Source organism: Sorangium sp. So ce281 (assembly GCF_051527395.1).
Classification (GTDB): domain Bacteria; phylum Myxococcota_A; class Polyangia; order Polyangiales; family Polyangiaceae; genus Sorangium; species Sorangium cellulosum_B.
This window is the reverse complement of sequence record NZ_CP150322.1, coordinates 5,824,696-5,940,038: the sequence shown is the minus strand read 5'-3', so window position 1 is coordinate 5,940,038 and position 115,343 is coordinate 5,824,696. Positions and strand designations below refer to the sequence as shown.

Annotated in this window: 88 protein-coding genes and 2 tRNA genes (1 of these 90 running past the window's edge); 37 read left to right on the top strand and 53 right to left on the bottom strand. The window is 71.2% G+C overall.

Annotated features, from left to right (window positions below; all coding sequences use genetic code 11):
* Window positions 1-73 precede the first annotated feature (73 nt).
* The 3 genes from infC to WMF27_RS22505 form a co-directional block, all read right to left on the bottom strand.
* Window positions 74-793 carry a translation initiation factor IF-3 gene (gene infC / locus WMF27_RS22515; RefSeq protein WP_437766843.1) on the bottom strand — a complete coding sequence of 240 codons (720 nt, stop codon included), beginning with the start codon at window positions 791-793 and terminating at the stop codon, window positions 74-76.
* A 244-nt stretch (window positions 794-1,037) separates the two neighbouring features.
* Window positions 1,038-1,373, bottom strand: a complete 336-nt coding sequence (locus tag WMF27_RS22510; protein WP_437766844.1) for a hypothetical protein — start codon at window positions 1,371-1,373, stop codon at window positions 1,038-1,040.
* A gap of 33 nt (window positions 1,374-1,406) precedes the next feature.
* A tRNA-Val gene (locus WMF27_RS22505) sits at window positions 1,407-1,478 on the bottom strand.
* 475 nt (window positions 1,479-1,953) lie between these two features.
* Here WMF27_RS22505 and WMF27_RS22500 point away from each other — a divergent pair.
* The 9 genes from WMF27_RS22500 (at window position 1,954) to WMF27_RS22460 (ending at window position 12,786) form a co-directional block, all read left to right on the top strand.
* Complete coding sequence (locus WMF27_RS22500; RefSeq protein WP_437766845.1) at window positions 1,954-3,096, top strand: transketolase; 1,143 nt, start codon at window positions 1,954-1,956, stop codon at window positions 3,094-3,096.
* 202 nt (window positions 3,097-3,298) lie between these two features.
* Window positions 3,299-3,733, top strand: coding sequence for a preprotein translocase subunit YajC (gene yajC / locus WMF27_RS22495; RefSeq protein ID WP_437766846.1), 435 nt, complete (start codon window positions 3,299-3,301; stop codon window positions 3,731-3,733).
* Between the two features lie 55 nt (window positions 3,734-3,788).
* Window positions 3,789-5,942: a protein translocase subunit SecD gene (gene secD / locus WMF27_RS22490; RefSeq protein ID WP_437766847.1), complete on the top strand. Its 2,154-nt coding sequence runs from the start codon at window positions 3,789-3,791 to the stop codon at window positions 5,940-5,942.
* 75 nt (window positions 5,943-6,017) lie between these two features.
* Entirely contained in the window at window positions 6,018-7,259 is a 1,242-nt protein-coding gene (secF, locus tag WMF27_RS22485) for a protein translocase subunit SecF (RefSeq protein WP_437766848.1), read from the top strand.
* Between the two features lie 88 nt (window positions 7,260-7,347).
* Window positions 7,348-9,102 carry a single-stranded-DNA-specific exonuclease RecJ gene (gene recJ, locus WMF27_RS22480; protein WP_437766849.1) on the top strand — a complete coding sequence of 585 codons (1,755 nt, stop codon included), beginning with the start codon at window positions 7,348-7,350 and terminating at the stop codon, window positions 9,100-9,102.
* 40 nt (window positions 9,103-9,142) lie between these two features.
* Window positions 9,143-9,922, top strand: a complete 780-nt coding sequence (locus WMF27_RS22475; RefSeq protein ID WP_437766850.1) for an ABC transporter ATP-binding protein — start codon at window positions 9,143-9,145, stop codon at window positions 9,920-9,922.
* A gap of 71 nt (window positions 9,923-9,993) precedes the next feature.
* Entirely contained in the window at window positions 9,994-11,067 is a 1,074-nt protein-coding gene (locus tag WMF27_RS22470) for an MlaD family protein (RefSeq protein WP_437766851.1), read from the top strand.
* Between the two features lie 141 nt (window positions 11,068-11,208).
* The gene (locus WMF27_RS22465; protein WP_437766852.1) at window positions 11,209-12,351 is read left to right on the top strand and encodes a pyridoxal phosphate-dependent aminotransferase; all 1,143 of its coding nucleotides are present in this window, start codon (window positions 11,209-11,211) and stop codon (window positions 12,349-12,351) included.
* A gap of 363 nt (window positions 12,352-12,714) precedes the next feature.
* A tRNA-Val gene (locus WMF27_RS22460) sits at window positions 12,715-12,786 on the top strand.
* Between the two features lie 244 nt (window positions 12,787-13,030).
* Here WMF27_RS22460 and WMF27_RS22455 read toward each other — a convergent pair.
* Both WMF27_RS22455 and WMF27_RS22450 read right to left on the bottom strand, forming a co-directional pair.
* Window positions 13,031-13,993: a hypothetical protein gene (locus WMF27_RS22455; RefSeq protein WP_437766853.1), complete on the bottom strand. Its 963-nt coding sequence runs from the start codon at window positions 13,991-13,993 to the stop codon at window positions 13,031-13,033.
* Window positions 13,994-14,032: 39 nt separating this feature from the next.
* A complete protein-coding gene (locus tag WMF27_RS22450; protein ID WP_437944496.1) occupies window positions 14,033-15,646 on the bottom strand; it encodes a TIGR02266 family protein in 1,614 nt (537 codons plus the stop codon).
* Window positions 15,647-15,901: 255 nt separating this feature from the next.
* Here WMF27_RS22450 and WMF27_RS22445 point away from each other — a divergent pair, with 255 nt between their 5' ends.
* On the top strand, window positions 15,902-16,267 hold the full coding sequence (locus WMF27_RS22445) for a PilZ domain-containing protein (protein WP_437766855.1): 366 nt from the start codon (window positions 15,902-15,904) through the stop codon (window positions 16,265-16,267).
* 170 nt (window positions 16,268-16,437) lie between these two features.
* Here WMF27_RS22445 and WMF27_RS22440 read toward each other — a convergent pair whose 3' ends face one another.
* The 6 genes from WMF27_RS22440 to pilB form a co-directional block, all read right to left on the bottom strand.
* Window positions 16,438-18,192 carry a hypothetical protein gene (locus tag WMF27_RS22440; RefSeq protein ID WP_437766856.1) on the bottom strand — a complete coding sequence of 585 codons (1,755 nt, stop codon included), beginning with the start codon at window positions 18,190-18,192 and terminating at the stop codon, window positions 16,438-16,440.
* A gap of 135 nt (window positions 18,193-18,327) precedes the next feature.
* The gene (locus WMF27_RS22435; protein WP_437766857.1) at window positions 18,328-19,476 is read right to left on the bottom strand and encodes an OmpA family protein; all 1,149 of its coding nucleotides are present in this window, start codon (window positions 19,474-19,476) and stop codon (window positions 18,328-18,330) included.
* A gap of 8 nt (window positions 19,477-19,484) precedes the next feature.
* A complete protein-coding gene (locus WMF27_RS22430) occupies window positions 19,485-19,763 on the bottom strand; it encodes a DUF4398 domain-containing protein (RefSeq protein WP_437766858.1) in 279 nt (92 codons plus the stop codon).
* A gap of 154 nt (window positions 19,764-19,917) precedes the next feature.
* Window positions 19,918-20,610, bottom strand: coding sequence for a transcriptional repressor LexA (gene lexA, locus WMF27_RS22425; protein ID WP_012237101.1), 693 nt, complete (start codon window positions 20,608-20,610; stop codon window positions 19,918-19,920).
* Between the two features lie 186 nt (window positions 20,611-20,796).
* Entirely contained in the window at window positions 20,797-21,936 is a 1,140-nt protein-coding gene (locus WMF27_RS22420; protein ID WP_437766859.1) for a type IV pilus twitching motility protein PilT, read from the bottom strand.
* A 4-nt stretch (window positions 21,937-21,940) separates the two neighbouring features.
* Window positions 21,941-23,641, bottom strand: coding sequence for a type IV-A pilus assembly ATPase PilB (pilB, locus tag WMF27_RS22415; RefSeq protein ID WP_437747881.1), 1,701 nt, complete (start codon window positions 23,639-23,641; stop codon window positions 21,941-21,943).
* A 105-nt stretch (window positions 23,642-23,746) separates the two neighbouring features.
* Between pilB and WMF27_RS22410 the strand changes: the two genes are divergently transcribed.
* Both WMF27_RS22410 and WMF27_RS22405 read left to right on the top strand, forming a co-directional pair.
* Entirely contained in the window at window positions 23,747-24,970 is a 1,224-nt protein-coding gene (locus tag WMF27_RS22410; protein WP_437766860.1) for an FHA domain-containing protein, read from the top strand.
* On the top strand, window positions 24,967-26,310 hold the full coding sequence (locus WMF27_RS22405; RefSeq protein WP_437766861.1) for a protein kinase domain-containing protein: 1,344 nt from the start codon (window positions 24,967-24,969) through the stop codon (window positions 26,308-26,310). Before WMF27_RS22410 ends, WMF27_RS22405 begins: the two co-directional genes overlap by 4 nt.
* A gap of 14 nt (window positions 26,311-26,324) precedes the next feature.
* On the opposite strand, the gene WMF27_RS22400 is transcribed toward WMF27_RS22405, so the two are convergent.
* The gene (locus tag WMF27_RS22400) at window positions 26,325-26,639 is read right to left on the bottom strand and encodes a hypothetical protein (RefSeq protein WP_437944495.1); all 315 of its coding nucleotides are present in this window, start codon (window positions 26,637-26,639) and stop codon (window positions 26,325-26,327) included.
* 148 nt (window positions 26,640-26,787) lie between these two features.
* On the opposite strand from WMF27_RS22400, the gene WMF27_RS22395 reads away from it, so the two are divergent.
* A complete protein-coding gene (locus WMF27_RS22395) occupies window positions 26,788-29,589 on the top strand; it encodes a tetratricopeptide repeat protein (protein ID WP_437766862.1) in 2,802 nt (933 codons plus the stop codon).
* A gap of 116 nt (window positions 29,590-29,705) precedes the next feature.
* Here the strand turns inward: WMF27_RS22395 and WMF27_RS22390 are convergent, their stop codons facing one another.
* Together WMF27_RS22390 and WMF27_RS22385 are read right to left on the bottom strand one after the other, a co-directional pair.
* A complete protein-coding gene (locus tag WMF27_RS22390) occupies window positions 29,706-31,853 on the bottom strand; it encodes a M3 family metallopeptidase (RefSeq protein ID WP_437766863.1) in 2,148 nt (715 codons plus the stop codon).
* Window positions 31,854-32,041: 188 nt separating this feature from the next.
* On the bottom strand, window positions 32,042-33,565 hold the full coding sequence (locus WMF27_RS22385; protein ID WP_437766864.1) for a hypothetical protein: 1,524 nt from the start codon (window positions 33,563-33,565) through the stop codon (window positions 32,042-32,044).
* 447 nt (window positions 33,566-34,012) lie between these two features.
* Between WMF27_RS22385 and WMF27_RS22380 the strand changes: the two genes are divergently transcribed.
* On the top strand, window positions 34,013-34,288 hold the full coding sequence (locus WMF27_RS22380) for a hypothetical protein (protein ID WP_437766865.1): 276 nt from the start codon (window positions 34,013-34,015) through the stop codon (window positions 34,286-34,288).
* A 41-nt stretch (window positions 34,289-34,329) separates the two neighbouring features.
* Here WMF27_RS22380 and pruA read toward each other — a convergent pair whose 3' ends face one another.
* From pruA to WMF27_RS22365, 3 genes are all read right to left on the bottom strand, one after another.
* Entirely contained in the window at window positions 34,330-35,970 is a 1,641-nt protein-coding gene (gene pruA, locus WMF27_RS22375; RefSeq protein ID WP_437766866.1) for an L-glutamate gamma-semialdehyde dehydrogenase, read from the bottom strand.
* Window positions 35,971-36,208: 238 nt separating this feature from the next.
* The gene (ligA, locus tag WMF27_RS22370; RefSeq protein WP_437766867.1) at window positions 36,209-38,239 is read right to left on the bottom strand and encodes an NAD-dependent DNA ligase LigA; all 2,031 of its coding nucleotides are present in this window, start codon (window positions 38,237-38,239) and stop codon (window positions 36,209-36,211) included.
* Window positions 38,240-38,252: 13 nt separating this feature from the next.
* Window positions 38,253-38,738, bottom strand: coding sequence for an NUDIX hydrolase (locus WMF27_RS22365; protein ID WP_231865014.1), 486 nt, complete (start codon window positions 38,736-38,738; stop codon window positions 38,253-38,255).
* A gap of 696 nt (window positions 38,739-39,434) precedes the next feature.
* Between WMF27_RS22365 and WMF27_RS22360 the strand changes: the two genes are divergently transcribed.
* Together WMF27_RS22360 and WMF27_RS22355 are read left to right on the top strand one after the other, a co-directional pair.
* The gene (locus WMF27_RS22360; protein ID WP_437766868.1) at window positions 39,435-39,668 is read left to right on the top strand and encodes a hypothetical protein; all 234 of its coding nucleotides are present in this window, start codon (window positions 39,435-39,437) and stop codon (window positions 39,666-39,668) included.
* Window positions 39,669-39,677: 9 nt separating this feature from the next.
* Window positions 39,678-40,496, top strand: coding sequence for a carbon-nitrogen hydrolase family protein (locus tag WMF27_RS22355; protein WP_437766869.1), 819 nt, complete (start codon window positions 39,678-39,680; stop codon window positions 40,494-40,496).
* 85 nt (window positions 40,497-40,581) lie between these two features.
* Here the strand turns inward: WMF27_RS22355 and WMF27_RS22350 are convergent, their stop codons facing one another.
* The 3 genes from WMF27_RS22350 to WMF27_RS22340 form a co-directional block, all read right to left on the bottom strand.
* Window positions 40,582-41,412 carry a helix-turn-helix domain-containing protein gene (locus tag WMF27_RS22350; RefSeq protein ID WP_437766870.1) on the bottom strand — a complete coding sequence of 277 codons (831 nt, stop codon included), beginning with the start codon at window positions 41,410-41,412 and terminating at the stop codon, window positions 40,582-40,584.
* A gap of 138 nt (window positions 41,413-41,550) precedes the next feature.
* A complete protein-coding gene (locus tag WMF27_RS22345) occupies window positions 41,551-43,488 on the bottom strand; it encodes a DNA gyrase/topoisomerase IV subunit B (RefSeq protein WP_437766871.1) in 1,938 nt (645 codons plus the stop codon).
* A 2-nt stretch (window positions 43,489-43,490) separates the two neighbouring features.
* The gene (locus WMF27_RS22340; RefSeq protein ID WP_437766872.1) at window positions 43,491-45,893 is read right to left on the bottom strand and encodes a DNA gyrase/topoisomerase IV subunit A; all 2,403 of its coding nucleotides are present in this window, start codon (window positions 45,891-45,893) and stop codon (window positions 43,491-43,493) included.
* A 310-nt stretch (window positions 45,894-46,203) separates the two neighbouring features.
* On the opposite strand from WMF27_RS22340, the gene bamA reads away from it, so the two are divergent.
* Together bamA and WMF27_RS22330 are read left to right on the top strand one after the other, a co-directional pair.
* A complete protein-coding gene (gene bamA / locus WMF27_RS22335) occupies window positions 46,204-48,849 on the top strand; it encodes an outer membrane protein assembly factor BamA (protein WP_437766873.1) in 2,646 nt (881 codons plus the stop codon).
* Between the two features lie 212 nt (window positions 48,850-49,061).
* On the top strand, window positions 49,062-49,844 hold the full coding sequence (locus WMF27_RS22330; RefSeq protein WP_437766874.1) for a rhomboid family intramembrane serine protease: 783 nt from the start codon (window positions 49,062-49,064) through the stop codon (window positions 49,842-49,844).
* A 42-nt stretch (window positions 49,845-49,886) separates the two neighbouring features.
* On the opposite strand, the gene WMF27_RS22325 is transcribed toward WMF27_RS22330, so the two are convergent.
* The 9 genes from WMF27_RS22325 to WMF27_RS22285 all read right to left on the bottom strand — a co-directional run bounded on the left by WMF27_RS22325 (window position 49,887) and on the right by WMF27_RS22285 (window position 61,668).
* The gene (locus WMF27_RS22325; protein ID WP_437766875.1) at window positions 49,887-50,198 is read right to left on the bottom strand and encodes a hypothetical protein; all 312 of its coding nucleotides are present in this window, start codon (window positions 50,196-50,198) and stop codon (window positions 49,887-49,889) included.
* A gap of 123 nt (window positions 50,199-50,321) precedes the next feature.
* The gene (gene rpoD / locus WMF27_RS22320) at window positions 50,322-52,241 is read right to left on the bottom strand and encodes an RNA polymerase sigma factor RpoD (protein WP_437766876.1); all 1,920 of its coding nucleotides are present in this window, start codon (window positions 52,239-52,241) and stop codon (window positions 50,322-50,324) included.
* A gap of 118 nt (window positions 52,242-52,359) precedes the next feature.
* Entirely contained in the window at window positions 52,360-54,309 is a 1,950-nt protein-coding gene (dnaG, locus tag WMF27_RS22315) for a DNA primase (RefSeq protein ID WP_437766877.1), read from the bottom strand.
* Between the two features lie 199 nt (window positions 54,310-54,508).
* Window positions 54,509-55,066: an ATP synthase F1 subunit epsilon gene (atpC, locus tag WMF27_RS22310; protein WP_012237077.1), complete on the bottom strand. Its 558-nt coding sequence runs from the start codon at window positions 55,064-55,066 to the stop codon at window positions 54,509-54,511.
* A 7-nt stretch (window positions 55,067-55,073) separates the two neighbouring features.
* The gene (gene atpD / locus WMF27_RS22305) at window positions 55,074-56,498 is read right to left on the bottom strand and encodes a F0F1 ATP synthase subunit beta (RefSeq protein WP_437766878.1); all 1,425 of its coding nucleotides are present in this window, start codon (window positions 56,496-56,498) and stop codon (window positions 55,074-55,076) included.
* Between the two features lie 242 nt (window positions 56,499-56,740).
* Window positions 56,741-57,571 carry a 16S rRNA (adenine(1518)-N(6)/adenine(1519)-N(6))-dimethyltransferase RsmA gene (gene rsmA / locus WMF27_RS22300; RefSeq protein WP_437766879.1) on the bottom strand — a complete coding sequence of 277 codons (831 nt, stop codon included), beginning with the start codon at window positions 57,569-57,571 and terminating at the stop codon, window positions 56,741-56,743.
* 9 nt (window positions 57,572-57,580) lie between these two features.
* Window positions 57,581-59,251 (bottom strand): DUF58 domain-containing protein, encoded by a 1,671-nt coding sequence (locus tag WMF27_RS22295; protein WP_437766880.1) that lies wholly within the window; start codon window positions 59,249-59,251, stop codon window positions 57,581-57,583.
* 6 nt (window positions 59,252-59,257) lie between these two features.
* Window positions 59,258-60,235: an AAA family ATPase gene (locus WMF27_RS22290; protein ID WP_012237073.1), complete on the bottom strand. Its 978-nt coding sequence runs from the start codon at window positions 60,233-60,235 to the stop codon at window positions 59,258-59,260.
* Window positions 60,232-61,668 (bottom strand): DUF4350 domain-containing protein, encoded by a 1,437-nt coding sequence (locus WMF27_RS22285; protein ID WP_437766881.1) that lies wholly within the window; start codon window positions 61,666-61,668, stop codon window positions 60,232-60,234. The genes WMF27_RS22290 and WMF27_RS22285 overlap by 4 nt, the downstream gene beginning before the upstream one ends.
* 264 nt (window positions 61,669-61,932) lie before the next feature.
* Here WMF27_RS22285 and WMF27_RS22280 point away from each other — a divergent pair, with 264 nt between their 5' ends.
* The 10 genes from WMF27_RS22280 (at window position 61,933) to WMF27_RS22235 (ending at window position 69,104) form a co-directional block, all read left to right on the top strand.
* Window positions 61,933-62,115 carry a hypothetical protein gene (locus tag WMF27_RS22280; RefSeq protein WP_157906850.1) on the top strand — a complete coding sequence of 61 codons (183 nt, stop codon included), beginning with the start codon at window positions 61,933-61,935 and terminating at the stop codon, window positions 62,113-62,115.
* Window positions 62,116-62,518: 403 nt separating this feature from the next.
* The gene (gene rpsP, locus WMF27_RS22275) at window positions 62,519-62,785 is read left to right on the top strand and encodes a 30S ribosomal protein S16 (protein WP_012237071.1); all 267 of its coding nucleotides are present in this window, start codon (window positions 62,519-62,521) and stop codon (window positions 62,783-62,785) included.
* A 1-nt stretch (window position 62,786) separates the two neighbouring features.
* A complete protein-coding gene (locus WMF27_RS22270) occupies window positions 62,787-63,038 on the top strand; it encodes a KH domain-containing protein (RefSeq protein WP_012237070.1) in 252 nt (83 codons plus the stop codon).
* Between the two features lie 12 nt (window positions 63,039-63,050).
* Window positions 63,051-63,563 (top strand): ribosome maturation factor RimM, encoded by a 513-nt coding sequence (gene rimM, locus WMF27_RS22265; RefSeq protein WP_437766882.1) that lies wholly within the window; start codon window positions 63,051-63,053, stop codon window positions 63,561-63,563.
* Window positions 63,564-63,603: 40 nt separating this feature from the next.
* Window positions 63,604-64,398, top strand: coding sequence for a tRNA (guanosine(37)-N1)-methyltransferase TrmD (gene trmD, locus WMF27_RS22260; protein ID WP_437766883.1), 795 nt, complete (start codon window positions 63,604-63,606; stop codon window positions 64,396-64,398).
* Entirely contained in the window at window positions 64,395-64,970 is a 576-nt protein-coding gene (locus WMF27_RS22255) for an RNA methyltransferase (protein WP_437766884.1), read from the top strand. Before trmD ends, WMF27_RS22255 begins: the two co-directional genes overlap by 4 nt.
* Window positions 64,971-65,041: 71 nt before the next feature.
* On the top strand, window positions 65,042-66,223 hold the full coding sequence (gene queG / locus WMF27_RS22250; RefSeq protein ID WP_437766885.1) for a tRNA epoxyqueuosine(34) reductase QueG: 1,182 nt from the start codon (window positions 65,042-65,044) through the stop codon (window positions 66,221-66,223).
* A 72-nt stretch (window positions 66,224-66,295) separates the two neighbouring features.
* Window positions 66,296-67,243, top strand: a complete 948-nt coding sequence (locus WMF27_RS22245; protein ID WP_437766886.1) for a lysophospholipid acyltransferase family protein — start codon at window positions 66,296-66,298, stop codon at window positions 67,241-67,243.
* Between the two features lie 89 nt (window positions 67,244-67,332).
* Window positions 67,333-68,058, top strand: a complete 726-nt coding sequence (locus WMF27_RS22240) for a DUF72 domain-containing protein (protein ID WP_437766887.1) — start codon at window positions 67,333-67,335, stop codon at window positions 68,056-68,058.
* The gene (locus WMF27_RS22235) at window positions 68,055-69,104 is read left to right on the top strand and encodes a hypothetical protein (RefSeq protein ID WP_437766888.1); all 1,050 of its coding nucleotides are present in this window, start codon (window positions 68,055-68,057) and stop codon (window positions 69,102-69,104) included. The genes WMF27_RS22240 and WMF27_RS22235 overlap by 4 nt, the downstream gene beginning before the upstream one ends.
* A 327-nt stretch (window positions 69,105-69,431) precedes the next feature.
* On the opposite strand, the gene rpmB is transcribed toward WMF27_RS22235, so the two are convergent.
* From rpmB to WMF27_RS22220, 3 genes are all read right to left on the bottom strand, one after another.
* Entirely contained in the window at window positions 69,432-69,656 is a 225-nt protein-coding gene (rpmB, locus tag WMF27_RS22230) for a 50S ribosomal protein L28 (RefSeq protein WP_061608570.1), read from the bottom strand.
* Window positions 69,657-69,971: 315 nt separating this feature from the next.
* Window positions 69,972-71,054 (bottom strand): hypothetical protein, encoded by a 1,083-nt coding sequence (locus WMF27_RS22225; protein WP_437766889.1) that lies wholly within the window; start codon window positions 71,052-71,054, stop codon window positions 69,972-69,974.
* A 13-nt stretch (window positions 71,055-71,067) separates the two neighbouring features.
* On the bottom strand, window positions 71,068-71,931 hold the full coding sequence (locus tag WMF27_RS22220; protein WP_437766890.1) for an N-formylglutamate amidohydrolase: 864 nt from the start codon (window positions 71,929-71,931) through the stop codon (window positions 71,068-71,070).
* Window positions 71,932-72,089: 158 nt separating this feature from the next.
* On the opposite strand from WMF27_RS22220, the gene xerD reads away from it, so the two are divergent.
* Window positions 72,090-72,980: a site-specific tyrosine recombinase XerD gene (gene xerD, locus WMF27_RS22215; protein ID WP_437766891.1), complete on the top strand. Its 891-nt coding sequence runs from the start codon at window positions 72,090-72,092 to the stop codon at window positions 72,978-72,980.
* Between the two features lie 15 nt (window positions 72,981-72,995).
* Here the strand turns inward: xerD and WMF27_RS22210 are convergent, their stop codons facing one another.
* The 8 genes from WMF27_RS22210 to WMF27_RS22175 all read right to left on the bottom strand — a co-directional run bounded on the left by WMF27_RS22210 (window position 72,996) and on the right by WMF27_RS22175 (window position 82,005).
* Window positions 72,996-74,714 (bottom strand): serine/threonine protein kinase, encoded by a 1,719-nt coding sequence (locus WMF27_RS22210; RefSeq protein ID WP_437766892.1) that lies wholly within the window; start codon window positions 74,712-74,714, stop codon window positions 72,996-72,998.
* A gap of 4 nt (window positions 74,715-74,718) precedes the next feature.
* Window positions 74,719-75,348, bottom strand: coding sequence for a hypothetical protein (locus WMF27_RS22205; protein WP_437766893.1), 630 nt, complete (start codon window positions 75,346-75,348; stop codon window positions 74,719-74,721).
* A 163-nt stretch (window positions 75,349-75,511) separates the two neighbouring features.
* Window positions 75,512-76,555 (bottom strand): DUF4340 domain-containing protein, encoded by a 1,044-nt coding sequence (locus WMF27_RS22200; RefSeq protein WP_437766894.1) that lies wholly within the window; start codon window positions 76,553-76,555, stop codon window positions 75,512-75,514.
* Window positions 76,552-78,516 (bottom strand): Gldg family protein, encoded by a 1,965-nt coding sequence (locus tag WMF27_RS22195; protein WP_437766895.1) that lies wholly within the window; start codon window positions 78,514-78,516, stop codon window positions 76,552-76,554. The genes WMF27_RS22200 and WMF27_RS22195 overlap by 4 nt, the downstream gene beginning before the upstream one ends.
* Window positions 78,513-79,238 carry an ABC transporter permease gene (locus tag WMF27_RS22190; RefSeq protein ID WP_437766896.1) on the bottom strand — a complete coding sequence of 242 codons (726 nt, stop codon included), beginning with the start codon at window positions 79,236-79,238 and terminating at the stop codon, window positions 78,513-78,515. The genes WMF27_RS22195 and WMF27_RS22190 overlap by 4 nt, the downstream gene beginning before the upstream one ends.
* The gene (locus WMF27_RS22185; RefSeq protein ID WP_437766897.1) at window positions 79,235-80,305 is read right to left on the bottom strand and encodes an ABC transporter ATP-binding protein; all 1,071 of its coding nucleotides are present in this window, start codon (window positions 80,303-80,305) and stop codon (window positions 79,235-79,237) included. The genes WMF27_RS22190 and WMF27_RS22185 overlap by 4 nt, the downstream gene beginning before the upstream one ends.
* A gap of 260 nt (window positions 80,306-80,565) precedes the next feature.
* A complete protein-coding gene (locus tag WMF27_RS22180; protein WP_437766898.1) occupies window positions 80,566-81,456 on the bottom strand; it encodes a hypothetical protein in 891 nt (296 codons plus the stop codon).
* A 237-nt stretch (window positions 81,457-81,693) separates the two neighbouring features.
* Complete coding sequence (locus WMF27_RS22175) at window positions 81,694-82,005, bottom strand: cupin domain-containing protein (protein WP_437766899.1); 312 nt, start codon at window positions 82,003-82,005, stop codon at window positions 81,694-81,696.
* 310 nt (window positions 82,006-82,315) lie between these two features.
* Here WMF27_RS22175 and WMF27_RS22170 point away from each other — a divergent pair, with 310 nt between their 5' ends.
* Window positions 82,316-83,374 (top strand): BMP family ABC transporter substrate-binding protein, encoded by a 1,059-nt coding sequence (locus WMF27_RS22170; RefSeq protein ID WP_437769815.1) that lies wholly within the window; start codon window positions 82,316-82,318, stop codon window positions 83,372-83,374.
* Between the two features lie 189 nt (window positions 83,375-83,563).
* Here WMF27_RS22170 and WMF27_RS22165 read toward each other — a convergent pair whose 3' ends face one another.
* From WMF27_RS22165 to WMF27_RS22145, 5 genes are all read right to left on the bottom strand, one after another.
* A complete protein-coding gene (locus WMF27_RS22165; RefSeq protein WP_437766900.1) occupies window positions 83,564-84,238 on the bottom strand; it encodes a cysteine hydrolase family protein in 675 nt (224 codons plus the stop codon).
* Window positions 84,235-85,824, bottom strand: a complete 1,590-nt coding sequence (locus WMF27_RS22160; RefSeq protein ID WP_437769816.1) for an ABC transporter ATP-binding protein — start codon at window positions 85,822-85,824, stop codon at window positions 84,235-84,237. The genes WMF27_RS22165 and WMF27_RS22160 overlap by 4 nt, the downstream gene beginning before the upstream one ends.
* Window positions 85,825-85,826: 2 nt before the next feature.
* Window positions 85,827-86,522, bottom strand: a complete 696-nt coding sequence (gene biuH, locus WMF27_RS22155) for a biuret amidohydrolase (RefSeq protein WP_437766901.1) — start codon at window positions 86,520-86,522, stop codon at window positions 85,827-85,829.
* A gap of 117 nt (window positions 86,523-86,639) precedes the next feature.
* The gene (locus WMF27_RS22150) at window positions 86,640-87,569 is read right to left on the bottom strand and encodes an ABC transporter permease (protein ID WP_437769817.1); all 930 of its coding nucleotides are present in this window, start codon (window positions 87,567-87,569) and stop codon (window positions 86,640-86,642) included.
* Complete coding sequence (locus WMF27_RS22145; protein ID WP_437766902.1) at window positions 87,569-88,669, bottom strand: ABC transporter permease; 1,101 nt, start codon at window positions 88,667-88,669, stop codon at window positions 87,569-87,571. The genes WMF27_RS22150 and WMF27_RS22145 overlap by 1 nt, the downstream gene beginning before the upstream one ends.
* Before the next feature lie 310 nt (window positions 88,670-88,979).
* Here WMF27_RS22145 and WMF27_RS22140 point away from each other — a divergent pair, with 310 nt between their 5' ends.
* The 4 genes from WMF27_RS22140 to pbpC all read left to right on the top strand — a co-directional run bounded on the left by WMF27_RS22140 (window position 88,980) and on the right by pbpC (window position 101,190).
* Window positions 88,980-89,963 (top strand): hypothetical protein, encoded by a 984-nt coding sequence (locus tag WMF27_RS22140; RefSeq protein ID WP_437766903.1) that lies wholly within the window; start codon window positions 88,980-88,982, stop codon window positions 89,961-89,963.
* A 269-nt stretch (window positions 89,964-90,232) separates the two neighbouring features.
* Entirely contained in the window at window positions 90,233-92,644 is a 2,412-nt protein-coding gene (locus WMF27_RS22135; protein ID WP_437766904.1) for a GH116 family glycosyl hydrolase, read from the top strand.
* Between the two features lie 191 nt (window positions 92,645-92,835).
* Window positions 92,836-98,610 carry an MG2 domain-containing protein gene (locus WMF27_RS22130; RefSeq protein ID WP_437766905.1) on the top strand — a complete coding sequence of 1,925 codons (5,775 nt, stop codon included), beginning with the start codon at window positions 92,836-92,838 and terminating at the stop codon, window positions 98,608-98,610.
* A 3-nt stretch (window positions 98,611-98,613) separates the two neighbouring features.
* Window positions 98,614-101,190 carry a penicillin-binding protein 1C gene (pbpC, locus tag WMF27_RS22125; RefSeq protein ID WP_437766906.1) on the top strand — a complete coding sequence of 859 codons (2,577 nt, stop codon included), beginning with the start codon at window positions 98,614-98,616 and terminating at the stop codon, window positions 101,188-101,190.
* 109 nt (window positions 101,191-101,299) lie between these two features.
* On the opposite strand, the gene WMF27_RS22120 is transcribed toward pbpC, so the two are convergent.
* Entirely contained in the window at window positions 101,300-102,574 is a 1,275-nt protein-coding gene (locus tag WMF27_RS22120; RefSeq protein ID WP_437766907.1) for a DUF1501 domain-containing protein, read from the bottom strand.
* An 8-nt stretch (window positions 102,575-102,582) separates the two neighbouring features.
* Complete coding sequence (locus WMF27_RS22115; RefSeq protein WP_437766908.1) at window positions 102,583-104,925, bottom strand: DUF1588 domain-containing protein; 2,343 nt, start codon at window positions 104,923-104,925, stop codon at window positions 102,583-102,585.
* A gap of 437 nt (window positions 104,926-105,362) precedes the next feature.
* Between WMF27_RS22115 and WMF27_RS22110 the strand changes: the two genes are divergently transcribed.
* Window positions 105,363-106,664: a sigma 54-interacting transcriptional regulator gene (locus WMF27_RS22110; protein ID WP_437766909.1), complete on the top strand. Its 1,302-nt coding sequence runs from the start codon at window positions 105,363-105,365 to the stop codon at window positions 106,662-106,664.
* A gap of 48 nt (window positions 106,665-106,712) precedes the next feature.
* Here WMF27_RS22110 and WMF27_RS22105 read toward each other — a convergent pair whose 3' ends face one another.
* The 3 genes from WMF27_RS22105 to WMF27_RS22095 form a co-directional block, all read right to left on the bottom strand.
* A complete protein-coding gene (locus WMF27_RS22105; protein ID WP_437766910.1) occupies window positions 106,713-107,408 on the bottom strand; it encodes a hypothetical protein in 696 nt (231 codons plus the stop codon).
* A gap of 68 nt (window positions 107,409-107,476) precedes the next feature.
* A complete protein-coding gene (locus WMF27_RS22100) occupies window positions 107,477-108,625 on the bottom strand; it encodes a GNAT family N-acetyltransferase (protein WP_437766911.1) in 1,149 nt (382 codons plus the stop codon).
* Complete coding sequence (locus tag WMF27_RS22095; RefSeq protein WP_437766912.1) at window positions 108,615-109,751, bottom strand: quinone-dependent dihydroorotate dehydrogenase; 1,137 nt, start codon at window positions 109,749-109,751, stop codon at window positions 108,615-108,617. The genes WMF27_RS22100 and WMF27_RS22095 overlap by 11 nt, the downstream gene beginning before the upstream one ends.
* 287 nt (window positions 109,752-110,038) lie before the next feature.
* On the opposite strand from WMF27_RS22095, the gene WMF27_RS22090 reads away from it, so the two are divergent.
* On the top strand, window positions 110,039-111,331 hold the full coding sequence (locus tag WMF27_RS22090; protein WP_437769818.1) for a M18 family aminopeptidase: 1,293 nt from the start codon (window positions 110,039-110,041) through the stop codon (window positions 111,329-111,331).
* A gap of 9 nt (window positions 111,332-111,340) precedes the next feature.
* Here WMF27_RS22090 and WMF27_RS22085 read toward each other — a convergent pair whose 3' ends face one another.
* Window positions 111,341-112,393 carry an agmatinase family protein gene (locus WMF27_RS22085; RefSeq protein WP_437766913.1) on the bottom strand — a complete coding sequence of 351 codons (1,053 nt, stop codon included), beginning with the start codon at window positions 112,391-112,393 and terminating at the stop codon, window positions 111,341-111,343.
* Window positions 112,394-112,812: 419 nt separating this feature from the next.
* On the opposite strand from WMF27_RS22085, the gene WMF27_RS22080 reads away from it, so the two are divergent.
* Complete coding sequence (locus tag WMF27_RS22080; RefSeq protein ID WP_437766914.1) at window positions 112,813-113,757, top strand: fatty acid desaturase family protein; 945 nt, start codon at window positions 112,813-112,815, stop codon at window positions 113,755-113,757.
* Window positions 113,758-114,011: 254 nt separating this feature from the next.
* Here WMF27_RS22080 and WMF27_RS22075 read toward each other — a convergent pair whose 3' ends face one another.
* On the bottom strand, window positions 114,012-114,332 hold the full coding sequence (locus WMF27_RS22075; protein ID WP_044965509.1) for a KGG domain-containing protein: 321 nt from the start codon (window positions 114,330-114,332) through the stop codon (window positions 114,012-114,014).
* A 583-nt stretch (window positions 114,333-114,915) separates the two neighbouring features.
* Window positions 114,916-115,343: the final stretch of a 3-phosphoserine/phosphohydroxythreonine transaminase gene (gene serC / locus WMF27_RS22070; RefSeq protein WP_437766915.1), read on the bottom strand. Its footprint extends 658 nt past the window's final position; the window shows 428 of its 1,086 coding nt (coding positions 659-1,086); its start codon lies beyond the right edge, outside the window; it ends in the stop codon at window positions 114,916-114,918.

The following is a 115,343-nucleotide window of genomic DNA, read 5'->3' as shown; positions in this document are numbered from 1 at the left end:
GCGTCAACACGCCGCCCTCGCGAGGCGCGCCGCACCGTGATCGGTGTCGTGGCGCGCTCTCTCGCCGGATGCGCTACTCGGTCCCCTCCTCCTCGTCGTCCTCCTCGTCGTCCTGCTCCTCGAGCTCCCTCTCGAGCTTCTCGATCTCCTCGTCCTCCGAGTCGTCCTGGGCAGGAGCGGCGCGCCCTTCCTGGAGCGCCTTCTGACGCGCCTTCTCCGCGGCGGCGCGGGCCTGGGCCACCTTCTGCAGGATCGCCGGCTTGGGCGCCATCATCAGCGTCATCGTGCGCTGCTCCATCATGGGGCGCACCTCGACGTTCGCGATCTCCTCGCAGTGCTGGACGATCCAGTCGAGCTGCTCCTGCGCCTTCTCCGGGTGGGTGATCTCGCGGCCGCGGAAGCGCACCGTGAACTTCACCTTGTGGCCTGCGCCGAGGAACCGGTGAGCAGCCCTGGTCTTGAACTCGAGATCGTGGTCGTCCGTCTTGGGACGGAGCTTGATCTCCTTGATCTCCACCACACTCTGCTTGCGCTTCGCCTCGCGGGCCTTCTTCTTCTCGTCGTACTTGTACTTGCCGAAGTCGAGGATCTTGCAGACCGGGGGATCCGCCTTCGGGTTGACCTCGACGAGGTCGAGCCCCTTCTCCTGTGCTCGGCGCAGCGCCTCGTGGGTCTGCATGATGCCGAGCATCTCGCCATCATCACCGATGACGCGGATCTCCGGGACGCGGATGCGCTGGTTGATGCGGATCTGCGGCCCCCGCTGGGCCTGCCGAGGGTCGAAGCGTCTCATCGCCATGTGATATTTCGCTGCCTCCTTGTGTTCTGTGCTCTTGAAAGCGACGGGCCGCCGCTTCGCGACCGAGCCCGGTCGTGGCGTCCATCACGACGACAATGTCGCCTGACTCTGCGCCGCAGGCAACGGCAGCAAGCAGGACGAGCGCTGCGGCGCATCGGCGCTCCGGGCCATGGCGCGCCGGGCTCGACGGAAGTGGGGAAGGGGCTGCCGGGCGAGAGAGGCCGGCCGGAGCGGCAGGTCACGAACCCGAGGCGCTCACGGCGAGCCAGGAGAGCTTCCGCGCTGCGGCTCGCCGGTCGGCGAGCGCCGCGAGCCGCAGCGCCCCGAGGGCCTCGTCGAGGTCGCGCGACCGGAGGGCGGCCGCGGCGTTCGCCGAAGGGCCATCCGGAGCGCTCGCCCGGACCAGCCCGATCCGGGCCGAGTCGTCGCAGTGGAAGGGGGGGTGAAGATCGACGAGGCGCCCGTTGACGTGGGCGCCGAGGATGGGGCGGTTCTTGGCGATGTCGTCGGCGAGAGCCTTGCGCACCGAGGTGCGGGCCGCCGGGGCGGCCAGGGCTGTCTGATCGAGGGCCATGAAACCTCGCAGGCTAGGTCTCCTGCTGATTTGTAGGCGCGGCCGGTTTCGAACCGGCGACCCCTACCGTGTCAAGGTAGTGCTCTACCACTGAGCTACGCGCCTATGTCCCGCCCGCTCGGCCAGAGGCCGACGAAACGGAGAGCGCCTCCTATCAAGGGGGGGGATGTCCGTCAAGCGATATGTTTTGTGGAGGCGCTTTTCTCGTGGCGGCCTGGTGCATGGCGACTGGTTCCTGGTGAAGGCTCCGGCGGCGGCCGTCCTCGCCCCGCCGCCTCGGTCGAGCGGCCGGTTCGCCGGACCGTCGATGCCGTCGATGAGTCGACGGGGCCCGGCGGCAGCCACAGGCCGGGGCGCGGCAGGCTTCCACGACGCGCTCGACGCGCCGGGCGAGCGACCGTCGGCAGCCGCGCGCGGCGGAAGCTCATTGCGCGGTGGGAGCGTGAATTCTCTGAGTTACGTCCGGACACTGAAGAACACCGACGATCGCGATCGCCGCGCTACTCCAGGCCGGCCGCTGCGCGGAGGCCGGTCGCGCTCGCGCTTGACCTCGCGTGCGGCTCGGGCGACGAACGATGGGATGGCAGGGCCTGACGGTCTAGGCTCGCCGCCGGATCCGGCGGCGGTGATCGCACATATCGAGGTGGCCGCGGGGAGCGCGCTGTTCGCCGCGCACGCGGCCGTGCCCGGCAATCTGCCGATCGAGCGCGCCGGGTGCGCCTCCGAGGCGATCCGCGGCGCCGCCGCGCGCACGCGCGCCGGGCAGCGCGCGAGCGTCGTGCTGGGCGCCCACGAGCTCGTCGGGGCGCTCGCCGCGCTCGGCGAGGCGGCGGCGGTGCGGACGCCGGTCACCGTGCACGTCATCGAGCGGCGCGGCGGGCTCGCCGTCGGGCGCGACGAGCTCGCCCCTGCGCTCGACGTCGGCGCGGGGGTGCTCGTGACCTGGAGCAGCCAGGAGGCGGCCGACATGACGCTCGTCGCGCGGCGCGCCGCCGAGGACAGCGAGACGCCGTTCCTGCACCTCGTCGACGCGCTGCCGTCGGACGTGTCGGCCCTCGGCGGGGCGCGCGAGCTCGCGGCGCGCTTCCTCGGCTCCGAGCGGAGCGCGCCGACCTTCACCGACGCGGCGCCGGGCGAGAGCGACGGCGACGGGGGGCCTCGCCCGCAGGGCCGCGGCGTCGTCCGGAAGCGGGCCGAGCGGGGCTTCTGCGCGCGCGTTCCGTTCGCGCTCGCCAGCGCGATGCGGGAGCTCTGCGAGCTGACCGGCAGGCCGCTCGGGGCGATCGAGCGCGTCGACACCGCGGACGCGGAGGAGATCCTGGTCGTCGTGGGCTGCGCGTTCCCGGCGGCCCGCGAGGTCGTGCGCAGCCTGCGGGCGCAGGGCCGCCGCGTCGGCCTCGTGGGCCTACGCGCGCTCCGCCCGTTCTTCGGCGCCGACGTGGTGAAGACGCTCGGGCGGGCCAAGGCCATCGTGGTCCTGGAGCCGCTCGACGTGCCGCTCGCGCCGTACGGGCCCGTCGCCGCCGGGGTGAAGGCGGCGTTCGCGGACGCGCTCACCTGGGCCCCGGGCTTCCCCAGCGTCGGGCGCATCCCGCCGATCCTCTCCGCGACGTTCGCGACGATCGACGGCACCATCACCGAGCGCGACGTGCGCCTCTCGCTCGCGGAGATCGCGAGCGGGGAGCGCGCTCGCCGGCACATCGTGTTCGGCAGCGACGGCTGACGCCGCGCGGCAGCGGACGAGCGGCAGGGGACGCAAGCGCGGAAAGGGCCGCCAGGCTGCATTCCCCGGACGCCCGGGTGAGCCTGCCCGCCTAGCTCCTTGCGCGACCCCTGGATCCTGGGTATGGAGGCGGGCCCCGGGGGGTTGGGAGAGGCCCGCAATTTGCGGGCGAGCCCGTCGGGGCCCGGAGACACGCGTCACCTTGGCAAGCTCAAACTGGTTCCAGCCGAACGCCGCCCCCGGGCGAGCGGGCAACGCGCCCGCGACGCCGGTCGAAGGTCAATCGCCGCCGTCCGGAGGGCAGGAGGCGCCGCCTTCTTCGCCGTTCGGCGGAGGGGCCTTCCAGTTCCTCATCCTGGCGCTGCCGCTGCTGCTCATCTTCGTGATGACGCGGAGCCAGAGCAAGAAGCAGAAGCAGATCGAGTCGAACCTGAAGGCGGGCGACCGGGTCGTCACGCAGTCCGGGCTCCTCGGCAGGATCATCGACATCAGCCCGAACTCCCCAAGGGTCAAGCTGGAGATCGCCCCCGGCGTGAACGTGCAGGTCCTGAAGAGCGCGATCCAGGGCCCCGATCCGGGCGAGGTCGCGGCGGCTGACGCCAAGGTCGCCGACGCGGCGAAGGAAAAGAAGTCGTAGGCCGGCGCTCGGCCCAACAGGAAGCTTTTTTACCGCCCCCGCGGCGCGACACTCCATGCTCCTAAACATCTTCCAGTACGGGTTCGCCGGCGTCGCCGGCCTGTGCCTCCTCGGCGCGTGGCTCAGCCGAGCGAAGCGCAGCGTCTTCGCCTGGGCGGCGCTCTCCGCCGGCGCCGCCGCGATCGCGGCCCACTACCACGTGTTCTGGGCCCTCGCGACGTTCGGCCTGATGGTGCCGTGGGCGCTGCTCTGCGCCGGGCCGTGGATCGATTTCGCGTGGCGGGCAAAGACGGGCTTCGTGCTGTTCCTGGCGCTCGGCTCGGCGCTCGCCATCTACCCGACCTACCACGACGAGCGGTACGGCCGCCCCGTCCACACCGGCCTCTCGTCGGAGGAGGTCGCGGAGCAGGAGACCCAGGCGAGGGCCGGCGAGCTCGGGTTCAGCCGCTTCCTGACGTCGAACATCCCGTTCCGCCTGGTGCGCGGGCTCGATCTGAAGGGCGGCCTCCGCCTCGTCTACACGGTCGACGTTGACGAGGCGATCAGCGACAAGCGCGATCGGTACTACGACGACCTGCGCGCGGCGCTCGCGAAGTCGTTCGGGTTCCACGAGGGCGACAAGCCGCCGACGATCGAGGAGATGCAGAAGCTCCAGACGAAGCTCCGCATCGAGAAGTCGCGCGAGCAGGCGGACACGATCGCGATTACGTTCAACGACCCGGCGGACTCCGAGAAGATCAACGACGAGTTCCTGGCGAAGTTCCTGCACGAGCTGCAGCTCCAGCGCTCGGCGGATCGCCGCGTCGCGAAGTTCCGGATCCGCGACGAGGTCTCGAGCCACATCCGTGAGCGGGCGGTGACGCAGGCCAAGGAGACGGTGCTCCGCCGCGTCGACGGGCTCGGCCTCAAGGAGGCGAGCGTCTCCACGCGCGACGAGGACGTCATCATCGAGGTCCCCGGCGACGACGAGAGCGCGTTCACCACGATCCGCGAGATCATCAGCCAGACCGCGCGGCTCGAGTTCAAGATGGTCGACGACGACCAGGACTTCTTCGAGCCGATCGCGAGGAGCGCCAAGGAGGAGGACCTCCCGAAGGGGCTGACGTTCTCGATCGAGAACGCGCCGGTCGGCCCAGGGAAGACGAAGCCGGTCCACTTCGCCCGGATGGTGCGTGCCGAGCACGAGGAGATGCGCGACACGCTGAAGCGGCTGCGCGAGTGGGTCGGGACGCTCCAGGTCCCGGCGGACAACGAGGTCGGCTTCGGCAAGCTGTACGAGTTCAACGAGGAGAAGGACGCCATCGAGGAGATCGGCTGGCGGACGTACTTCCTCTTCAGCAAGGCCGAGATCACCGGTGACATGGTGCGCGACGCGCAGGCGCTCCCGGATCAGAGCGACGGCGGCCTCGGCGGCTGGTACGTGTCGATGGATTTCACCCCGACCGGCGCCGACCGGTTCGAGGACATCACCGGCAGGAACGTCAAGCGGCGGTTCGCCATCATCCTCGACGAGAAGGTCGAGAGCGCGCCGGTCATCCAGACCAAGATCGGCGGCGGCCGCGCGCAGATCACGATGGGCTCGCAGAACCCCGATCAGCAGCTCCAGGACGCGCGCAAGCTCGAGCTGGTGCTCCGGTCGGGCGCGCTGCCGGCCCCGATCTCCCCCTCGAACGAGCAGCGCATCGGCCCGTCGCTGGGCAAGGACGCGATCCAGCAGAGCATGAAGGGGGCCATCGCGAGCGGCGTGCTCGTCGTCGTGTTCATGGTGGTGATCTACAGCCGCGCCGGGCTCATCGCGGACGTCGCCGTCATCTTCAACCTCATCCTGCAGGTCGCCGTCCTCGCGATGTTCGGGGCGTCGATGACGCTGCCCGGCATCGCCGGCCTGGTGCTCACCATGGGCATCGCGGTCGACGCCAACGTGTTGATCAACGAGCGCATCCGGGAGGAGCTGAGGAACGGCAAGAGCCCGCGCGCCGCGGTCGACATCGGTTACGACAAGGCGTTCAGCGCCATCCTCGACGGCCACGTGACCACGCTGATCTCGGGGCTCATCCTGGCGCAGTACGGCACCGGCCCCATCAAGGGCTTCGCGATCACGCTGATCGTCGGCATCGCGATCAGCCTGTTCACCGGGGTCGTCTGCACCCGCCTGATGTTCGACTGGGCGGTCCGCGGCCGAAAGATCAAGACGCTCTCGCTCGGCTGAGAACGAGGGCGCGCGAGCCGATCTCCGACCTTATGAGGGAGAACGCGCGAGCGGCTCTCCGATTGAGACACGACGATGGAACTCATCAAACCTGGCCGTCAGTTCGACTTCATGGGCAAGCGCTGGCTCTTCATCGGGCTCAGCGCGGTGCTGCTCATCCTGTCGATCATCTCGTTCATCGTGCCGGGGCCGAAGCTCGGGACCGATTTCAAGGGAGGCACCGAGGTCGAGGTCGCCTTCCGGGCTCCGGTCTCGAGCGCCGAGGTCCGCGAGGCCGTCACCAAGGCGGGCTTCGACGCCCCGGACGTCGTGTCCGTCGCGGATCAGACCAACCCGAACCGCTACCTCATCCGGGTCCACGAGGTCTCCACCCTGTCGGAGCAGCAGAAGGCCGCGGTGCGCGACCGGATGTGCCTGCCGCCGGAGAACGGCTCCGTCCCCGAGGACCGCTGCCCGCCCGCCGTGCGCGCCACCGAGGTCAAGTTCAGCCCCGGCGGCGACAAGATCTCGACGCGCTACGACACCGCGCCCGACCTGGAGGGGATCAGGAAGCAGCTCGAGGGCATCGAGGGGGTCGAGCTCAGGGCCGGCGCGAACAACCCGCTCATCGTGAGCGAGCGCGACCACAAGGTCGAGCTCCACCTGAAGTCGAAGGGCGACCAGCTGATGGATGGCCTCCGGCAGCACCTCGGCGCGGACAAGGTGCCCGAGCAGGCGCTCCGGGTCGAGTGGATCGGCCCGAAGGCCGGCGCGCAGCTGCGCGACGCGGCCATCAAGAGCGTCGCCATCACGATCTTCTTCATCATGGCGTACATCGCGTTCCGGTTCGACATCCGGTTCGCGCCCGGCGGCATCGTCGCGCTCGTGCACGACGTCGGCATCGCGCTCGGCGCGATGGTGATCACGCAGCGGGAGATCACCCTCTCCACGGTCGCCGCGCTGCTCACGATCGTCGGCTACTCGATCACGGACACGGTCGTCGTCTACGACCGGATCCGCGAGAACCTGGGGAAGCACCGCGACATGAGCTTCGCCGCCGTCATCAACTTCTCGCTCTCCGAGATGCTCGGGCGCACGATCCTCGTGTCGATGACGACGCTGCTGTCGCTCGTCATGTTCCTCTTCTATGGCACGGGCGTCATCAAGGACTTCGCGTTCACGCTCGTCGTCGGGATCGCCGTCGGCACGTACTCGTCGATCTACGTCGCGGCGCCGCTCACCGAGTGGATCGACCGCCGGTTCTTCGGCGCGAACCCGGGCAAGCGCAGGAAGGTCAGCCGCGTCCGCACGCAGAAGCGCGCCGACGCGGTCGTCTGAGCGCCTCGCCGTGGCCGCGCGTGGCCGCGCGGCCTGAACCGCCCCAGGCCATGGACGCACCCACCCCGTCGGTGTACCCGCTTCTCTGATGAGCACCGCCACGGAGGCCTGGAGGGAGCTCCCCGAGCGCGAGGCGCCGGCCTCGCCCGCGGCCGGGGGCGCCGCGCCCGTCGCGGATCCGGGCGAGGCGCCCGCCGAGGCGCTCGTGATGGCGCGCCAGCTGGGGCTGTCGATCACGGTAGCGGACATCCTGCACCGGGCCGGCTGGGCGCCTGACGACGCGACCCGGCGCTTCCTCGACCCGCGGCTCTCGCACCTCACGTCGCCCGACGCGATGGCCGATCGCGAGGCGAGCGCGGAGCGGATCGCGCGCGCCGTGCGCGCCGGCGAGCGGATCGCCGTCTTCGGCGACTACGACTGCGACGGGATCACCGCGACCGCCATCATGACCGGCGGGCTGCGCGCCCTCTCGGGACAGGTGGTGCCGCTCCTCGCGACGCGCACCGAAGGCAGCTACGGCCTCTCGGCGCCCGCGCTGGAGCGCGTGATGCGCGCCGGTCCCACGCTGCTCGTCACGTGCGACTGCGGATCCAGCGATCACGAGCGGCTGGCCGCGGCCCGCGCGGCCGGCATCGACTGCGTCGTCATCGATCACCACCTCGTGCCGGCCGAGCCGCTCCCCGCGATCGCCTTCCTGAACCCGCACCGCGCCGATTGCGGCTTCCCGTACAAGGGGCTCGCCTCCTGCGGGCTCGCGCTCTCGCTCCTGGCCGCCGTGCGCAAGAAGCTCGGCTCGTCGCTCGATCTCCGCCCCTACCTCGACCTCGTGGCGATCGGCACGGTCGCCGACGTCGCTCCGCTGACCGGCGACAACCGCGCGCTCGTGCGGGCCGGCCTTGGCGTGCTCCAGACCGGGCCCCGTCCAGGGCTCCGCGCGCTCGCGGCGCTCGCCAACCTCGATCTCGGGCGCGGCGCGTCCGCTGAGGACGTCGCCTTCCGGATCGCGCCCCGCCTCAACGCGCCCGGTCGGCTCGGCGATCCCGACATCTCCCTGGAGCTCCTGCTCGCGCACGACGGCGTGACCGCCTCCGCGCTCGCCGCCACGGTGGAGCAGGCGCAGATGAAGCGGCGCGCGATCCAGGACGAGATGCTGACCTCCGCGCTCGCCGAGATCGAGCGCGCCGGGTTCGATCGGGATCCTGCGATCGTCATCGCGCGGCAGGGCTTCCACCCCGGCGTGGTCGGCATCGTCGCCGGCAGGATCACGGGCCGCTACGGCAAGCCGACGATCGTGATCGCGCTCGAGGGCGCGAAGGGGCGCGGCTCGGTGCGCGGTCCAGCGGGCGCGCGACTCCACGACGCGCTCACCCGGTGCCGCGCCGAGCTCGTCGGCTTCGGCGGCCATCAGGCCGCGGCCGGCGTCGAGGTGCGCGCCGATCGCGTCGAGGCGCTCCGGGCGGCGTGGTGCGACGCCTTCCGCGAGCAGGACCTCCCGGCCGCCGCGGCGGTCGCGGCCGCCCACGTCCGGCTCGACGATCGCGACGATCCGGCGGCCGTGGCGCGCGATCTCGAGCGGCTCGAGCCGTGCGGCGAGGGCAACCGCCCGTCGTACGTCCTCGTGGCGGGCGCGGCCGTGCGCTCCGCGAGGAACCTGAAGGGCCACCTCAAGCTGGAGCTCACGTTCGCCCGCCGCGAGATCTCGTGCTTCGGGTTCGAGCTGGGCGAGCTCGCGCCGCGGTTCACCGGCAAGCGCGTCGACGTGGTGGGCCGCCTCCGGCGCGACGCCTGGCGCGGCGGGGACGCCGTCGAGATCAGGATCGAGCACGTCGCCGCGTCCGCCTGAGCGTTCGCGGCGGGCCTCCGCGGCGTGCTAGCGTGAACGCGTGGCTGAGCCGCTGATCCGGTTCTCGCGTGTGCGCAAGGCCTTCGGTCCGAAGGTCATCTACCGCGACCTGAACCTCGAAGTGTACCCGGGCGAGACGCTCACCATCATGGGCGGCTCGGGCGTCGGCAAGAGCGTCATGCTCAAGCTGCTCATCCGTCTGCTCGACGCTGACGGTGGATCTATCCAGTTTCACGGTGAGGAGATCACGCGCGTGAGCGAGTCGCGCATCGCCGGGGTGCGCCAGCGCATCGCGATGCTCTTCCAGGGCGGCGCCCTGTTCGACTCGATCTCGGTCGGTGAGAACGTCGCTTACGGCCTGCACGAGCACTACCGCAAGGAGATGACCGAGGCGCAGATCGCGGATCGGGTCAACTGGGCGCTGTCGCTCGTCGGCCTGCCGGGCATCGAGCAGATGCGCCCGGGGGACCTGTCCGGCGGCATGAAGAAGCGCGTCGGCCTCGCGCGCGCCATCGCGGTGCAGCCCGAGGTGCTGCTCTACGACGAGCCGACGACCGGCCTCGATCCGATCAACACCGAGCGCATCAACCACCTCATCAAGGGGCTGAAACAGGCGCTCAACGTGACGAGCATCGTGGTGACACACGACATGAAGAGCGCGTTCTCGATCTCGGATCGGATGGCGATGATCTTCCGCGGCGAGGTCATCGCGACCGGCACCCCGGACGAGTTCCGGGCGTCCACCGATCCGCATGTCGCCGATTTCATTACCGGGACCGCTCCGGTGAATGAGGACGTCCAGACGCTTCTCGGTGCGTGACGATCCCCCCGAGATCGCGCAAGATGCCCTTCTGCATGGGCAGAGCGCGCGATCTGAAGGTCGGACTCTTTGTGCTGGCGGGCCTTGTGCTCTCCGCCGTCGTCATTTTCCTGATAGGCGACGAGCGGCGGCTCTTCGACTCCTCCGTCGGCTTCACGACGAACTTCGCCGACGTCCAGGGGCTGAAGCCGGGCGCGCCCATCCGCATGGGGGGCATCGACATCGGTCACGTCGCCGAGGTCGGTTACGGCCCTGATCCGAAGGACACCAAGATCTATGTGAAGCTCGAGATCGTCGAGAGCGAGGCGAGCCGGATCAAGACGGACAGCGTCGCCCAGATCGCGAACAAGGGCCTGCTCGGCGACAAGATGCTGGAGCTCACGAAGGGGCAGAGCCCGGACTCGGTGCCGCCCGGCGGCCACATCCCCGGCGAGGTGCCGACCGACGTGATGGGGAAGGTGACCGGAATGGCCGAGAAGGCCGAGGCGACGCTCGACAACATCCAGAAGGTCTCGGAGAACATCGCCGACGAGAAGCTGCAAAGGGACCTCCGCGAGACGGTCGCCTCGGCGAACACGCTGATGAAGCAGGTGACCGAGGGGGAAGGCTACCCGCACCGCTTCCTGACCGATCCCGAGGAGGCCGAGCGCATCTCGCGCACCGTGCAGAGCCTCGATCGTCTCAGCACGGAGCTCGCGAGCGCGGTGCGCGAGGTGCGGGGGGTCGTCTCGCGGGTCAAGGAGGGGCCGGGGTTCGCGCACGACGTCATCTACGGCGACGGCCCGCAGAAGCAGATTCAGCAGTTCGGGAGCGCGGCGGACGAGGTCGCCATGACGCTGCGGGGCATCCGCGAGAGCGACAGCCTCGCGCACGACGCGCTCTATGGCGGCAAGGGCGACGGCGCCGAGGCGCTCGCCAACGTGACGGCGATGACCGGCGATCTGCGGGCGATCGTGCACGACATGAGGGCGGGCAAGGGGACCCTCGGCGCCCTGCTGATCGATCCGTCGATCTACGAGGACATGAAGAGCCTCCTCGGAAACGTGCAGCGCAACGACGTGCTCCGCGCGCTCGTGCGCTACTCGATCAAGCAGGACGAGCAGAAGCCCGCGGTCCAGGTCGGCGGCGCCACGCCGTCGCCCTAGCGGCACATCCGAGCCGCCCGCGCAAGCGCCGGAGCGGTAGCGCCTTGCGTTATCTCGGGCCGCCCTTTCTTCCTCAGTGTCTCGATGCCCAGGAAGCTCGCTGACCGTCTGTCGGCCGTCGCGCCCAGTGCAACGCTCGCCATGGCGGCGAGGGCCGCGCGCCTCCGCGCCGACGGGCACAATGTCTTCTCCTTCGGCGTGGGCGAGCCTGACTTCGACACGCCGGAGCACATCCGTATCGCGGCGAAGGCGGCGCTGGACGCCGGCGCCACCCACTACACGGCCGTGTCCGGCACCTCCGAGCTGAAGTCGGCGATCTGCGCCGCGACCGAGCAGCACCGCGGCTGGCGGCCGCTGCCGAGCCAGGTCACCGTGAGCTGCGGCGCGAAGCACGCGTTGTTCAACCTCGCGACCGCGCTCTTCGAGCCGGGAGACGAGGTCGTCATCCCCGCGCCCTACTGGGTGAGCTACCCGGAGCAGGTGCGCCTCGTCGGCGCCACGCCGGTCATCGTCGACACGACCGAGGAGATGGGGTTCCGCCTTACGGCGGACGCGCTTCAGGGCGCGCTCTCTCCGCGGGTGAAGGCGATCATCCTGTGCACGCCCTCCAACCCGACCGGCTCGGCGTATGCGGAAGAGCACCTGCTCCCGCTCTTGGGCGTGCTGCGGCGCCATGACTGCTGGATCGTCGTCGACGAGATCTATGCCGATCTCACCTACGACGGGTTCCGGCACGCGTCGCTCCCGGCGCTCGCGGAGGACCTCGCGCCGCGGGTGATCGTCGTCGACGGGGTCAGCAAGACCTTCGCCATGACGGGCTGGCGGATCGGCTGGAGCATCGCGCCGGCCGAGGTCGCGAGGGCGCTCGACGTGGTCCAGGGTCAGAGCACCACGAACGCGGCGGCCGTCTCCCAGGCGGCCGCTGTCGCCGCCCTGAACGGGCCCCGCGACGCGGTGTTCGCGATGCGCGCGGCGTTCGCCCGGCGGCGCGCGCTGATGGTCGAGGGGCTCAACGCCGTGCCGGGGGTGCGCTGCAGGATGCCGGAAGGCGCGTTCTACGCGTTCGCCGACGTGCGCGGGCTCTGCGGGCGCGCTTTCCAGGGGACGACGCTCGCGAGCGACGAGGACGTGGCGACGTGGATGCTCGAGCAGGCGCACGTCGCCGTGGTCGCCGGCACCCCCTTCGGCGCGCCTGGGTACCTTCGCTTCTCGTATGCCTGCGATGAGGACCACATCGAGGCAGGCCTCGCCGCGCTCCGGCGCGCCGTCGCGACGCTCGATTGACCGCGTCGCTGCGCCGGTGCCCACGCGCGCGCTCGAAGAGCAGCGGCGCCCGTCCCCGCTCGCCCGACCGCGACGCCGCGCGGACGCGGCGGCCCGCCTGGCTCCGTGCCCCGGTCGCTCACGGGCGCCGCGCAGCCGGCGCGCGCGGGCCCCGTGGCCGGCTCGCTGGCCGGAGCCGCCAAGACGCGCCTTCATCGGCGACCCGTCGGTTTCGGGCCTGCCCCACGGGCCGCCGGCTCCGAGTTTGACTGAGCGCCGCGAAGAAGTTCGACATCGCCAGCGAGTTCTTCTTGTCGAACGCCGATGTTTGGGTTAAAAGCGCCACGTCTTTCCGAAACGGCCGGGTGACAACCGGCTGGCATCGGGCGCATAACTCAGCGGTAGAGTGCGTCCTTCACACGGACGAAGTCGCAGGTTCAAGTCCTGCTGCGCCCACCCCGATTCGCTCCCCTGGTGAGCTGGTTCCACGCGTCGAGCTATCTGCGTGGCCGTGCCGCTCCCAGCGGATCGCGAGCGGCTGCTTCGGAGCATCGAGCCGCCCACGAGGCCGTGCTGGGATCCCGATGCGTGCCGGCAGCGCTGCGGGCAGGGCGGAAGGCCGGTCGCCGCCGTCACGTCGAGGCGCGACAGCGGCGATGCAAGGGAACAGGCCGCTCCGGGGCCGGCGAGACGAAGGCGGTCAGCGAGCAGCGCTCGCGGCGGGCGGCGCTGCCGCCGCCTTGTCGTTCTTGCGCTTCGCGATGACGCTGGCCGTCGCGCGAAGCTCCTTCTGGAGGGGGCCGCACCTGAGGCACTTGCGCGTCCGATGGCCCCGGCATGGCTGGGGGGTGCTCAGCGCCTTGATGTAATGGAGCGCGCGGACATCGCCCTCCTCGCGCGCCCTGGCGAGCATCGCCTTGGTGGGGCATTCCGTGAGGCGGCGCAGATCGTCGGCGACGAGCAGCGCCGGCGACGCGAGCTGCCGCACGCTGCTCTCCATCAGCCGTGTGCTCGCGTGGTCCCTGGGCCAATCGCCGAACTTCGGCGCGGTCACCACCTCGTAGAGCAGGTCGGGACCGCGGCTCCCCATGTGCTTGGCCATCAGATCGAACGCCGTGAGGGCGAGGTCCGGGATGCCGTTCGCTGCCCTCAGGATGATCTGCTTGAGCTCGTCGTTCCCGGCCTCCTCGGGAGCGACCTCGAACAGCCGCTGCGCCGTGAGCAGCGCGGCCGCCATCGCCTTCTCGCGGCCCTGCGCGACCGCGAGCGCCCGGAGGACCGCAGGGTCTTCCGGATACCGCTGCGCGAGCGAGCCGAGCGCTGCGCTCCCCGCGGCCTGGGCGCTCTCGAGCTCCGCGGGCTGAGCGCGGGCAGGCGGCGCCTTCGCCGGGGCCTCGGGCTCCGCGGGCGCGAGCGCCGGCGCCGGCTCGGGGGCCGGCGCGCTGCTGCTCTCGCGGCCGCTGCTGCTGGGCGCGACGGCCGGCGAAGGGCTCGGCGAGGCGCTGGCGCCCTCCTCGAGCGCCGCCACGGCCGTCGGATCGCGCAGCGCGACCGCGCCGCAGACGAGCCCGGTCGCTGCCAGCAGGCCCAGCGCGGCCAGCGTGGCGGCCGCCTTCGAGCGGCCCAGCCCTGATTCACCGACGTGACTCACCGAGCCGCTCATCGCAGCTGCCTCTCCCGCGGAGGACCCGCGGCCTGGTCATCAACCGTAGGGATCGTCGTTCTTCGGCGGCTTCGGCGCGGCCGGTCTGGGCCTGGGCGCCGCCGGCTTGGGCGCCGCGGGCGCCGCCGTCGCCTTGGGCGCCGCGGGCTCTGGCGCCGGGGGGGTCGCAGCAGGCTCCGCCGTCGCCTTGGGCGCCGCGGGCTCCGCCGTCGCCGGGGCCGCAGGCTCGGCCGTCGCCGGGGCCGCAGGCTCCGCCGTCGCCCCGAGGGGCGCGGTGGCGCTCGCCGCCGGCGCCGCCGGCGCTTCGGCGGTCGTCGTGGGCGCCGCCGTCGCGGCGGGCGCAGCCTTGTCCGTCGCTGCGGGGACGACCTCCGTCGGCTGAGGCTTCTCCGCGGGAGCCGCAGGCTTCTCCGCCGGAGCTGCAGGCTTCGCCGCGGGCTGCTCCGGCGCGGCCGGCGGGGTCGCGGCGGGCTTGTCACTCTGCCCGAAGACGAGCCAGAGCGCGCCGCAGAGCGCCGCCGCGACCAGCAGGATCGTGAGCAGCCGCCCGGTGCCGCTGCTCTCCTCTTCCTGTGCGAGCGCAGCCTGGGCCGCGGGGGCGCCCTTGGCCGTGGCCGCCTTCTCTTCCTTGGGCTTGGCGGCCGCTGGCTTCGCCTTCGCCTGATCGTCGGCCGCCTTTACGTCCTGGCGCGCAGGCTTGCCGTGCAGATCGTCCGCCGGCGCCCGGTCCGCGACCTCGGCCGGCCTCCTGGCTGCGGCCGCCTTCGCTGGTCTCGCCTCGGCCGCGGGCGCATCGTCCCGCGCCTCCCGCTCGTTCGCCAGCTGAGCGACCGCCGGGACCGGTATCGCCGCCGGCTCGGCCAGCGGCCTGACGTGCTCCTCTTTCGGCGCCGGAGCGGGCTCGGCCTTCTTCGGCGGGGCGGCCATGAGCGGCTCCTTGGACGGGCCGATCTCGTCCAGCGAGCCGCCGGCGTCGGCGAGCGCTTGCTTCAGCAGCTCGGCCGCCTGCTTCATCATCGTCCGCTCGTCGGGCGGCGGCATCTCCTTCTCGGGGTTCGTCTGCGGGAAGAAGCCGCCGCCCTCCGCGACGTCGGCCTTCTTCGCCTCGCCCTTGCCCGCGTCGCCCTTCGCCCCGATCGAGCCGAGCCCCAGCATCGTCGATGCCCGCTTCACCTGCGCCTGCGCTGCCTTGGCGGCCGCGGGCTCGGCCTGCGGCGCGCTCGCGGTCGCCGACGGGGCCGTGATCTCCTGCACGTCGTCGCCCAGATCCCCGCGGTCGGTGATGCCGGCCTCGAACGCCGACCCGGCGCCCGCTTGCGCGTCGACGAGCCGGGTGATCACGGCCTTGGATTTCTCGTCGATCTTGATGAACTTCACGCCCATGCCCGCCGGGTGCGCGTCGCTCCCCTGCGCGGGCTCGCGCTTCCACACGACGCGGCCGACGCCGGCGATCACGGCTTGCTCGTCCTGCAGACGGATCTCGAACTTGAGCAGCGTGCCAGCGGGGAAGGGCGACGGCGTCTTGATGAAGATGCCGCCACGGCTCACGTCATGCGAGTGGTGCTCGATGAACTCGTCGACCGTGGCGCTCTTGTAGCGGACGGTCATCTGCAGCACTCTTGCTCGCGGATCTTTGCGTGTGTCCTGGGCCATCAGGGTAGAACTCCCGTCTACTTCGCGACTCGCTCCAGCGGATGTGGTCCGCATGTTACCCAAGGTTCGCCGCGAAGCCCAAAGGCTAACACGTGACGGCCGCTTTACCGAACGCAGCCATGGGCGACCGGGCGAGCATGCTGTTCGCCCGGCGCGCGTCACCGCGCCCGCGCCCCTGCGCCGCAGGGCATGGCGAACCGAGCGTGTGCGCGCGTCTCTCGTGATATGTTCGCGTCGACTGGAGAATGCGCCAGGATGGCTGTCCGGGACCACTTTCGCGTTCACGCGAGGCGACGCGTCGATCTTGGGGCGACGCTGCGCGATCGCCAGTCGATCGAGGAGCACGGCGTTCGCATCCGCGATCTGGGGCTGGGCGGCGCCGGCATCGAGCTGTCCGAGGCCCAGCTCGCGTCGGAGCTCCTGGATCCCGAGGCGTCGGTGACGCTCGAGGTCACCGCCCCGAACCTGTGGGATCCGCTGAGCCTCCGCGGTCGTATCGCCTGGATCCGCCGTGGTGCGGCGGGCCGGCCGGCGCGAGCGGGCGTTCGCTTCGAGCACCACGACGCCGGGTCCCTCTACGGCCTCTACCAGCTGCTCGGCACCGAACACTTCGAGCTTTAGCACGGGGGGCGCCCGCTTCGGATACGGGCCCATCTCGGCGCTTTCGGTGCTCGGCGTGCGTGAGTACGCCTGCGCGCCGAAAACGCCGATCTGGGCCCGTCTCCTGTGCGGGCGCCCCCCGCGCTGCGGCGGGAACGGGGAGGAGGGGCTCGGCTGTGCGGGAGAGGGCGCTAGAAGGCGAACACGGGGCTGACGGTGGGGGCCAGGACGAGGCCGAGCGTTGGCCACATCAGCATCACCTTCATCTCGGCAGACACTCCGAAGTTCTGGGTGATGCCATAGACCACACCGGCGCCCAGCGCCGAGAAGTTCCGCCCGGTGATCTGGTAGGCATCGAGATTCTCGACGTAGCGGGTGTTCGCCGGACACCGGTTGCTGCTGCTGGTGCGCAGAAGATCCCCATCCTCGGTGCGGCGATCGCACACATCCACGGGCACCGAGGCGTTCACCTGGGCCAGCCCGATCGGCGAGGCGAAGGCATAGGGGCGGAACCCGCCCTTCTCGACAATCCGATCCCCCAGGAGGAAATACGTGGCGCGGAGCTCCGCATGCAGAGGCAGGAAGCTGAGCGCCTGGAGATGCGGGTTCTGCAGGTCATTGCCCGCCTCGTCCGTCCACAGGTTCGGCTGGTTCTTGGAAGACGGTGAGCCGCCGAACGCGAATCCGACCCGCACGCCGAGGAGCAGCGACAGGTCCGAGAACAGCTGCCGATCGTACGACAGCATCACCCGCCACCCAGCGAGGCTCAGGCCGCCCTTGACCCCGTTCGTTCCCTCCAGATCCACGGGCTCGCCGTAGAACTGCCGGCCGTCGCCGCCCGGATAGAAGCAGGCGTAGGCGGCGTCGCTGCCCGAGCAGACGAAATCCGTACTGCGCACCAGGAGCAGGTCGAGCTGGCCGGAGACGCCGACCACGTTGCGGTTGCCCTTGCCCTTGCCCTTCGACGCTCCGCCGCCCTCGTCGCTCCCCTGCTCGCAGGTCCCGTTCACGCAGGCGAGCCCCGACTGGCACTCCTCGGTCGCCTCGCAGGCCGAACCCCAGGTCTTGTCCCCGCGGGTGCCGCCGGCCTCGGGGCAGCCAGGCAGGCCTGGCGGGCAATCCTCCTTCGCGGCGCACCGCTTCGGCGGCTCCTGGCCAGGCAGCGACGGCTCCTGCTCGATCTCGTTCTTGATCGGCACCCGGTGAGGCGCCTGCATCGAACCGGCGGTGCCCACCGGATCGCCCGCCTCGTCCCTCAGGATGACGAAATACCGGAGTTCGCCGGTCGTCGTGACATCCTCGCAGGGGATCTCCACCCCGAAGCCGCGCTCGATACGCCTCATCTCGAGCGACTTCCACTTGGGCGAGCCGAACGGCTTGTAGCGGACCGTCGCCTTGGACGCGTCGATCTCCTCCGGGATCTCGACATAGACGGGCACCGGCGTGTTCACCGCCTGCTCCGCCACCGGCGTGTGGGGAATGTCGCCCGCCGCGGCCTTCGTGGCCTTGCCGCCGCCGTCGCGAGGCGCCTTCCCGGCGGCCTGCGCCTCCTTCTGGGCCTCCTTGAACGCCTGGGCCAGCTCGGTCGTCGTCAGCGCGTCGATGAGCGCCGCCTTCGGATCGGCCTGGAGCGCCAGCACGAACTCGGCCTTGGCCTGCTGGAGCTTGTTGCCGCCGCCGTACACCGTGCCGAGCGCGATGTGCAGCTTGCCGACCACCGGCTTCGAGCAGGCGTTCTTGTCGCACTTCTTCAGGGCGTCTTTGAGCTTCTTCTCCGCCTTGTCGAACTCGACAGAGAGGTAGTCATCGTCCATCGCCTGGTTGTGCAGCTTCATCGCCTCCGCGTCCTTTGCGCCGGCGGCGCCGGCGACCGCCGGCGCGCCGAGGACCCACAGCGAAGTCAGTGCAGACGCGAGACGAGCGCGGCGTGAACGACGGAAAAACACGGGTTCAGACCTCCAGGGTGTGCTGGGGAGGAGCTCTTGCTTTCAGGGGGAGGGGGCCGGGCCCGGCCCCCTGGACTGCGCGGCCGAGAGCGACCGTACCCCGACACGCCAGGCGGTGCTCCCGCGACGGCTGGACTACGGCGCGCCCTCCGTGCGGACGAACTGCACGCGCCGGTTCAGGGCACGGTTCTGGTCGGACGTGTTCGGCACGATCGGCTGCTCCATGCCGTACCCCTTCGATGTCAGCCGGGCCTCGTCGATGCCCTTGGCCACCAGGTACTTCTTCACCGAGGCCGCACGCCGATCCGACAGCTTCTTGTTGTAAGCCGCGGCGCCCTTGTTGTCCGTGTGCCCCTGGATCTCGATCTTGATCTTCGGGTTCTGCTGGAGGACCTCCACCACGGCGTCGAGGATCGGGAAGCTCTCGGGCCGGATCTTGTCCTTGTCGAACTCGAAGTGGATCTGCTGCGTGATCTTGATCTCCTTCTCGGTGACGATGACAAGGCTCGGCTTCTTCGGGCAGCCCGGCTTGTCGCCGCCGACCACGCCCGGCTCGTTCGGGCACTGGTCCTCGAGATCGACCACGGTGTCCTGATCGTTGTCCGGCTCGGGGCAGCCGTCGGCGTCCTCGTAGCCGTCCGGATCCTCCGGGTCGTTCGCACAGCTCTTGCCCGTGCTGTCCTTGTCGTTCGCGTCGAGGATCGTGTCGAGGTCGTTGTCGAGCTCGGGGCAGCCGTCCTCGTCGAGGTAGCCGTCCTTGTCCTCGGGCAGGAGCACGCAGCTGTCCTTGCTGTCCGTCAGGCCGTCGCCGTCCGTGTCCGGATCGTCCGGGCAGCCGTCATCGTCCTGGAAGCCGTTCCAGGTCTCGGCGTCGCACGGGCACTTCTTGTCCTCCGGATCGAGCAGCCCGTCGCCGTCGCAGTCTCCGGGCTTGGGCGGCGGCGCCTCCTCGACGAACCCGCGCTCGGCGCACTTCTGCGGCGGCGAGAGGTCGTACGCGGCGTGCGTGTTCGCCTTCGCGATGTCGAGGTGCTCCTTGGCCCGGACGAAGAAGCCCTGATCGAGCTCGACCGAGGCGAACGACAGGTGCGACTTCGCCATCGCCAGCTCGCGCGGCGCGCAGCGGAGCGCGCCGTTGCGCTCCGCCTGCTTCGCGATGGTGGTCAGCGCCTCGATGTCGCCGCGCATGACCGGCACCTGCGTGCACGAGAAGGCGGCCCCGGCGATCGCCACGACAGCGACGGCGCCTGCGCGACGGGCGCGGCGGGAACTGCGGCGCGTCATTCCAATGCTCATCGACCCGCGCCCTCGTGCGCCTGTTTCGCTAGGGTGATCGCCTTGTCCGCGTACTCCTCTGCGACGTCGGCGAAGTCGATCGCGTCGCCGTAGTCGGCGGCCGCGGCCTCTTCCCGAGCCTTCCAGAGGTGCTCGCGCGCGGTGTAGTACTCGTACGGCGCGTACTTCTCTGCGCCGAGCGCCTCGGCCGTCTCGAGCTTGCTCGAGGCCGAGTTCGCGGTGAACGCGTAGAGGGTACCGCCGCAGCCGCCCGTGAGAGCCGCCGCGACCACCATGCCCGCGCCTGAAATCCAAGTCCTGAATCGCCGCCCGTGCGTCGTCACGATCGCGTTCTTTCTGGAGCGGGCACCTAAGACCGTCTGCCCGGCCGTCGCGACGCTATCAAGGCCGCTCGGCGCGCGTCAACCGTCGGGCAAGGGAAAGGTCAGGTCAGAGCTTCCGGTAGACGCCGACGACCACGCCGAGGAGCATCGCGGGCTTGAAGTCGCTCGCCCGGACCAGGATCGGCGCCATCGCCGCGTTCGCCGGCTGGAAGCGCACGTAGTCCTTCTCGGGGAAGAAGTACTTCACGGTCGCCTCGTCGCCGATCAGCGCCACCACGATGTCGCCGCGCTGCGCGGTGAGCTGCCGGCGCACGAAGATGTAGTCGCCGCTGAAGATGCCCGCCTCGATCATCGAGTCGCCGGTGACGCGCAGGCCGAACACCTCGCGCCCGCCGCGCACGAGCGTGCGCTCGATCCGGACCGTATCGAGGACGTGCTCCTCGGCGAGGATCGGCAGGCCCGCGGCGATCCGGCCGACGACCGCGATCTCGACGAGGTCGTCCTCCTGGTCGTTCGCAGGGGCGTCGTTCCCACCGTTCACGAGCGCGCCGCGAAGATCGGCGCCGCCGCCGGCGCCCGCGCCGTCGAGATCGCGCGGGCGGAGCGCGCGCGACTTCATGTCCTCGCGCGTGAGGTAGCCCTTGCGTTCGAGCGCCCGGAGGTGATCGTTCACCCCGTTCGTCGAGCGAATCCCCATATGCGCGCCGATCTCGCGCAGCGTCGGCGGGTAGCCGCGCTCGCTGATCGACTGCCGGATATAGTGAAGCACCTGCTGTTGTCGCTCGGTGAGCCCCTGCATCGGGCGGAACCTACTGAACGGTTGGGTAGATGTCAAAAAAGTGTGGAGGCCCCTCTACAAGGCCTCGATTTTACTGCGATTTTCTGGATGCCAGCGGCGCTCGCACGTCCGCCCGCTTCCCGCCGCGCCGCGCCGTGAGCCGCGTCGAGCGTACAGGGTGAACCGAAGGGCAGGGCGCCGTTGTGGTCAGGGCTGCTTCGGGCCGCTGTTCCGTGAGCTCACCGCCTGGCGGGGCTCGAGCATCGTCCGGATCTCTTCGCCGTCGGCGGCCGCCGCGAACGCCTCCTCCAGCGTGATCATCCGGCGCTGGTAGAGGGACACGAGCGACTGGGCCATCGTCTGCATGCCGCTGCCGGCCTGGCCCACCTGCATCTGCGAGTAGATCTGGTGGAGCTTGTCCTCGCGGATGAGGTTCCGGATCGCCGCGTTCGGGATCATGACCTCCATCGCCATGACGCGCCCCGGGCCGTTCGCGCGCGGCAGGAGGAGCTGCGTCATCACGGCGACGAGCGTGAACGAGAGCTGCTGGCGCACCTGCGACTGCTGGTGCGGCGGGAAGACGTCGATGATGCGGTTGATCGTCGAGATCGCCGAGTTCGTGTGGAGCGTGGCGAAGACGAGGTGGCCGGTCTCGGCGATCGTCAGCGCCGACTCGACGGTCTCGAGATCGCGCATCTCACCGACGAGCACGACGTCCGGATCCTGACGCAGGGCGTACCGCAGGGCGTCCTTGAACGACGCGGTGTCGGAGCCGATCTCGCGCTGGTTCACGAGCGACAGCTTGTGCGGGTGCAGGTACTCGATCGGATCCTCGATCGTGAGGATGTGCAGCCGCTGCTCCGAGTTGATCTTGTCGATGATGCTCGCGAGCGTGGTCGTCTTGCCCGAGCCCGTCGGGCCCGTCACGAGCACGAGGCCGCGGGGCTTGGCGGTGATGTCGAGCACCACCGGCGGCAGGCCCAGCTCGTCGAAGTTCATGATCCGGAAGGGGATCTGCCGGAACGCGGCGGCGACGGCGCCGCGCTGCATGTAGATGTTGGCGCGGAAGCGGGCGAGCCCCTTCATGCCGAACGAGAGATCGAGCTCGTTGCGCTGCTCGAACGTCGCCACCTGCTCCTCGCTCAGCACCGAGTAGCAGAGCTGCTTCGTGTCGCTCGGCATGAGCGGCGGGAGCTTCAGCGGCACCACCGTGCCGTCGATGCGCAGGAGCGGCGGCGTGCCGCTCGTGATGTGCATGTCGCTCGCGCCCTTCTCCACCATCGCGCGGAGGAGCTGCTGGAGCGTGTACCGGAGGCCTTCCTGCTGTCCGACGAGCTCGGTGCTCATGCGCTCAGTCCCCCATCGTCACGCGGCCGACCTCCTCGGTCGTGGTGACGCCCGCGAGCACCTTCTCGATCCCGCTCATCCGGAGGGTCAGCATCCCGCCCTTGATCGCGGCGGCCTTGAGCTCGGCCGTGGACGCGCCCTGGAGGACCATCTCCTTCAGCGCGTCGGTGAAGCGCATGACCTCGTAGAGCGCGACGCGGCCCTTGTAGCCCGAGCCGTTGCAGGTCTTGCAGCCCGCGCCGCGGACGAGCTCCGCGCGCGCCACCTGCTGCTCGGTGAAGCCGAAGTCGAGGAGCACCCTCGCGTCGACCTTCAGCGGGACGCGGCAGTCGGGGCAGATCTTGCGCGCGAGGCGCTGGGCCAGCACGAGGTTCACGCTGGCGGTGATGAGGAACGGCTCCACGCCCATGTTGAGGAGGCGCGAGATCGTCGACGGCGCGTCGTTCGTGTGCAGCGTCGAGAGCACGAGGTGGCCGGTGAGCGCGGCCTTGACGGCGATCTCGGCCGTCTCGAAGTCGCGGATCTCGCCGACCATGATGATGTCCGGGTCCTGCCGGAGGAACGAACGCAGCGACATCGCGAAGTTCAGCCCGATGTCGTCGTGCATCTGCACCTGGTTGATGCCGTGCAGGTTGTACTCGACGGGGTCCTCGGCGGTGCTGATGTTCGAGCCGATCTGGTTGAGCTCCGAGAGCGCCGAGTAGAGCGTCGTCGTCTTGCCGGAGCCGGTCGGGCCGGTGACGAGGACCATGCCCCACGGCTGGCCGATCGCCCACTTGAAGTCGGCGAGCGGCTTCGGATCGAAGCCGAGCTTCGCCATGTCGAGCTGCAGGTTCGACTTGTCGAGGAGGCGGAGGACGATCTTCTCGCCCCAGAGCGTCGGCAGCACCGAGACGCGGAAGTCCATCTCCCGGCCCCTGCCCATCTTCAGCTTGATGCGGCCGTCCTGCGGGAGCCTCCGCTCGGCGATGTCGAGCGAGCTCATGATCTTGAGGCGGCTCGAGATCGCGTTCTTCAGCTTGATCGGCGGCTGCATCTCCTCCATCAGCACGCCGTCGATGCGGTAGCGCACGCGCAGCTTCTTCTCGTAGGGCTCGACGTGGATGTCGCTCGCGCCCTTCTTGATGGCGTTCAGGAGGATCGCGTTGACGAGCCGGACCACGGGCGCGCCCTCGGCGGCCTTCTCCAGCTCGAGGACGTTCACGTCGTCGGCCTCGACCTGGAAGCCGACCTCCTCCTCCCCGAACTCGCTCAGCACCTCGTCGTAGGAGGGCCCGACGTTGTAGGCGCGCTCGATCGCCTCCGTGATGCCGGTCTCGGATGCGACGACGGGCTCCACGTTGAAGCCCGTGAGGAACTTGATGTCGTCGATCGCGTGGAGGTTCGTCGGATCGGCCATCGCCACGACGAGCGCCGTCCCCGACCTGGAGATGGGGATGATCTTGTGCTTCTCGCAGACGTCCCGCGAGACGAGGCGCGAGACCTCCGCGTCGATCTCGTACTCGTCGAGGGCGACGGCCGGGACGCGGTACTGCGTCGAGAGGAAGCTCGTGATCTCTCCGTCGGAGATGTACCCGAGCTTGGCGAGCGCGTACCCGAGGTTCTGACCTGTCTTGCGCTGCTCCTCTTGGGCTTGCCTGAGCTGCTGGAGGCTGATGAGCTTTTCGCGGACGAGCAGTTCGCCGAGGCGGTTCGTTGTCGACATCGAGGCCGCAAATCCTGCGGGTGACGAGGGAGGGAGTCAACGCTGGCGGTTGGGGCCGGCGCGCATCAAGGGTAGGATGTCGGATGGTGGCGAGGATGGCGCTGCGTGAGTCTCTTTGAGTGGTTCGGGCTCAGGCGGGGGGACAGCCGACGCAGGGCGGCCGAGGCCAAGGAGCTCGCCGGCGATCTCGCGGGGGCGGTCGAGCTGTACCTCGACGCCGGGATGCCGGACGACGCGGCCCGGGTCCTCCTCCTCCGGGCGGACGCCGAGCGGAGCGTCGAGAAGCGGATCGCCTTCTGCGCGTCGGCGTCCCGCATGGCGGAGAGCCCGGAGCTCAAGCGCGTTGCGCTCGGGCGCAAGGCGCTGCTCGCGTTCGACCTGGTGCGCGCGCGGGGCACGAGCGTGATGCGGAGCGAGGCGCTGGCCGTCGCGCGCGAGCTCGAGGAGGCGGGCGAGCTCGAGCGCGCGGCGGACGCGTACGCCCTGGTGGGCGACACCGAGTCGGAGACGCGGGTGCTGGCCGCCGCGGGCGCGATCGAGCGGCTCGAGGAGCGGCTCCGCTCCGCGATGACCGTCGAGAGAGACCAGCGAGAGCTCGCCGCGGTCCTTCGGTCGATCGCGGATCTCGACCGGATGGCGGAGCGCCGCGAGGCGATCGCGGTGGCCGAGGCCTGGATCGCGGGGAACCGCGGCGGCGAGCCGGTGGCCGACGCCCTGCGCGCGATCCGCGCGCGGCTCCTCTCGGGGCCGATCCTGTCGCTCGAGCTCGGCGGCGCCCTCCTGCGGTGCGCGCTCGGCGACGAGGTCACGATCGGTCGCGGCGAGGCGACCATCGTCGTCGCGTCCCGCGCCGTCAGCAGGACGCACGTGCGGATCCGGCGCGGCCCGTCCGGCGTCGAGGTCGAGGACCTCGGGACGCGCAACGGCACGACGCTGGCGGGCGCGCGGCTCACGGGGCCGCTGCCCGTCGGCCGCGGCGTGCAGCTCCTGCTCGGCGGGGAGGTGCCGTGCGCGATCACGCCGGCGGCCGGGGAGGGGTGCGTGGTGGAGATCGCGGGCGATCGCTTCACGGCGCCGCTCGGCGATCTGCCGGTCGGTCCCTGGCGGATCCGCGTCGATCGGGCGGGGGCCTCGGCGTTCGTCGCGCTGAAGACGCCGCCGGGGGCGCCGCCGCCGTTCCTCGGCGACTACCAGCTCGCGCCGTCGGTCGAGCTCTGCGTGGGCGACGCGATCGCCTCGGCGCGCGGGGGGACGGCGGTCTTCCGGCTACCCTCCGCGGGCGAGGCTCCGTCGATCCGGCGCGGCGGCGGCGAGGGCGGCCCGGCGTGAGCCTGTGGCGGCGGCTCAAGGAGCGCCTCGGCGGCGCCGCGGCGGACGGCGGTGCGCCGGCGGACGCGCGCGGCGCCGCCGGACCGGGCGGGGCGGACGTCGGGGGCAGCGCGCGTCCTGCGCGGGCGGAGCGGCCCCAGGCGCATGCGCGCGCGTCGCGTGAAGGCGGAGGCGACGACATCGCGCGCCTGCGGAGCTCCGGCACGCGGGAGGGGCCCTCGACGGACGAGGTCATCGCCGTGCTCCGGCGGGCGCGCGGGACGCTCCGGGAGGCCGAGGCGGTGGCGCACCTCGTCGCGGCGATGGAGGAGCGGGTGCTGCCCGATCCGATCCGCGTGGCCTGCGCGGATCTGCTCGCGGCCCGGGGCGACGAGCGCGGCGCGCTCGCCGTGCTGGAGGGCGCCGCGTCGCGCGAGCGCGGGGGCGCGTCGCGCGCCCAGCCGGTGTCCTCGACCGATGGCCTCGTCCTCGCGGCCGATCTCTACGCCTCGCTGGGGCAGCTCCCGCGCGCGGTCGGCGCGATCGAGCGCGTGCTCGTCCGGGAGATCGGCGCGCCAGGCGCGCGCGAGCGCCACCAGCGCTGGCGGGCGGCGCTCGGCGCGGATCGGCCCGCCGCGGCCGCCCGTCTGGAGGACGCGACCGTGGTCGCGTCCTCGGCGGGCAAGAGCCCGTTCCGCCTGCTCCGGGAGGTGGCGCGCGGCGGCGCCGGCACGGTTTACGAGGCCGAGGACGAGGTGCTCGGCCGGCGCATCGGGTTCAAGGTCTACCACGGGCGGGGCGGCGACCGGGCGCACCTCACCCGCGAGGTGCGGCTCGCCGTGGCGCTCGCGGGCCCCGGCGTCGTGCGGGTCTTCGACGCGGACCCCGAGGAGGGGTGGATCGCGCTCGAGTGGATCGCCCGGGGGTCGGTGAGAGACGTGCTCCGCGCCGGCGACGCGGCGGCGCTCGCGCCGATCGCGCGGTGGGCGCGTCCGCTCGCGCGCGCGCTCGCCCGAATCCATGACCGCGGCTACGTCCACGCGGACGTGAAGCCGGCCAACGTGCTCCTGCGCAACCTCGGCGAGCCCGTGCTCACCGACTTCGGGCTGGCCAGGCCGCGGGGCGCGCCCTCCGCCGGCGGCAGCCCAGGGTACGTCTCACCGGAGCGGCTCGCAGGGCGGGCGAGCGATCCGCGCGATGACGTTTACGGCTTTGGCCGCGTGCTCGAGGACGTCCTCGTCCACCTCGAGCCGCTCGGTGGCGAGGGGCTCGCGCCCTGGAAGGAGCTGTCGCTGCTGTGCCTCGGCCCGGACGACGACCGGCCGCCGGACGGCGCCGCGCTCGTCCGGGCCGCCCGCTGAGCGCCGCGGCGGGCTCAGCAAGCGTCGAGGCAGCGCTGGTATCGATCGAGCGCGGCCGCGTCGGTGCCATCGAACGCGCCGCAGGGGGCCTCCGCCGCGCACGCCGACGCGCACCGGACGCGGCCGTCGCACGACGCCTCGGCGGAGATGCCGCTGCCGTGGAACCCGCACTCCTCGGTGTGCTCCGTCGCCTCGTCGCATACGCTCCCGCAGCCGGACGAGAGGGCGGCCGCGAGCGCAATTGACGCGGCTGACGCGGCTGACGCGGCGCGAGCTGCTCGTGCGCTGCGGGGTGCTTCCGTCCACCAACGACGCCTACCTTCGCTCATGCCTGTTCTCTGGCGGCCGATCCCTCGTGCGGGGGACCTCACGTTGCGGCGTGGTGCGGCGCAGCGTGGCAACCCGCTTCGCTTCGGGCGCGGCCCTGGGTAGATTGCTCGCCTGCATGCGCGTACGCAACGAGAAGAGGGCGCCCTGATGCGCTTGGCCATCGTCGCCACGCCCAGCTTGCACCGCGATCAGCGGCCGGCGCCCGGCTCGCTCGACGGAGATCTCATCCGGGCCCGCCTCTCGCTGGACGACGCGGGCTTCCGGGTGATCGACGTCGATCCCGCCCGGGATCTCGCGGAGCAGCTCGACGCGCTGTTCGACGAGGTCGTCGCGACGCGGAGGACCCTGGTCGACGCGGAGGACGCCGCGCGCGACGATGCGTCCACCCTGTTCCTCTTCTACGCCTCCAGCGCGGTCGCGCTGTCGCCGGACGGGGAGCTCTTCCTCTGCCTCGACCCCGAGAACCCCGGCCTGGGCGACGCGCTGGGCGACATCGCCGCGGTGTTCCGCGATCGCGCGCGCGGCGAGGTGCTCTTCGTCCTCGAGTGCCATCACGGCCCCGGGGCGACCTCGCGCGCCGTCGTCGCCGCCGCGGAGCAGGCGGTGGCGTCCTCCGTGACGGGGGTCGAGCTCCTCGTCGCGGCCCACCCGATCGGCTCGCTCGACGCGGATCTGCCGTCGGTGCTCACCCGCGCCTTCGTCGAGCACCTCGACGAGGCCGAGCCGGAGCGCGGCCTCACCGCGGAGGCGATCTTCCGCCGCGTGGAGGAGAACGCCGAGCTCGCCGGCGCCATCCCGTGCTTCGCGCGGACGGGCGGGCAGGGCTCCTTCTCGGTGCTCGTGCCGCGCGGCGGCGCCCCGGGCGCGCCCCCGGCGGAGAGGCCCGAGGCAGCGCAGCTGGTCGTCGCGGACGAGCGGGACGCCGCCACCACGCCGGCGCCGGCGCCGGACGACCCGGTCGGGCAGTACCTCGCGGCTGGCGACATGCTCGCCGCCGCCGCGGACCTGGAGGGCGCGCTCACCGCGTACAAGAAGGCGCTCGCGCTCGTCGGCGTCGCGCACCGGGACGCCCGCGCGGAGGTGCATCTGCGCATCGCCCAGACCAGGTGGCGCCAGGAGCGGCACCGCGAGGCGATCGAGAGCTTCGACAAGGCGCTCGCGCTCGCGCCGGAGCACCGGCCCGCGCTCGAGGCCCTCGTCGAGCTCCACCTCGCCGGGCGCGATTTCGTCCGGCTGCGCATCGCGGAGGAGCGGCTGCTCACGCGCGTCGAGGGGGAGGGCGAGCGCTTCGGGCTCCTCGTCCAGTTCGCAGAGCGCTGGGAGAGCATCGCCGGGGAGCCGGCGCGCGCGCTGGAGCTCCTCGAGCGCGCGCGGGAGCTCCGCCCCGACGACCCCGCGGTCTTGCGCGGCCTGGGCCGGCTCTACCAGGCCGCGGGCGACGTCGAGGCGTCGATCGAGGCGCGCCGCTGCCTCATCGAGCGGATGGAGGAGCCCAGGGAGCGGGCGGTCGCGCTCCTGGAGCTCGCGCGCACCGCGATGCAGGGCGAGGCCCGCGCGACCTTGACCGAGGTCACGCGGGAGCGGGACGGGATCGAGCTGCTCGATCGCGCGCTGGACGCAGATCCCACGTTCCTCGATCCGCTCTCCCTCATCGCGATCCTCCTCTCGGCGCGGCAGGAATGGGGCGAGCTCGAGCTCGCGTACCGGCGGATGCTCGAGCGGGCGCAGCGCATCGCCGACCTGCGCGTCCGGAGCGACGTCACCTGGGAGCTCTGCCGCCGCCTCGGCATGCTCTTCCGCGATCACCTCGAGGATCCCAGCTCCGCGCTGGAGGCGTTCGAGGGCGCGGTGGACGAGCGACCGGACGACGTCCCGGGGCGGCTCAGCGCGGCGGCGCTCGCGCGGACCGCCGGCCGGCTCGAGCGCGCCGCCGCGCACCTCCAGGCCGCGGCGGTGCTCGATCCCGGCAACGTCCAGGTGTTTCACGACCTGTTCGACACGTTCCAGAAGCTGAGGCGGGTCGACCAGGCGTGGTCCGCGGCGAGCGTGGCTGTCTACCTCGGCGCGGCCGAGGCGCGGGAGCGCTTCATCTTCGAGGAGCACCGCCCGGCGGGCCTCGTCCAGCCTGCGCGCGGGCTGAGCGTCGCGACGTGGGACCTCTTGCGCGCGGGCGATCGCGATCGCGCGCTCGAGGAGGTCCTCGCGTCGGTCGCCGGCGCGGCGATCCGCGCGCGGTTCGCCCAGCGCGTGCGGGAGAAGCGGGCTCCCCAGCTCGATCCGGCCGCGCGCGCCGACGCGGAGCGGAACGCGGCGGGCGTGGTTCGCCTGTTCTCGTGGGCGAGCCGGTGTCTCGGGATCGCCGCGCCGGCGGTCTACCTCCGCAAGGACGCGCCGATCGCGGTCGCCGCGGTGGCGGTCCAGGAGTCGAGCGTCCTCGTCGGCGGCGAGGCGCTCCGCGGGAGGACGGCGGCCGAGCTCGCGTTTCTGGTGGGCAGCCACGTCGCGTACCACGTCGGCCCGCACCGGCTGCTGATCCATTTCCCGTCGCTCGAGGAGCTCGGCGTGTGTCTGGCCGCAGCAGTGAAGGTGGCGCGGCCGTCGGAGCTCGTCCCCGCCGACCTCGAGGGCGCGGTGCTCGCGCTGGTGCCCCTCCTCGACGAGCACCTGACGGAGAGCGAGCGTGACGCCCTGGAGGCCGCGGTGTTCGAGCTCTACGAGATCCGCGCGCCGCTCGATCTCGCGCACTGGGTGGGATCGGTCGAGCGGTGCGCGGCCCGGGTCGGCTATCTGCTGACCGGCGAGCTCTCGGTGGCGGCGTCGTCGCTCTCGCGGGGGGACGCGCCGGGTGTGCTGACGGCCGAGGAGAAGATCGGCGATCTCCTCTCGTTCACGGTCTCGGACGCCTACCACGCCCTGCGCGAGGAGCTCGGCGTCGCGATCGAGCCCTGAGCTCTCCCGTCAGGGGTCCGGCCAGGGATGGCCGGACCCTGCGCCGCTGCGCGGCCGAGCGCCCGGCGCAGGCCTTGCCGCCGCCGAGCGCTGCGTCCGCGTCGCGGCCGGCTCGTTCACTCCTTGCCCTGGAGGTAAGCGAGGTACGCGTCGTGGCTCGGCGGGCGGCCGAGGAAGCGGGTGACGAGCGCTCCCGCGTCGACGCCGCCGCCCTTCGCGAGCACCTCGTCGCGGAACGCGCGCGCGACGGCGGGGTTCAGCAGGCCTTCCTGCTTGAAGCGGGTGAGCACGTCGCGCGAGAGCGACAGCGCCCACTGGTAGCCGTAGTAGCCCGCGTCGTAGGTGATGAGGTGCCCGAAGCTCGACTGCATGTGCGTCCCCTTCACGAAGGCGAAGGACTCGTTCGCGCGCTGCGCCTGCTCCACGACCACGGTCGCGTCGAAGCCCGGATCGCGGGTGTGGAGCTCCAAATCGATCGACGCGAGGGTGAGCTGCCGCTGCGTCGCGAGCGCTCGACCGAAGCCTCGCGCGCGGGTCATCGCCTGGAAGAGGGCGTCCGGGATCTTCTCGCCGGTCGCGTGGTGCTTCGCGAACAGATCGAGCACCTCGCGCGACCACGCCCACTCCTCGAACATCTGGCTCGGCGCCTCGACGAAGTCGCGCACCGTCGCGGTCCCTGAATAGGAGGCCAGCTCCGAGCGCGTCAGCAGGTGGTGCAGCACGTGCCCGAACTCGTGGAAGAACGTCACCACGTCCTCGTGGGACATCAGCGCCGGCTGTGCCCCCGGCTTCGGGAAGTTGCACTCGAGCGCCGCGACGGGGGTCTGCCACGATCCGTCGTCGAGCAGCTTCGCCGTCCGCACGGTGAACATCGCCGCGTGTTTGTACTTGTCGGGCCTGCTGTAGAGGTCGAGGTAGAACTTGCCGATCAGCTTGCCCTCGGAGCGCACCTCGTACGCGGTCACGTCGGGGTGCCACGCCTTCGCGGGGACCTCCTTGTACTCGAGGGCGTACATCTTCGCGGTGATGTCCATGAGCCCCTGCTTCACCGCGCCGAGCTCGAGGTAATCCGAGAGCGCCTGCGAGTCGAACTGGTACGTGGACGCGCGGACCCGATCCTCGAGGAAGTAGCGATCGGCGGGGGGGAGCTTGTCGGTCGGCTTGCCTCCGAGCCGCACGTGCTCCTTCATCAGCGCGGCGAACTCGGCCTTGGCGGGCTCTCTCAGCGCGGTCTTGACCTGGTCGAGGAAGCCGCGCACGGCGCCGCTCGTCTTGGCCATCCGCGGCTCGATGGCGTAGTCCGCCCAGCTCTTGTAGCCGAGCATCTTCGCCTTCTCGGAGCGGAGCGCGAGGAGGCGATCGAGCAGCTTCACGTTCTTCTCGCCGCCGCGGTTGGTGAACAGGACGTAGAGAGCGAGCGCGGCCTTGCGGTCCTTGGCGTAGGTGACGAACGGGAAGAAGTCGGGGTAGTCGGTCGTGATCTCGACCTTGCCGTTCGCCTTGGGCGCGTGCTTCGCCACGTACTCCTTGGGCAGCCCCTGGAGGGAGGCGGGCGCGATCTCGATCGATGCGGTCGACGCGGACAGGTTCGACATGAACTCCTGCCCGATGCGGGTGATCTGCTCGTTCACGTCGCGGAGGCGCTGCTGTCGGTCTACCGGCAGCGACAGCCCGTTGCGGCGGAAGTCGCGCAGGACGTCGGAGAGAAGCCGGGCGCGCTCACCGTTCAACGTCGCGCGCGCGACGCCTTTCTCGGCGTACGCCCCGATGACGGCGGCGAGATCGGCGTCCAGCCACATCGCGGTCGTGAACCTGTCGACCTTCGGCTCGCAGAGCCTCGCGGCCTCCCGCACCGCCGCGTCGGGGTGCGCGACCCCCATCAAGTACGGGAACTCGCCCGCGCTGTTCACCTCGAGCGCGGCGTCGTCGAACCGCCCGAGCGTCGCGGCGTAGGTGAGCTGCTCCGGCGGCGCGCCTCGGAGCGCCCTGATCGCGTCGAGGTGCCCCTCCGCGGCGCGCAGGTGCTCGTCGCAGAGCTGCTTCACGCCCTCCACGGTGAGCCCCTGCGCCACGGGATCGAACTCGGCGCGCGGCGGCGTCTCGGACGGCGCTGTCGTCGCCGGCGTCGACGTCGCCCCCTGCGGCGCGGCGCTGCCGGCCGTGGCCGGCGAGGAGACCCCACCGGTCTGGGTGCCAGCGTTGCAGGCGACGAGCAGGAGAAGTGAGAGGAGCCCTGAGCGCGCGGGTGTGGTGCCGACCTTCATGTCGGTCGGGCTATACCACGGGGAGCGGGGAGGCCCGGGGAGAGCCGCCGGCGATCTGCGCGCCCGGTGTGCCGACGACGGCGCGCGCGGTGCCGGCCTTCGAGCGCGGTCCGGCGCCGCGTGCCCTGGAGCACCCGGCGGCGCGCGCCCGGGGGACGGGCGCTCACGCCATGACGTGCTTCAGACCCTCACTCGGTCTCCGGCGGCAGGTAGGCGAAGAGGCAGTTGTACCCTCGGCTCGTCACGTCGGCGGCGGGCGTCCCGGCCGATACCCTGACGAGCAGCCGGTTGTCCGCTGGGGCCTCCGGGATCGCGACCCGCTCGACGTACAGGTTTTCGTCCTCGGTCTCCGTGGCCGAGTAGGTGGCGGCGTCGATCGACGTGCCGTCTCCGTTCAGCACCTCGGCGCTGAGCTCGCGGACCCCGGACCCGTTGCGCTGCGCTTCGCAGATGACCGAGAACGTCCAGCCCTCTTCCACGTCGTCGAGGGGGACCGCATAGATGTCGACGTCGGCGGTCTCTCCGTCGGCGAGCTGGCCCTCGATCGCGTAGCTGACGCCGCCTCCCCCGTTGGGGAAGGAGGCTAGGCCGCCTTCCGGCGTCTCCACGACGCCGTTGGTCTCCTCCTCGGCCTCGAGGGGATCGGAGCCCATGCGGTTGTGCAGCAGGATGTAGAAGTCGTTCTTTCCTGCCTCTCCCGCAGGGCGCTTGACGAAGACGAAGTACTCTTGCCCGGCTTCCACCGGGAGGGCGATATCGCCGCCCTTCGTCGGGTCCACCTTCGCGTACGCGTTGGTCAGATCGGTCGAAGCGAACACGGCGATCTCGCTGACGTTCACCGTCGAGCCGTTGCCCTCGATCCCTGTCGGCTGGTCGACGATCAGCTGGGCGAGGATGACGTTGTCGACCGCGGGGGTCTCCGGCGGGGTGAACGAATACACATCGACGTCGGTCGCGCTCTCGAAATTGCCGAACGCGAAGGTGGTGAAGTAGCCCGACTCGTCGTTGTTCAGCTCATAATGCAGCTGCACGGCCTGCTCGGCGTCATTGTTGGGCTCGGCCTCACCGATGAGGCTGTCGGTATCGCTCTTCGCCGGATCGAGCGAGAGGAGCGCCACCCCGTAGTCGAAGCTCACGACGTCGGCGGGGTTGAAGCAGCCGTTCGGGAAGGCGAACTGCGGGAAGGCGGCGTTGCAATCCTGGATGACGATGACGTACTCGCCGTCTGCTGGCAGGACGGTGAGCAGCTCGCTGTCATTGGTGAAGCCCAGGGCCGGGTCGTCGTTCTGCGCGAGCTGGTTCCCGTCGGCGTCGAGCAGCGTGATGACGGTATCTGGGTATGTCGGATCCCTCTCGTCATCCGAAGGCTTCGCGTCGCTCAGGATGTACACCGGCTGCCCCTTGGCTCCGGTGAAGCTGTAGTAGTCAGCGTCCTCTTCCAGCGGCTCGAGCGTCCCCTCGAGCCAACCGTCCTCGGGTTGGATCGGCTCCGCTTCTTCGGGGCTGTCGTTCCCGTCGTCCACCTCGCCCGAGCCCGTGGAGGAGGTGCTGCCGGCGACGGGGCCGGTGGTCGTGGAGGACGTCGTGGTGCTCCCGGCTCCTCCCTCGCCGCCGCCGCCGCCGTCGCCGCCGTCGTTGTCTCCGCCGCAGCCTGCGGCGGTCGCCGCGATCGTGCCGAGCACGAAGAAACCCAGAAAATGCATCGACTTCATGGCACCTCCAACGTTTGCTATCCCACAGCGACTCCTGATGTAGCGGCGTGGGAAATATACACCTACTCTTCTGCTCGTCCTGCGCGCCATGGGAGCGCACGCTTTTGTCGGGCGGAGATCTGGAGCATACGTAATGGCCGGGTGCTGCTCCACAACCGAATGGTCGAGGTCGGATCGGTCTGTAGAGCTCGGTGGTTGGCGCGTCGGATGGCAATGGTTCCGGGCATGACTCCCTGAGAAGAGAGTCCAGCCTCGTTGGTGCGCTCGACGACTCGGGCGGAACACCGAGTTCGCCGGTGGGCTCACCGGCTCGATTCGCCTCCGGTGGCGCGCACTTCCAGCAGCAGGGATCCGGGGCAGGGGCGAGCTTGCGCCGCGCGGCCGCCCGCAGCTCGCCTCTCGCCGCCGGCTCGGCCGCGTGCTCCGATGGCCGCTGGAGCTTTCGCCATGCCCCGTCCCGCGCTCGTCCTGGCCCTGCTGCTCTTCGTTCCCACCCCTGGCTGCTCGTCGGACATCGACGCGTGCGACATCGTCTGCACCAAGAACGCCGAGTGCCAGACCGACAGCCCTGGAAAGGACACGTGCGTCGCGCTGTGCCTCGAGCTGTCCGACCGCGCGTCGTATGCCACGGCCATCGAGCGCACGGCCGAGTGTTACGAGGAGGAGGACCGGTCCTGCGCCGACCTCGCGGGTGGCGTCTGCGACTACTCGCCGGAGGATTGAGCGGACGAGGCCCGCCGCCTCTCCGGCGCGGGGCGCGCTTCCTACTCGGCCGCCATGAACGGATAGGCGACCGCGTGCGGCGGGGCGAACGTCTCCTTCACGACCCGGGGGGAGACCCAGCGGAGCAGGTTGAACAGGCTGCCCGCCTTGTCGTTCGTGCCGGACGCGCGCGCGCCGCCGAACGGCTGCTGCCCGACGACGGCGCCGGTCGGCTTGTCGTTGATGTAGAAATTGCCCGCGGCGAAGCGGAGCGCGTCGCTCGCCGCCTCGATGAACGCCCGATCCCGCGCGAACACGGCGCCGGTCAGGCCATACGGCGACGTCTCGTCGCAGAGCGCGAGCGCCCTGTGCTCCTCGCCGTCGGGGTAGACCCAGACCGTGAGCACCGGCCCGAACAGCTCCTCCGCCATCAGCGGGTGGCGCGGATCCGTGGTCTCGATCAGCGTCGGCTCGACGAACCAGCCGTCGCTCCCGTCGTGCGCGCGCGCGCCGCCGCCGCACACGATCGAGCACGCCGCGTCCGCCTTCGCCGCGGCGATCCGCCCCGTGAGCCGGGCGTGCGCTCGCTCGTCGATCACCGCGCCCATGAAGTTGCGGAAGTCGGCGACGTCCCCCACGCGGATCGCCCGGATGTGGCCCACGAGCCGGTCCTTGAGGGCCGGCCAGAGCGAGCGGGGGATGTACGCGCGCGACGCGGCCGAGCACTTCTGCCCCTGGAACTCGTAGGCGCCCCGGACGAGCGCCACGGCGAGCGCGTCGACGTCGGCGCTCGCGTGCGCGAAGACGAAGTCCTTCCCGCCGGTCTCGCCCACGATCCGCGGGTAGCTGCGGTAGCGCCCGATGTTCTCCCCGATGCGGCGCCAGAGCGACTGGAAGACCGCGGTCGAGCCGGTGAAGTGGATGCCGGCGAAGTCCGGATGATCGACGCACGCGTTCGAGACGAGCTCGGGCGGGCCCATGACGAGGTTGATGACGCCGCGCGGGAGGCCCGCCTCGACCAGCAGCTCCATCACGAAGTGCGCGGAGTACAGCGCGTTCGCGGACGGCTTCCAGACCACGGTGTTGCCCATCAGCGCCGGGGCCGCGCACAGGTTGCCCGCGATCGCGGTGAAGTTGAACGGCGTCGCCGCGAAGACGAAGCCCTCCAGCGGGCGAGGCTCCGCGAGGTTCCAGATGCCGGGCGCGCTCGCCGGCTGCTCCGCCGCGATCCGGTGGGCGAAGTGGACGTTGAAGCGGAAGAAGTCGATGAGCTCGCACGCCGAGTCGATCTCGGCCTGGTACGCCGTCTTGCTCTGCCCGAGCATCGTCGCCGCGTTGAGCGTGGGGCGGCGGCGGGTCGCGAGCAGCTCGGCCGCCTTGAGGAACACGGCGGCGCGCTCGGTCCACGGCGTCCTCGACCAGGCCGGGTGCGCCCGCCGGGCGGCCTCGATCGCGCGCGCGACGTGCTCGGCGCCGCCCTGGTGGGCGCGGGCGAGGAGGAGGTCGCGCCGGTGCGGCGCGCGGACCTCGTCGAGCGCTCCGGTCCGGATCGCCTCGCCGTCGATGACCATCGGGATCTCGATCGTCTCCCGCGCCCGGCGGTCGAGCTCCGCCTTGAGGGCCGCGCGCTCGGCGCTCCCTGGGGCGTAGGAAAGGACCGGCTCGTTCTGCGGGCTGGGCGGCGTGGCGATGGTGTCGAGCATGGCGCGAGTCTAGCGGCGAGCTCTCGCGCGTGCAGCGCTCCGGCGCCGGTCTGCGTTGCGCGCCGTCCAGCCGCGCCGCCTTCTCCCGTTCACGGCCGTGAGCGAGGAGGCGATGCGGACAGGGGTGTCGTGGTTTCAGGCGCCGCCCTCCTTGGGCAGCGACCGCGCCGTCCGTCCTCTTGCGGACTGCGCGAGCGCCACACAGGGGCGCGTCCGGATGCGCGCGGGTCGCGTCCGACTAGGCGCCGCGGCGCTCGGCGATGAGCTTGTCGAGATCGTCCTCGGTGATGAGCTTCGTCCCGTACTTGCGCGCCTTCACCGCCTTGCTCGACGTGGACGCCACGTCGGCGATGACGAGGTAGTTGAGCTCCTTCGTGACGCTGTTCAGCACCCGGCCGCCGCTCGACTCGACGAGGTGGGTGAGCTCGCCGCGGGGACGCGCGCCCGCGCCGGTGAAGCAGAACGTCAGTCCGGCGAGCGGGCCTTCGGCCTCGGGCGCGACCGGCACGATGCCGGCGGCGAGCAGCCGCCCGATCTCGTCGCTGCGGGCGCGCAGCCCTCGAACGATGCTCGCGGCCTTGATCGCGCCGAGGCCCGGGATGCCGGCGAGCTCGTCCTCGCCGGCGGCGAGCAGCTTCTCGATCGTCGTGTACCCCGCCGACACGAGCAGCCGCGCGGTCTGGATCGCGAACCCCTCGATGCCGAGCGCCGCGAGGAACACCGGCAGCGCGAGCGGGAGGCGGCTCTTCAGCTGCTCCAGGCACTTCGTCGCGCTCTTCTCGCCGCGCCGATCGAGGTCGGCGATGCTCTTGACCGTGAGCTTGTAGAGGTCGAGCGGCTCTCGCACGAGGCCCGCGGCCACCACCTGCTCGATCAGCTTGTCGCCCCACTCCAGCGCGCCGATGGCGTCGATCCAGTTGTGGATGCGCCCCTCGATGAGGGCGCGGCACGCGGCGTTCCGGCAGAGGAGGTACTCGCCCTCGACGACCAGCGGCGCGCTGCAGACCGGGCAGACCGACGGAGGAACGGCGACGGGGCCGCGCTTCTCGACGACCTCCTCGACGTACGGGATCACGTCGTTGCGGCGCGAGACCAGCACCTCGTCGCCCACGCCGATGCCGAGGCTCCGCACGTTGGCCGAGTTGTGCAGGGAAGCGCGCCGGACGTTGGCGCCGGCGAGCTCCACCGGCTCGACGATCGCCACCGGGGTGACGCGGCCGCTCGGCCCGGTGTCCCACTGGATCGCCACGACCGTCGTCACCTTGGCGGGCGACGCGAACTTGAAGGCGACCGCGCCGCGCGGCCGGCGGTTGACGTCGCCGAGCAGGCCCTGGACGTGGAGCGAGTCCACGTAGACGACGAGCCCGTCGATCTCGTAGTCGAGGCTCGCGCGGAGCTCGCTCGAGTAGCGCCGGTAGAGCTTCACGACGTCCTCGACGCTGCCGTGCGCGGTCTGCGGCGTCGCGAAGCCGAGCTCGCGCAGCCAGGCGAAGCGCGCCCGGCACGTCGGGATCTCGAGGTGATCGGCGACATCGTAGAAGAGCACGGTGCAGTGCTCCGCCCCCTGGCCGTCGAACCGCTTGGCCGCGCCCGCGGCCATGTTGCGCGGGCTGGTGACGCCGGGGAAGTGGCGCTTCATGTCCGAGAGCCGAAGGATGATCTCGCCGCGCACGGACAGCCGGCCCTTCTCCCGGATCCGCGAGGGGATCCCCTTCATCCGCGCGACGTTCGCGGTGATCCGCTCGCCCCACTCGCCGTCGCCGCGCGTGATGGCGTCGACGAGCTTGCCGCCCTTGTAGATGACCTCGATGGAGATGCCGTCGAGCTTCTCCGCCACGAAGAGGTCCCCCGCGATGCTCGAGATGGAGCCCGGTGCCGGCGGCGCGGCGCCCGTGCCGCCGTCGCCGTGCCCGTCCTTCACGAGGATCTCGTCGCACCGGGCGACCCAGCCCAGGAGCTCGTCCTCGGAGACGACCTTGTTGAGCGAGCCCATCGGGATCTCGTGCCGCGCCTTCTCCCACTCGGTGATCAGCGAGGCCGAGCCGACCCGGGCGAGCACCGGGTGCGCCGGATCGAGGGCGCGGAGCTCGTCCTCGAGGGCGTCGAACGCCGCGTCCGAGATCTCGGGGTGCCCTGCGTAGTAGCTCGCCCTGTATTTCTCGATGCGCTCGGCGAGCTCCTCGATCCTCGCCTTGTGCTTCGGATCCGTCGCGAGCCCGCCCTGCAGCGCGTTGCGCGCTCCGGCGTCGTCGTGGTGTGCCTGCGTCATCGCTTGCCTCGGCTCACTCGAGCTCTGTGTCGCCGGCGCGCCGCGCGGCGGCGAAGAGATCCCCCATATCCATCGCGAGCTCGGACGGGAGCTCGTCCTCGCGGAACAGCCTGGCCTCGCGGATCTCGAGAGGATTTTGCGGAGGTCGCGTCGGCGCGGCGATCCGGGCGGTGACGACGACCGTCACGGCGTGGAAGCGGATGTCGCGATCAGGCCGCGAGTACACGCCCACGACCCGACCGAGCTCGACCTCGGTGACGCCGGCCTCCTCGGCGAGCTCCCGCACGATGCTGTCGCGGAGCGTCTCTCCCCATTCCAGGGTGCCTCCCGGGAGCGCCCACGTTCCGGTGTCGCTGCGGCGAACGAGCAGCCACCGGCCGTCGGCGGTCTGAGCGGCGGCGGCGATCCCGACGACAGGTCGCCGGAGCAGCGCGCGCGCGACCTCCTTGGCGAGGGCGAGCACGGAGCGCGGCAAAAGCGACAGGGGAGCGATTTCCATGAGAATTTTTGTGATGTGAGGGGAAAGCATAGGAGCGATCGGGCGCCGCCGGGAGAGGGTTCCGTGCGGCCTCGGCGGATCCTGCGGACGTCCGTGAGTTGTGCGGCTCAGGCTCGGTCGCGGGAGAGAGGCAGGCTACGCTCGTCCCCATCATGGCGATCGTGCGGAGGGCGATGCGCGCTCCTGTCGGGTTGTACGGCTGGGCTGTCCTCTGCGTTATGGCCTCGGGGGCGGCGCTTGCGCTCGCGTCGCTCCCGAGCTGCACCGAGGAGCGGCTCCCGTCGCCACGCCCTCAGGCGGGCAGCTCCACCAGCGCGGGCGCCTCCGGGGGAGCGCCGCCCGATGCGGGCGCCGACGAGGGGCCGGCGAACGTCTGCGAGTGCCTCGCGGCCTATGGCGGCGAAGCCGGGCGCTGCGGCGATTGCTTCAACGAGCATGCGTCCCGCGGTGGGCGTTGCGAGGCGGAGCTCGCGGCGTGCGACGGGGAGCCTGGGTGCAGGCCGATCAGCCTGTGCCTCAAGGGGTGCGGCCATAAAAAGGCCTGCCAGACGGCGTGTGTGTTCCCGGACGATGCGGGCGCCGCTCACCGGATGTTCCAGCGGGTGCTCGCCTGTGTGTGCGCCGCGTGCAGCGCCAGGTGCACCTACTCCGGCGCGCCGCTCGAGTGCGCCGCGCACGCCGACGTGGACGGCAGCGGTGGAGCCGCGGGCGCCGGCGGGGCAGGTGGCGCTGGCGCCGGCGGGGCAGCGGGTGCCGGCGGGGCAGCGGGTGCCGGCGGGGCAGGTGGCGTTGGCGCCGGCGGGGCAGCGGGTGCCGGCGGGGCAGGCGCCGCTGGTGCCAGTGGCGCTGCGGGAGCGTCCGGAGCTCGAGGAACCTGACGAGCCCTGCGCGCCCGTCGGCGCGTGGTCCACGCCGGTCCCCGTGCGGTAGGCTTGCCGCATGGAAAAACCGGTGATCTGGGCGGCCCTTCAGCTCTCCAGCCAGGAGAACGTGAGCGAGAACCTGGCGCGGGTCGAGGTGCTCGTCGTGGAAGCGGCGCGCCGTGGGGCGACGACGGTCGTGCTGCCCGAGAACTTCGCGTACATGGGCAACGAGGAGGGGAAGCGCAACATCGCGGAGGACCTCGACGCTGGCGGCGGTCCGATCGCGCGTCGTCTCGCCGACGCGGCGCGCTCCGCCCGCGTGACGATCGTGGCCGGCGGCTTCCCCGAACGCGCGCACGATCCGGCGCGGCCGTACAACACCTGCGCGGTCTTCGGGGCCGACGGCCGGCTCACCGCGCGCTACCGGAAGATTCACCTCTTCGACGTCGAGATCGCCGACGGGACGAAGTACCGCGAGTCGGCGTCGACGACCGCCGGGGATCGCCCCGTCGTCACCGAGATCGACGGCGTGAAGCTCGGGCTGTCGATCTGCTACGACGTCCGGTTCCCGGAGCTCTACCGCGCGCTCTCGTCGTCGGGCGCGGAGGCGATCGTCGTCCCTGCGGCGTTCACCCTGCTCACCGGCAAGGACCACTGGCTGGTCCTGCTCCGCGCGCGGGCCATCGAGGCCCAGGCGTACGTCGTGGCCGCGGCACAGTGGGGCAAGCATCCTGGCGGGCGGGCGACGTTCGGGAAATCGTGCGTCATCGATCCGTGGGGTGAGGTGATCGCTCAGGCCTCGGAAGGGGAGGGGATCGCGATGGCGACGCTCGACCCCTCCTACCTCGATCGGGTCAGGGCGAACCTACCCTCGCTCACGCACAGGAGGCTCTGATCGTCGTGTCATGGGGGTAAGCACTTTGTCCTCGCACCGGAGGCGGCGGTGCCGGCGCTCCGCAGGCTTGATCTCCGCCGTCAGCTCACTCGGCAGAAGCGTCGCTCGGCTCCGTCTCTCCGGCCGAGGGCGGCGTGCTGCCGCGCTTGGACAGGAGGGCGCGCAGCTCTGCAGGCCTGCGGAAGCCGATGCGGCGGGCGACCTCTCCCTCGCTTAGCCCCCCATGCAGGAGCGCTCGCGCGCGCTCCGCACGCACCTCATCGTAATAGACGTGGGGTGATGCCCCGAAGGCGGCGCGGAAGAGCCGCGCGAAGTGAAACTCGGACAGATCAAGGTCCAGCGCGACCTCGTAGGAACGGATCCTCTGGCCTGCTTCCGCGGCGCTGCGGATGCGGTCGCGGCCGAGCAGGATCCGCTCCGAGGTACTGCGCGGCAGCGGGCCTGCCGAGCGCGATGGTGGCGCGGATCGGGAGGCGCCGGTCGCTGCAGCGAGCTCGCGCGGCGGCTGCGCGCTGTGGCTCGGTGCAGCGACGCCGGGCGTGGGGAGCGACGCCGGCCGTGCGGCAGGCGCGCCGCTCGGAACCGACAGGGAACATGCGGCAGGCATGCTGTGGGACGAGGAGGGTGCGATCGGAGTCGAGATGGGAAGCGCAGTCGTCACGAGTACCTCTCCAGCGGTGAAAGGGCGGTGTCTCGCGGTCATCGCGGCCACCGGCGCGACGTATTGCAACCAGCAGGCCGCAAGCTGACGCATCGCTCTCGGCTCCCGTGGATCGGCATTCAGCAGCACAAAATGTCGTGATTGCCCGGCAGCCTGCTCGCGATGTCCGACGGGGTGTGGCCTGCCGTTCACGTGGCACAGGCGCCAGAGATCAGCCGCGGTTGGCACATTGTGTCTTCGCGACGTGCACACCATGGCGGTCGCCTGCGTCGCGACATCCTCGCGGCGAGCTCATGGCGGTCAGGGAAGATGAATGCTGGAGCGCGGCGCCGCATCCAACGACGCCCGCGCGAGGCGCGGAGTCGCCGCGACCTCTCGATCGAGGGATCGATGTCAGACGTCGATCTCGGCGTTCGGCGCGCGCTCCATGATGAAGCGGAAGCGCGCCTGGGCGTCCTTGCCCATCAGCTCGTTCAGGATGCGATCGGTCTCGATCTCTCCCTCGATCACGATGCGCAGCGCGCGTCGGCGTCGGATGTCGAGCGTGGTCGCTTTGAGGTCCTCCGCGGGCATCTCGCCGAGCCCCTTGAACCGCGAGATATCCGCCTTGGCCGTCTTGGGGAGCTTCGCGAGGATCCGGTCGCGCTCCGCGTCGTCGAGCGCCCAGTGCGTCTCCTTGCCGACGTCGATCCTGTAGAGGGGCGGCTGGGCGAGGAACACGTGCCCGCCGCGGAGCAGGCCGGGCAGGTGCCGGTAGAAGAACGTCAGCAGCAGCGTCGCGATGTGCTGGCCGTCGCTGTCGGCGTCCATGAGAAGAAAAATCCTACCGTAACGCAACTTGGAGGCGTCGAAGTCCTTTCCAAAGCCGCAGCCCAGCGCGCTCACGATGTCCTGGAGCTCCTTGTTGCCGAGCACCTTCGAGGTCGAGGCCTGCTCCGCGTTGAGCACCTTGCCGCGGAGCGGGAGGATCGCCTGGGTCCGGCGGTCCCGGCCCTGCTTGGCCGAGCCGCCTGCGCTGTCGCCCTCGACGATGAAGAGCTCGCTCTCGCTCGGATCGGTCGAGGCGCAATCGGCGAGCTTCCCCGGCAGGTTGAGCCGGTGCGACACCGGCGTCTTGCGCAGGACCTGCTGGGTCGCCTCGCGCCGCGCCTCCCTGGCGCGCGCCGCCAGGATCGCGCGGGCCACGATCGACTCGCCGGCCGTGCCGTTGTGGAGCATCCACTGCTCGAGCGCCGGCCGGACCATGCCCTCGACCGCCGGCCCAGCCTCCGCGTTGTTGAGTCGATCCTTCGTCTGCCCCTGGAACTGCGGATCCTGGATGTAGATGGACAGGACACCCACGATCCCCTCGCGGATGTCGTCGGCCGTCAGCGTGACCCCCTTCGGCTGGACCTTCTTCGCGTCCATGAACGCGCGGACCGCCTTCACGATCGCGCCGCTGAAGCCCGACTCGTGCGCGCCGCCCGCGTGCGTCGGGATGCCGTTGACGTACGACTTCACGTACTCGTCGGTCGACTCGGTCCACTGGAGCGCGGCCTCCAGGCGGATCTCGCCCTCGCGCGCGACGTAGAAGATGGACGGGTGCGTCACCGGCTTGCCGCGCTGGGCGACCAGCTTCGGCAAGAAGTCCGCGATGCCGTTCGGGTGGAGGAGCTCGATCGACTCTCCGGACGAGAGATCGCGGAACGCGATCTCGAGCCCTCCGTGGAGGTACGCCTTGGCCTCCAGGCGCTCGCGGATGGTCTCGGGATCGAAGCGCCGGCCCTGCCCGAAGATCTCCGGATCGGGCCGGAAATGGATGATCGTGCCGTGCTTGCGGGTGGGCGCGCCCTTCTTGAGCTTGCTGCTCGGCGCGCCGCGCGAGAACGTCTGCTGGTGCTCGGACCCGTCGCGCAGCACCCGGACCTCGACGAGCTCGGAGAGCGCGTTGACGACGCTCGATCCGACGCCGTGGAGCCCGCCTGAGACCTTGTAGCTGTCGCTCGCGAACTTCCCGCCTGCGTGCAGCGTGCAGAAGATGAGCTCGAGCGCGGGGCGCTTGTACCTGGGATGGACGTCCACCGGGATGCCGCGCCCGTCGTCGGTCACGGTGGCGCCCTGGAGATCGGCGTCGAGCGTCACCTCGATCCGCTTCGCGTGCCCGTTGATGGCCTCGTCGACGGCGTTGTCGACGATCTCCCAGAGCAGGTGGTGGTAGCCTCTGGCGTCGGTGCCGCCGATGTACATGGCGGGGCGCTTGCGGACGGGCTCGAGCCCCTCGAGCACCTCGATGTCGGCGGCCGTGTAACGTGCGCCGGAAGCGGCGCGGACCGGGGGATTCGTGGCGGCCATGTTCAGCTCACCTCCAGCGTCGGTACGACGACGGCCGGCGGCACCACGCGGGCGAAGCGGTCGCGTCGTGCGATCGGCTCGCCCTGGGTGCCGCGCTGGCCGGCGATTTTGCTCGCGGCGATCTCGAGCGTCTTGCCCTTCTCCGTCTCGACTGTGATCGCGTCGCGCGGCCCGAGGGCGAGCGCGGCGCCGACCAGGCGCTCACCTTCGGCGACCCGCATGACGACGGAGCCCTTGCCCGGGCCGGAGAGCAGGGCGAGCTCCTCCACGGCCACGCTGAGCGCCCAGGCGTCGCTCGAGGCGCAGAGCACCCGGTCGGCGCCGTCCACCGCGTGGACGAAGAGCACCTCGTCGCCCTCGTTCAGCTTGGCGAAGCGGCGCCCGGCACGCGTCGATGGATCACGGTGCGGCCGCAGCGAGAACCTGAAGCCGAAGCCTCCTCGGGTGATCGCCAGCGCGAAGGGCGGCTCCGGCTCGGCGGAGTCCGGGGTCTGCGCCGGGACGTCGAGCGCCCTCGGATCGAACGACATCAGCGCGATCAGCCGCTCGCCGTCGGCCAGCTTGAACAGCTTCTGCACGGGATCGCCGTAGCCGGTCGACTGCGGCACGTCGTGGATGCGGCACACGTAGCACGCGCCGACGTTCGAGAAGAACGCGACCGTCGACCGCGTCGAGCCGGCGACGGCCGCGAGGACGCTGTCTCCCTCGCGGATGCGCGTCGAGGCCAGATCCTTCACCTCGCGGACCCGCTTCACCCAGCCCTGCGCCGAGAGGATCACGTTCGCGTCCTCGGCCACGATGAAGTCCTCCGCCTGGTACTCGGGCTCGTCGATCGAGCCGACCACCTTCGTGCGGCGCTTCTCGCCGTAGGCTCCCTTGATCTCGACGAGCTCGTCGCGGACGATCCCCCAGCGCTTCGCGTCGCTCCGGAGCAGCCCTTCGATCCGCTTGGCCTCGGCGCGCTTCTCGCCGAGATCCTTCTGCACGAGCAGGATCTCGAGCCGCGCCAGCCGGTAGAGCTTGAGCTCGAGGATCGCGTCCGTCTGCTCCTCGTTGAGGGTGAAGCGCTTCATCAGCTTCTCGGCCGCGTCGGCCTTGCCCTCGCTCTTGCGGATGATCCGGATCACCTCGTCGAGCGCGTCGAAGATCTTCTCGAACCCCTCGAGAATGTTGATCCGCCGCCTCAGCTCGCCGAGCTCGAACTCGAACCGCCGCGTCACCGTCGCGTAGCGGAAGTCGAGGAACTTCGTCAGGATCTCGTGCAGGCCGAGCCGCCGTGGCGCGGCGATCTCCGCGTTGTCGGTGGGCACGAGGCAGGTGAGGTTCACCTGCACGTTGATCGCGAGCGGCGTCTGTTTGTAGAGGTACGCCATCACGAGCTGCGCGTCGGCGCCGCGCTTGAGCTCCATCACGATGCGCACCTCGCCGGTCGACTCGTCGCGCACGTCCACGAGCGTCGGCAGCTTCTTGGAGAGGATCACCTCGGCGATCTTCTCGACGATCGCCTTCCGCTCGATGCCGTACGGGATCGAGGTGATCACGATCTGCGGGGCGGCGCCGCGCTTGCCGTCGCCCTCTTCCAGCTGCCACTCGCCGCGGAGCTTCAGCGAGCCCTGGCCTGCCGTGTAGACGGCCTCGAGCTCCTTCTTCGTCGCGTGCAGCTGACCTCCGGTGGGGAAATCCGGCCCCTTCACGTACGACAGCAGCCGGTGCGTGGTGAGCTCGCGGTTCTCGATCAGCGCGACGCACGCGTCGATCACCTCGCCCAGGTTGTGCGGCGGGATGCTCGTCGCCATCCCGACCGCGATCCCCTGCGAGCCGTTCACGAGGAGGTTGGGGAAGCGCGACGGGAGGACGATCGGCTCGAAGCGGGTCCCGTCGTAGTTGGGACGAAAGTCCACGGTGCGCTGGCCGAGCTCGCTGAGCAGCTCCAGCGCCAGGGGCCGGAGCTTTGCCTCGGTGTAACGCATCGCGGCGGGCGCATCGCCGTCCACGGAGCCGAAGTTCCCGTGGCCCGCGATGAGCGGCGCCCGCATCACGAAGTCCTGCGCGAGCCGGACCATCGCGTCGTAAATCGCGACGTCGCCGTGCGGGTGGTACTTGCCCATCACGTCACCGACGACCGCGGCGCTCTTCCGGTACTTCGCGTCCGGCCCGAGGTGCAGGTCGTGCAGCATCGCGTAGAGGATGCGGCGCTGCACCGGCTTCAACCCGTCGCGGACGTCGGGCAGTGCGCGCGACGTGATGACGCTGAGCGCATAGTTCAGGTACCGGCGCTGCGCCTCGTCGGCGAGCGAGGTGTCGGGCGCCGGGGGCGGCGGCGGCTCGCTGTCACCGGGCCGGCCGCCACGGCGGCCCTTGCGGGACGCGTCACCGTCGGACGGAAGGGAGGGGGTTCGAGACACGCGATGCTCCAGGGAGTGCGCGGGCACCGGACGAACAGGTGCTCCGATGTTCAGGTGAACGCTGGCGAGCCTCGGCAATTACCCAGGGGTTCGCGCTCGGTCAAGGCTGCCTCGCGGGAATTTCTGGCAGCGAGTGCTCGCCTGCGCTCGTGTGGACCCTGGCATAGCGTCAGATGGCCGCGAGATCGACCCGAACACAGGCCAGCGCAGCGCTACCTGACGGCGGCACCTTGATTTCGGCGTCCGCCCTTGAGACTCACGGCGCGCTGGGCTACGGGGTGGCGCCTTGTACGCGACAGGCACCCGACCCATGCTTCGCCTTCTCGGCCGCTGGCTGCGGCTCGTCTGGCTCGGCCTCTTCCTGGTGTTCGTTGCAGTAGCGGCGATACGGCCCCGGCTCGCGGCAGCTCAGGTGCCCGGAGGTGCTCCGGGCGCGCAGCCACCCCGGGGCGGCGCCGCGCCTGCCGCCCCGGCCAGCGCTGCGCAGCCGCCCGCGCCGGCCGACGCGACCCTGGGAGCCCAGCCTGGCGCCGGTACACCTGCGCAGGTCGTCCCCGACGCCGTCGAGCCGACGATCCATCTGGCGCCCACGGAGGCCGAGCTCGCTCGGGGGCAGCCGGTCGTTCAGGTCGCCATCGCCGGCAACCGCCGGGTGTCGACCGAGGACGTGCTCGTCTACCTCGGGCAGACCCGGGTCGGCAGGCCGTTCACCCCCGAGGGGCTGGCGCGCGACGTGCGCGAGCTCTGGGACTCCGGCCTGTTCGACGACGTCGAGGTCGACCTCACGCGCCGCGACGACGGCGTGAGCCTGAGGGTGCTGGTCCGCGAGCGCCCGAGCATCAAGGCCATCGAGTTCTCCGGCAACAAGGAGATCGACAGCGAGGACCTCACCGAGGCGCTCTCGGTCGAGCTCAAGACCGGCACGATCCTGAGCTACGCGGCGATCCGGCGCGGCGTGCAGAAGCTCCGCGACAAGTACGCCGAGGAGGGCTTCTTCCTCGCCGAGGTCAGCTACGAGGTCAAGCCGGAGCGGGAGAACCAGGTCACCGTCAAGTTCACGATCAAGGAGCACTCGCCGGTCACCGTCCGGCGCATCACGTTCATCGGCAACCAGAACATCTCGGACGAGGAGCTCCGGGAGGTCATGATCACGGGGCAGGGGGGCTTCTTCGCCTTCGGCACCGGCGGTCCGTTCCGCCAGGACGCGTTCGAGCGCGACGTCCTCGTGATCAACGCGCTCTACTACGATCGTGGCTTCCTCGCGGCGCAGGTCGCGACGCCCAGGGTGATGCTCACGCCCGACCGCACGGGCATCGAGGTCACGATCACGATCAACGAGGGGCCGCGCTTCCGCATCCGCTCGCTCCGCGTCTACGAGCGCGACGCCGACGGCCGCGAGATCGAGCCGCTCGGCGGGCGCCGCGCGCTGCGCGAGATGGTGCGGGCCAAGCCGGGCGACTGGTTCAACCGCGCCGAGCTGGCGAAGGATCTCGGCGCGATCCAGACGCTCTACCGGGACGCCGGCTACGCCAACGTCGAGGCGTCGCCTGACACCCAGCTCGACCCGGACAGGCGCGAGGTCGACATCACCGTCGGCATCCGGAGAAACCAGCTCGTCTACTTCGGGCGCATCGAGATCCGCGGCAACACGAAGACGCGGGACAAGGTGATCCGCCGCGAGATGGAGGTGGAGGAGCGGCGGCTGTTCAGCGAGACGAAGCTGGAGCGATCGAAGCAGCGGATCACGGCGCTCGGCTACTTCGAGCGGGTCGACATCTCCACCGAGCAGGGCGACGACCCCCAGCACATCAACGTCAACGTCGACATCGGCGAGAAGCCGACGGGCACCTTCCAGATCGGCGCGGGCTTCTCGAGCGTCGAGAACTTCATCGCGACGGCGCAGGTCCAGCAGGCGAACCTGCTCGGGAGCGGCCAGTCGCTGTCGCTCCAGGCGCAGATCTCCGGATCGCGGCGCCTCATCGACGTCCGCTTCTTCGAGCCGTACCTGTTCGACAGCCCGTTCTCCGCGTCGGTGAGCGTCTACAACCAGCTGCGGACCTACACGGAGTTCTCGCAGACCTCCACCGGCGGCTCGCTCACGCTCGGCTACCCGCTCATCGAGCCGGAGCTGCGCGCGCAGCTGACCTACACGCTGGAGAACGACGAGATCTCGTCGGCCACGAACACCGGCCTCGGCACGGCAGAGGAGCGCGCCTCGTTCCAGCGGCTCCCGCTCTACAACCTCTTCAACGCCGGGCTCACGTCGAGCATCCGCCCTGCGCTCACCTTCGACACGCGCAACAACCAGCTCTTCCCGACCTCGGGCATCTACCTGCAGGGCTCGGTGGAGCTCGCCCACAGCGCGTTCGGCAGCGAGAACGAGTTCCTGCGGTACCGCGCCACGGGGAGGTTCTACTACCCGATCACGGACAGCCTGGTCCTCAAGCTGAACACCGAGGCCGGCATGGTGACGAGCCCCAACCCCCAGGGCGTGCCGATCTTCGCCCGCTTCTTCCTGGGCGGCATCCTCGATGTGCGCGGCTTCGAGATCCGGGACATCGGCCCGCGCCTCCCGCTCCGCGAGTCGCTCGATCCGAACTCGCTGCCCATCGCGAACGGCGCGAACATCGGCGGCAACCTCATGTACTACCAGAACCTCGAGCTGGAGTTCCCGATCCTCGAGGCCGTGCAGATCAAGGGCGTCGTCTTCACGGATCTGGGCAACGCCTGGAATCTCGAGAAGCTCTACTGCAACGCCGCCCCCGCATCGCCGCACGACGTCACGAACCCGTGCTTCTCGGCCGAGCGCCTCCTCGATGTCCGCACCTCGTGGGGATTCGGGCTCCGGTGGTTCTCCCCGCTCGGACCGCTGCGCTTCGAGTGGGGCTTCCCGTTCAAGCGGCTGCCCTACGAAGAGACGTACAAGTTCGAGTTCAACATCGGCAACTTCTTCTGAGCCCCCGGCCAGCGGGCGCAGCAGGGACGTGCGCGCTCCCCGGGGGGCTGCCGGGGGCAGGTGCGCGGCCGGGCGGACCCTGCCCCAGAGCGTCCTGGATGGCGCGCAGCGGGCGTCGCGGCCGCTGGAGGGCGGGTCGGCGCCGGGCGGATCGCCGTGGAGTTCGGGGGCAGCGGTTGCTCGTCGGGGGCGCCGCTGTTAGGTGGAGAGCCATGCGCCCGGAGCACAGCTCGATGGGGTTCCCCAAGCCAGGCAAGGCCCTGCTGGGGATGATGATCGCGATCGGCTGTATCTGGGTGATGTTCACCCTGGGCCTGAACTGGGGGGGCGCCGGCGAAGGCGTGCTCGAGCCGTTCCTCGGCATCAGCGAGAAGGTGCTCCACGGTCAGGTGTGGCGGCTGCTCACCGCGCCGCTCGTCCACAACCCGAGCGATCCGTGGCACTTCGTCACGACGCTGCTCGGCCTGTATTTCCTCGGTGCCTCGCTCGAAGAGCGCTGGGGAGCCAGACGCACGCTGGCGTTCCTGTTCGGCTCCGCCGCCTTCGCGTTCGCGCTCCAGGTGGCGGTGGGCGCGCTCCTCCCGAAGATGGCGCGGCCGGTCTTCTACGGCGGGCTCGGGATGATCGAGGCGATCGCCGTCGCGTGGGCGCTCGCGCACCGACACGCCACGGTCCGCCTCTTCTTCGTCCTCCCCGTGACGGGCACCATGCTGCTCGTCTTCATCTTCGGGATCTCGGTGCTCAACGTGATCGCCATGCGCGCGCCCCCCGAGGGGTTGATCACGCCGTTCGGGGGCATGCTCGCCGGGTATCTCTTCGGCGACTTCTCCCCGCTGCGCCGCTTCTATCTACGGATCCGCTTCCGTCAGCTGCAGGCGCAGTCCGCCGCGCTCCGCCGCGTCCCTGCGGCGCGCGGCCGCTCCGGGGGCGTCCCGCTGAGGGTCATCCCCGGCGGCCAGAAGGACCCCCCGAAGGACAAGCGCTACCTCAACTGAAAGGGTCGCAGGGCGCCCCGCCCCGGCCGCGCTCCCAGGTGGTCAGGGCGTGGCGCAGCGGCGGAGCTCTTCGAGCGTCTTCGCGCGGGTAAGGCAGCCGAGCTCGCCGGGGTCCACCTTGCTCCCGGCGAGCTCCCGCTTGCAGTCGGATGTCCACTCCGACGAGAGCCTCTCGCCCTCGCTGTCGATCACCACGGAGGCCTTCCCCGGGCCCGCTGGAGCGGCGGACCCCACCCGCTTGGCCTCCGCTGCCCACGCGGTGCGCATGCCCTCGCCGATCGTGCGGCAGTCTTCTTCCGACATCGTCTTGGTGCAGCCGCCGAGGACCGCGCTCGCGAGCACGAGGAGGGCCACGGCGGCGCGCCGCTCGCCGAGCGAACGGCTGCCTGCGCGAGCGCGTGCCTGGCCAGCGAGAGGCCAGCAGCGCGGCCTGCGCGGCAGAGCTGCCTTCGTTTGGCGAGCAGGCCAGCCCACGGACTAGCTGTCGATGAAGCTCTTGAGCTGCTTCGAGCGGCTGGGGTGCCGGAGCTTGCGGAGCGCCTTCGCCTCGATCTGCCGGATGCGCTCGCGCGTGACCTCGAAGTCCTGACCGACCTCTTCGAGCGTATGGTCGCTCTTCTCGCCGATGCCGAAGCGCATCCGGAGCACCTTCTCCTCGCGCGGCGTCAGCGTCTTCAGGACCTTACGGGTCTGCTCCGCGAGGTTCATGTTGATCACGGCCTCCGCGGGCGAGATCACGCTCTTGTCCTCGATGAAGTCGCCAAGGTGCGAGTCCTCTTCCTCGCCGATGGGGGTCTCGAGCGAGATCGGCTCCTTCGCGATCTTCAGGACCTTGCGCACCTTGTCGAGCGGGAGCTCCATCTTCTCGGCGATCTCCTCGGGGGTCGGCTCTCGGCCGTACTCCTGCACGAGGTAGCGCGAGGTGCGGATCAGCTTGTTGATCGTCTCGATCATGTGGACCGGGATGCGGATCGTCCGCGCCTGGTCCGCGATCGCGCGGGTGATCGCCTGCCGGATCCACCACGTCGCGTACGTCGAGAACTTGTAGCCGCGCTTGTACTCGAACTTGTCGACGGCCTTCATGAGGCCGATGTTCCCTTCCTGGATGAGGTCCAGGAACTGGAGGCCGCGGTTCGTGTACTTCTTCGCGATGGAGACCACGAGGCGGAGGTTCGCCTCGACCAGCTCCGCCTTGGCGCGCTCCGCCATCCGCTCCCCCTCGCGGATGTTCTCGTAGGTATCGCGGATCGCAGCGACGTCGATGTTGAGCTCTTCCTCGACCTTCTTCAGACCCTTCTGGGCGTTCTTGATGGTCGATTCGAAGTCGTTGAGCTCCTCGCGGTTGACGTTGAGCTTCTTGGCGAGCCGCCCCTCGAGGGCGCGGTTGCCCTTCACCTTGATGAGCTCGCGCTTGAGCTCGCCCTTCGAGAGCCCTGTGCGCCGCTCCAGCTCCGTCGCGCCCGCCTCGGCCTTCTCGACCTTCGAGATGAGGCTCTTCAGCTTCTGGACGATCTTGTCGATCGTCCGCTTGTTGAGGCGCATCTCTTCGAGCGTCGTCACGAGCTCGGCTGTCGCCTGCGTCACCTCGACGTCGATCTGCTTGCGGCGGACCTCCGTCTTCACCTCTTTGCGCTCCTCCAGGAGCTCCGCCTTCTTCTTGTCGACGCGCTTCACCTTGTCGATGAGGCGGATGATGCGCCGGTCGGCCTCCTCCTCGTCGAACTCCTGGTCGTCGTTCTCGGCGTCCTTGATGAGCTCCTTCACCCGGATCTTGTGCTTCCGGAGCTTCTCGCCGAGATCGATGATCTCGCGGACGGCGATGGGGGAGTCGAGGATGGCGGCGTTGACCTTCTGCTCGCCGATCTCGATCCGCTTCGCGATCTCGACCTCGCCCTCGCGGGTGAGCAGCGAGACGCTGCCCATCTTCCGGAGGTACATCCGGACGGGGTCGTTCGACTTCGAGTAGTAGTCGACGTCCTCTTCCTCGCGGTCGGGCGTCACGACGAGCTTCTTCTCGCCGGCCTCCTCGTCCGCGATGCGCTTCGGCGCGATCTTCACCTGGGTCGCGCCGTCGACGATCTCGATGTCCTCGTCGCCGAGGGCGCCCACCACGTCGTCGAGCTGATCGGGCGCGACGTCCGCGGGGAGCGCGTCGTTCACCTCGTCATAGGTGAGAAAGCCTTTACTCTTGCCGGTTTCGACGAGCTTTTCGAGCGTCTTCCGGTCCTTCTCTGACCGCTCGGCCCGGATGCCCGCGTCTCCTTTGTTGCTCGGGCGCGCCCCCCCCTCGGCGTGCCCGCGTGTCGATGCGTGCCGCGCGCCGTTCAGCGCGCCGCCCCCCGCCGCCCTCGCGACCCCGCCTGTCCGACCGGAAGATTGCTTGGCCTTGCTCGCCATTACCTCATGCTCCACTTACGGCGATCAGCTCGCCGCGACCGACAAGACACCCAATGACTCCGATAAACTCTAGGGATCACGCACGTCGAGCCGCCACGGCGAGGCGGCCCGGAACGCATCAAGGAAGACCGAGACCCCCCGCTCTCCGCTGGAATAGCTCACGCAGCAAAGCGTTTTCAGCATCAGCGTCGACCGCGCTCTTCTGGAGCTGGCTCACGACGGCTGCTTTCTGTCGCGCCAGGGCTTGTCTGCTCAACTTTTGTGAATTCTCCAAGAGCGTCGCCTTGGCCGTTGAGGCCGCTTCGAAGACAGGCGAGACCAGCCGTCCAGCCGCGAATGAATGGATCGGAGCCGGGACTTGCGCAAGAAATTCGCTGGCGACAAGACCCATTTCAAAAGTGAAATTTTGACGCGCTGCAACAATCGCCAGGGCGACGTCGCCTTCGAGGCACTCCAGCGCCGTCTGGAGATCGTCGTCGGCCAGCAGCTCGGGAAAATCGAGGATCGCGCCCAGGATCTCCAGGCTTACCTCCTGGATTTGCGTGCGTGAGCGAGCGCGCTCCCACGTCTCGGTCGTCTGTCCGGAGGGGATCACCTCGCGGGTAGGCTGGCTCCGCGGGCGGGAGAGGGACTCCTCGACGACGCGCTCCAGCTGCCGGAGGTCGTCCGGTGAGCGGCCGCCGATCACGAGCTTCGAGGAGAGGCGATCGGCGTAGAGCTTCGCCATCATCCTGAGGCTCGGGTCGTCTTCTTCGGCGAGCAGCGTCGTCACGGCGCGCACGCGGGCGAGCTGCTCGGGCAGCGACGAGCCTCCGAAGCTGTCGCCGTCGAGCGCCTGGTCGATCAGGTGCTCGAGCAGGCCGCGCGCCGCCTTGACGATGCGCGCGATCGCCTCTGGGCCGTGCTCGCGCGCGAGATCGTCCGGATCGACGCCGGAAGGCAGCACGGCGACGCGCGCGCTGAGCCCCGCCTCACGGCACGGGGCGCGCGCCGCGCGCGTGGCCTTCTTGCCGGCCGCGTCGCCGTCGAACAGCAGGATGACCGCGGGCGCGAAGCGCTTGATGAGCTTCGCCTGTCCGGTCGTGAAGGCGGTACCGAGCGGAGCGATCGCCTGGCCGATGCCGCGCGCGTGGAGCGCGACGACGTCGAAGTTGCCTTCCACGAGGATCGCCTCGCCGCGCTGGCGGATCGCCTGGCGCGCCTGGTGCAGCCCGAAGAGGTGCTCGCCCTTCGTGTAGATCGGCGACTCGGGGCTGTTGATGTACTTCGCCGGCGGGCCGTCGGCCTGCGGCGCAGGGCCGGTGAGGCCGAGCGACGAGAGCTCGGAAGGGCTGGGATCGGGCAACGCGCGTCCGCTGAACGCGATCACCCGGCCCATCACGTCGGTGACGGCGAACATGAGCCGGTGCCGGAAGCGGTCGTAGTGTCCGCTCCCCGACGAGCGCGGCACGAGGAGCCCGACGCGCTCCGCGAGGACCGGGGAGACGCCTTGCTGTCGCAGGTACGTGGAGAGCCCGTCCCAGCCGAACGGGGCGTAGCCGATCCGGAACGCCTGGAGGGCGTCGGCGATCGGATCGGCGGCTCCATCGCCGTCGCGGAGGGGCAGGCCGCGTCGCTCGAGCTCCTCGTGAGCGTGGCGCGCGAGCGGGTGAGGGGCGCTGCCCGGCCCCCCGCGGAGGCTGTGCTCGAAGAACGTCGCGGCGAGGTGGTTGACGGCGTAGAGATCGTCCTTCGACCTGCGCGCCGCCTGCGCCTCGCGCCGCTCGGCCTCGGTCAGCGACTCCGCCACCTCGATGCCGGCGCGCTCGGCGAGCGCGCGGACCGCCTCGGCGAACGTCCGGCCCTCGAGCTTCATCACGAAGTCGATGGCGCTGCCGGTCTCCTTGCAGCCGAAGCAGTGGTAGAACCCGCGGCTCGGGCTCACGTGGAAGCTGGGCGTCTTCTCCTTGTGAAATGGGCAGAGCCCGGTGAAGGAGTGCCCTCGGCGGGCGAGGCGCACGCTTTCGCCGATGAGCGCTACGAGATCCGTGCGCTCTTTCACGAGCGCGATCGTCTCCGGAGAGATCATGGGCTGCCTTGGGGGCTCCGTGCGTGCGGGGCCCGCGGATCATCACGGGTGGACTCAGACGGCGTGGCGGCGTCCGCGCCAGCGCCTCGGCGGTACGGGCGGCTCGCGAAGCGGGAGACCCCCCAGTCCCTCGCGGCCTGTGTGGAGACAAGTGTCCTGTGCGGCGGCCGCACGTGCAAGGCGGTAGCCGCCGGAGACGTCACTTCGGATCGGGGAACGGAGAGCCGGGCTTCTTGTGGTCCGTCAGGCTCTCGTCGGGCTGGGAAGCCTCGACCATCTCGTCGACCGGCGGCGCCTCGGCGTGCTCGGCCAGGAAGCGCGTGTCTTCGCGCACCATCGGAGGGGGCGGATCGCCGATGAGCTCGAGCTCGGTGGCGAGCCACTGCTCCTCTTCGATGAGCGCCCGGCGGCGCGGATCAGTCAGGTCGCCCTGCCAGTGGTCGAGCTCGGTGTCGACCTCCTTGAGCCGGCGGCGTACCCTCACGACGTCGACATCGTCCTTCACCGCGAAGCGCTCGGTGAGGAGCAGCGCGGTGTCGCCGGCGACCTCGACGAAGCCATGATGGACGGCCAGGCGGTGCTCCTGACCGTTCTGGTGGTAGGTCACGAGGCCGGTCCGGAGGGCGGCGAGCAGCGGGAGGTGACCCGGGAGCACACCGAACTCGCCGGCGACGCTCGGCGCGGTCACGTCCGTGACCTGCTCGCGCAGCGCGACGCCGGTCGGCGTCACGATCTCGAGGAGGATTGTGTCGGCCATGGCTGCGTCAGGACGCCCTCTGCGACGCCCTGGCCTTCACGTCCTCGATGCCGCCCACCAGGTAGAAGTCCTGCTCCGCGACATGGTCGAGCTTGCCGTCGAGGATCTCCTCGAAGCCCGCGATCGTGTCCTTGAGCGGCACGAGCTTGCCCTCGAGCCCGGTGAACTGGGCGGCCACGAAGAACGGCTGCGACAGGAACTTCTGGATCTTGCGGGCGCGCGCCACGACGAGCTTGTCGTCCTCGCTGAGCTCGTCCATGCCGAGGATGGCGATGATGTCCTGGAGGTCCTTGTAGCGCTGCAGCGTCTGCTGAACGCGCCGCGCGACGGAGTAGTGCTTCTCACCGACGATCTGGGGGTCGAGCATCGTCGAGTTCGAGTCGAGCGGATCGACGGCCGGGTAGATGCCGAGCTCCGAGATCGCGCGCGACAGCACGGTGGTCGCATCGAGGTGGGCGAAGGCCGTGGCCGGCGCGGGGTCGGTCAGGTCGTCCGCGGGGACGTAGATCGCCTGGACGCTGGTGACGGAGCCCTTGGTCGTCGAGGTGATGCGCTCCTGGAAGGCGCCCATCTCCGTCGAGAGGGTCGGCTGGTAACCGACGGCGCTCGGGATGCGTCCGAGGAGCGCGCTCACCTCGGAGCCGGCCTGGGTGAACCGGAAGATGTTGTCCACGAACAGGAGGACGTCCTGCCCCTCCTCGTCGCGGAAGTGCTCGGCCACGGCGAGCGCCGAGAGCGCGACGCGGGAGCGAGCGCCCGGGGGCTCGTTCATCTGGCCGTAGATCAGCGCGGCCTTCGAGATGACGGGGCTGCCGTCCGCGAGCTTCGACTCGCTCATCTCGAGGAAGAGGTCGTTGCCCTCGCGCGTCCGCTCGCCGACGCCGGCGAAGACGGACACGCCGCCGTGCGCCTTCGCGACGTTGTTGATGAGCTCCAGGATGAGCACCGTCTTGCCGACGCCGGCGCCGCCGAAGAGGCCGATCTTGCCGCCCTTGCGGTAAGGGGCGATCAGGTCGATGACCTTGATGCCCGTCTCGAAGACCTCGACCTTGGTCGACTGCTCGATGAACGGGGGCGGCTCCCGGTGGATCGGCGCCATCTTCTTGGCGTGCACGGGCCCGGCTTCATCGATCGGCACACCGACGACGTTCAGGATCCGGCCGAGGCACTCGTTGCCGACCGGCACCATGATGGGCTTGCCCGTGTCGCGGACTTCCATCCCGCGCACGAGGCCGTCGGTGGAGTCCATCGCGATCGTGCGCACCGACGACTCGCCGAGGTGCTGGGCGACCTCGAGCACGAGGTTGTCTGGCTCGGCCGAGATGCTCGGGTTGCTCAGCTTGAGCGCGTTCAGAATCTTGGGCAGCTGGCCAGCCGGGAAATCGACATCGACGACCGGTCCGATGACCTGGGTGATCTTTCCAACAACCATGGAGCGGGAGTCCTCCTCGTGCGTGCTTTGACGAGTCGCGGGGCCCACTAGCACGGACCTGCGCGTCCGACTAGTGCCGTCTACCAGAAATTCTGCGGGATTCTTGACGGCTGCGTCGCTGCGGGCGCGCGGTAGTTGGCGTGCTTTCCGGGGGCTGGGCGCCACGCGGGACGTCCGGGGACGACGTCCATCTCGCATCCCTCTCCGGCTCCAGCGAGGGAGCGCCGGCGCGCGGCGGGCGCTCAGCGTCCTCTGGAGGCGGCGATCCGCGCAAACGCCTCCACGCTGAGCGTCTCGCCGCGAGCGTCGAGCGAGATGCCGGCGTCCTTCGCGTGCTGATCGAGCTCCTGGGAGGACCAGCCGTAGAGGTTCTTCCAGGCGTTCCGGAGCGTCTTGCGGCGCGCCGAGAACGCGGCGCGCACTGCCGCGCGGAAGGCGTCCGTCTCCTCGGCGCGCCGCGGGCGCCACGGCGTCAGCACGACGACCGCCGAGTCGACCTCGGGCCTCGGGTAGAACGCGCCGGCGCGCGCGATCAGGAGGCGGCGCACGTCGAACGCGGCCTGCACGAAGACCGAGAGTGCGCCGTAGTCGGCGCTGCCCGGGGCGGCGACCAGGCGATCCGCGACCTCGAGCTGCACCATGAACACCGCGCGATCGATCTGATGCGCGACGGTGGTCGCCTGCTCGAGGAGCCGGCCCGTGATGTGGTACGGGAGGTTGCCCGCCACCGCGTGCGGCCGCGCGTGGCCGGAGAGCGCGCCGACCCAGTCGACCTGCGCTGCGTCGGCCTCGAGCAGCGTCAAGCGGCCTTCCTCGAGAGGTCCAGCGAGCTGCTCGCGCAAGATCGGGACGAGGTCGCGATCGCGCTCGATCGCGACGACGTGCGTGGCGCGACCGAGGAGCGGCCGCGTGAGCGCGCCGAGCCCCGCTCCGATCTCGATCACCGCGCCGCCCTCCGTCGTCGTGGCCGCCTCGGCGATCCGGCGCGCCGCGTCGACGTCGACGAGGAAGTTCTGCCCGAACCCCTTCTTCGGGGAGAGACCGCGTGTGCGCAAGAGCTCTGCGATGGCCATGGCCCGTCCTCAGATCTGCGGTGGGTGCGCCCCGTCGTGGGCTATGTCTGCGGCTCTGCTGGGCGCGGCCGCCGCGCGCAGCCGCACCACGCGCACGCCGACCTTGCGAAGCGCGGCTTCGCGGCGGGTCTGAGCCACCCGCGCGCGGATGAGCACCGCCTCGGCCGCGATCGGCGCGAGCTCCTGGAACGCCTTGTTGGACGGCGTGGGGCCGCTCTGCCCCTCGTCGCCGTCGCTCTCCTGCGGTCGGGGCGCCTCCCAGGGAGGCCCGAGCCCTGGCTCGAGATCCGGGAGCGTCCACACCACGTGAACAGCCTTCCGCGAGAGCCGGCGCACGGCCTCAGAGAGCTGGCCCAGCTGTGCGTCGGCCGGAGGCGACGCGAGGACATAGACCATGCTCGCGCGCGGCTTGACGCGCGCGATGTGCGTGAGCGACTCGGCGACCGACACGGCGGGATCGCGCCGATCCGGCTCGGCGCGCGCGGGCGACTCGATGCCGTAGCTCGCGAGGTAGCGGCGCAGCGTCCGTTCGCGCTGCGAGCGCCCGAGCGGCGCCGGCGCCGAGAACGGCGCACGCGCGCGCATCGACTCCGCGCGGGCCGCCAGCCGGTCGAGGTCGCCGCGGCGCAGGTCGTCGAGCCCGCGCGCGTCGAGCGGCCTGAGGTGCTCGATGACGCGCGCCGCGACGTCCGACTCGTCGAGCTCGCTCCGATCCGCGTCGTAGGTGCCGCACCCGACGGTGAGCGCTTGCGCGATCTTCTGGCCATGCCCTGGGCCGTGATCGGGCGCGATCGTCACGCGCGGGCCGGGGGCCAGAACGATGAGCCCGACGCGATCGCCGCGCCCGAGGTGCCTCGTCGCGATGGCCGCGGCCTCGTCGATCATGAGATCGAGCGGCGCGCGGCCGAGCGGGCCCGCCCAGAGCTCCACGGCCGCGTCGACGAGGACCCAGACCACATCCCGCTCCTCGCGCTCGAACTCCCGCACGAGCAGTGTGCCCCGGCGCGCGCTGGCCTTCCACGCGATCTTCCGGAACGGGTCCCCCGGCTGGTGCTCTCGCAGCTCGCGCAGGTCGTCTCCTTCGCCGCGTACGCGCCCGGGCTTGCCAGAGGCAGCGAGCAGGTGACTGCGTCCTCCGCGCGGCTGCGTCAGGTACGGCATGAAGGGCCGCGGGAGCACCTCGATGCCGTACGGGTTCGCGAAGGTCAGGGGCACCTCGAAGAGGCCCGGGGCGCCGTGCACCTCGAGCGCGAGCCCGTGGAGCCCGTGCTGGCCGACGCGCGGCGTTCGCACGATGACCTTCACCTTGAGCCGACCCGAGGCGGAGACTTCGCCGCGGTTCGGCTCGATGCGCACGTCGAGCTGCGACGAGGCGATGGTGCGCAGCTTGACGTAGCGAGCCGCGAGGGTGTCGCGGTTCCGAACCTCGGCCTCGATCTCCACGGTGCCTCCGCGCGCGGAACGGAGGATCCGCCGCGAGCCGCCCCAGAGCATCTCGAACCCAGCCGCGCGGATGCGCGCCACCGACACCAGCGTCACGCCGCGGGCGAGCGCGATCGCGACCAGGATCGCCCCGCCCCAGCCGACGATCGCCGGCTCGCGCGCGATGAGCCCGGCGCCCATGACCGCGACGCCGGCGATGGCCAGGTGGGCGGCGGTGCGCGTGGGGTAGAGCTGCATGCGGATCTACGCCGGCCGCGCCGCGCGCCGGTACCCCACGCGCTGAACTGCCTCGTCGACGATCGTGTCGCGCGCCTTGGGATCCACGTCGGCCTCGGGTACCAGCACCAGGCGATGGGCGAGCGTCGCTTGTGCCATGCCGCGCACGTCGTCCGGCGTGACGAACGGGCGCCCGCCGATCACCGCCGCCGCCTTGGCCGCCTGGACCAGCGCGAGCGTGGCCCGCGGCGATGCGCCGAGCAGCACGCGAGGGTGCGTGCGCGTGAACGCGGTGAGGTTCACCGCGTACTCGTACAGATCGTCCTCGACGTGGATCCTCCGCGCGACGCCCTGCAGCATGAGGAGGTCCTGGACGGAGAGCGTCGCCCGCGCTCGTGGCGCCTCGACGTTGTGCGCGCGGAGCATCGCCACCTCGTCTTTGTGCTGCGGGTAGCCGAGGCTCACGCGGATGAGGAACCTGTCGATCTGCGCCTCGGGCAGCGGGTAGGTCCCCTCGAGATCGATCGGGTTCTGCGTCGCGAGCACCATGAAGGGCGACGGCAGCTCGAAGCGATCGCCCTCGATCGTCACCTGTCGCTCCTGCATGGCCTCGAGGAGGGCCGACTGGGTCTTCGCCGGGGCGCGGTTGATCTCGTCGGCGAGCACGAGGTTCGCGAAGATCGGACCGGGGCGCAGCGTGAAGGTCCCCTCCTTGGGCGACAGGACATAGGTCCCCGTGATGTCGGCGGGCAGGAGGTCGGGCGTGAACTGGATCCGCCGGACCGACGCGCCCAGCGCGGCCGCGAACGCCTTGACCAGCGTGGTCTTCGCGACGCCGGGGACGCCCTCCAGCAGCACGTGCCCCTGCGCGAGCAGGGCGGTGAGCATCAGATCGATGGCGCGCGACGAGCCGATGTAAACGCGCGTGATCTCTCGCCGGACCGCCTCGATCCGCTCCTTGGCCGCGGAGATTTCGTCGACGGCGACGGCCTGAACCTGGTTCATCGAGCGCCTTTGTCTGAGTGGGGTGGTGCGAGCTTCACGTCTGTTGGCGACGGGGACGCCGTCGCAGGATCGGGGGGCGCGCCGGGGTGACGTCCGCGCGGTGGCTTCCGGCCGTCGGCGCCGCAGGCGGCGAGGGCATGCCGCACGACGTCGGCGGCGTGCAAGAGCGCGGGCCTGGACACGTTCGCCGGTCTGCCGGCGACGACGGACGCTTCGACTCGGTACATGGTGCCCAGAACATCCTTGAAGGCCGAGAGGGCTCGCTCGTCAAGAGATCCCTCTCGCGCCACGAGCCGCGCGACCGTCTCCTGCGCCGGATTCGCCTCCAGGCCGAACCGCAAGGACAGCGCCTCGAACAGGGCGCTCTTCAGCTCGAGGAACGCGAGGCCCCGCGGGGAAGAGGGGGCGGCGAGGACGGCGAAGCGCCCAGCTGCGCCTCCCTGAGCGACGAGCGGCGTCGGACGGGCGTACCGGGGGAGCGGGCTCCGGTAGGGCCGTGCGGACGCGCGCGCGGTCCAGATCGCGAGGCCGAGGCCGGCGAGCGCCGCGAGCGCGAGGAGGGCGCCGCCCGGAAGCCCGTCGCGGCGGGCGTCCTCGACGGCGCTCGCGAGCGCCTTGACCTGCGCGTCGAAGTCCTTTCGGAGCGACGTCTCGCCGCCGAACGAGCTCTCTTCGTCGAACCGGTTCGCGACGATGTGGAGCCGCCCTCGGCGCGGCTGAGCCCCATCCTCGTCGACCAGGTAGCGCGTCAGGCCCGAGGCGAAGGCGCGGTTGCCCGGGTACCTGAGCATCATGTTCATCAGCGCGGACGGGTCGCCCATCGCGAAGAGCCGGCCCTTGCCGACCTGCCCGGCGACGGCGAGGATCACGTCCGGCTCGCTGACGGCGCGGATCCGCAGCACCGGCGAGAGGTTCGGATGCCGGAGGCCGGTCGCGTGGTTCGTGACGAGCCGCTCCACGTGGCTGACGACGGGGTGCCGGCCGACGGAGTGGCCCCCGACGGTGTCGGCCACCGGCTCCGCGATCGCGAGGGAGGGCCGGTTCCGGAGCGCGGCGAGCGGCCGGGCCGGCGTCGGGATGCGCTCGATCTGGAATCGCCGGAGCGTGTCGTCGCCGCGGCCGAAGTCGTCGATGATGGCGAGCCGCCCGCCGGCCTTCATGAAGGAGGTCGTCTCGTCAGCGTCGAGCGTCTGCAGCGGGTGGAGGACCAGGATGCCGTCCTCGGGGCCGACCTGGCTCCAGTCGAGCACAGCGACGGGGTGGACCCTCGCGGCTCCCAGCTCCGCGCGCGCGATCTCGAGGAGCTCCGAGCAACCCTCCCAGCTCGGGTCGTTCACGTCGAAGGCGGCGCCCGCTGCTCGGGCGGGCGCGAGCAGCGTCATCAGCGCGATCAGCGCCGCCAGGAAGGAGCAGGATGTGACCTGCGAGCGCACCGGCCAGCGCCGATCTTCCCGAACAAGTTCGGAACTGGAACCGGAACCGGAACCGGACCTAGACCTAGAGCCTGAGGAGCATGCGTGCGCAAACCACGCGCCGTGCCGCGTCATGAGCGCTGCGAACATACCACTGTCGGCCCGACCGATAACCTTGACCCGCCATCCCACATTGCTAGATTCGCTTCTAAGAGCGGGGTGCTTTCTCGCAGACCTCGTTCCACCAATTCAGCCGAGCACTCTACGAGGTGGAGGGGTTAGTCGATGCTTCCTCCGTTCATCATCGAGCAAATACGGCAGCGCGAAGAAGAGAAGGATCGGTCTAGAAGAGAAGAAATTCGACCGCGCCTCGAGCTGCCGATCGAACGCTACCCCGCACCTCGTCGTCTTCCGGACTCGGAAGAGGACGATCCCAACCGGGGCGTCATCATCCTCGATCTGGGTTGACGCCACGTGTAGCACGCGCTCCCGCGTGAACCCCCTGGCAGCGTTGCTCCAGCACGTGTCCTGGACGACGTGCCTCCGAGAATTGCCCCCCGTTTTTCTCGTAAATTCCACGAAGTTGGCGACCGTGCATGCAGGCGGATCTCGGCTCCGCGCACGCACCGGGCTCGTCCGGCGAGGAGGGTAGGCGACTGGGCGAGAGGGGCTTCGACCAGGCCGCGGGGCCTGAAAGTTGTCCTCCGCGGACGTGCTCTGCGCGTGCGGGGTTGACCCTCGGCAGGATCTTCGCCTAGGTTGCGCCCCCACTTCTGGCGTCGAGCGCTGAACGAGCTACGCTCCGGCGCCTCCAGAGCAGGCCGTGCACAACGTGGGCACGGGCTCTTCCATATCGATCGAGGTTCTACAGATGGCCGTTCATATTCGCCTCGCCCGCGCGGGCACCAAGAAGACGCCCTTCTACCGCATCGTCGTCGCCGACCAGCGCAGCCCGCGCGGCGGCAGGTTCATCGAGCGGCTGGGCACGTACGACCCGCGCAGGACCGAGATCCGCCTCGATGTTCCCCGCGTGAGGCACTGGATCTCGAACGGCGCTCAGCCGACGCACACGGTGGCGCTGCTCCTGAAGCACCCTGGGCTGGCCCAGGCGGCCGCTCCCGCGGACGCCGCGAAGTAGCATGGCCTCGTCGACGTCTCCGCTGGTCGATCTCGTCGCGCTCGTTGCCCGCGCGCTCGTCGATCAGCCGGACCGGGTCGTCGTGCGCGAAGTCGCGGGAGACCGCTTCCCCCGGATCGAGCTGACGGTCGCGCGCGAGGATATCGGCAAGGTGATCGGCAAGGACGGGCGCACAGCGCAGTCGATCAGGACGTTGCTGAGCGCCGCCGCGAGCAAGTCGGGGCGCCGCGCGCACCTCGACATCCTCGACTGAGACGAGCCCGACGTGGAGCGACGTTACGTTCCCGTCGCGGAGGTCGCCCGTCCGCACGGCGTTCAGGGGGAGCTGCGGTTGCGCCTCTACAACGAGGGGTCCGATCTGCTCCTCACGCGCCCTCCGATCAGGCTGCACCTTCCCGACGGCTCTGCGCGCGACGCGAAGATCGTCGCGACGCGGCCCGTCGACAAGGCGCTGCTCGCGCGGATCGCCGGGATCGACGATCGGGACGCGGCCGAGGCCCTGCGCGGAGCGACGGTGTGCGTCCCTCGGGACGCGTTCGCGCCGCTCTCCGAGGGCGAGTTCTACGCCTGCGACGTGGAGGGGGCGCGCGTGATGACGCCCGATGGCGATCTGCTCGGGCACGTGAGGTCGCTCCAGTCGTACCCGACCTGCGATGTGCTCGTCGTGGAGAGGCAGGGCGCAGATTCCATCGAGATCCCGCTGACCGAGAGCTTCATCAGCAGCGTGGACGTGGAGCGGCAGGTCGTCCAGCTGGCGACGCTGGAAGGCCTCGTCTGAGCTGCCGTTCCACGCAAGGGAGCCCGCCTCGGCAAGTGCGATGCGCATCGACGTAGTCACCCTATTTCCGGAGCTGTTCGAGGGGTTCCTGGCGATCGGCATGGTCGGGCGCGCGCTCGCGTCGGGTGCGCTCGCCGTGCGGACGCGCAGCCCGCGTGAGTTTGGCCTCGGCCGACACCGGAGCGTGGATGACACGCCTTACGGCGGTGGCTCCGGCATGGTGATGCGCGTCGATTGCATCGTCCGCTGCCTGGAGGCGCTCGACGAAGCCGCCGCCGGAGGCGATGCGTCGAGCGCGCCTCCCGGGGACGACGCGACGGCGTCCTCGGGGCCTCTGCCGCGCGCGCACCGGGTGCTGCTCACGCCGCAGGGGAAGCCTTTCCGTCAGGAGAAGGCCATCGAGCTCGCGGCGCGCCCTGCCGTTGCGCTCGTTTGCGGTCGATACGAGGGGTTCGACGAGCGGGTGCGCGCTTTCGTCGACGAGGAGATCTCGCTCGGCGACTTCGTGATGACCGGCGGCGAGGTCGCGGCGATGGCGGTGATCGATGCGTGCGTGCGCCTGCTCCCAGGGGTGCTCGGGAACGCTGTGTCGGCGGAGCACGAGTCGCACAGCCCCGCGCTGTCAGGGCTCCTGGAGTACCCGCAGTACACCCGCCCCGTGGAGTTCCGCGGGCACAAGGTGCCCGACGTGCTGCAGCAAGGTAACCACGCGGCCATCGCGCGCTGGCGACGAGCGGAGGCCGAGCTGCGCACGGCCCAGCGCAGGCCCGACCTCTGGCGCAAGGCGCGGGGGGGAGAGCCGTCCCCGGACGAGAGCGGCGAGGCGCGGCGATGAGGCTGGCGCTCGCGCTCGTTCACTACCCCGTGCTCGACCGCTCCGGGGAGACGGTGACCACGGCCATCACGAACCTCGATCTGCACGACATGGCGCGGAGCGCGCGCACGTACGGCGCCGAGCGGCTCTTCGTCGTTCATCCGGTCGCCGCTCAGCGCGCGTTGGCAGAGCGGATCAAGGAGCACTGGGTGATCGGCTCCGGCAAGCGCCGGATCCCGGATCGCGCGGTCGCGCTCGATGTGCTGAGCGTGGTCCCCAGCCTGGACGACGTGTACTCCGCGCTGAGCGGCGCAGGTCGGCGCGGCGTCGAGGTCTGGACGACCGCGGCGGCCTCGCGAGGGCTCCCGGTGACGAGCTACGCAGCGACCCGCGCGCGCCTCGCGAAAGCGAGCGATCCGGTGGTGATCCTGTTCGGCACAGGTTGGGGCCTCGCGCCAGAGGTCATCGCCGATGCCGACGTCCAGATCGAGCCGATCAGGGCGGAGGCGAGCACCGGCTACAACCACCTGAGCGTGCGCGCGGCGTGCGCGATCACGCTCGATCGGCTGCTCGGCGACCGGAACGCCGGGTGATCTCGCGTGGCGCGCGGTCGTCGAGCGTGGCGCCAGCACCGCCGCGCGGCCTTCCGGTCCATCCTCCTGAGATGAGCGAGCGCGATGCCGATCGTCCCGCCGGGGAGGCGAGCGCGGCGCGAACGACGCCCGACCGGCTGGTGCGCGAGCAGGCGCTCGCGCTCGGCTTCGACGTCGTGGGCGTCGCGCGGGCCGACGAGCCGCTCGGGGTCGAGCACGCACGGTACCTGGAGTTCGTCGCGCGCGGCATGCACGGGGAGATGGGTTACCTCGCGGAGTACGCGGAGCAGCGGCGCCGGCTGGACACCAGCGCGATCCTCGAAGGAGCACGCTCGGTCGTGTGCGTAGGCCGCAGGTATGCGCGGCCGAAGGAGAGCGAGCGGCGCGACCCGCCGCTCGCGCAGAGCGTCGCGCGCTACGCGCGCGGGCAGGACTACCACAACCACCTGAAGCGGCGGCTCCGGCGGCTCGCGGCGTTCATCCGCTCGCTCGCGCCGTCCGTGCTCGCGCGGCCGCTCTGCGACGTCGAGCCGGTGATGGAGCGCGTCTGGGCGGCGCGCTCTGGTATCGGTTTCGTCGGCAAGAACGGGCTGATCATCACGCCGGGGCAGGGGAGCTACCAGCTGCTCGGCGAGGTGGTCACCACGCTGGATCTCGTCCCCGACGTGCCCATCTCCGAGCGCTGCGGATCGTGCACGCGCTGCCTCGACGCGTGCCCGACGCAGGCGTTCGACGCGCCCTTCGTGCTCGATCCGCGGCGCTGCATCGCGTACCTGACGATCGAACAGAGGAGCGCGCCGGCCGAGGCGCTGCGGTCCGGCATGGGTGAGCACCTCTTCGGCTGCGACGTCTGCCAGGAGGTCTGCCCCTTCAACAGGACCGCGCCCCCGGCCCTCGAGCGCACCGCGCCGTTCCATCCTTTGGCCCGATGGGAAGCGCGGGACGTCGACGACCTCGTGGCGCTCGACGAGCAAGCGTTCGACGCGCTGACCGTCGGGACGCCGGTCCGGCGCGCGCGACGCGGCGGGCTCGCCCGAAACGCGACGATCGTCGCTGCGAACCGGCTGGCGAGCGGCGCAGAGGGCGCGGCGGTAGCGAGCGCGAAGCGCGCGCTCGTCGCGGCGCTCGCCCATGACGACGCCTCGGTGCGCGCCGTCGCCGCGTGGGGGGTGAGCCGCGCAGGGGGCGGCGAGCCGGCGGGCCCGGGCGCGCCGAGGCCTGACGGGTCGAACGAGGATCCCGGTGCAGGTTGAGGCGCGCCGCCCGCCGCGATCGAACGCGGCGCGAGAGCGCGGCGCTGCTCGGGCGCTCTTCGCGGGGGCCCGATGATCCGCTACGGTGTGCGCCGGCAAGGCGCCGCGCGCACGAGCACCAACGTGGATCTCCCCTCCAGGCTCCGAGCGCTCCTCGACGATCTACGCCGGCACGATTCCGTCCTCTGGCGGCGGGCAGTCGACGCTGGGGTGACCTACGGCCCGGACCTCCTCGTCCGGCACAGCCCTGCGTTGTTCGGGCTCGCCGTCGGGGCGGTGTTGCCGGAGCAGCGGAGGGCCGTGCGCAGGAACCTGCGGCTGGCGCTGGGCGAGCGGGGGACGCTCGACGAGTACCGCGACGTCGCCCGGGTGTTCATCAACTTCGCCAGCTGCCTCACGGACGCGTTCATCGCGGGCAGCAGCCGGCCCGACCGGCTCACCGGCCTGTGCGTGAACGACGAGCACTTCACGAGCGCGTTCCGGCGGGGCCTCGGCGTGATCGTCGTCACGGCGCATACCGGCGGCTGGCAGGCCGCCGCGCCGCTGCTGCGATCGGTGCACGCCGCCGACGTGCTCATCGTGATGCAGCGCGAGCGCGACGAGCGAGCGCAGGCCATCCAGGACGGCACGCGAGATCGGGTCGGCGTACGGATGCAGCACGTGGCCGACGATCCGCTCGCGGTGCTCCCGCTGCTCGCGCACCTCAGGCGGCAGGGCGTCGTGGCCATCCAGATCGATCGACTTCCGTCCGGGATGCGCGGGCGCGACGTCGAGCTCTTCGGGCGACCCTGGCGCGTCCCGGAGGGGCCGCTTCAGCTCGCGGCGGTCAGCGGCGCGCCGATCGTCCCTGTGTTCACGCGGCGGACCGGCTTCATGGAGTACGAGATCTGCATCACGCCGCCCATCTCGCTCCCCCGCAGGCCAGGATCGTCCGAGCTCGACGTGGCAGCGCGGCAGATCACGGCGGAGATGGAGCGTTTCCTCCGGGACAACCCGACGCAGTGGTTCCACTTCGAATAAATCAAGGATTTTGCTCCCCAAATGAGAAATCGAGCTGCCGTCGGGCACGCGCTGCATCGGCGCGCAAGCTGGGTTAAGAGTCCGCGCTGATGGCCCGCCTCCTCGTCGGACTCCCCTCGCTCAAGGGCGATATCCAGAAGTACAAAGATCGCTTCGATCTGGTCGAGCTCCGCCCGCTCGATACGTCGCTGCCTCGCGCGACGACGCTGCGCAAATGGCGCAAGGCGGTGCCGCCGGGCTTCGTCTTCAGCGTGGTGCTGCCGCGCGTGGTCGGCGAGCTCGCCGGAGGGCGCGACCTCGACGAGGCGCTCTCGGCCTCGCTCGAGGTGGCGGCCGTGCTCGAGGCGCGGTGCGTCGTGCTCCAGACGCCGGCGTCGCTCCGGCCGACGGCGAGCAACCGCAAGAAGCTCGCGGCGCTCTTCGAGCGGCTGCCCGCCGAAGGGGTCGTGCGCTGCTGGGAGCCCTCCGGGATCTGGGAGCGCGACGACATCGTCGCGACCGCGCGCGCCGCGAAGGTCATCCCGGTGCTCGACGTGGCGCGCGACGCGCCGCCGCCCGGGCCGATCGTCTATACACGGCTGCGCGCTCTCGGGCGGTCCTCGTCGATGGGAGCGGCCGCGCTCGAGCGGGTCGCCGAGCGCCTGCGCGGACGGCGTGAGGTGTTCTTGGTCGTCGAGGGCGACCGCGCGCCGCAGATCAAGTCGCTGCTCGCGGCGGCGCTCGCCCGCACGCCCGATCGCTCGACAGCGTCGGCTGTGGTAAGGCCGACCATGCCCATGCCCAGCACCCTCGTCGCCGAGGACGAGGAGCAGTGATCCGCGGCGCGGCAGCCACCGCGAGCGACTCCTTTGCGGCTTCGGCCGCCCGGGCCGCGCTCGAGTCTTCCGGCAGCGCGATCGACGCGATCGTCGCCGGCTTCTTCGCTGCCGCTGGCGCGCAGCCCGACGTGCTGCTCGCGCCCGCCGTCGCGCTGGCGGCCGGCGTCGGCGTCGGCGCGAGGGCGTTCGATGGACGGGCCATCCAGCCTGGGCGCGGCGCGCCGCGGCCGCGCGGGTTCGTCGACGGGCAGAGCGTCCCGGAGGCCGCGCACGTCGCTGTTCCGCGCTCGCTCGGCATGCTGGTCCTGCTGCATGGCTACCTCGGACGCGCGCGGCTCCGCGAGCTGGTTCGCTCCGGTGTGGTCGCGGCGGAGCGCGCGGGCGCGACCGGGCGCGCCGCGCTGCTCCGCGAGGTCGGCTCGCTCGGCGCGGTGGCGCTCCGGGCGCGCGATGTGGAGCGGGCGCTGCTGGCCGCCGGCGGGGCGGTCGCAGGGGGGACGCTGACCGCCGAAGACCTCGCTGAAGCGATACCCGCCGAGGTGGAAGCCGCGTCGACCACGATCGCGGAGGGGGCGACCGCGCTCCAGGCGCCGTGGCCGGTAGGCGATGTGCCGCGACCCACGGACGCCATCGTCGCCTGCGACGGCTGGGGCACGGTCGCAGCGCTCGCCTACACGCGCACCGACGATGGCATCACCGTGCCGGAGCTCGAGATCGTGCTCGGCCGCGACGCCGTCCCGGTGCGCCGCGGGATCACGCGCCTCGCCCCCGGCACGCCCCTGCCCGCAGCCGCGCCGATCGGGATCCTCCAGCGCGGCCCCTTCGCGGCTGCGATCGCGCTCGCAGGCAAGCCCACGATCGAGGTGAAGGCCCTCACCGCGCTCCTCCGCGGCGCCGCGCTCGAAAGCGCCCTTCATGATGTCCGCACGCAGCAGGGCGCCAGCGCCGCCATCGCCGTTCAGCGCGACGAGCGCGACGCGCGCACGGCCAACCTCGCAGCCGGCTTCATGGCGGGGGCAGGGACGCAGCCGGCGGAGGGGTGAGGCGCGGCGGGCGTCGGCCGGCCGGCCGGAGCGGAGATCGGCCGGCCATGCGGCTCCCGTTGGCCGACGCGGCGCGGGCCATCGAGGGCGCCGTGGAGGCGCGCTGAGGCGGCAGCGAGGTAGAGCGAGCCGCTGCGCAACGTGCGCTGCGGCCGACGCCTGCCAGCTCGCACTGGCTGCACGCGCCGCGTGCCGTCACGCACGCGGCACTTCCAGGGCTGGGAGTGGATGGAGGTGAACCCCGAGAGGGGGAGAACAGAGCGCGGCGCGCATCCAGCCGCGAAGCGGCGGCCGACATTCAGGCCGGCCGGCGCGCTGACGCTGGGCCTAGAGCGCGACGCCGTGGCGCTTCGCGTAGGCGACGACGCCGATCTTGTCGATCGTGCGGATGTCGCGCGTCGTGAGGTTGAGCTTCACGAAGCGGTTGAGCTCGGGGACCCAGACGCGCCGGGTCTGGATGTTCACGAGCTGCCAGCGCTTCGTCTTGATGTTGGAGTGGGAGACATTCTGCGCCAGAAGCTTCCGCTTCCCAGTGATGTCGCTCTTCGCCATGACGTCCTCGGTTGGAAGGGACCCTGCCTCGGTGCCCCGACCGTAAATCGAACCAGCTGGCCGGGCGCACGCCCTGCGCGGGGGAGCAGGGGGGCTCGGGAGCGCGGGAAAGTGAAGGAAGCCGGGGGACATGTCAAGCGTCCTCCGGGGGTCATTGCCGCAGCGGACTGGAAATCTCCATCGCCGAGGTCGATCGCGCGCTGACGCCGGCCCGACGCAGCAGAGGGAATGGGGAAGGGCTCGGGTCGCAACCCGGCCCGGACGAGCCTCTCCCCTCGGTGTCGCCGACGCCTTACGCGCCTCCCGACGCGCGGCCTAGGTCAGCCACTCGCCGCCCGAGGGCGGACGCCGATCGCGCCCGTCCTTGTCGTTCTCGGGGCGGCGCGAGTGCAGATCGATACGCCGGGCGTCGGCTGCCAGGCGCCAGGCCAGGATCTGGAACAGGCCGAGGCTCGTGAGCGCGGACGTCGCCGCGAACGCAAGGCCCGCGGAGAGCACGATGACGATGTCCCGGGGCGAGAAGGCGTCGAGGTGCGCGAGCCTGCCGACGACGAGGTCGGCCGTGAAGGCGAGCACCACGGCGACGGCAAGGAACGACCCGGCGCCCGTCGTCTCCGCGCCCATGAACCCGGTAAGACTGGACAGGACCGCCAGGATCACCAGCAAGGCGCCGAGGTGGCCCAGGTGTGGATCGTGCAGAACCAGCTGTCCGACCGCGTGCCCGAACGACGGGAGCGTGACGAGGAAGGCGGCGACGAGCAGCCACCGCGCGCCGCTGTACGCCCTGTAGCGAGACCGGAAGACGAGCGCCGCCGGGAGCGCGATTGCCGCGACGGCCCGGGCGGTTCCCCAGCCGGCCGCGATCCCCGAGCCCTGGAGGCCGACGACGGTCGCGATCGCCCCGAGCACCACCATGGCGACGGCGCGCTGCCGGTAGCTCACCGACGTGAGCGCGGTGAAGAGCGCGACGATGCCCAGGACGAACGCTGGCGGCCCCGCGACAACGCCGTCCGGGCGGAGCCCAGCGATCGACAGGCCGCCGAGCAGAAGGAAGCCGGCGCCCACCGCGGCACACCAGATCCGCGCGGCGTCCTGCGCTGGACGCATCGGCGCCAGGTCCTCCATGAGCGCCTCGGACGCGAGCAGCGGCTTCGTGACGTGCTCGCGCGTGCTCGGGGGCGCCGCCTCGGCCGGGATGGCCGGGTTCGACTCGAGGCGCCGATCGACCGGAGCGACGCTGATCGACGCCGCAGCCGGTCCTTCCTCGGCGCGGTCGGCCGGGCTGTCGCCGGCTGGGGCGCCCTCCGGCTGGGCTGGTCCGGCCTTTTCCCGTTCGGCGATCGCGCGACGGCTCGCTGGCGGGCGGTCGCGGCTCGCCTCTCCGAAAGGCTTTTCCATTGATGGAGCTGGATCAGATCTCACGGGCGTCGAAGGGAGGGCTGCTGCGGAGCTGACCGAGCAGCTCGGCTGAGGTGAGCCGCGCAATCAGGGTGCGTCCGAAGTCTCGCACGGCAGGGAATCCTTGCCCATCCATGGCAAGGGATTGCTCGTCCATGTACAGCCGGCGTGCAATCTCGATTTGCACGGCGTGGACGGCACGGTGCGGTTGGCCGTAGTGCGCGGTGCTGAAGCCCCCTTTATAGGGGTCATCATGGCGCACCGAGAAGCCGCAGGCGCGCGCGTGCTGATCGACCGCGTCGATCACCGCGCTCGCGGCGGTCGTCCGCCCGCGCGTGCCGGGGACGATGTCGGCCCGACCGATCGCGCCCTCCGCGTGGCCGCGGCGGTTCTGGCTCGGCATCGAGTGCGCGCAGAGGAGGATCGCGAAGCCGAAGCGCTCGCGCTTGCGGGCGAGGAGCGCGCTGAGGGCGCCGTGATAGGGGCGATAGAAGCGGTCGAGCCGGCGCTCCACCTCCTGCCGCGGCAGCCGGGCGGCAAGGATGGGCTCGCCGTCCGTGGTCATGCGCCAGATGAGCCCCCGCGGGTAGGGCACCCGGCCGCCGCCCTCGACCGCGTCGCCGTCGCAGTCGGCCTCGCTCCGGTTGAGATCGACGACCAGCCGGCTCATCCGGGAGAACAGGAGCGTCGCCCCCTCGGCCGGAGCGTCCTGGAAGAGCGCCTCGACGTACAGGTCCGCGTCGCGCCCGAGGCTGCGCGCCGGCGCGATGGTCCAGGACAGCGACTCGGGATCCACGTAGACGCCCGCGTGCGGCACCTCGACGAGGACCGGGCTTTCCGCTCCGCGGGGCTCGATGACCTCGAAGGCTGACACCACAGGGCCCACTGTGACGCATTCCGCGTCCGGCTGGAACCAGGACGGGGAGGTGAAACGCCGGAAGGGAGAAAGACGTATCGCCGTTCGGGGCGTTCTTGGCCGATCCGCTCCAGCCCAGCTTTCTGGCGCGCTTCGCCGCTTTCGACGTACCGTTGGCCGTGGACCTTGCGACCTGGGTGGACGCCTACCTGGATCACCTCCGCGTCGAGCGGGCTCTGGCGCCCCTGACGCTCGAGGCCTACGGCCATGATCTCGCCAAGCTCGTCGCCCATGCCGAGGCGAGCGGGGTCACGACGGTCGACGGGCTCGACCAGGCGCTGATCGGCACCTACCTGGTCGCGCTCGGCCAGGCGGGCATCAGCGCCAGCTCGGCGGCGCGCCACCTCTCCGCGGTCCGCGGGTTCATCCGCTTCCTGCTCCGCGAGCGCCGCATCGAGCGGGATCCGTGCGCGCTGGTCGAGCGACCCAGGGTCGGGCGGCGGCTGCCCAAGGTGCTCTCGTTCGACGAGATCGCGCTCCTCATCGAGGCGCCCGAGCAAGGGACGTTCAAGGGGCTGCGCGATCGCGCGATGCTCCACGTGATGTACGCGGCCGGCCTGCGCGTCAGCGAGGTGGTGCGCCTCAAGCTCGCGGACATCGACCGGCGCAAAGGGATCGTGATGGCGCTCGGCAAGGGGGGGAAGCGGCGGCTCGTGCCGCTCGGCGAGCCGGCGCTCGCCGCCATCGACGCCTACCTGGAGCTGCGCGCGACGCACCCGCGCAGCGCGGCGACCCAGGTGCTGTTCCTCTCGCCGCGCGGCGGGGCGCTCACCAGGCAGGCGGTGTGGAAGCTCCTCGGCGGATATGCGCGCGCCGTGGGCATCGCCAAGCCGAGCTCGCCGCACAAGCTCCGCCACTCGTTCGCGACGCACCTGCTCGAGGGGGGCGCGGATCTCCGGAGCGTCCAGGCGCTCCTCGGTCATGCGAACGTCGTGACGACCGAGATCTACACGCACCTCGCCGACGACCACGTGCGCGCCGCGTACCGTCGGGCGCACCCCCGCGCGTGAGCGCGCGCACGATGGCTATTTGCAGCGCTTGAGGAACTTGCCGCAAGGCTTGCTCGGCGCCTGCCCCGCTCGCTGAGCCGGGGGGATCTCGGTGAGCTGGAACTCTTGCACGAGCGGTGTTCCGGCCTTGACGACCACGCTCAGGCTCCGCGGGAAGTAGCCGGTTCGCTTGACGCTCACCTTGTGCACCCCAGGGGGGAGCCTGAGCTCGACCTCCGGGGCCTGCGTCACCTTGCCGTCGATGGTGATCTCCTCGCAGGCGACGGGCTTGCAGGAGACCTTCACCGTCGCGTCGGTCGCCACGCCGGCGTCGGCCGAGGCGCCGGCGTCGATCGGGGGCTCGGCCGTCGGGGTACCGGCGTCGGCGGCCGGCGCGCTGCCGGCTGGCTCGGGCGGAGCGGGCTCGGCCGAGGGCGCGGGGGGAGCCGCCGCGGAAGCGCTTGTCGAGGCGCTGGGGCTCGGCTGCGCCTCGTCCTTGCGGTCCAGGACGTACCACGCGGCGGCCGTGCCCCCGACGAGCAGCACCGCAGCGACGCCCACCATCACGGAGGCCGCCTTGCTCCACGGCGACCGGGGCGCGGTGCTGACCGCCGTCAGCGCGGGAATGCCGCTTCGATGGGATGTGGTCTGGCTCTGGGCCGAAGGCGACGGCGCCTGGCCGGAGGGCGCGTCGGCGGAGGGCTGCGGCGAGGGCGAAAACGGCGCGTACGACGGCTGCGGCGAGGGTGAAAACGGCGAGGGCACCAGCTGCGTGGCGTCGCCGGGCGGAAAGGGCGCGGGCGCGCTCGCCGCGGTGACGGCGACGGCCGGCGGCGCGGGCGCGGGCGCCTCGTTCACCGAAGGAGACAGCGCGAGCGTCGAGCCCACCTCGATCGCGGCCGCCGAGAAGCCGCTGAGCATGGCCGCGAGCTCGCTCGCCGAGCGGAAGCGCTCGCGCGGATCGTGCGCCAGCGCGCGCGCGAAGGCGCCGTCGAGCACAGGGCTCAGCGGGACGCCGAGCTCCGCGGCCCGCACGGACGCGGCGAGGCGCGGCGCCATGAGCTCGCGCTGCCAGCCCTGGACGTCGACCTGACCCTGGCAGGAACGCCAGTACGAGCGGCCCGTGAGCGCGAAGAAGGACACCAGCGCAGCGGAGAAGATGTCGGCGGCGGGTCCCGCCTGGCCGCCCGGCTGGAGCTGTTCGGGCGCCAGCCACGGCGCGGAGAGGAGGTACCCCTCCTGCGTCGGCACCATGCTCCGCGCGAGGGACGGCCCGAAGTCGGTGAGCTTCACGCTGCCCGGAGCGCTCGGGTCGATGAACAGGTTCGTCGGCTTGAGGCCGAGGTGGGGGACCTCGCGGGCGTGGGCCGCGTCGAGCACCGCCGCGAGAGAGCGGAGCATCGAGCCGACCTCCTCGAAGCCCATCGGCCGGCGACGCGCGAGCTCGGCGAGCGACGGGAACGGGATCATGTCCGTCACCGTGAAGGGCGCGGCCGTCGCCGGGTCGTAGCCGGCCTCGAGGATGTGCGCGGCGAGCTCTGGCGGCAGCCTGTTCGTCTCGGCCACGTACCGCTGGAGGTGCTGCATCGCGTCCGCGCGCTGGCCGACGACGGGCGAGTACAGCTTGAGGGCGACGTCGCGCGCTTGCGCCGTCACCGCGCGGAAGGTGGCCGTCGCGCCCCCGTGGCCGAGGAGCGAGCGGACCGAGAACCTCCCCGCGATGACGCTGCCGGGCGCGACGTTCGGTGCCGTCACGAGATCACTCCGCCGCGACCGAGATCGACTCGATCGATTGCAGGATGGTCTCGTCGGCGCCGGAGCTGTCGTCCTCGGGGACGAAGCCGAGCCCCAGCACGATCTCCCCGTCCTTCCCGGTGTCGCCGAAGATCAGCAGCGGGCCCTTCCTGGCGCCGCGGGTCGCGCCCTCCCTCTGCCACAGGCCGATCTTCCGCCCGGCGACGTCCTTGGTGTCGTCGGGCTTCTTCCAGTTCACCTTCTTCTTCGGCAAGGTCACGTCGATCTCGCGCGCCAGCGCCTCGAGCGCGGCGTCGCGCTTCTCGATCGCCTGCTTGCCCTCGCCCGCGTCGATCTGCGCCGTCGCGAAGGCCGGGCCCTCGTCCTCGGCCTGCGCGATCGTGGCGCTCTCCGCCTGGGCGTAGGTCCAGCCCTTCGCGGGCGTGAACACGAGCGAGCTCTGGGCGATTTTCGCCCGGGTCGACGCCTCTGCCTGGCACTGCTCATCGAGCGCCTTGCAGGGCTTCGGAGCAGGGGGAGGCGGTGGCGGTGGCGCCGCCGTCACGGTCGGCGGCGGCGCAACGGGTTGCGGTGGAGGCGGCGAGCTGCACGCCGCGGCGAGCGCCGCCGCAGCGCCCAGCGCTAGGGTAGGCAATCGTCGGAAGAACATTGCGCCCGAGCGTTGCAGGACCGGACCCGGTACGGCAAGTAAAGAGCGACTTGGGGGGAGACAGCTTGCGCCGAAGGGCGCGGCCGGCGCCGAACGGAAGGCCGACCGCGCCGGGCGGCTGCTCCGGCGCGGTCGCGAGGCGCAAGGGCTACTTGACGACGGCGCCGACGTCCTGTTCGACCTGCTCAGCGACGCCTACCGGCACCTTGCCGTAAAGGCGGGTGCGCTCCGTGACCAGGAAATAGTCGGGCTTGCCGCTCGCCCCGGGGGGCCCCTTCACGAGCTCGGCGAAGCCGATGTCGCCAGAGCTGCCGGTGTACTCGATCCGCACCACGACCTCCTTCTGCTCCGGGGCAACGGCCACGTACTCGGTGGGACGGAGGCGGTCGAGCTTGCTCATCCAGTTGCCGACCGTCTCGTCGTTCTGCTCGGGGCTCGCCGGATCGGCCCAGAACTTCTTGCCCTGGTCGCCGCCGCGCACGACCTCGCGGCGCTTGTCCCCGGCGATGACGCGCGCCCGGGCGAGATCGACGTCCTTCCACTCGTGCAGATCCCGCTCCAGGAGCCGCGACTCCGCGGTGTCGAGATCGCGGTAGATGTCGCCCTTGATGGCGTACACCTCGCCGGTGGCCTCGTCGCGCGCGTACCGGTCCGCGCCGCCGGGCGTCGCGCCGCCGAGGACCAGCTTTCGCTCGGCGCCGCGCAGCTTGACGGTGAGCGTGCCCTCGGGCTCGGCCAGCCCGAACTCGGCCGCGCGGTCGTCCGCGATGCGGCCGATCGAGCGCAGCGCCTTCAGCGGCGCGATCGCCTCGGCGAGCTTGTTGCCGGCGGCCACCGAGACGAACGTCGTCGTCTTGACCGTCGGCTCGCGCTCCGCGGGCGGCTCGTCGTCCTGCGCCCCGTCGTCGGGGTTGTGCGGGTCCTTCGGCTTCTCGGCCGGGGGCGTCGTCTTGCGCTCCGCCGTGCCGACGAAGTAGCGGCCCTCCTTGTCCTTCTTCGCCTCGAGGACGACCGTCTTCGATTTCCCCTCGAAGGCGATGCGCTCGACGTCGTCGGCGCGGCCGGCCCAGACGGTCACGTCCGCGACCGAGAGCGCGGCCGCCTTCTCGTCGCGCGTCCAGACGAGGACCGCGAACAACGCCGCGACCACAAGAAGGCCGAGGTGCACGAAAAAGCTGCGTTCCAACCTCATGCGCGCCTCCCGCTCGCGCGCCGCCCGCGGCGCGTGATGAAGAGCCCGAGACCCAGCACCATGGCCGGCGCCACGAGGATCGTGGCCCAGAACCACACCTGGTCCTTCTCCTTCGTGTGCTCGATCCGGACGTCCTCGCTCGTCGTGATCTCCCCGGCGTAGCTCTCCTCGCCGCCGAGCCACCGGAGCGCGTCGAGCGCGAGCACGATGTTGGGTTCGTTCCTGAACGCCGCGTCGCTGAACACGTCGGCGTCGGCGACCACGAACGCGCGCAGCTCCTTCTTCTCCTTGTCGTCCCCGCCATGCGCGAGCTCCTTCGAGACCGCCGCCGCGAGGTTGTAGGCGCTGCGCTTCTCGCCGTCGGCGTCGAACTTGAAGTTGCCGTTCGCGTCGGCGAACGTCTCGCCCAGCGAGCGGACGACGAAGTCGATCTTCAGGCCATCGCCCTCGCGCTTGTCGAGCGACGACGCCCCCGGGAAGATCGTCGGCGCCTGCTGCGCGTGGCGGCTCAGCGTCGACACCGAGGCGTGCGAGGAGTACCGCGTCGTGACCAGCATCGCCTGGTCCGAGTCGTTGTAGCGCCGCCGCACGTACACCCGATCGTTCGCCAGGACCTCGGGCTTCCACGTGAGCCCGACGGCGCCGGCGAGCGGATCCAGATCGACCTTGGCGTCCGGATCGAGCGCGAGCAGGAGGTGCCCGCCCTCGTCGGCGTGCCGCTTGAGCGCCGCGACCTCCTCCGGGAGGAACGCCTTCTGCGGGCCGAGCACGATGACGACGCTCGCGTCCTTCGGGATCTCGCTGCCGAGCCCCTGGGCGAGCCCGAGGTCCTTGATGACGTAGTTCTGGGACTCGAGCAGCTTGCGGAGGTTCTTGGCCGTCCGCCCCTCGGGGGCGCTGGCCGACTCGTTCAGCTCGCCGTGGCCGACCGTCAGGTAGGCGGTGCGCTGCGGCCGGATCACCTTGAGCAGCACCTTCTGGAAGTCGGCGTCGAGGCTCTTCAGCTTGGCGCCCGCGCTCTTGATGTCGGACCCGACGGTGAGCGTCTCGCGCGAGCCGTCGCGCGAGAGCACGATGACGCCGTCTTGCGTGACCTTCGCCTCCTTGGCGAGCGCGGGGACGAGCAGGCGATCCTGCACCTCCACGGTGATCTGCGGCGACGCCGCCTTCACCTCGCGCAGGTAGCCCTCCACCTCGGCGCCGACCTCGTTCTGCTGCGGGTAGAAGGCCGTGATCTTGAGCGGCGCGGTCAGGCTCTCGGCGACGCGCTTCGTGGACTCGCCCGGGCGGGCCGTGCGGTAGTACGAGAAGTCCGCCTTGAGATCGAGCTTGCCCGCGGCGAACACGAAGAGCGCGGAGTAGACCGCGGCGAACCCGAGCGTCAGGCCCGAGAGCGTCGCGGCGCGCACCCGCCGGCCCTCGATGCGCTCGGCGCGCCGCATCGGCGCGAGCGCCGCCTCGCCGAAGAACAGCGGCACCGTCGCCATGACGAGCAGCGCGACCCAGGTGACCGTCGTGGCCGCGTCGATGCGCCCGCGCAGCTCGGGCGCGGCGCGCGAGACGCCGAGCGTGGCCTGCCCCGCGTCGGTCGTGGTGAAGTAGGCCGCCACCGCGACGACGCCGAGCGCCGACAGGATCGCGAGCGCGCGCTCGACCGCGCGGCGCTCGCCCGACTCGCGCACCGCGGTCGCGAAGCGCAGCGCGGTGACGAGGACCAGGGTCAAGAACCCGAGCCCCGACAGGGCAGTGCGGAGCCACTCGATCGTGGGCACCACGCGCTCGCCGAGGAAGAGGGCGAGGAGCGCGCCCGCGTACGCCGGGACCATCCAGCCCCCGGCGCGGAGCGCGGGCGCCCGCTCGCCGGCCGGCGGGGCCCCTCGCCCGGCGTCCGGCGGGGGCGCGGAGCCCGCTCCCTCGCCGCGGATCTCGGCCTCGTCGGCCTGAGCTTGCTTGTCGTTCACCGCCACCTCCGCGCCTTCAGGGTGTGGGTCGCGGCGAGCAGGAAGAAGTACGCGACCGCGACGTAGTACACGACGTTCTCCAGCCGGAGCACGCCGTTCAGGAACGGCTTCTGGTTGAGCGGGTAGAGGTTCAGCGCGCTCACGAAGTCGTTGAGCGGCGGCTCCGTCACGCGGGCGACGAGGAACAGGAAGCCGAGCGTGCCGATGATCGCCGCCCCGAGGATGACCGCGATGACCTGGCTCGCCGCGAGCGTCGAGGCGAAGAGCCCGATCGCGAGCGACGCGGCGCCGAGCAGCAGCACCCCGGAGTAGCCGACGAGGATGTGCCCGACGGACACCTTGCCGTTCACGAAGATGAGCAGCGGCATGTAGATCGTGATCGCCGTCATCAACGACACCAGCGCGAGCGCGGCGAGGAACTTGCCGGCGATGATCTCGCCGTCGCGCACGGGCGCGGTCTTGAGCAGGATGAGCGTCCCGCTCTCGCGCTCGCCGGCGATGAGCCGCATCGAGAGGATGAGCGCCGCGACCATCGTGATGAACGCCGTGCCGTCGAAGAACTTGAGCAGCACCTCCGCCGACAGCCGCGCGCCCGAGCCGAGCGCCGCGACCTGGAAATAGATGCCGTCGATGAGCAGCGCAGCGGCAGCGACGACGTACCCGAGCGGTGATCTCAGGTACGCGGACAGCTCCCGCCGCGCGACGAGCAATGTCCCTCTCATGTCTCGCCCTCGCCTTCCTCCGCCTGCTCCTCCGCAGGGGCCTTCCTTGCGTCGCCGCCGGCGCTCGCCCCGCCGGCCGCGGCGGACCTGTCCTTCGCCCCGGGCATCGCGCGCGTCGCGAGCCGCAGGAACACCGACTCGAGCTCGCGCTCGCTCCGCTTCACCTCGAGGATGCCGATGCCCGCCTGCACGAGCTCGGCGCACAGCGCCGCGCGCACGTCGCGGTCGGCCTCGACCGCGAAGCTCACGACGTCGCTCCCCGGCTCGGTCGTGGTGAGCCGCTCGACGGACGTGACGCCCTCGACCGCGCGCGCGATGTCGAGCGCCCCCGCCGCCTCGCCGCGGCCCGCGCCCCCGGCCGCGGGGCCGCGCACCGTGAGCTCGATCCGGACGCCGTGGAGCAGCTTGGCCGAGAGCTCCTGCTCGGTCCCCTGCGCGCCGATCTCGCCGTCCCGGATCACGAGGATGCGATCGCACGTCTCGCTGATCTCGGAGAGGATGTGGCTGGAGAGCAGGATCGTGTGCTTGCCGCGCAGGCTCCGGAGCAGGGCGCGCATCTCGACGATCTGCACGGGATCCAGGCCGCTGATCGGCTCGTCCAGGACGAGCAGCCGCGGCTTGTGCACGATCGCCTGCGCGATGCCGACGCGCTGCTTGAAGCCGTGGGACAGCGAGCTGATGGGATCCGCCGCCACGTCGTCGAGCTGCGTCACCGCGAGCGCCTCGGCCACCCGCGCGTCGGCCGCGCCGGCGTCGACGCCGCGAAGGCGCGCCGCGAAGTGGAGGAAGGCGCGCACGCTCATCTCGTCGTAGAGCGGCGGCCTGTCGGGGAGGTATCCGATGCGGGACCGCACCTCGTGGGGGTGGTCGACGACATCCAGTCCGTCCACGAGGACACGGCCCGCGGACGGGAGCAGATCGCAGGCGAGGATCCTGAGCGTCGTCGTCTTGCCCGCGCCGTTCAGGCCGAGCAGACCGACGATCTCTCCCGCCTCGATCGAGAACGACAGGGGCCCGATGGCCTTCCGGTCGCCGTAGTACTTGTATAGGTCGCTGATTTCGATCACGGCCGTGCACCCCTCCGCGAAGGGAAGAAGCTCTCCGCGCCGGCGATTCGGACACCGCAGAGCGCGGCGGCCCAGGCGCCAGCGGCCCCTTACAACAGCGGGAGGCGGAAATCATTCCCGACGCGGCGCGCGCGGGGGGCTCTCCCTCCAGACGCATCGAGGGGGACACCCGGTGAAGCGGTGAGCGAAGCGACCAGGACGTGATGGATCTCAGCCTGCAGCGCGGTGGGATCGTCGATCCGGCCGCGCTCGCCCCGCCGTCAGCAGTGCTCGGCGATGATCGCCCAGCAGGCGTCCGCGAACTCGCGGTACGTCGATCGGTCGAGCGTCGCCTGCGTCACGGGCATCACATCCTGGTGCTCGGCGAGCATCGGGCGCAGCGCGCCCTCGATGTCCGCGCTCGTCTCGATCCACAGGAACTCTTCGATGCCGTCGGTGATCTGGCCGCGGATGAGCTTCGGCACCTCGCTCAGGCGGACCTTCTTCGGGCTCCGCCGCGCGATCGACGAGGCGATCTGCTCGGCGTGCGCCGGCCACCGCTTGAGCGCGTTGTGGAACGTGGAGCCGACGAGCCGGAGGATCTGCTGCGCGAGCCTCGCCACGCGCGGGCGCTGCACGCGCTCCTCGTTCTCCGCCACCATCGCCAGGTAGTCGTCGCTCAGGAGCTTGCGCAGGTCGCTCGAGAGGATCTGCTGCGACTCCGGCGTCATCCGCAGATCCGCGACGTGCGCGAGGAAGATGTCCCGCAGCATGGTCAGCCGCGCCGTGACCGAGCCGGTCGGGGTCGTGTCGAGGATCTCGGCGAGCGGGTCGATCAGCCGGCGCCCGAAGGTGGTGAGGATGTGATCGAGGATCCGCTTCTGGTGCTGCTTGTGGCCGAGCACGGACAGCGCGCGCGCGATGTGCGCCTTGCTCGGCGCGTCGACGAGGATCTCCAGCGGCTGGTCCTGCGGCTTCCCCTCGTACATGCGCAGCGACGCGAACATCTCGCGGAACGCGTCCGCCGCGGCCGCCCCCTCGCCCGACTCGCCGTAGACCCGGATGACGAGCCCCGAGTCGGGACCGGCGTCGAACAGCCGCCGGAGCTCTTCCCGGATGTCCTCGTCCGTGACGAGCGGCCCCGGAGGGAGCGATTTCCCGCGTGGATCCATGAGCGTCCAGCCTACGGCAAAGCGCAGCGTACCTGAACCTCTGTGCCCCGAGAAAGCGAGCGCCGGGTGCACGCTGCGTGGGCGGAGGTAGGATGTCCAGATGGGTGGCCTGGATGTCCAGATGAGGGGTCTGGATGTCCAGATGAAGGGTCTGGATGTCCAGATGAGGGGTCTGGATGTCCAGATGAGCGGCCTGGATGTCCAGACGAAGGGCCGGCGCCCGCGAGCCCCGTCCGATCAGATGAAGACGACGGGTTGCTCCCAGATCGCGAGGACGATGCAGCCCTCGGCGCTCGAGACGCTGTGGCGGCTGCCCGGGATGTTCACCACGAGCGTGCCGGCGCGGTGGTGCCCGCGCTCATCCGACTGCGATCCCGCGAGCACGAGGATGTGCTCATGGCCGCGATGGACGTGCTGCGGCACGGATGCGCCCGGCGCGTAGCGCAGGAGCGCTGCCGAGGCGCCCGCCTCGACGTTGCCGTGGAGGCGGTGAATATCGACGCCGTCCCGGAAGCGCCGCCAGGGGACCGACTCCGGTTGAGCGATCATGGCCGCCACATTCGCAATGATGAACGGCAACTGCACAGGCATCGAATCTCGCGCAGCTGCTGGAATGGTAGATGTCATCGCGAATCTCCAGTGTTGATGGAACCATGCCACGGCGCGCCGTGCGCACTCAACAGGTATCAATCGACGCGCGAAAAATTCACGCGTGGGAAAAGTTCCAGAAATGAGGAGTCGCGTACACATTGAGAGCGTGAAGAGCACCTCGAGAAGTCCTCTGTTCCCTTCGGCCGATGCGCCGCGCGGCCAGCGCTTCCTCGCCGTCTTCCGCCCACTGCTCCTCTCGTTCTCGCTCCTGCCATCGGCCGGCTGCAGCAAGGAGGGGTCGAGCGATCAGCCGCTCACGGTGGGCTTCATCTACGTCGGCCCCAGGGACGACTACGGCTACAACCAGGCGCACGCCGAGGGGGCCGCCGCGCTCGCCAAGCTGGCCGGCGTGAAGACCCGTGAGGAGGAGAACGTCCCCGAGACGGTCGCCGTGCAGAAGACGCTCGAGAGCATGATCAACCTCGATGGCGCGACGGTGATCTTCCCGACGTCCTTCGGCTACTTCGATCCGCACATCCTCAAGGTGGCGGAGAAGTTCCCGGACAGGATCTTCCTCCATTGTGGCGGCCTCTACGACGGGTCGAAGCACCCGAGCAACGTCGGCAGCTATTTCGGTTACATCGACGAAGCCGAGTACGTGTCCGGCGTCGTCGCGGGGATGACGACGAAGAGCGGCAAGCTCGGGTTCATCGCGGCGAAGCCGATCCCGCAGGTGCTCCGCAACATCAACGCCTTCACGCTGGGCGCCCGGAGCGTGAACCCGAGCGTGACGACGGCCGTGATCTTCACCGGCGACTGGTCGATGCCCGTCAAGGAGGCGGAGGCGGCCAACAGCCTCATCGATCAGGGCGTCGACGTCCTGACCGCCCACGTGGACTCGCCGAAGGTGATCATCGAGCTCGCGGAGCGGCGCGGCGCGTTCAGCACCGGCTACCACACGAACCAGGCGACGCTCGCCCCGAAGGGGTACCTGACCGGCGCCGAGTGGAACTGGTCCAAGGTCTACACCGACTACATGACGTTCATCCGCGAGGGGAAGCCGTATCCGCACCTCCTGCGCGGCGGCTTCAAGGAGGGGTACATCAAGATCTCACCCTATGGCCCCGCCGTCTCCGAGGAGGCGAAGAAGAAGGCCGAGGAGGCGAAGGCGAAGCTCACGGAGGGCACGCTCACCATCTTTCAGGGGCCCATCATGAACAATGAGGGCAAGGTGGTGATCGCCGATTCGGTCGCGCAGCAGCAGACCGACATCGCGCTCGAGAGCATGGACTATCTCGTAGCCGGCGCCCTCGGCTCCACCCACTAGAGCGGTGGCCACCCGCTTCGGATACGGGCCCATCTCGACGTTTTCGGTGCTCAGCGCACAGGAGTGCGCTTCCGCGCCGAAAACGCCGATCTGGGCCCGTCTCCTGTGCGGGTGACCACCGCTCTGGAACGGGGATCGAGCCGCCGCTCTGGAAGCGGTATCGAGCAGCCGCTCTGGAACGGGCGTCGATCAGAGCGCTTCGAGGACGGCGGCGGCGGGGGCGGTCCAGCCGACGATCGCGCCCTGGGCGCGGACCATCTCCAGCGTCGCCGCCTTGAACTCGGGGAAATAGCTCTCGGTGGCGTCCTCGATCAACAGGCACTCGTAGCCGCGATCGTTCGCCTCGCGCATCGTGGTCTGGACGCAGACCTCGGTGGTCACGCCGGCGATGATCAGGTGGGAAACGCCGAGCGCCGCCAGCCTGGCGTCGAGGCCCGTCCGGTAGAAGGCGCCTTTTCCGGGCTTCGGTACGACGAGCTCCCCGGGCGCCGGCGCGAGCTCGGGCACGAAGTCGTTGCCCGGCTCGCCAAGGACCAGGATGCGCCCCATCGGCCCGACATCGCCGATGCGCATCCCAGGAGCGCCCCGGCCCCGCTTCGCGGGGGGGCAGTCCGAGAGATCCAGCCTGTGACCCTCCTTCGTGTGGATGATGGGCAGGCCGTGGTCGCGGAACGCGTCGAGCACGCGCCGGACCGTCGGCACGATGCGCTGGAGCCGCTCGACGTCGTTCCCGAGCGCCGCGCCGAAGCCGCCGGGCTCGAGGAAGTCGCGCTGCATGTCGATGACGAGCAGCGCCACGGCGTCCCGATCGGCGGCGCGGAAGGGGTACGGCCTCGCCGCGATCTCCAGGGGCCGCGCCGTCATCGGTGCCCCGCCATCGCGCGGCCGATCTCCGCGACGTCGGCCGAAGCGATCGGCGACTCGTGGACGATGCGGCCTTCGCTCATCACGAGGACACGGTCGGCCATGGCGAAGATCTCGTCGAGATCCGCGCTCACGAGGAGGACGGCGGTCCCGCGGTCGCGCGCCTTCAGGATGCGGGCGCGGATCTCGGCCACGGCCGCGAAGTCGAGCCCGAAGCAGGGGTTTGCGGCGACGAGGAGCTCGATGTCCTCGTCCATGCCGAGCTCGCGCGCGAGGACGGCGCGCTGCACGTTGCCGCCGGAGAGCTTGCCTATCGGGGCGTCGACCGAGGGCGCCTTGACGGCGTACTCCGCGGCGAGGCGCTCGGCCGACCGCCTCAGCGCCGCCCGGCTCACGCCCCAGCGGAGCCTCGTGAAGGGCGGCCTGTCGAAGACGCGGAACCCGATGTTCTCGGCGACCGACATCGCGGGGACGCAGGCGTTGCGCAGCGGCTCCTCGGGCAGGCACCGCACCCGGTGCCGCTGGATCTGCGCGCGCCCGGCGCCGTACGGCTCGCCATGGACGAGCACGTTGCCTGCCCGCGCGGGCCGCTGCCCGGCGAGCACCTCGACGAGCTCCTCCTGCCCGTTGCCGGAGACGCCGGCGATGCCGACGATCTCGCCGCGGCGGACCGTGAGCGTCACGCCGTCGAGCGCCGGCCGCCCGCGATCGTCGCTCGCGGCGAGCCCCTCGACGCGCAGGATCGGCTCGCCGGCGGGCGCGTCGCCGCGCGCCGCGGAGACCTGCGCCGGCTGCGCGCCGACCATCATCTCGGCCATCGCCGCCGGCGTGAGGTCCTTGACCTTGCCCCGGCCGGCGACCCGGCCGCGCCGCAGCACCGTGACCTCGTCGGCGAACGCCGTCACCTCGCGGAACTTGTGCGAGATCATGAGCACGCTGATCCGCTGCTCGTCGGCCATGCACCGGAGCATCCCGAGCACCTCGTCGGCCTCCCCGGGCGTGAGGACCGAGGTCGGCTCGTCGAGGATGACGATCCTGCTGCCGAGGTAGAGCTGCTTCAGGATCTCGAGCTTCTGCTTCTCGCCCGCGGCGAGCGCGCGGACGGTCCGCTCCGGATCGAGCCGGAAGGGCATGCGCCCCATGAACGCGCGGATCGCCTCGCGCTCCCTGCGCCAGTCGATCACGAGGGGGAGCGACGCGCGCGCGAGCACGAGGTTCTCGGCGACCGTCATGTTCATCACGAGGGTGAAGTGCTGGTAGACCATGCCGATCCCCAGCGCCTGCGCGTCGCGCGGGCTCCTGATGGACAGGGCCGCGTCGCCGACCCTCACCTCGCCAGCGTCGGCCTGGTGATAGCCCATGATGCACTTGACCAGCGTGCTCTTGCCGGCGCCGTTCTCGCCGAGGAGCGCGTGGAAGCTCCCGGGCGCGAGGCGCAGCGAGACGTCGTCGAGCGCGAGAAACGGCCCGAACCGCTTCGTGATCCCCGCGGCGGAGAGCGCCGGCGGCGGCGTGGGGGGCCCGGGCTCCCGGGCGGCGGCGCGGGGCGGCCTCGCCGCGGGGCTCGTGAAGACGCGCGGGTCCATGGTCACGGGAGCGCCTCCAGCAGCGCGGCGGAGGTCGAGACCGCGCCGAACACGCCGTTCTGCATCTTGATCATCTTCAGCGCGGCGGCGTGGTTGCCAGGATCCGTGGCCGCGCAGCAGTCGGAGAGCAGCAGGCACTCGTACCCGCGGTCGTTCGCCTCGCGCATGGTGGTGTGCACGCAGACGTCCGTCGTGATCCCCGCGAGGATCAGGTTCTCGATGCGGCGCTGGCGGAGGATGAGATCGAGATCCGTCGCGCAGAACGAGCCCTTGCCCGGCTTGTCGATGATCGGCTCGCCGGGCAGGGGCGCGAGCTCCGGGATGATCTCCCACCCGGGCTCTCCGCGGACGAGCACGCGCCCGCACGGCCCGGGATCGCCGATGCCCACGCCCGCGCCGCGCCCGCCGTCGGTCCGGCGGGAGCGCCACCGCTTGTTCGCCGGGAGATCGGAGAGGTCCGGCCGGTGCCCCTCGCGCGTGTGCAGGACGTGATAGCCGCGGCGGCGCAGCTCCGCGAGCGCGCGCTGGATCGGCGCGATGCACGCCCGCGTCAGGGATACGTCGTAGCCGAGCAGGTCGATGTACCCGCCCTTCCCGCAGAAGTCGGTCTGCATGTCGATGACGATCAGGGCCGTCGTCTCGGGGCGGAGCGCGCCGTTGTAAGGCCAGGCGTAGGGATCAGCGGCCACGTAGGGCATGGGTCGAGTCCTCCTGTCATTCAGCGTTTCGCTCGTCTCGTGCGTTTCGCTCGTCTCGCGGGGCTCGCTCCTTTCGCTTCTCTGTTACGGTTCACGCGGTTCGTCCGGCGCGCGCGATCAGCGCGCGAGCGCGAGCTCGGCGGGCTGATCGCGCAGGGTCTGGGTCGCGGAGCTCGCCGCGACCATGATGGCCAGCGTCACGATGTACGGCGCGGCGTTGAAGAGGTGGTATCCCCAGGTGATCCCCACGGACTGGAGCGCCGGCCCGAGGGCGCTCGCGCCGCCGAAGAGCAGCGAAGCGAAGAGGCAGCGCACCGGGTTCCAGCGCGCGAAGATGACGAGGGCGACGGCCATGAGCCCCTGTCCGCTCGAGAGCCCCTCGTTCCAGCTGCCGGGGTAAAAGAGCGAGAGGAACGAGCCGCCGACGCCGGCGAGGAAGCCGCCGGCCATGGTCGCGCGCCGCCGGACCAGGTTCACGTCGACCCCCATCGCGCGGGCGCTGTCGGCGCTCTCGCCCACGGTGCGGAGCACGAGCCCGAAGCGGGTGCGGTCGAGCGCCCAGCGCAGGAGCGGGGCGAGCGCGGCCCCGATGAGGAAGAGCGCGTTCACCTGGAGCGCGGAGCGGACCTGGGGGAGATCGCTGAAGAAGCCGAGCGATATCGCGGGCAGGCGGGGCGCCGTCGGCTGGATGAGCGGCTTGCCGAGGAAGAAGGCGAGGCCGACGCCGAAGAGCATGAGCGCGATGCCGACGGCGATGTCGTTGACGCGCGGCTTCGAGCACAGCCACGCGTGCAGCGCGCCGAGCGCGGCGCCGATGGCGCCGGCGGCGAGCACGCCGAGCCAGGCAGAGCCGGTGAGGTACGAGACGCCATAACCTCCCATCGCGCCCATGACGAGCGTGCCCTCCAGGCCGAGGTTCACGCGGCCGCTCTTCTCGGTGAGGCACTCGCCGAGGCTCACGAAGAGGAATGGCGTGCTGATGCGGATGGCCCCGGCGGCGACCGCGAGGGGGATGCCCCAGAGACCGAGCGCAGCTGCGTCGTTCATCATGCCACCGAGGGCGCCGGAGCCGCCTGACGGACCTTGGGCTCGCGGGCAGCGAGGGAACGGCCATAAAGCGTCTCGCTGGCGAGGATCGCGATGAACAGGATCCCCTGGAGCACGCTCACCGTCGCGTCGGGGAGCCGCGCCGTCCGCTGCAGCAGGCCGCCGCTCGCGCCGATGCCGCCGAGCAGGAGGGCGACCGGCATGATCGCGAGCGGGTTGTGGCGCGCGATGAACGCGACGAGGACGCCGGTGTAGCCATAGCCGCTGATCAGCGACGCGTTGGCCCGGCCGTGGACCGCCGCGACCTCCACCATGCCGGCGAGCCCGGCGCACGCTCCGGCGAGCGCGCAGGTGAGCACGACGAGGCGCTTGACCGGCAGTCCGGCGAGGAGCGCCGCGCGGACGTTGCCGCCGCTCATCGCCGCGCCGAAGCCGAACGTCGTCCGGTGCATCAGCACATAACAGAGCGCGCAGGCGAGCACCCCGTAGGCGAGGCCCCAGTGGACCTCGAGGCCGGGCAGGCTCCCGAGCGCGTTCTCGGCGCCGATGGAGGCGGTCGAGGGCTTGTTGAGGCTCGCCGGGTCGCGCAGCGCGCCCTCGACGAGGTGGTTCAGGATCGCGATCCCGATGTAGTTGAGGAGGAGGCTGCTGATCGTCTCGCTCACGCCGCGGTAGACGCGCAGCGCGCCGGCGAGGCCGATCCAGAGCGCCCCGGCGGCGAGCCCGGAGACGAGCATCGCGGCGAGCACGGCGGCGGGCGGCGCGCCCCACGCCCGTGCGGCCAGCGCCGCCGACGCGGCCGAGAGCCCGCCCATGGCGAGCGCGCCCTCGCCGCCGATGACGATCAGGCCGAGGCGCGCCGGCAGCGCCGTGCAGAGCGCGGTCAGCATGAGCGGCGCGGCCCGAAGGAGGGTGTTCTGGAGCGAGAACCACGTGCCGAAGGCGCCGCGGACCATGTCGTGATAGACGCTCAAGGGGTTCACCCCCTGGGCGGCCACGAACGCGCCGAACACGAGGAGCGAGGCCGCGAGGGCCCCGAGGGGGATGGCGATCGCTTCGGTCGTCTCACGCCCGAGCAGCCCGTGCGAGATGACTTTCACGCTGCCGAGGATAAGGCCTCCATTATTTCCACGCGTTTTCGGGGAGCTTGCTTGTCGTGACAGGACGGACAGGGCGGGCGCCTCGCGCCGGGACGACCCGCTCCGGCCTGCGAGCGACGCGCCGTTGTCATGACGTGCGACACCCCGGGGGCTCACCGGGTCGAGTGACGCCGTGGTGTGGTGGCCGCGCTGCGATGTGGCGATAGCGCTGCGATGTGGTGGCCGCGGCGACCGCGAACGGTTCGCACAGCGCGGCGGTCTCCGCCTTGCACTCGCCGTCCGCAAACCCCTGACCGGAGGTAACGCTGTCATGCGGTTCGAACGAACGATCTTGTTCCTGCTCGGCGCCGGTGTCCTCGTGGCGTCCCGCCCCGCGGCTTCGGCGGAGCTGACCTGCTCGTCGAGCGCGACCCTGGAGGCGCTCGTGACGTGCATTCGCGATCAGATGCCCGGCAGGGACTCAGGCATCTTCGTCACCCCGAGCTCGACGCAGCTGGCCGCGTGGCGGAGCGTCGTTCGCACCATGATGGGCGGCAGCTGCAAGTTCGTGCTGCCGTCCAGCCTGTCGTCTTCTGCGCAGATCCGGCTCCTCCGCGACGTCAACAATGGACGAAGATACTGTGTGCTCATGGAGGTCGGCGATCGGAACAGCGACGGAACCGTCGATCTCGGGCTGGGCACGTTCATCGTGGACGCGGCCGCGGAGCGGGAGCTCGCTCATTCGGCGCCGCATGCGACAGCGGACCTGGAGACGGAGATCCAGGCCGTCAGCCTCTTCAAGGCGACGAGATCCCGCAGCTTCCTGATGGCCGGCGCTCACCGCGATGCGAGCTTCACCGACAGCGTTTGCCAGAGCTCGACCATGGTCTCGGACGTGGCCCACAACGTGGCGAACGCGTTTCACGCGACGTACCTGGAGCTCGCGGCCTTTTATGGAGCGAGGCCCTGGTGGGGCATTCAGTGGCATGGCATGGCGAGAGATACCTGCGCGGAGGACGTGTTCGCCTCGCATGGCATGGATGTCGCCCCCGTCTCGGGTGACAAGATACTGGAGCTCAAGCGCAACTTGCTGGCCGAGAAGCCCACCTGGCGGGTCGGCGTCCCCGGCAGCAGCGATTGTTCGCTGAACGCGACGACCAACGTTCAAGGCAGGCTCCTCAACTTCGTCTCGGCGAGCCGCGTCTGTGGTCGCTCCGCCACGAGCTACAGCGGACGCTTCGTGCACATCGAGCAAGATCCGGCCTTCCGCCTCGCGGACACCTGGATCAATGCGGTCAAGGCGACCTGGCCATGAGCGCCGCTCCTCGGCCGCGCGCTGCGGAGCGAGCCTGGCAATGAGATGAGGAACGCATCGATCTCGTTCGCGCGATCATGTCGTGCGCGTCGTGCGCGTCGTGGAAGATGTGCTGGAGATTTCGCGTCGCGTTAAGGCCGCCCGGGTGAGCAGCGACGCGCGAATTCACGTTTTGCCTCGGAAACGGCGGAATGTTTCAACGGTAACGAAGTAAATGCATTGCCATTGGTACGGTGACGTGTGCGCACGATCTGCATATGCTCGCCGTCATGACATTGCCCCGTGTCCCACTACGCTCTCTGGGTGTCGTCGCTGCCGGTGCCGTCCTCGTCGTGGCGACAGCCGCGTCGTGCGGTGGAGGTGGCTCGAGCGCGTCCTCGTCGGACGGCGGATCGGGGCCTGGCGGCGCCGGTGCCGGAACAGGAACAGGAGCCGGAGCCGGAGCAAGCCAGGGCCCTGCGAGCAGCTCGTCGTCAGGGGCGGGCACCGGCGGCGCGCCACCCGCGGTCGGCTCCGGCGGCAGCGAAGGCGGCGGCCCGCCGGCGCACGTGCCGGGCGAGCCGATCTCCATCCCGGCTCAGGCGTGGAGCAGGGGTATCACGGACGGCGTCTACGAGGACGGCGCGCCCATCGGCGGCTTCGGGGCCGGGACGATCACGTGGCGGTTCGACGGCAGGTTCTACAAGGGGCGCCTCGATATCGGGAGCAATGACCAGAACGTCGACGGCAACGCGGGCTTCTTCATGTACCAGAAGGCCGAAGGGGGCGACGCGCAGACGAAGCGACTCGACAAGGACGGCCTGGGCCAGGGGCAGGCGACGTACTCCTCGCTCTTTCCGCGCTCGTGGGTCGATTACCACGGCGCGGCATTCCCCTGCAAAGCGAAGGTCGAACAATACAGCCCCATCATCCCGGGAGACTACAAGAAATCCAGCTATCCGGTCGGCGTCTATCGGTGGGAGATCACGAATCCGACCGGCGCGCCTTGCGACGTCGCCGTGATGCTGACCTGGAAGAACGATCACGGCGGCAATGGCGCCATGGTGCAGACCTCCGGCGACGACGTCGGCCTGGTCCTCACGCGCGGCGGAGGGGCGGCGAGCTCCGAGGGGCACGGGGAGTTCACGCTCGCCAGCCGGAACGCGCCGGGCGTGGTCGTCTCGTACCAGTCCGCCGACAGCGTCGCCGCCCTGCAGAGCGAGCTCGCCAACGACGGCGCGCTCGCCAACACGACGGGAGGGCACGCGCTCGGGGCGATCGCGTTCAAGGCCACGGTGGAGCCGGGGAAGAGCGTCACTGTGCCGATCGTGCTCGCGTGGGATATCCCCGTCACGCAGGCGGGCTCGGGGGACAGGTGGTACCGCGCGTACACGCGCCACTTCGGGCGGACGGGGAACGCCTCGTGGACGATCGCGGCGGAGGCGCTCGCCGAGCACGAGCCGTGGCTCTGGGCGATCCAGGACTGGCAGGCGAGCGTGCTCGACGATCCAAAGTACCCGGAGTGGCTCAAGGGCGCTCTGTTCAACGAGCTCTACTACTATGCCATCGCGGGCACGTACTGGGAGGCCGGCGCGGCGTCCGGCCAGCCGGACGACCCGGACGAGGACATGTTCACCAGCCTCGAGTCGTACATCTACCCGTTCTACGGGACGTCGGACGTGCGCTTTTACGGCTCATGGGCCCTGTTCTCGCTCTGGCCGGACATCGACAAGCAGGAGGTGCGGCAGTTCTGCGACAGCGTGACGACCACGCGCTCCGACAGGCCGCGCGCGCTCGGGACGACCGCGCACGATTTCGGAGACACCGACAGCGTCTTCCGCAAGTGGAACGCGTACACGTACCGCGACTCGACCAACTGGAAGGATCTCAACTCCAAGCTGGTCCTGATGGTCTATCGCGACTGGGCGCTCACCGGGAAGACCGACAAGGAGTTCCTCGATTACTGCTGGCCCGCCGTGAAGATGGCGATGCAGAAGGTGAAGGGCCAGGACGGCGACGGGGACGGGCTTCCGGAGAGCAACGGCATCGATCAGACGTACGACGACATGGATCTTCACGGCAACACCGCGTACTGCGGGGGCCTCTTCATTGCCGCCAGCGAGGCCGCGAAGGAGCTGGCGACCGCGGTCGGTGATGCCTCGCTCGCGGGCACCTACCAGACGTGGGCCGAGCAGTCCAAGGGCGGCTTCGAGTCGAAGCTCTGGACGGGCTCGTATTACAAGATCGACACGGGGAGCCGGGACACGAGCCGGATCATGTCGGACCAGCTCGCGGGCCAGTGGTACGCCCGCGCCCTCGGGCTGCCGCCGATCGTCGACCCGAGCCACGCCGTGTCGGCGTTCACGAAGATCTACGAGAACAACTTCAAGCGGTTCGACGGCGGGACCCGCGGCGTCGTCAACGTCATGACCGCCAGTGGCTCGGTCGACGGGACGAGCAACCAGACGCGGGAGTGCTGGGTGGGCACGTCCTGGGGCGTGGTGGCCGGCATGATCCAGGAGGGGCTCGCCGCGCAGGCCGGCGAGATCGGCGCGAGCCTGGTCGACACGATCTGGAAGACCGACGGCCTGTGGTTCCGCACGCCGGAGGCATGGGAGGGCAACGGCAGCATCCGCGCGCCCTACTACATGCGGGCCACGACGCTGTGGGCGGCGAAGCATGCGTACGACATCGCGCCGTAGACGCGCGATATCGCCCTCGCGAACACGACGTCGCTCCCGGCGCCGCCGCCCATAGAGCGGCGGCGGTCGCGGCCAGAGCCCACGCGTCACCGGCGGTCCTCGGGTGTGTCTCGTCTGCCACATCACCCGCCCGGATTCCGCCGCGGACTCGCCTCTTGCGCCCGCGGCATCCCCATTGCTGAGTCGCGGCCATGCCCGTCGCTCCGCGCCTCCGATCTGCGCCCGCCGTTCTCGCGGTCCTCGCCCTCAGCCTGGCGTGCGTTCAGGGCGCGCGCGCCCCCAACGTCCCGCCCCGAGGGACGCTCGCGCCCGGCGCGCTCGATGCGGGCGGAAAGGCCGCGGCAGGGCCGTTCGCGGTGGTGTTCGGCGCTCCTCGCGGGCAGACCACGAGCCCCGCCGAGATCAGCCTCGTCTTCAACCGGCCGATGCGATCGCTCGACCTCGCGGGCAGCGAGGCCGCGGTGCCCGCGGTCCTGAAGCCGTCCGCGCCTGGACGCTGGCGCTGGGTCGGCACGAGCGGCCTCACCTTCGTCCCCGAAGGCCGCCTGCCGCGCGGCACGGAGTTCACCGTCGAGGTCCCGGCGGGCACCCGCGCGCTCGACGGCAGCGCGCTCGCCGAGCCGTACTCCTTCACCTTCCGCACCGAGCGGCCCGCGGTCGCGCGCGTCGAGCCCTGGTCGGGCAAGGACGACCTCAAGCCGGAGGCCCGGTTCGAGCTGCGGTTCAACCAGCCGGTCGACACCGCGGAGATCGCGCGGCGCGCGTCCCTCACGGCGGGCGATCGAAAAGACAAGGTGGCGTTCGAGGTGCGGCGCCCCGACCCGAAGAACGAGATGCTCGCCGAGCTCGTCCCCCGCGCGCCGCTGCCGCGCGACAGCGAGATCGAGATCGCCGTGGACGAGGGCCTCCGCGGCCGCGAAGGGCCGCTGCCGGCCGGTGAGGAGCAGCGGTTCACGTACCGCACCTACGGGCCGCTCCGGGCGCTGCGCCCCCAGTGCGATCGCGACACGCCGCAGGGGCGCTGCGCGGCCGACGGCGGGTTCACGCTCGCCTTCTCGAACCCCATCAAGCTCGCGGACGCGAAGCGGGCGATCTCGGTGGAGCCCGCCGTCAAGCTGCTGTGGCCGTCGTGGATCGAGGACGACGAGCCCACGAGCCACATCCCCCTCGGCGGCGCCTTCGCCCCGGGTCGCAGCTACCGGGTGCGCGTGGCCGCCGGGCTGCGCGACGTGCACGGGCAGGCGCTGGCCGGCGTCGTCACCGAGGAGATCGCCTTCGACGATCGCTGGCCCGAGGCGCAGATCGGCCTCGTCGGGAGCGTGTTCGAGCCGGCCCAGCGCCGCGAGATCCCGGTCGTGTCCGTGAACGTGCGCGAGCTCTCGCTCGCGGTCGGCGCGATGACTGAGGAGATGATCCTCGCGCTCCAGGGCGATCCGCACAGCCCGGGGCGCAGCCCGAAGATGGGCGAGATCGCGGCGCTGCCCTCCGGCAAGCAGACGGTCCTGCGCCCGGCCGCCGCGGCCAACACGCCGGCGACCCACCTCGTGCGCGCCGCCGAGGTGCTGGGCGGCGAGGGCAAGCGCGGGCCGCTCGCGATAGGGATCAGCTACACCGCCCGGCCCGGGACGCGGCACGCGCGCACCGCGTCCGCCGCGGTGATCGCGCAGGTGACCGACCTCGGGATCAGCGCGAAGGTCTCGCCGAGCGGCTCGCTCGTCTGGGTGACGCGCCTGTCGACGGGCGCGCCGGTGCCCGGGGCGCGCGTGTGGATCCGGGCCCCGGGCGCGCCCGCGCCTGCCGCGGTGTCCACCGACGCCGAGGGGTTCGCGGTGGTCCCCGCGACGGCGCACGGTCCGGAGGCAACGACGACGCTCGGGCGCAGCGTGGTCTTCGCGCGCGCGGGCGACGACTGGACGTACCGGAGCGTCGCCGACGCGCTCGACGGGTGGCGCTTCGGCGCGTCGTCCGACTTCAGCGAGGCGCGTCCGTTCGGGATGATGTTCTCCGATCGCGGCATCTACCGGCCGGGCGACACGGTGCGCGTGAAGGGGATCTTCCGCGAGGAGGGCGCGCGCGGGGCGAGGACGCCGGCCGGCAAGAGCGTCGCGCTCAAGGTCGAGGGGCCGGACGGCGAGGCGCTCGTCTCCCTCTCCCCGACGCTCGGCGCCTTCGGCACGTTCTCGGCCGACGTGAAGATCCCCGAGAGCGCGCGGCTCGGCACGTACAGCCTCGCCGCCACGGTCCACGGCGGCGAGGCGGGGTGGCCGGACGTGACGGGCAGCGTCGAGGTCGCCGAGTACCGCCCCGCCGAGTTCAAGGTCGGCGTCGAGAGCGACAGGCCGAGCTACGTCCGCGGCGACAAGGCGCGCTGGACCGCGCGCGGCGATTACCTGTTCGGGGCGCCGATGACGAACGCGGAGGCATCGCTCTCCGTGACGCGCGCGCCGGCGTCGTTCTCGCCGCCGGGGATCGAGGGGTTCACGGTCCGCGAGGACGAGCTCACCTACGCGCTGCGGGACCAGGCGCCGCGCGAGTTCGAGGTGCAGAGCGCGCGCGAGAAGCTCGACGCGGCCGGGCAGGCGGCGATCGGCGCGGCGCTCTCGATGCCCGGGCAGCGCGGCACGGAGCTCGTCACGTGCGAGGCGTCGGTCACCGACGTGTCGCGGCAGACGATCGCCGGGAGCTCGACGGCGCTCGTGCACCCGGCCGAGTTCTACGTCGCCCTCAAGGAGCCCGAGCTCTTCGCGAAGGCGGGCGACGTGCTGCGGCCGGAGATCCTCGCGGTCGATCCGAAGGGCGCGCGCGTCGCGCAGGTCGCGGTCCGGGTCGAGCTCGTGCACCGGACGTGGACGCTCGCGCGGGAGGAGAGCGGCAGCGCGTACCGCAGCGTGAGCGCGCCGGTCGACAAGGTCGTCGCGCGGTGCGGCGTCACGACGGCGGCGGCGCCGCGGAGCTGCGAGCTCACGGTCCCGTCGGGGGGCTATTACCTCCTGCACGCGACGGCCAGGGACCGCCGCGGCAACCCCGTCGGCGCCGCCGCCGGCGTCTACGCGCTCGGCGAGGGCGGCGGGGGCTTCGGCGACAGCGACGAGCTCAAGGTCGACCTCGTTCCCGACCGCGACAGCTACGAGATCGGACAGACGGCGCGCATCATCGTGAAGTCGCCGTTCGCCTCCGCCGATGCGCTGGTCACGGTCGAGCGCGCCGGCATCTCCACGCACCGGAAGGTGACGCTGTCGGGCGCCATGCCCGTGATCGACGTCCCGATCACGGAGGACCTCCGGCCGAACGCCTTCGTCTCGGTGCTGCTCCTGCGCGGGCGGACGAAGCCGCAGCCCGCGCCGGGGAAGGGCGGGGCGCCTGGGCCCGACGTCGGGGCGCCGGCGTTCCGCCTCGGCTACGCGCCGCTCCGCGTGAACCCGGAGGCGCAGCGGCTCGCGGTGCGCGTCCGCGCCGACAAGGCGGACGCGCGCCCCGGCGATCCGATCCGCGTGGACGTCGACGTCCGCGATCGCGCCGGCCAGCCCGCCCGCGCGGAGGTCACGCTCTACGCCGTGGACGAGGGCGTGCTGTCGCTGACGGGGTACGCGACGCCGGATCCGATCCCCGTGTTCGGCGCGCCGCGCCCCTTGAAGGTGGCGACGATCGAGACGCGCGAGGCGCTCGCCCGCGTGCGCAACCCGTTCGCCGACCTCGGCGCCGACAAGGGGCGCGCGGGCGGCGGCGGCGCCGAGGGCGGCACGGGCGTGCGCCGCGATTTTCGCCAGAGCGCCTACTACAACCCCGCGCTCGTCACCGACGCCTCCGGGCAGGCGCACGCGAGCTTCAAGCTGCCGGACTCGCTCACGACGTACCGGGTCATGGCGGTCGTGGCCGCCGAGGACGATCGCTTCGGCTACGGCGAGTCCCGGGTGACGACGAGCCGCCCGCTCATGGCCCGGCCCGCGCTGCCCCGCTTCCTCCGCGCGGGCGACGCGATCGACGCGGGGGTGGTCGTGACCTCGAAGGGGCTCGGGAAGCCGGCGACGGTCGAGGTGGAGGTCACCGCGTCGGGGCTGACGCTCGCGGGCAGCGCCAAGCGCGCGGTGGAGCTCGCGCCGGGCGGATCGGCCGAGGTCCGCTTCGCGCTCTCGGCGCCGAGGGCCGGCCCCGCGACGCTGCGCTTCCGCGCGACCGGCGGCGGCGCGTCGGACGTGGTCGAGGTGAACCGCGAGATCAAGGCGCCCATGGCGCTGGAGGCCGTCGCGCTCTACGGCGACACCACCACGGCGAGCGCGGAGCGGCTCGGGGACCTGTCGGCGATCCGCGACGACACGGGCGGGCTCACGGTGAGCCTCGCGCCGACCGCGCTCGTGGGCCTCGGCGGCGGCGTGGAGCAGCTCCTCGAGTACCCGTACGGCTGCACCGAGCAGCTGACGAGCCGGATGGTCCCGCTCCTGTCGCTGCGCGACCTCGCGAAGGCCTACGGGATCGCGCTGCCGAAGGACCTCACGGCCGTCATCGGCAAGACGGTCCGGGAGATCCTCTCGCACCAGCGCGGGGACGGGGGCTTCGGCTTCTTCGCCGAGTCGGACAGCGCGGACCTGTGGACCACGGCGTACGCGCTGTGGGGCCTCACCGAGGCCAGGCGCTACGGGGTCGCGGTGCCGCCCGACGCGGTGGAGCGCGCGACGTCGTACCTGCGCCAGGAGCTCAACCGGATCGGCGCCGACCCGCTCCTCCGGGCGACGGCGCCGTTCCTCGTCGACGTCCTCGCGGCGAGCGGCGCCCCCGACCCCGGGCGCGCGAGCCAGCTGTTCGACGAGCGCGACAAGCTGCCGCTCTTCTCGAAGGCGCTCCTCGCGCACGCGATGGTGATCGGCAAGAGCGACAGGGCGTCCGTGGATCAGCTCGTCCGCGAGCTCGAGGGCGCGCTGCGCCTCGACGGTCCGGTCGCGCGGGCCGTCCACAACCACGGCGACGCGTACGCGGTCCTCATGGACTCCGAGGCCCGCACCTCGGCGCTCGTGCTGCGGGCGCTGCTCGCGGCGCGGCCGGCGCACCCGCTCGCGCCGCGGCTCGCGGCGGGGCTGCTCGCGGATCGCCGCGGGGGCACGTGGCGCAGCACGCAGGAGACGGCCTGGGCGCTGCTCGCGCTCGATCAGTACCGGAAGGCGCAGGAGAAGACGGCGCCGGACTTCGACGCGCGGGTGTTCCTGGGGCAGGCGGAGCTGTTCTCCGCGCCGTTCCACGGCCCCACGACGGAGCAGGTCAAGACGTCGATCCCCGCGGCGAGGCTCGCGAGCGCCGGGGGCGCGCCGCTCGCGTTCGCGGTCGACGGGCGCGGCCGCCTGTTCTACGAGGCGCGGCTCCGCTACGCGCGCAAGCAGCTCCCGGCGGAGGCGCTCGACCGCGGCTTCTTCGTCGAGAAGTCGCTCCGCGCGCTCGCGCCCGAGGACCTCGCCGCCGTCGTCGGCGGCGCCTCCACGTCGAGCGAGCGCGCGGCCCCCCCGTCGGTCGCGTTCGCCGGCGGCGATCTCGTGCTCGGCGAGATCGTCGTGGTGACGCCGTCTCCGCGCGACTTCGTGGTCATCGACGATCCGCTGCCGGCCGGCCTCGAGGCGGTCGACGCGCGGCTCGCGACGTCCGCGCGCTCGCTCGACGTCGACGCGGTGGAGGCCCAGGCCCAGGCCGAGGCGGACGACGCCGACGCCGATCGGGACGACCTCCGCGCGACCGGCCGCCTCTACGACCCGAGCCGCTTCGTCCGCGAGATCCGCGACGATCGCGTCCTCTTCTTCGTCGACCACATGGCCGCCGGGATGTACCGGTACCGGTACCTTGCGCGCGCCACGACGCTCGGCTCGTTCGTGGTCCCGCCCGCGCGCGCGGAGGAGATGTACAGCCCCGAGGTCTTCGGCCGGACGGGCGCCGTCACGGTCCAGGTCTCTAGCCGAGGGCCGGACGCGGCGCCGCGTCCGCGCTGAGCCGTGCGCGCGCGCTCCCCGGAAGGGCCCGGCCGCGCAGGGCGGTGGCTCGCGCGCCCCGGCCCGCGCGCGCGGCGGATCCTCCGCCGCGCGGCGCAGATCGCGGTCGCCCTCGCCGTCGCGCCGTGGCTCCTGCTCGCCGCCCTCGCGGCGCTCACGCCGCTTCCGCCGGAGCTCGGGGCGCTCGAGGACCACGCCGTGTCCACGGTCCTGCTCGACCGCCACGGCACGGTGCTCCGCGAGCTCCGCGCTGGAGACGGCGCGCGCGCGCGCTGGCTTCCGCTCTCCGAGGCCGGCGATCGCATCCAGCGCGCGCTCCTGGCCGCGGAGGACAAGCGGTTCGCGCGCCACCCCGGCGTCGATCCGATCGCGATCGCGCGCGCCGTCGGCCAGCTCGCGGCGGAGCGGCGCGTCGTCTCGGGCGGGTCCACGATCACGCAGCAGCTCGCGCGCACGCTCGTCCCGCGCCCCCGCACCGCGCGCGGCAAGCTCGGCGAGGCGGCGCTCGCGCTGCGCATCGAGGCGTCGCTCTCGAAGCGCGAGATCCTCGAGCAGTACCTGAACCGCGTCGCGTTCGGCCCGGGCCTGCGCGGGGTCGAGGCGGCGAGCCGCTTCTACTTCGACAAGCCCACGCGCGACCTGTCGCTCGCGGAGGCCGCCGCGCTCGCCAGCATGCCGCGCGGCCCGGCGCTGTACGATCCGCGCCGCGGCACCGGGCCGCTCGAGCGCCGCAGGAACCGCGTCCTCGATCGCATGCTCGCGGCCGGCCTCGCCGGCGAGGCCGAGGTGGCCCGCGCCCGCGCGGAGCCCATCGCGCTCGCCCCCAAGGGGGGCGGCCTCGGCGCGCCGCACCTCGTCCGCGCCGTGCTCGGCGGCGCGCTGGGCCCGGGCGCGGGCCTCCCCGCCGAGGGCCCCGGCGCGGCGTCGCGGATCGTAGAGCGCCGGCCGACCTCGATCACGCTGACGATCGACCGCGGCCTCCAGCGCGAGATCGAGGTCCTCGCGCAGCAGACCGTCCGCGGCCTCTCGGATCGCGACGTCGGCGCGGCGGCGGTGGTGGTGATCGAGAACGCGACCGGCGAGATCCTCGCGTACGTCGGCTCGCACGACATCGACGACGCCGCCGGGCTCGGCCACAACGACGGCGTCCTTGCGCTGCGCCAGCCCGGCTCTGCGCTGAAGCCGTTCGTCTACGAGCTCGCCATGGAGCAGCTCGGGTTCACCGCCGCGACCGTCCTTCCCGACGTCGAGCTCTCGTTCCCGACCGCGGACGGCAACTACGCGCCGCGGAACTACGACGGCCGGTTCCACGGCCCCGTCCGCCTGCGGGACGCGCTCGCCAACTCGTACAACGTCCCTGCGGTCTGGGCGGCGGCCGCGCTCGGCCCCGAGCGCGTCCTCGCGCGGCTCCGGGAGCTCGGCCTCCGCTCGCTCGATCGCGAGCCGTCGCGCTACGGCGTCGCCATCGCGCTCGGCGACGGCGAGGTCCGCCTGGTCGACCTCGCCAACGCTTACGCCACGCTCGCGCGGGGAGGCCTTTACCTGCCGGTGCGCGCGGTGCGCTCGTTCGCCCCCTCGTCGCCTCCGTCGACCTCACCGCAAGCGGCCTCCTCCGTGCCGTCCGCGCGCAGCGGTCACGACGCGCCCGCGGCGCCCCCCGAGCGCGGCGCCCGCGTCCTCGACGCCGCGCGCGCCCGGGTGATCATCGACATCCTCGCCGACGACCGGGCGCGGCTCGCGTCGTTCGGCGAGGGCAACGCGCTCGATCTCCCGTTCCCTGTGGCCGCGAAGACGGGCACGTCCAAGGGCTTCCGCGACAACATCGCGGTCGGCTTCACGCCCGACGTCACCGTCGCCGTCTGGGTCGGCAATTTCGACGGCTCGCCCATGGGCGGCGTCAGCGGCATCACCGGCGCGGGTCCGCTGTTCCGCGACGCCATGCTCGCCGCCGCGCGCGTCCGGCCGCCGCGCCCCTTCGATCCGCCCGATCCCGAGCAGCTCGCAGAGGTCGAGGTCTGCGCCCTGTCCGGCATGAGGCCGGCCGCCGCGTGCCCGCACCGCCGCCGCGAGCTCCTCCCGCGCGGCGACGCCGCGGCGCTGTCGCCGTGCGACATGCACGAGGCCGTGCGCATCGATCGCCGCAACGGCCTGCGCGCCGGGGCCTGCCCCGACGCGGCGGTCGAGGAGCGCGTCTTCGAGCGCTACGACGCGGAGCTCACCGCGTGGGCGCGCGCCGCCGGCCGCCCCCTCGCGCCCGACGCGGCGTCGCCCCTCTGCGGCTCGCTCCCCGGCGCGCCCGGCGCCGCTCTGGCCGGCGCCGGCGCGCGCGTCCGCGTCGCGTACCCGCCCGACGGCGCCCGGTTCGTCCTCGACCCCTCGATCAACTCGCTGCAGGCGATCCGGCTGCGCGCCGATGTCCCTCCGGGCGTGCCCCGCGTGCGCTTCGTGCTCGACGGGCGCCCCATCGAGGTCGGCCCGCCGTTCGCGCTCGACTGGCCGCTCGTCGCCGGCGCGCACCGGCTCCGCGTCGACGCGGACGGAGCGGCCGCCGGCGAGGAGATCGCGTTCTCGGTGCGGTGAGCGGCGGGCGAGGCGACATCCCGTCTCCTCGCCCGCCGGCTCCGATGAAGTCACCCGCGCTGCGGTCGCTGGCGTCGCTGGTGGGGCGGCGCGCAGCCCGCGGGCCACATCACCCGAAGAGGGGCAGGTCTTCTTCCTCGGAGAGCGGGAATCGCTCCACGAGCGGATCGTCCGCGATCCCTGCCAGCTTGCGCAGCGCCTTGTGGATGTGCCCCGGCTTGAGCCGGACGCCGCCCTCCTTGGGCTCGAGCGTGACCGGATCGACGTCGAGCGGGTTGTGCCGGTCGTCCGTCGCGCCGATCACCCGGTTCCCCGCGATGCCCGCGCCGGCCAGGATCATGCTGGTGATGTTCCAGTGGTCCTTGCCGTTGCCCTCGTTGTAGCCCGGAGTGCGCCCGAAGTCCGAGCCCACGACGAGGACGATCCGGTCCGCGATGCCCTGCTCCTCCGCGGCGGTCAGGATGAAGTCGATCCCGTCGCAGATCTGGTCGAGCCGCGGGATGTGGTTGTCGTCGTGGTTCCCGTGCGTGTCGAACCCGCCCACCGACAGGTTGGCGCTCACGCAGATGCCGGCGCGGTAGGCCGCGAGCGCGACCTGCGCTTGCCGCCGCAGCGAGGCGCTCTCGAACTCCGCGGGCAGGTACTGGATGAGCTGCTTGAGCTCGTTCTGCCCGACGCGCGACGTGAAGAGCGTGCTCATCGCCTGCTTGACGTGGGGCAGCCGCTGCTGCTCGAGCTTCGCCGCGTGCCGCGCCTGCCGCGCCTCCAGGATCCGCGTCATCGTGGCGTCGGTGTGGTACTGCTCGCGGTTCTCTTCGTTCCCCGGATCGATCCTGTTCGGATAGGCGAGCCGCTGCAGGAGGCCGGTGTCGGGTATGCGGGTGACGGCCACGACGTTCGCCGTCGTGTCGTAGCCGCCGTTGCTGATGAACCCCATCGGCAGCGCGCCGCCGTGGACGCCGGCCACGAGCGCCGCGAAGGCGGGTTTGCCCTCGCGGAGCGTGCCGCACCACGTGTTGCGGACGCCGGCGTCGTGGCTGTTCGTCCCGGTGTCGATGCCGTTGATGACGAGCAGCTTGCTGTAGTGCTTCTTGAAGAACGCGTCGTTACCGCCGACCGGCGCGTACTTGAGGTTGCCGGCGGTCCCGATCGCCTCGCGCAGGTAGCTGCGGTTCATCGCTTGCCGCGTCTTCTGCTCCTCTTCGTCCATCGCGCCCTTGGGATCGCAGAGGCTCGTCGGGTCCCAGCCGCCGCTCGCGTGGATGTGGACCCAGAGCGGGCCCGTGTAGGGGCCGGCCGCGGCGGCGTCCCTCGACAGCACGCCCGCTGCGACGACGCCGAGGCCCGCCATAGATGCCAGTTTGAGGAAATCTCGACGTTCCATGGCTGCTCCTACTGGTAAAGAAACCTGAAGTCCGAAAGGAGATAGGTCATGACGCTCATCCACGCGCGGATCGTGTAGTTCTCGTCGCGCGTGAGCTTCTCTTCGTCGGGGAGCCCCTCTCGAGTCCAGTAGTCGTTGTGCACCTGGCAGGGGCCGGGCAGCGACCTCGAGAGCCGGCCCTCCTCGCCCTCCGGCTTCGCCATGCCCGCCTTGCCCTCCTCCCACGTCTCGAGGAAGACCTTGTACGTCCGCTCGATCTCGGGATCGCCGAGCTCGAGCGACTCGCCGAGCACCCGCTTGTGCAGGTACTGGATGTTCTGCTTGATCCCCTCGACGGCCGGCAGCACGTCGAAATCGTTCGTGTCCCGCGGCTCGAACGTCGTCTCGACGTACGGGAAGAGGAGCCGCTCCTCCTGTGGGAGGTAGAGGTCGCGCGGCACCGAGATGCACGCCATCTCGTTCGCCATCCGGTCGGCGATGTTGGCCATGATCCCGTTCGGCTCCGAGATCCGCTGGATCACGTCCTGCGAGTCGATGCCTCCGTAGAGCATGCGGTAGGCGTCGCGCCGGAGCAGGAAGTCGTAGCGATTGCCGTCGTCCTCGAACGCCCGCGGGCGCCACGGATACCCCGTCACCGCCCAGATCTTCCGGTGCAGCTGCTCGGGCCCGAGGAACCGCGTGCCGCCGAGCTGCGTGAGCGCCTCCCCCCGAGACGCCTGCGCCACGTTGCGCGCCCGGAAATAGGGGCTCTTGACGATGGCCTTGACGACCGTCTTCAGGTTGTAGCCGCTGTCGGCGAAGTCGTGCGCCATCGTGTTGAACGCGTGGTACTGGGCGAGGTACGCCCGGAACTTGGCGTTGAACTCCGGATCCTCGTTCGTCGGCGCGGCGAGCGGCTGTTGCCCGGTGAGGCCGGTGTACATCGTATAGACCGCCGAGAGCGCGAAGCGCGGGTCGTCGGCGACGCGCTTCGCCACCCACGAGAGCGCGGTCGGGAACTCGCTGAACGGCACCGACTCCGCGCCGAAGCCCGGCGGCCGCATGTCCTCGTACCAGGTGTCGTCCTCCTTGTACCGGCCCGCGGAGTCGAAGCTGTGGAACCCGCCTGACAGCGGGTCCAGGGCGGCGTGGCAGACGGTGCACGCCGCGTTGTTCATCGTCGGGTTGAAGTCGGTGATCTTCGTCTGATCGAGCGGCTGCTCGGCCGTCTTCAGGATGTCGGTGCCGAGGAAGAACTGATAGACCATCCTCGCGCGGTGGCGGTTCCTGTTGGTGTTCGTCGTCGGGTGCCTGGACAGGAAGACGGGGGAGGTGAGCACGCCGGCGAGCGGGATCGGATCGCGCTTCGCCGGGACGAACTCGTCCGGATCCGCGTCGTTCTCGAACTCGGCCGTCACGCCGTACGCCCTGGCGGAGAAGGGGCTCACGACCGTGTAGTCGGCGGTGAGGACCTCCTTGAAGGACCTGTCGTTCCGCACGATGTACGCGATGAGCTCGAGCGGCTCCCTCCCGACGGCCCGGTTCGTCCAGCTCTTCAGCTTGTTGGCGACGTCCTCCAGGTCCCGCGCGCCGTATTTCGCGACCAGCGCCGGATCCTGCGGGAGGCTGTTGTACCACTTCGGATCGTACGCGTCGCCCCGCAGCAGATCGACGGCCTCCTCGCCGTTCAGGTAACGGTCGGTGAGGAAGAGATCGTTGTAGATCTCCTTCAGCCGCACATAGAACGTCTCCTCCGTGAGCATCTGGTCCAGGATCGGATCCAGCGCGGCCACGCCGCTCTCTGCGACGGCCTCCTCCTCGGCCTCGGTCGGCAGGCGCCCGGCGAGCTCGAGGCTCGCCGTGCGGAGCGTCTCCTCGGGCCCGCTCATCACCACGCCGGCGAAGGACGCGTTGACGTCCGTCTCGCAGGACGACGGCTCCTTCGTGCGCTCCACCATCGCCCGGAGCGCCTCGACCTCGGCGCTGTCCGAGGCGAGGACCTGGCCGCCGCCGTGCTCGATGGCCTTCGTCGGCTTGAGGAGGACGTACGACTCGCCGCCGAGCTCGAGCCCGGCGAGCGACTTGAACGTCGCGAGGTTCTTGTCGAGGAACCCCGCCTCGCTGCTCCCGGCGAGGATCAGCTTGGATTCCGCCGCCTGCCCCTGCGGGTTATGGCAGCCGATGCACTTCGTCGAGAGGATGGGGACCCACACCTTCTCGGCGAAGAATTGCTCGTCGGAGATGCACGGGCCGTCGGCCTCGCTGCTGCAACCGGCGGACACGGAGGCGAGCGCGCTCGCGCCCGCGGAGAGCCCCAGGAGCCCCAGGGCCGTCGCGGCGCGCTTCCGGAGTGACCATCCTATTCTCGGCATAAGCATCCTCGCCGGGAGCGCTCGCGCGACTCCCACGTTGAGGGGACCGGGAGAGCGGAGCCCCCAATCGCGTTGAAAGAACCAACCCACCGACAGCCCTATCGCAGGGCGCCTCCGCCCCGCGATGGTCGGGTCCTCGTTCATCGACCATCGACACCCGATGAGGCGAGCTGGACGAACGCCCGCTTCATCGCTTGCGTAGACCAGGTACTCTAGCCTCTCGAGGGCCTCTCCCGCTATGCGCTCAGCACATTGCTTGATCAGAATTTCTCGTCGATCACGTCCATTCCTCTAGTAGTTGTGAAGTTTTTCGACAGGAGGCTGCGGCTCCTCCGGAAGCCGCGTACCCGGTGTGCCCAGGTGGGCGCTCGCACCCTTGCGCGCGCGGGGCGTGCGTGGATGTGGTCAAGACCAGGGAAATCGAATAACCGTTGGATATGAGCTCGACGAGGGATGCGACCCGCGCTCGCGCGGTTCAGTGGTTTGTTCGCGGCGGCACGCTGCGGTCGGCGGGCCGGGATCCCGTCAAGATCGGCATCGCGCCGATCGTGGTGGGGCGCGATCCGAGCTGCGGTGTGGTGGTCGACGATCCGGAGGTCAGCTCGACGCATTGCGATCTTCGCGCGGAGGGGCCGGGCGTGCTCGTCCGCGATCTCGGCAGCAAGAATGGGACGTTCGTGTCGACGGTCCGCATCCGCGAGGCGATCTTGACGGCCGCGTGCGCCATCCAGGTCGGCGGCTCGGTGCTGAGCTTCGAGCCGCTCGACAAGGAGCGCGTCGACGTCGGCTTCGACGAGAGCTTCGGCCCGCTGATCGGCGCCTCGCCGCGGATGCGCCACCTGTTCCGCCTGCTGCGCGAGGTGGCCTCGACGGAGCTCTCGCTGCTCATCACCGGGGAGACGGGCACGGGCAAGGAGCTCGCGGCGCAGGCCATCCATGACGTCTCGAGCCGGCGCGGCGGCCCGTTCGTCGTCGTCGACTGCGCCTCGCTGCCGGGCGCGCTCGCCGAGAGCTTCCTCTTCGGGCACGAGCGCGGCGCCTTCCCCGGGGCGAACGAGCGGAGGAGCGGCGCCTTCCACGAGGCGAACGGCGGGACGATCTTCCTCGACGAGCTGGGCGAGCTGCCGCCCGATCTCCAGCCGAAGCTGCTGCGCGCGCTCACCGAGCAGAAGGTGAAGCGCGTCGGGTCGCGGATCTACGAGCCCGTCGACGTGCGGATCATCGCGGCGACGCGCCGCGACCTCGGCCGCAGCATGAACACCGGGCGCTTCCGGAGCGACCTCTTCTTCCGGATCGCCCAGATGCGCATCGAGCTGCCGCCGCTCCGCGAGCGGCGGGAGGACATCCCGCTGCTCGTCGAGCGCGTCTGCGAGCGCCTGGGGTGCCCCGAGCGCGCCGTGGAGATGGTCAATCTCATCACCACGACGCTCGGCCAGCACGATTTCCCTGGCAATGTCCGCGAGCTCATGAACGTCACCAGCGTGGCCGCGAGCCTGCCGCCCGGGGCCGAGGCGATCGCCTCGATCCTGCCGCTCGAGGGCGGCGGCGACGTGGTCGTGCCGACGTCGGCGTTCGGCGAGGCGAAGCGGGGCGCCGTCGCGGCGTTCGAGCAGCGTTACTTCAGCGAGCTGATCCGCGCCACAGGCGGCAACGTCAGCGAGATGGCGCGCCGCGCGGGCATGGAGCGCCACCACGTGCGGATGTTCTTGAGGAAGCACGGGCTCACCGCGAAGCAGTGAGGGCGCGGCGCGGCGAGGGCGCCGAGCGGCGAGGGCGCCGAGCGTGTCCTAGGCGCCGCCTGCGCCGCCGCTGCCGGTCGGGTCGCCGCCTGCGCCGCCGCTGCCGGTCGGGTCGCCGCCCGCGCCGCCGCTGCCGGTCGGGTCGCCGCCCGCGCCGCCGCCGCCGGTCGGGTCGCCGCCCGCGCCGCTGCTCGTCGTGGCCGCGGCCGTGGTCGTGGCCGGGTCCCCGCCGCAGCGCTCCACGCCGCGGCAATCCGCGCAGGAGCACCCCTCGAAGTACTCCGCGCACGAGCCGTTGTCCGTGCAGTGATCCGTGCACCGCGGGGCGCTCGTGCAGTCGGGGCAGGTGCAATCCTCGTTGGCGTTGCACCCCTCGCTGTCGTTGCACCCGCGCCTCGGGCTGCAGGCCGCGACGGTGCCCGCGCAGTCCTGGCAGGTGCAATCCTCGCCGTCGGGGGCGTCTGGCCGCATGTCGCAGGCGCCGTCGTCGTTGCAGCGGCCGAGGCAGCTCGCCGTGTCGGAGCAGTCGGGGCAGCTGCAGCTCTCGGGGACCTGGGCGAGGATCGTACACCGCCCATCCGGGCTGCCGCCGAAGCAGCCGAAGCCGAGCGAGCCGCCGGCGCCGGCGACCGTGGCCGCCGTCGTCGTCGAGGTCGTGTCGGTCGCGTCATTGCTCGAGCAGCCGCCGCTCGCGGCGAGCCCGAAGACGATGGAGGAGGCGAGGAGTGCAAGAAAGGCGCGCATGTCTGGCAGCATCCCTCTCCAGCGCGCGTCACGTCAACACCGCACGTCGCGCCGCGGCAGGGAGGCGCTCAGCGGAATGCCACGCTCCTGTCCGCCGTCTTCGCGTAGACGGCCGCGCGCTCGCGCGCGAGGAAGTCGCGCACCGCGGCGTCCAGGCGTGGATGCGCGATGTGGTGCGCGCTGTGGGTGACGCTCGGTGCGAAGCCGCGGACGAGCTTGTGCGAGCCCCCCGCGCCCGGCTCGAAGCGGCGCAGTCCCCGGGCGATGCAGTCCTCGACCGGGTGATAATAGCAGACGTTGAAATGCAGGAACGGGCGCTCCTCCGAGGCGCCCCAGTAGCGGCCATAGAGCGTCGTGGGGCCGGCGAGGTTGAGCGCGCCCGCGATGGGGCGTTTGCCTTCCCGCGCGAGGACGATCTCGACGCCTCCCTGGGCCCCGCCGCCGCGCAGCCGGGCCGCGATCTCCTCGAAGAAGGCGCGGTTCAGGTACTGCCGGCCCCAGGCGAACTTCTCGACGGTGGAGACGTAGAAGCCGAACATGGCGTCGACGATCTCCGGCGTGATCTCCGCGCCGCGCAGCGTGTCGATCGACAGCCCCTGCCGCGTGGACTCGCGCATCTCGCGCCGGATCTGGTGCCGCCGCTTCGCGTTGAAGCGCGCGAGGAAGTCGTCGAGCGTCCGATACCCCTCGTTCTCGAACTGGAACTGGACGCCGCAGCGGTGCGCCATGGCGGCGTCGGAGAGGGCGGCGGCCTCGTCCTCTGTCGGGAACAGGACGTGGGCGCTCGAGATGCGGCTCCGCGCGACCAGCTTGCGGAGCGTCTCGGCGAGGACGGGCAGCAGCGCCGGGCGGTCCTCCGGCCGCCGCACGAGCAGCCGCGGCGTCGTCGCGGGCGTGAACGGCACCGCGACGACGAGCTTCGGGTAGTACGGCGCGCCGATCTGGTGGGACGCAGAGGCCCAGCCGTGATCGAAGACGAACTCTCCCTCGCTGTTGTCCTTGAGGTAGGCGGGCGCCGCGGCGAGCAGCGCCCCCTCGGCCCGGAGCGTGATGTGGTGGGGCAGCCAGCCCGCCGCCTCGCCCACGCACCCCGTCCGCTCGAGCGCGTCGAACCACGCCCAGGTGAGGAACGGCGCCTCGCTCACCCCGTCGAGCGCGTCCCACTCGCTCTCCGGGATGTCGCGGATGGTGTCGTGGACGTGCGCTTCAAGCTCCATGGCCGATCCTAGCAGCGCGCGTCGCGCCGCCTGGCCGGCTCACGAGGTCCTGGATCGACCGGGCGCCGGAGCGGGCCACGAGGTCCGACAGCCCGCGCGCGATCGCGGCGGGGAGGAGGGGGCCGCCGTAGATGAAGCCCGTGTAGAGCTGCACGAGGTCGGCGCCCGCCTGGAGCTGGTCCATCGCGTGCTCCGCCGACTCGATGCCCCCGGCGCCGATCACCGTGACGTCGCTCCCGAGGCGCGCGCGGATGCGCCGCACCATCGCGAGCGAGCGCTGCCGGAGGGGCGGGCCGCTCAGCCCGCCCGCGCCCATCGCCTCGACGGCCGCCGGGCTCGTCGCGAGCCCGTCGCGCCGCACGGTCGTGTTGGTCGCGATGACGCCGGCGAGGCCGACCTCCTCGACCACGGCGAGCAGCGCCTCGAGCTCCTCGTCGCCGAGGTCCGGGGCGACCTTGATGAGCAGCGGCAGCGGCGCCCTGGCGGCGCGGTTCTCCCGCGCGATCGCGGAGAGCAGCGCCCGCGCGATCGCCGGCCCCTGCATCGCGCGGAGGTCCTTCGTGTTCGGCGACGACACGTTGATCACGACGAAGTCGGCCGCGCGCCGCGCCTCCCGGAAGCTCGCGAGGTAGTCGTCGATCGCGGGCTCGATGGGATCGAGCGGCGCGACCCTGGACTTGCCGATCGAGATGCCCACCGGCACGCCCACGGCCGCCGCGCCGCCGCGGTCGAGGAGCCGCTCCGTGACGCGGGCCGCGCCCTGGTTCGGGAACCCGAGCCGGTTGATGAGCGCCCGGTCGGCCGGCAGCCGGAAGAGGTTCGGCGGCGGGTTCGCGGCCTGGGGCTGCGCCGTGACGGTGCCGAGCTCGACGAAGCCGAACCCGAGGGCGGCGAGCGCGCGGGCCCTGCGGGCGTCCTTGTCGAAGCCGCCCGCCACGCCGAGCGGGGAAGGGAAGTCGAGCCCCATGGTGCGCACGGCGATGCGCCCATCCCGGGGCGCGAGGCGGGCGTGCACGAGGGCGCGGAGCGGCGCCGCGTGCTCGAGCGGGGCGAGCGCGAGCATGCCGAGCTCGTGCGCAAGGCTGGGCGGCAGCGCGAAGAGGAGCGGTCGGACGAGGCGGTACATCGGGGCGCGTCTCCGTTGCGGGTTGCGGCGCGCGGCGTCGGAGGAGGTCCTGCGAGCGGCGCGGTGGTGGCGGATACCATGGCGCACCGGCCGCGTGGGCCGCCATCGCGGCGTTGGCGAGCGCGCGCTTCCGCGCGCTCGGAGGCGCGCGCCGGCGCGCAGGGCGAGGCTCGGCGGCTCTGCTAGACTCCGCGCCCTCCATGACGTCCCCCGAGATCCTCGATCGCACAGGCGATCCCAGGCCACTGACCGACCTTGGCGAGCGCTTCGCGAGGAGCGCGGACGAGATGGCGGCGCTGCGCGAGCGCGGCGTCGCGGCCGCCCGCGACCTCTGCGCCTTCATCGATCGCTCGCCGACGCCGTTCCACGCCGTGCGCGAGGTCGCCTCGCGCCTCGTGGCGGCTGGCTTCTCGGAGCTCGGGGAGCGCGACGCGTGGGCCGTCGCTCCGGGCGATCGCCGCTTCGTCATCCGGGGCGGGTCGACGATCGTCGCGTTCGTGGCCGGGGCCGAGCACCCGGCGCTCGGCGGCTTTCGCGTGATCGGCGCGCACACCGACTCGCCGAACCTCCGGGTGAAGCCGAGCGCCGAGCTCTCGCGGAGCGGCTACCAGCAGCTCGGGGTCGAGGTCTACGGCGGCGTCCTGTACTCGACCTGGCTCGACCGCGATCTCAGCGTGGCCGGCCGCGTCCACGTGCGCAGGGACGGTCGGATCGAGCGCCTCCTCGTCGACCTGGGCCGCCCGGTCGCCCGCGTCCCGAACCTCGCGATCCACCTGAACCGCGGGGTCAACTCCGAGGGGCTCGTGCTGAACGCGCAGAAGCACCTCGTCCCCGTGATCGGCCTCGGAAGGGAGGCCGATCTCAGCGCCCTGCTCGCGCGCGCTGTCGACGCGCCGCGCGACGCCATCCTCGGCTTCGATCTCTGCCTGTACGACACGCTCAAGGCGTCGCTCGGCGGCCTCTCCGACGAGTTCATCTTCGCGTCCCGCCTGGACAACCTCGCGAGCTGCCACGCCGCGACGGCCGCGCTGATCGGCGCCGCTCCTTCCGCGGCGACGCGGGTCATCGCGCTCTACGACCACGAGGAGTGCGGCAGCCGGAGCGCCGTGGGGGCGGCGGGGAGCGTGCTCCGCGACGTGCTCGCGCGGATCGTCGACGTCTACCCGGGGCGCGAGCCGCAGGCGTTCGCCCGCGCGATGGCCGGGTCGCTGCTCGTCTCGGCGGACATGGCCCACGCGGTGCACCCGAACTACGCCGATCAGCACGAGCCGCGCCACGCCCCGCAGATCAACCGCGGGCTCGTGATCAAGTCGAACGTGAACCAGTCCTACGCCACGGACGGCGCGACGGCCGCCGCGCTCGAGGCGCTCTGTCACGACGTGGGCTACGCCCCCCAGCGCTTCGTCGTGCGCAGCGACCTCCCTTGCGGCAGCACGATCGGCCCGATCACGGCGGCCGCGCTCGGGATCGCCACGGCCGACGTCGGCGCGCCGATGCTCAGCATGCACTCCTGCCGCGAGATGGCCGGCACGCTCGACGTGCACCTCGCGATAGAAACCTACCGCCGCGCCCTCGCCTGACCGCTGCGCCTAGCGGGTGCGCGTGTCGTGGGAGAGGAGGGTGAAGCCGATGAGCTTGTACAGGAGGCGGGCGCCGACGTTGCCGTCCCAGTCGTCGGCGTCGTCCTTGGGCGCGACCTCGTTCAGGTCGAAGCCGACGATGCGCCGGCCGCTCTTCTGGATGCGGCCGATCAGGGCGACGGCTTGCTGGAACGTCAGCCCGCCGGGGACAGGCGTGCCGGTGCTCGGACACAGCGTCGGATCGAGGCCGTCGATGTCGAAGCTCACATAGACGTCGTCGGGGAGATCCTCCACGATCGAGTCGGCGATCAGGTGGAACGGCTCCCCCTCGAAGAGCCGATCGGCGATCGAGGCGTCGATGTGGGCGACGATGCGCCCGTTCGACTCGCGGATGAACCGGAGCTCGTCTTCGCTCATGTCGCGCAGCCCGACCTGGACGATCCGCGGGATCTTCGGGTGGTTCGTCGCGACGTTGTGCATGATCGAAGCGTGGGAGTCGGTGAATCCCTCGTACGCGTTGCGGAGATCGGCGTGCGCGTCGATGTGCAGGATCCCCATTCCCGGGTAACGCGCGGCGTGCGCCGCGATCGCGCCGTAGGGGGCGGAGTGATCACCGCCGATGACGCCGACGAGCTTGCCCCGCTCCATCCAGCGCATGGCGATCTCCGTGACACGCTCGTTCAGCCGGCGGGACAGCGCGTTGACCGCCGCGAGGCGCGCCTCCAGGTCGCGGTCGCCAGCGACCTCCCCGTGCGCCGCGATCACCGGCTCGGCCGCGGCGCACGCCTCCGCGTTCCAGCGCACGATGTCCGGATCGACGTCGAGCATCGCGATGCCCTGCTCGTACGGTCTGCCCGTGTGCAGGTCGAAGAGGTCGACCTGCCGGCTGGCCCGCAGGATCGCCCCCGGGCCCTTGGCGGCGCCGCGGCGGTAGGACACCGTCGGCTCCCACGGCACCGGGACGAGGACCACCCGGGCGTCCTCGGCAGTGTGTGGCAGCCCGTAAATCCCGTTTCCGATGGCGGGACCGTTCGGATCGAAGCCGAGAGGGGATGAGCTCACGCGGCCACGTTGGCGGTTCGCGACCAGGTCGTCAAGCGCGAGCCGCCTCCGGCCCAGCGTACGCCGGAGCGCGCCGGAGCGCGCCGGAGCGCTCCGCCGCACGCGCCGCCGAGCACCGGCGGAGCGGCTTCCTCACCGGCACACCGGCGGAGCGGCTCCCACGCCTGCACACCGGCGCGCGGTGCGTAGAGACGATCGCACCCGCACCGCGCGCGAGACATCGGCGTGAAACACGGATGTCGGGTGGGGATGGCGCGGAGCGCTCGTCGGAATGCAACTTCGGGCTTCCAGCTGTGACGAAATGCGCTAGGAAGAGCGCGGAGAAGATGGGCCGCTGCGCCCGTCCGGGCCGGTCAGCGCTGCTCGGCGCTGCCGGTCGGTTCGGCGCGTGGTCCTGGTAGTAGCCGCGAAGAACAGCCATGCTCCGGTACCGCGCCGATATCAAGACACTCCTCTTCGTCGCGACGTATTTCGTGCTCGTGGCGGTGCAATGGGCCTACGCGCCGCGCGCGCTATGGCTCGCGATTCCGCTCCTCGCCACGACGTGCGTGTTCTCGTTCCTCGGAGCGGTCGCGACCCACAACGCGGTCCATTGCCCCGTGTTCCGGCGGCGATGGATGAACCGCGCGTTCCAGATCGCGCTCACGCTCACCTACGGGCACCCCGTCAGCGCCTACGTCCCGGGCCACAACCTCAGCCATCACAAGTACACGCAGTCCCGGCGTGACGTGATGCGGACGACGAAGGTGCGCTATCGGTGGAACCTGCTGAACGGCCTCTTTTTCATGAGCCGCGTGGCGCGAGACATCCTGCCCGCCGACATGCGCTACTTCAAGGCGATGTACCGGCGGAACCCGCCGTGGTTCCGTCAGATGCTCCTCGAGTCGGCGGTGTTCCTCGGCGCGATGGGGGCCCTGCTCGCGCTCGACTGGCAGAAGTTCCTCCTCTACGTCCTGATCCCGCACCAGTACGCCGCGTGGGGGATCGTGACCATGAACTACCTCCAGCACGACGGCTGCGACGAGGACAGCGAGTACAACCACTCGCGCAACTTCGTCGGCCGGCTGGTCAACTGGTGGACGTACAACAACGGCTTCCACTCCATCCATCACATGGAGCCCGGCCTCCACTGGAGCCTCCTGCCGGCCGCGCACGCGAGGCGCGTGGCGCCCTTCATCCACCCGGGCCTCGACCAGCCGTCGCTCCTCGCCTACCTCTTCCGCAGCTTCGTCTGGCCTGGCAAGCGCCTGCGCTACGACGGCGCCCCGGTCGTGCTCCCGCCGGAGGAGCCCGACGAGGAATGGATCCCTGGCCCGAAGGAGACGCCCAGCGACGTCTCGCTGGGCGCGATCGCGCCCGGCTGATCGCGCCCGGCTGACCGCCGGCTCCTGCCCGCGCTGAGGCTCAACGCCGCCCTCCTGGGGCGGCGCGCCGGGCGCCTGGCCGAGATGTGCTGGGGGGGGCGGGCCACGCCGGCGCGGCGCGCGCGGTCCTGTGGCGCCTGGAGACCTCCGAGAGGCACCTCGCGGCGACGACCGGGAGGCCAGGGTCGTGGCCGTCGCGAGGGGATAGGGGGCTGGCCCGGCGCCGCCGGCGCCGGGCCCTGCGCGTCCCCCGGTCAGCGCGGCTGATTCTCCCGCGGCTGGTCTCCCCGCGACTCGCCACCACGACGGCCGATCTCGGCCATGTGCTGGCGATCGCCGCTCACGGCCTCGCCGCCTTTGCGGCCGATCTCGGCCATGTGGGCCCGGTCCTGGCTCACGCGCTCGCCGCCACGCCGACCGATCTCGGCCATGTGCTTGCGGTTCTGGCTGACGACCTCGCCGCCCTTCTTGCCGGCGGCGCGGGCCTCGTCGCGCGTGAACTCGTGCGCCGTCCCCTTCTCGTGGGCTGCCTTCCCGCCCTTGCTGGCGATCTTGCGCTGCCGGTCCTCGTCCATGGCGGCGAAGCCACGCTGCTGCCGCTCGTTGGCAGCCCGCTGCGACGCCGACGAAGGCGGGGGTTCGCTCGGCGAGGCCCCTCTCTCCTCCTGGCCCTCCTCACTCCTGGAAATCATACGATCATCCATGCTCGCCATCATCCTCTCCTTACGGTTGGCTCGCTCGATTCAGGTCTCCGAACGGGGCCTGCGAGCCGGTAAAGGACGGCGTTCCCCCCGTCCCCTCCTGGGCCGGTCGAGACCGGCGATGGCCGTTCTCTTCCGGTGTTGGTCGGGGAGCGGCGTTCGCCGTCCCCTTCCGGTGTTGGTCGGGGAGCGGCGTTCGCCGTCCCCTTCCGACGCTGGTCGGGGAGCGGCGTTCGCCGTCCCCTTCCGGCGCTGGTCGGGGAGCGGTGTTCGCCGCCTCCTTCCCAGCTGCGGAAAGGCCGACAGACCCTTTCCGCGAAGGCCTGTTGTGCCGGGCGGAACAACGTCAAGCGGGCTGAAGGTTGGGACGCGACGAATTAGGGGGAGGTTCGCCGAGCGTGTTTTGGAAACAGCGGCGAACCTGGAAATGCCGAGAACGTCGTGCTCCCGCCGCGAGTCAAGCCCTCTTGACGAAATCCCGCATGAACGCCGTGAGGCGCTCCACCGATGCAACGGGTGCTGCGTTGTAGATCGAAACCCGGATACCCCCGGTCGACCTGTGTCCGGCGAGCCCCACCATACCCTCCTTTGCGGCTTCGGCGACGAAGCGTTTTTCCATCTCCTCGCTGGCCAGCCGGAACACCACGTTCATGAACGAGCGGCTCTCCTTCTCGACCGGCGCCCGGAAGACGTCCGGGTGCGCGTCGATGGTTTCGTACAGCAGCTCACCCTTCTTGCGATTCCGTCGCTCGACCTCTTCGAGCCCACCGATCTCAAGCGTATACGCGAGCACGTTGCGCATGAGGTAGATTGCGAATGTCGGAGGCGTGTTGTAGAGCGAGTTGTTGGCAGCGTAAGTGGCATAACGGAAAATGACGGGAATGT

What these genes read in the sequence shown, in the direction of transcription:
- WMF27_RS22140 (WP_437766903.1), top strand. Translation starts at nt 88,980, where the DNA reads ATGCGGTTCGAACGAACGATCTTGTTCCTGCTCGGCGCCGGTGTCCTC.
- WMF27_RS22400 (WP_437944495.1), bottom strand. Translation starts at nt 26,639, where the DNA reads ATGAGCGAAGGTAGGCGTCGTTGGTGGACGGAAGCACCCCGCAGCGCA.
- rpsP (WP_012237071.1), top strand. Translation starts at nt 62,519, where the DNA reads ATGGCCGTTCATATTCGCCTCGCCCGCGCGGGCACCAAGAAGACGCCC.
- lexA (WP_012237101.1), bottom strand. Translation starts at nt 20,610, where the DNA reads ATGCAGGGGCTCACCGAGCGACAACAGCAGGTGCTTCACTATATCCGG.
- WMF27_RS22290 (WP_012237073.1), bottom strand. Translation starts at nt 60,235, where the DNA reads ATGAACCAGGTTCAGGCCGTCGCCGTCGACGAAATCTCCGCGGCCAAG.
- WMF27_RS22115 (WP_437766908.1), bottom strand. Translation starts at nt 104,925, where the DNA reads ATGCCGAGAATAGGATGGTCACTCCGGAAGCGCGCCGCGACGGCCCTG.
- WMF27_RS22465 (WP_437766852.1), top strand. Translation starts at nt 11,209, where the DNA reads ATGGCGGCGAGGGCCGCGCGCCTCCGCGCCGACGGGCACAATGTCTTC.
- WMF27_RS22090 (WP_437769818.1), top strand. Translation starts at nt 110,039, where the DNA reads ATGGCGGCGCTGCGCGAGCGCGGCGTCGCGGCCGCCCGCGACCTCTGC.
- secF (WP_437766848.1), top strand. Translation starts at nt 6,018, where the DNA reads ATGGAACTCATCAAACCTGGCCGTCAGTTCGACTTCATGGGCAAGCGC.
- WMF27_RS22095 (WP_437766912.1), bottom strand. Translation starts at nt 109,751, where the DNA reads ATGTACCGCCTCGTCCGACCGCTCCTCTTCGCGCTGCCGCCCAGCCTT.
- rpmB (WP_061608570.1), bottom strand. Translation starts at nt 69,656, where the DNA reads ATGGCGAAGAGCGACATCACTGGGAAGCGGAAGCTTCTGGCGCAGAAT.
- WMF27_RS22365 (WP_231865014.1), bottom strand. Translation starts at nt 38,738, where the DNA reads ATGGAAATCGCTCCCCTGTCGCTTTTGCCGCGCTCCGTGCTCGCCCTC.
- WMF27_RS22245 (WP_437766886.1), top strand. Translation starts at nt 66,296, where the DNA reads ATGATCCGCTACGGTGTGCGCCGGCAAGGCGCCGCGCGCACGAGCACC.
- WMF27_RS22355 (WP_437766869.1), top strand. Translation starts at nt 39,678, where the DNA reads ATGGAAAAACCGGTGATCTGGGCGGCCCTTCAGCTCTCCAGCCAGGAG.
- WMF27_RS22420 (WP_437766859.1), bottom strand. Translation starts at nt 21,936, where the DNA reads ATGAGCACCGAGCTCGTCGGACAGCAGGAAGGCCTCCGGTACACGCTC.
- bamA (WP_437766873.1), top strand. Translation starts at nt 46,204, where the DNA reads ATGCTTCGCCTTCTCGGCCGCTGGCTGCGGCTCGTCTGGCTCGGCCTC.
- WMF27_RS22120 (WP_437766907.1), bottom strand. Translation starts at nt 102,574, where the DNA reads ATGGAACGTCGAGATTTCCTCAAACTGGCATCTATGGCGGGCCTCGGC.
- WMF27_RS22075 (WP_044965509.1), bottom strand. Translation starts at nt 114,332, where the DNA reads ATGGACGAGGACCGGCAGCGCAAGATCGCCAGCAAGGGCGGGAAGGCA.
- WMF27_RS22100 (WP_437766911.1), bottom strand. Translation starts at nt 108,625, where the DNA reads ATGGAGCTTGAAGCGCACGTCCACGACACCATCCGCGACATCCCGGAG.
- WMF27_RS22380 (WP_437766865.1), top strand. Translation starts at nt 34,013, where the DNA reads ATGCCCCGTCCCGCGCTCGTCCTGGCCCTGCTGCTCTTCGTTCCCACC.
- rpoD (WP_437766876.1), bottom strand. Translation starts at nt 52,241, where the DNA reads ATGGCGAGCAAGGCCAAGCAATCTTCCGGTCGGACAGGCGGGGTCGCG.
- WMF27_RS22255 (WP_437766884.1), top strand. Translation starts at nt 64,395, where the DNA reads ATGAGGCTGGCGCTCGCGCTCGTTCACTACCCCGTGCTCGACCGCTCC.
- dnaG (WP_437766877.1), bottom strand. Translation starts at nt 54,309, where the DNA reads ATGATCTCTCCGGAGACGATCGCGCTCGTGAAAGAGCGCACGGATCTC.
- WMF27_RS22110 (WP_437766909.1), top strand. Translation starts at nt 105,363, where the DNA reads ATGAGCTCGACGAGGGATGCGACCCGCGCTCGCGCGGTTCAGTGGTTT.
- WMF27_RS22165 (WP_437766900.1), bottom strand. Translation starts at nt 84,238, where the DNA reads ATGACGGCGCGGCCCCTGGAGATCGCGGCGAGGCCGTACCCCTTCCGC.
- WMF27_RS22160 (WP_437769816.1), bottom strand. Translation starts at nt 85,824, where the DNA reads ATGGACCCGCGCGTCTTCACGAGCCCCGCGGCGAGGCCGCCCCGCGCC.
- WMF27_RS22455 (WP_437766853.1), bottom strand. Translation starts at nt 13,993, where the DNA reads ATGAGCGGCTCGGTGAGTCACGTCGGTGAATCAGGGCTGGGCCGCTCG.
- WMF27_RS22295 (WP_437766880.1), bottom strand. Translation starts at nt 59,251, where the DNA reads ATGCAGCTCTACCCCACGCGCACCGCCGCCCACCTGGCCATCGCCGGC.
- WMF27_RS22430 (WP_437766858.1), bottom strand. Translation starts at nt 19,763, where the DNA reads ATGGTGGTCGCGGCGGCTCTCACGGGCGGCTGCGGCGGTACCCTCTAC.
- pruA (WP_437766866.1), bottom strand. Translation starts at nt 35,970, where the DNA reads ATGCTCGACACCATCGCCACGCCGCCCAGCCCGCAGAACGAGCCGGTC.
- WMF27_RS22280 (WP_157906850.1), top strand. Translation starts at nt 61,933, where the DNA reads ATGCTTCCTCCGTTCATCATCGAGCAAATACGGCAGCGCGAAGAAGAG.
- WMF27_RS22080 (WP_437766914.1), top strand. Translation starts at nt 112,813, where the DNA reads ATGCTCCGGTACCGCGCCGATATCAAGACACTCCTCTTCGTCGCGACG.
- WMF27_RS22270 (WP_012237070.1), top strand. Translation starts at nt 62,787, where the DNA reads ATGGCCTCGTCGACGTCTCCGCTGGTCGATCTCGTCGCGCTCGTTGCC.
- atpC (WP_012237077.1), bottom strand. Translation starts at nt 55,066, where the DNA reads ATGGCCGACACAATCCTCCTCGAGATCGTGACGCCGACCGGCGTCGCG.
- WMF27_RS22105 (WP_437766910.1), bottom strand. Translation starts at nt 107,408, where the DNA reads ATGCGCGCCTTTCTTGCACTCCTCGCCTCCTCCATCGTCTTCGGGCTC.
- WMF27_RS22390 (WP_437766863.1), bottom strand. Translation starts at nt 31,853, where the DNA reads ATGAAGGTCGGCACCACACCCGCGCGCTCAGGGCTCCTCTCACTTCTC.
- trmD (WP_437766883.1), top strand. Translation starts at nt 63,604, where the DNA reads ATGCGCATCGACGTAGTCACCCTATTTCCGGAGCTGTTCGAGGGGTTC.
- queG (WP_437766885.1), top strand. Translation starts at nt 65,042, where the DNA reads ATGAGCGAGCGCGATGCCGATCGTCCCGCCGGGGAGGCGAGCGCGGCG.
- biuH (WP_437766901.1), bottom strand. Translation starts at nt 86,522, where the DNA reads ATGCCCTACGTGGCCGCTGATCCCTACGCCTGGCCTTACAACGGCGCG.
- WMF27_RS22200 (WP_437766894.1), bottom strand. Translation starts at nt 76,555, where the DNA reads ATGAGGTTGGAACGCAGCTTTTTCGTGCACCTCGGCCTTCTTGTGGTC.
- WMF27_RS22435 (WP_437766857.1), bottom strand. Translation starts at nt 19,476, where the DNA reads ATGACGCGCCGCAGTTCCCGCCGCGCCCGTCGCGCAGGCGCCGTCGCT.
- WMF27_RS22445 (WP_437766855.1), top strand. Translation starts at nt 15,902, where the DNA reads ATGGCTGTCCGGGACCACTTTCGCGTTCACGCGAGGCGACGCGTCGAT.
- recJ (WP_437766849.1), top strand. Translation starts at nt 7,348, where the DNA reads ATGAGCACCGCCACGGAGGCCTGGAGGGAGCTCCCCGAGCGCGAGGCG.
- WMF27_RS22450 (WP_437944496.1), bottom strand. Translation starts at nt 15,646, where the DNA reads ATGGCCCAGGACACACGCAAAGATCCGCGAGCAAGAGTGCTGCAGATG.
- WMF27_RS22240 (WP_437766887.1), top strand. Translation starts at nt 67,333, where the DNA reads ATGGCCCGCCTCCTCGTCGGACTCCCCTCGCTCAAGGGCGATATCCAG.
- rsmA (WP_437766879.1), bottom strand. Translation starts at nt 57,571, where the DNA reads ATGGCCATCGCAGAGCTCTTGCGCACACGCGGTCTCTCCCCGAAGAAG.
- WMF27_RS22345 (WP_437766871.1), bottom strand. Translation starts at nt 43,488, where the DNA reads ATGGCCGCCACGAATCCCCCGGTCCGCGCCGCTTCCGGCGCACGTTAC.
- WMF27_RS22350 (WP_437766870.1), bottom strand. Translation starts at nt 41,412, where the DNA reads ATGGTGTGCACGTCGCGAAGACACAATGTGCCAACCGCGGCTGATCTC.
- ligA (WP_437766867.1), bottom strand. Translation starts at nt 38,239, where the DNA reads ATGACGCAGGCACACCACGACGACGCCGGAGCGCGCAACGCGCTGCAG.
- pilB (WP_437747881.1), bottom strand. Translation starts at nt 23,641, where the DNA reads ATGTCGACAACGAACCGCCTCGGCGAACTGCTCGTCCGCGAAAAGCTC.
- WMF27_RS22180 (WP_437766898.1), bottom strand. Translation starts at nt 81,456, where the DNA reads ATGGATCCACGCGGGAAATCGCTCCCTCCGGGGCCGCTCGTCACGGAC.
- atpD (WP_437766878.1), bottom strand. Translation starts at nt 56,498, where the DNA reads ATGGTTGTTGGAAAGATCACCCAGGTCATCGGACCGGTCGTCGATGTC.
- WMF27_RS22150 (WP_437769817.1), bottom strand. Translation starts at nt 87,569, where the DNA reads ATGAACGACGCAGCTGCGCTCGGTCTCTGGGGCATCCCCCTCGCGGTC.
- WMF27_RS22330 (WP_437766874.1), top strand. Translation starts at nt 49,062, where the DNA reads ATGCGCCCGGAGCACAGCTCGATGGGGTTCCCCAAGCCAGGCAAGGCC.
- WMF27_RS22225 (WP_437766889.1), bottom strand. Translation starts at nt 71,054, where the DNA reads ATGGAAAAGCCTTTCGGAGAGGCGAGCCGCGACCGCCCGCCAGCGAGC.
- WMF27_RS22190 (WP_437766896.1), bottom strand. Translation starts at nt 79,238, where the DNA reads ATGAGAGGGACATTGCTCGTCGCGCGGCGGGAGCTGTCCGCGTACCTG.
- WMF27_RS22385 (WP_437766864.1), bottom strand. Translation starts at nt 33,565, where the DNA reads ATGAAGTCGATGCATTTTCTGGGTTTCTTCGTGCTCGGCACGATCGCG.
- WMF27_RS22500 (WP_437766845.1), top strand. Translation starts at nt 1,954, where the DNA reads ATGGCAGGGCCTGACGGTCTAGGCTCGCCGCCGGATCCGGCGGCGGTG.
- WMF27_RS22395 (WP_437766862.1), top strand. Translation starts at nt 26,788, where the DNA reads ATGCGCTTGGCCATCGTCGCCACGCCCAGCTTGCACCGCGATCAGCGG.
- WMF27_RS22510 (WP_437766844.1), bottom strand. Translation starts at nt 1,373, where the DNA reads ATGGCCCTCGATCAGACAGCCCTGGCCGCCCCGGCGGCCCGCACCTCG.
- secD (WP_437766847.1), top strand. Translation starts at nt 3,789, where the DNA reads ATGCTCCTAAACATCTTCCAGTACGGGTTCGCCGGCGTCGCCGGCCTG.
- WMF27_RS22135 (WP_437766904.1), top strand. Translation starts at nt 90,233, where the DNA reads ATGACATTGCCCCGTGTCCCACTACGCTCTCTGGGTGTCGTCGCTGCC.
- WMF27_RS22130 (WP_437766905.1), top strand. Translation starts at nt 92,836, where the DNA reads ATGCCCGTCGCTCCGCGCCTCCGATCTGCGCCCGCCGTTCTCGCGGTC.
- WMF27_RS22175 (WP_437766899.1), bottom strand. Translation starts at nt 82,005, where the DNA reads ATGATCGCTCAACCGGAGTCGGTCCCCTGGCGGCGCTTCCGGGACGGC.
- infC (WP_437766843.1), bottom strand. Translation starts at nt 793, where the DNA reads ATGAGACGCTTCGACCCTCGGCAGGCCCAGCGGGGGCCGCAGATCCGC.